At 67.9% G+C, this 112,865-nt stretch carries 116 protein-coding genes, 1 pseudogene and 1 riboswitch (2 of these 118 only partly in view); of the genes and pseudogenes, 65 read left to right on the top strand and 52 right to left on the bottom strand.

The features are described from left to right. Together N536_RS0136695 and N536_RS0136690 are read left to right on the top strand one after the other, a co-directional pair. Positions 1-653 carry the 3' portion of a transketolase family protein gene (locus tag N536_RS0136695; RefSeq protein WP_029118169.1) on the top strand. 331 nt of this gene lie to the left of the window's left edge, so the window shows 653 of its 984 coding nt (coding positions 332-984); its start codon lies beyond the left edge, outside the window; it ends in the stop codon at positions 651-653. A gap of 42 nt (positions 654-695) precedes the next feature. Next, complete coding sequence (locus N536_RS0136690) at positions 696-1,364, top strand: GntR family transcriptional regulator (protein WP_029118168.1); 669 nt, start codon at positions 696-698, stop codon at positions 1,362-1,364. A gap of 5 nt (positions 1,365-1,369) precedes the next feature. Here the strand turns inward: N536_RS0136690 and N536_RS0136685 are convergent, their stop codons facing one another. The 7 genes from N536_RS0136685 to thiC all read right to left on the bottom strand — a co-directional run bounded on the left by N536_RS0136685 (position 1,370) and on the right by thiC (position 8,730). Further along, positions 1,370-2,599, bottom strand: coding sequence for an APC family permease (locus N536_RS0136685; protein ID WP_029118167.1), 1,230 nt, complete (start codon positions 2,597-2,599; stop codon positions 1,370-1,372). A gap of 24 nt (positions 2,600-2,623) precedes the next feature. Further along, positions 2,624-3,493, bottom strand: a complete 870-nt coding sequence (locus N536_RS40545; RefSeq protein WP_231514739.1) for a polysaccharide deacetylase family protein — start codon at positions 3,491-3,493, stop codon at positions 2,624-2,626. A gap of 60 nt (positions 3,494-3,553) precedes the next feature. Beyond that, entirely contained in the window at positions 3,554-5,038 is a 1,485-nt protein-coding gene (locus N536_RS0136675; RefSeq protein ID WP_029118166.1) for an NAD(P)/FAD-dependent oxidoreductase, read from the bottom strand. 24 nt (positions 5,039-5,062) lie between these two features. Further along, entirely contained in the window at positions 5,063-5,665 is a 603-nt protein-coding gene (locus N536_RS0136670; protein WP_029118165.1) for a septum formation family protein, read from the bottom strand. A 29-nt stretch (positions 5,666-5,694) separates the two neighbouring features. Then, the gene (locus N536_RS0136665; protein ID WP_029118164.1) at positions 5,695-6,312 is read right to left on the bottom strand and encodes an alpha/beta family hydrolase; all 618 of its coding nucleotides are present in this window, start codon (positions 6,310-6,312) and stop codon (positions 5,695-5,697) included. Beyond that, a complete protein-coding gene (gene thiD / locus N536_RS0136660; RefSeq protein ID WP_029118163.1) occupies positions 6,302-7,138 on the bottom strand; it encodes a bifunctional hydroxymethylpyrimidine kinase/phosphomethylpyrimidine kinase in 837 nt (278 codons plus the stop codon). Before thiD ends, N536_RS0136665 begins: the two co-directional genes overlap by 11 nt. Next, entirely contained in the window at positions 7,135-8,730 is a 1,596-nt protein-coding gene (gene thiC, locus N536_RS0136655) for a phosphomethylpyrimidine synthase ThiC (RefSeq protein WP_029118162.1), read from the bottom strand. Before thiC ends, thiD begins: the two co-directional genes overlap by 4 nt. Beyond that, positions 8,722-8,833, bottom strand: a riboswitch (TPP riboswitch). It overlaps the preceding gene by 9 nt. Positions 8,834-8,960: 127 nt before the next feature. On the opposite strand from thiC, the gene N536_RS0136650 reads away from it, so the two are divergent. From N536_RS0136650 to N536_RS0136640, 3 genes are read left to right on the top strand one after another with little or no spacing between them, the layout of a single operon-like run. Beyond that, positions 8,961-10,724 (top strand): MFS transporter, encoded by a 1,764-nt coding sequence (locus N536_RS0136650; protein WP_029118161.1) that lies wholly within the window; start codon positions 8,961-8,963, stop codon positions 10,722-10,724. Between the two features lie 44 nt (positions 10,725-10,768). Then, complete coding sequence (locus N536_RS0136645) at positions 10,769-11,704, top strand: lysophospholipid acyltransferase family protein (protein ID WP_029118160.1); 936 nt, start codon at positions 10,769-10,771, stop codon at positions 11,702-11,704. Between the two features lie 17 nt (positions 11,705-11,721). After that, a complete protein-coding gene (locus N536_RS0136640) occupies positions 11,722-12,360 on the top strand; it encodes a class I SAM-dependent methyltransferase (RefSeq protein WP_029118159.1) in 639 nt (212 codons plus the stop codon). Here the strand turns inward: N536_RS0136640 and N536_RS0136635 are convergent, their stop codons facing one another. The 4 genes from N536_RS0136635 to N536_RS0136620 all read right to left on the bottom strand — a co-directional run bounded on the left by N536_RS0136635 (position 12,361) and on the right by N536_RS0136620 (position 15,152). Beyond that, positions 12,361-12,747, bottom strand: a complete 387-nt coding sequence (locus N536_RS0136635; RefSeq protein WP_029118158.1) for a hypothetical protein — start codon at positions 12,745-12,747, stop codon at positions 12,361-12,363. A gap of 114 nt (positions 12,748-12,861) precedes the next feature. Further along, positions 12,862-13,656, bottom strand: coding sequence for an exodeoxyribonuclease III (locus N536_RS0136630; RefSeq protein WP_029118157.1), 795 nt, complete (start codon positions 13,654-13,656; stop codon positions 12,862-12,864). Between the two features lie 3 nt (positions 13,657-13,659). Further along, positions 13,660-14,559, bottom strand: a complete 900-nt coding sequence (locus N536_RS0136625; RefSeq protein ID WP_029118156.1) for a GNAT family N-acetyltransferase — start codon at positions 14,557-14,559, stop codon at positions 13,660-13,662. Continuing rightward, positions 14,559-15,152 carry a peptide deformylase gene (locus tag N536_RS0136620; protein WP_029118155.1) on the bottom strand — a complete coding sequence of 198 codons (594 nt, stop codon included), beginning with the start codon at positions 15,150-15,152 and terminating at the stop codon, positions 14,559-14,561. Before N536_RS0136620 ends, N536_RS0136625 begins: the two co-directional genes overlap by 1 nt. Positions 15,153-15,277: 125 nt before the next feature. On the opposite strand from N536_RS0136620, the gene N536_RS0136615 reads away from it, so the two are divergent. The 5 genes from N536_RS0136615 to N536_RS0136595 are packed head-to-tail and all read left to right on the top strand — an operon-like array spanning position 15,278 to position 18,585. After that, entirely contained in the window at positions 15,278-15,586 is a 309-nt protein-coding gene (locus N536_RS0136615; protein WP_029118154.1) for a DUF3263 domain-containing protein, read from the top strand. 40 nt (positions 15,587-15,626) lie between these two features. After that, positions 15,627-16,094 carry a LytR C-terminal domain-containing protein gene (locus N536_RS0136610; RefSeq protein ID WP_029118153.1) on the top strand — a complete coding sequence of 156 codons (468 nt, stop codon included), beginning with the start codon at positions 15,627-15,629 and terminating at the stop codon, positions 16,092-16,094. Between the two features lie 10 nt (positions 16,095-16,104). Beyond that, positions 16,105-16,809: a superoxide dismutase family protein gene (locus N536_RS0136605; protein WP_081809535.1), complete on the top strand. Its 705-nt coding sequence runs from the start codon at positions 16,105-16,107 to the stop codon at positions 16,807-16,809. Continuing rightward, entirely contained in the window at positions 16,790-17,941 is a 1,152-nt protein-coding gene (locus tag N536_RS0136600; RefSeq protein WP_029118151.1) for a glutamate--cysteine ligase, read from the top strand. Before N536_RS0136605 ends, N536_RS0136600 begins: the two co-directional genes overlap by 20 nt. 11 nt (positions 17,942-17,952) lie before the next feature. Continuing rightward, complete coding sequence (locus tag N536_RS0136595) at positions 17,953-18,585, top strand: LON peptidase substrate-binding domain-containing protein (RefSeq protein WP_197040322.1); 633 nt, start codon at positions 17,953-17,955, stop codon at positions 18,583-18,585. A gap of 106 nt (positions 18,586-18,691) precedes the next feature. Here the strand turns inward: N536_RS0136595 and N536_RS40540 are convergent, their stop codons facing one another. The 6 genes from N536_RS40540 to N536_RS0136565 all read right to left on the bottom strand — a co-directional run bounded on the left by N536_RS40540 (position 18,692) and on the right by N536_RS0136565 (position 27,308). Continuing rightward, on the bottom strand, positions 18,692-19,600 hold the full coding sequence (locus N536_RS40540) for a hypothetical protein (RefSeq protein ID WP_051575029.1): 909 nt from the start codon (positions 19,598-19,600) through the stop codon (positions 18,692-18,694). A gap of 6 nt (positions 19,601-19,606) precedes the next feature. After that, entirely contained in the window at positions 19,607-20,047 is a 441-nt protein-coding gene (locus tag N536_RS40535; protein ID WP_036438951.1) for a cupin domain-containing protein, read from the bottom strand. Positions 20,048-20,101: 54 nt separating this feature from the next. Further along, positions 20,102-20,824 carry an SDR family NAD(P)-dependent oxidoreductase gene (locus N536_RS0136580; protein ID WP_029118149.1) on the bottom strand — a complete coding sequence of 241 codons (723 nt, stop codon included), beginning with the start codon at positions 20,822-20,824 and terminating at the stop codon, positions 20,102-20,104. Positions 20,825-20,833: 9 nt separating this feature from the next. Next, entirely contained in the window at positions 20,834-21,442 is a 609-nt protein-coding gene (locus N536_RS0136575; protein ID WP_029118148.1) for a sigma-70 family RNA polymerase sigma factor, read from the bottom strand. Positions 21,443-21,589: 147 nt separating this feature from the next. Further along, entirely contained in the window at positions 21,590-24,376 is a 2,787-nt protein-coding gene (locus tag N536_RS0136570; RefSeq protein ID WP_029118147.1) for a LuxR family transcriptional regulator, read from the bottom strand. A gap of 130 nt (positions 24,377-24,506) precedes the next feature. Further along, positions 24,507-27,308 carry a helix-turn-helix transcriptional regulator gene (locus tag N536_RS0136565; protein WP_029118146.1) on the bottom strand — a complete coding sequence of 934 codons (2,802 nt, stop codon included), beginning with the start codon at positions 27,306-27,308 and terminating at the stop codon, positions 24,507-24,509. 163 nt (positions 27,309-27,471) lie between these two features. Here N536_RS0136565 and N536_RS0136560 point away from each other — a divergent pair, with 163 nt between their 5' ends. Next, the gene (locus N536_RS0136560) at positions 27,472-28,230 is read left to right on the top strand and encodes an SDR family oxidoreductase (RefSeq protein WP_029118145.1); all 759 of its coding nucleotides are present in this window, start codon (positions 27,472-27,474) and stop codon (positions 28,228-28,230) included. On the opposite strand, the gene N536_RS0136555 is transcribed toward N536_RS0136560, so the two are convergent. The 8 genes from N536_RS0136555 to N536_RS0136520 all read right to left on the bottom strand — a co-directional run bounded on the left by N536_RS0136555 (position 28,231) and on the right by N536_RS0136520 (position 35,747). After that, the gene (locus tag N536_RS0136555) at positions 28,231-29,151 is read right to left on the bottom strand and encodes an SAM-dependent methyltransferase (RefSeq protein ID WP_029118144.1); all 921 of its coding nucleotides are present in this window, start codon (positions 29,149-29,151) and stop codon (positions 28,231-28,233) included. Beyond that, positions 29,138-29,482: a monovalent cation/H(+) antiporter subunit G gene (gene mnhG, locus N536_RS0136550; RefSeq protein WP_029118143.1), complete on the bottom strand. Its 345-nt coding sequence runs from the start codon at positions 29,480-29,482 to the stop codon at positions 29,138-29,140. Before mnhG ends, N536_RS0136555 begins: the two co-directional genes overlap by 14 nt. Further along, positions 29,479-29,760: a monovalent cation/H+ antiporter complex subunit F gene (locus N536_RS0136545; protein WP_029118142.1), complete on the bottom strand. Its 282-nt coding sequence runs from the start codon at positions 29,758-29,760 to the stop codon at positions 29,479-29,481. Before N536_RS0136545 ends, mnhG begins: the two co-directional genes overlap by 4 nt. Further along, positions 29,757-30,296, bottom strand: a complete 540-nt coding sequence (locus N536_RS0136540; RefSeq protein WP_029118141.1) for a Na+/H+ antiporter subunit E — start codon at positions 30,294-30,296, stop codon at positions 29,757-29,759. The genes N536_RS0136545 and N536_RS0136540 overlap by 4 nt, the downstream gene beginning before the upstream one ends. Beyond that, on the bottom strand, positions 30,293-31,900 hold the full coding sequence (locus N536_RS0136535) for a Na+/H+ antiporter subunit D (RefSeq protein WP_029118140.1): 1,608 nt from the start codon (positions 31,898-31,900) through the stop codon (positions 30,293-30,295). The genes N536_RS0136540 and N536_RS0136535 overlap by 4 nt, the downstream gene beginning before the upstream one ends. Further along, positions 31,897-32,367 (bottom strand): Na(+)/H(+) antiporter subunit C, encoded by a 471-nt coding sequence (locus N536_RS0136530; RefSeq protein ID WP_029118139.1) that lies wholly within the window; start codon positions 32,365-32,367, stop codon positions 31,897-31,899. Before N536_RS0136530 ends, N536_RS0136535 begins: the two co-directional genes overlap by 4 nt. Then, positions 32,364-35,234 carry a Na+/H+ antiporter subunit A gene (locus tag N536_RS0136525; RefSeq protein ID WP_029118138.1) on the bottom strand — a complete coding sequence of 957 codons (2,871 nt, stop codon included), beginning with the start codon at positions 35,232-35,234 and terminating at the stop codon, positions 32,364-32,366. Before N536_RS0136525 ends, N536_RS0136530 begins: the two co-directional genes overlap by 4 nt. Positions 35,235-35,318: 84 nt before the next feature. Continuing rightward, positions 35,319-35,747, bottom strand: a complete 429-nt coding sequence (locus N536_RS0136520; RefSeq protein ID WP_029118137.1) for a DUF1707 domain-containing protein — start codon at positions 35,745-35,747, stop codon at positions 35,319-35,321. Between the two features lie 158 nt (positions 35,748-35,905). On the opposite strand from N536_RS0136520, the gene N536_RS0136515 reads away from it, so the two are divergent. Next, positions 35,906-36,958, top strand: coding sequence for a methyltransferase domain-containing protein (locus N536_RS0136515; RefSeq protein ID WP_029118136.1), 1,053 nt, complete (start codon positions 35,906-35,908; stop codon positions 36,956-36,958). A gap of 127 nt (positions 36,959-37,085) precedes the next feature. Here the strand turns inward: N536_RS0136515 and N536_RS0136510 are convergent, their stop codons facing one another. The 5 genes from N536_RS0136510 to N536_RS0136490 are packed head-to-tail and all read right to left on the bottom strand — an operon-like array spanning position 37,086 to position 43,022. Then, positions 37,086-39,293, bottom strand: a complete 2,208-nt coding sequence (locus tag N536_RS0136510; RefSeq protein ID WP_029118135.1) for an AAA family ATPase — start codon at positions 39,291-39,293, stop codon at positions 37,086-37,088. Continuing rightward, positions 39,290-40,108, bottom strand: a complete 819-nt coding sequence (locus tag N536_RS0136505; protein WP_051575036.1) for a phosphatidylcholine/phosphatidylserine synthase — start codon at positions 40,106-40,108, stop codon at positions 39,290-39,292. Before N536_RS0136505 ends, N536_RS0136510 begins: the two co-directional genes overlap by 4 nt. Before the next feature lie 35 nt (positions 40,109-40,143). Beyond that, a complete protein-coding gene (locus N536_RS0136500; RefSeq protein WP_029118133.1) occupies positions 40,144-40,860 on the bottom strand; it encodes a phosphatidylserine decarboxylase in 717 nt (238 codons plus the stop codon). A gap of 41 nt (positions 40,861-40,901) precedes the next feature. After that, positions 40,902-42,095, bottom strand: coding sequence for a gephyrin-like molybdotransferase Glp (glp, locus tag N536_RS0136495; RefSeq protein ID WP_029118132.1), 1,194 nt, complete (start codon positions 42,093-42,095; stop codon positions 40,902-40,904). A gap of 3 nt (positions 42,096-42,098) precedes the next feature. Beyond that, a complete protein-coding gene (locus tag N536_RS0136490; protein ID WP_036438985.1) occupies positions 42,099-43,022 on the bottom strand; it encodes an SDR family NAD(P)-dependent oxidoreductase in 924 nt (307 codons plus the stop codon). On the opposite strand from N536_RS0136490, the gene N536_RS0136485 reads away from it, so the two are divergent. Both N536_RS0136485 and N536_RS0136480 read left to right on the top strand, forming a co-directional pair. Beyond that, positions 43,021-43,530 (top strand): PH domain-containing protein, encoded by a 510-nt coding sequence (locus tag N536_RS0136485; RefSeq protein ID WP_155948884.1) that lies wholly within the window; start codon positions 43,021-43,023, stop codon positions 43,528-43,530. The genes N536_RS0136490 and N536_RS0136485 overlap by 2 nt on opposite strands. A gap of 35 nt (positions 43,531-43,565) precedes the next feature. Continuing rightward, positions 43,566-44,999 carry a PH domain-containing protein gene (locus N536_RS0136480; RefSeq protein WP_155948890.1) on the top strand — a complete coding sequence of 478 codons (1,434 nt, stop codon included), beginning with the start codon at positions 43,566-43,568 and terminating at the stop codon, positions 44,997-44,999. Here N536_RS0136480 and N536_RS0136475 read toward each other — a convergent pair. Further along, positions 44,983-45,891, bottom strand: coding sequence for an SDR family NAD(P)-dependent oxidoreductase (locus N536_RS0136475; protein ID WP_029118128.1), 909 nt, complete (start codon positions 45,889-45,891; stop codon positions 44,983-44,985). The genes N536_RS0136480 and N536_RS0136475 overlap by 17 nt on opposite strands. 72 nt (positions 45,892-45,963) lie before the next feature. Here N536_RS0136475 and N536_RS0136470 point away from each other — a divergent pair, with 72 nt between their 5' ends. Then, positions 45,964-46,776: an HAD-IIA family hydrolase gene (locus tag N536_RS0136470; protein ID WP_029118127.1), complete on the top strand. Its 813-nt coding sequence runs from the start codon at positions 45,964-45,966 to the stop codon at positions 46,774-46,776. A 21-nt stretch (positions 46,777-46,797) separates the two neighbouring features. Here N536_RS0136470 and N536_RS0136465 read toward each other — a convergent pair whose 3' ends face one another. Further along, on the bottom strand, positions 46,798-48,489 hold the full coding sequence (locus N536_RS0136465; RefSeq protein WP_029118126.1) for a DEAD/DEAH box helicase: 1,692 nt from the start codon (positions 48,487-48,489) through the stop codon (positions 46,798-46,800). A 184-nt stretch (positions 48,490-48,673) separates the two neighbouring features. Between N536_RS0136465 and N536_RS0136460 the strand changes: the two genes are divergently transcribed. Together N536_RS0136460 and N536_RS0136455 are read left to right on the top strand one after the other, a co-directional pair. Next, positions 48,674-51,226, top strand: a complete 2,553-nt coding sequence (locus N536_RS0136460) for an excinuclease ABC subunit UvrA (protein ID WP_036438946.1) — start codon at positions 48,674-48,676, stop codon at positions 51,224-51,226. Positions 51,227-51,264: 38 nt separating this feature from the next. Continuing rightward, the gene (locus tag N536_RS0136455; protein WP_029118124.1) at positions 51,265-52,053 is read left to right on the top strand and encodes a polysaccharide deacetylase family protein; all 789 of its coding nucleotides are present in this window, start codon (positions 51,265-51,267) and stop codon (positions 52,051-52,053) included. Here N536_RS0136455 and N536_RS0136450 read toward each other — a convergent pair. Both N536_RS0136450 and N536_RS0136445 read right to left on the bottom strand, forming a co-directional pair. Then, positions 52,050-52,547 (bottom strand): cupin domain-containing protein, encoded by a 498-nt coding sequence (locus N536_RS0136450; RefSeq protein ID WP_029118123.1) that lies wholly within the window; start codon positions 52,545-52,547, stop codon positions 52,050-52,052. The two genes, N536_RS0136455 and N536_RS0136450, sit on opposite strands and share 4 nt — an antisense overlap. Positions 52,548-52,565: 18 nt before the next feature. After that, entirely contained in the window at positions 52,566-53,477 is a 912-nt protein-coding gene (locus tag N536_RS0136445; protein ID WP_029118122.1) for an SDR family NAD(P)-dependent oxidoreductase, read from the bottom strand. Between the two features lie 99 nt (positions 53,478-53,576). Here N536_RS0136445 and N536_RS0136440 point away from each other — a divergent pair, with 99 nt between their 5' ends. After that, entirely contained in the window at positions 53,577-54,146 is a 570-nt protein-coding gene (locus tag N536_RS0136440; RefSeq protein WP_036438944.1) for a TetR/AcrR family transcriptional regulator, read from the top strand. A 217-nt stretch (positions 54,147-54,363) separates the two neighbouring features. Next, on the top strand, positions 54,364-55,989 hold the full coding sequence (gene groL / locus N536_RS0136435) for a chaperonin GroEL (RefSeq protein ID WP_029118120.1): 1,626 nt from the start codon (positions 54,364-54,366) through the stop codon (positions 55,987-55,989). A gap of 128 nt (positions 55,990-56,117) precedes the next feature. Here groL and N536_RS0136430 read toward each other — a convergent pair whose 3' ends face one another. Then, a complete protein-coding gene (locus tag N536_RS0136430; RefSeq protein WP_029118119.1) occupies positions 56,118-56,495 on the bottom strand; it encodes a hypothetical protein in 378 nt (125 codons plus the stop codon). A 230-nt stretch (positions 56,496-56,725) separates the two neighbouring features. Between N536_RS0136430 and N536_RS0136425 the strand changes: the two genes are divergently transcribed. Beyond that, entirely contained in the window at positions 56,726-58,033 is a 1,308-nt protein-coding gene (locus tag N536_RS0136425) for a hypothetical protein (protein WP_155948883.1), read from the top strand. Positions 58,034-58,199: 166 nt separating this feature from the next. On the opposite strand, the gene N536_RS0136420 is transcribed toward N536_RS0136425, so the two are convergent. Next, positions 58,200-59,924, bottom strand: coding sequence for an amidohydrolase family protein (locus N536_RS0136420; protein WP_029118117.1), 1,725 nt, complete (start codon positions 59,922-59,924; stop codon positions 58,200-58,202). A gap of 22 nt (positions 59,925-59,946) precedes the next feature. Here N536_RS0136420 and N536_RS0136415 point away from each other — a divergent pair, with 22 nt between their 5' ends. Next, the gene (locus tag N536_RS0136415) at positions 59,947-60,324 is read left to right on the top strand and encodes a VOC family protein (RefSeq protein WP_029118116.1); all 378 of its coding nucleotides are present in this window, start codon (positions 59,947-59,949) and stop codon (positions 60,322-60,324) included. On the opposite strand, the gene N536_RS0136410 is transcribed toward N536_RS0136415, so the two are convergent. Further along, on the bottom strand, positions 60,321-60,815 hold the full coding sequence (locus N536_RS0136410; protein WP_051575028.1) for an SRPBCC domain-containing protein: 495 nt from the start codon (positions 60,813-60,815) through the stop codon (positions 60,321-60,323). The two genes, N536_RS0136415 and N536_RS0136410, sit on opposite strands and share 4 nt — an antisense overlap. Further along, the gene (locus N536_RS0136405; protein ID WP_029118114.1) at positions 60,812-61,117 is read right to left on the bottom strand and encodes a helix-turn-helix transcriptional regulator; all 306 of its coding nucleotides are present in this window, start codon (positions 61,115-61,117) and stop codon (positions 60,812-60,814) included. The genes N536_RS0136410 and N536_RS0136405 overlap by 4 nt, the downstream gene beginning before the upstream one ends. 71 nt (positions 61,118-61,188) lie before the next feature. Here N536_RS0136405 and N536_RS0136400 point away from each other — a divergent pair, with 71 nt between their 5' ends. From N536_RS0136400 to N536_RS0136380, 5 genes are all read left to right on the top strand, one after another. Beyond that, positions 61,189-61,707 (top strand): mycothiol transferase, encoded by a 519-nt coding sequence (locus tag N536_RS0136400; RefSeq protein WP_029118113.1) that lies wholly within the window; start codon positions 61,189-61,191, stop codon positions 61,705-61,707. Continuing rightward, on the top strand, positions 61,708-62,289 hold the full coding sequence (locus tag N536_RS0136395) for a PA-phosphatase (RefSeq protein WP_036438942.1): 582 nt from the start codon (positions 61,708-61,710) through the stop codon (positions 62,287-62,289). 9 nt (positions 62,290-62,298) lie between these two features. Further along, complete coding sequence (locus tag N536_RS0136390) at positions 62,299-63,828, top strand: aldehyde dehydrogenase family protein (RefSeq protein WP_029118111.1); 1,530 nt, start codon at positions 62,299-62,301, stop codon at positions 63,826-63,828. Positions 63,829-63,891: 63 nt separating this feature from the next. Further along, positions 63,892-64,749, top strand: a complete 858-nt coding sequence (ppk2, locus tag N536_RS0136385) for a polyphosphate kinase 2 (protein WP_029118110.1) — start codon at positions 63,892-63,894, stop codon at positions 64,747-64,749. Between the two features lie 42 nt (positions 64,750-64,791). Further along, positions 64,792-65,646, top strand: a complete 855-nt coding sequence (locus tag N536_RS0136380) for a hypothetical protein (protein ID WP_029118109.1) — start codon at positions 64,792-64,794, stop codon at positions 65,644-65,646. 125 nt (positions 65,647-65,771) lie between these two features. Here N536_RS0136380 and N536_RS0136375 read toward each other — a convergent pair whose 3' ends face one another. Continuing rightward, a complete protein-coding gene (locus N536_RS0136375; protein ID WP_029118108.1) occupies positions 65,772-66,674 on the bottom strand; it encodes a crotonase/enoyl-CoA hydratase family protein in 903 nt (300 codons plus the stop codon). A gap of 98 nt (positions 66,675-66,772) precedes the next feature. Here N536_RS0136375 and N536_RS0136370 point away from each other — a divergent pair, with 98 nt between their 5' ends. Further along, positions 66,773-67,828 carry a dihydrodipicolinate reductase gene (locus N536_RS0136370; protein ID WP_029118107.1) on the top strand — a complete coding sequence of 352 codons (1,056 nt, stop codon included), beginning with the start codon at positions 66,773-66,775 and terminating at the stop codon, positions 67,826-67,828. Positions 67,829-67,963: 135 nt separating this feature from the next. On the opposite strand, the gene N536_RS0136365 is transcribed toward N536_RS0136370, so the two are convergent. After that, positions 67,964-69,973, bottom strand: coding sequence for a prolyl oligopeptidase family protein (locus N536_RS0136365; RefSeq protein ID WP_029118106.1), 2,010 nt, complete (start codon positions 69,971-69,973; stop codon positions 67,964-67,966). A gap of 57 nt (positions 69,974-70,030) precedes the next feature. On the opposite strand from N536_RS0136365, the gene N536_RS0136360 reads away from it, so the two are divergent. The 5 genes from N536_RS0136360 to N536_RS0136340 are packed head-to-tail and all read left to right on the top strand — an operon-like array spanning position 70,031 to position 72,974. After that, positions 70,031-70,531, top strand: a complete 501-nt coding sequence (locus N536_RS0136360) for a DUF779 domain-containing protein (protein WP_029118105.1) — start codon at positions 70,031-70,033, stop codon at positions 70,529-70,531. A gap of 25 nt (positions 70,532-70,556) precedes the next feature. Then, positions 70,557-70,835, top strand: coding sequence for a putative holin (locus N536_RS0136355; RefSeq protein WP_029118104.1), 279 nt, complete (start codon positions 70,557-70,559; stop codon positions 70,833-70,835). Next, the gene (locus tag N536_RS0136350; protein WP_029118103.1) at positions 70,828-71,283 is read left to right on the top strand and encodes a hypothetical protein; all 456 of its coding nucleotides are present in this window, start codon (positions 70,828-70,830) and stop codon (positions 71,281-71,283) included. Before N536_RS0136355 ends, N536_RS0136350 begins: the two co-directional genes overlap by 8 nt. 30 nt (positions 71,284-71,313) lie before the next feature. After that, positions 71,314-72,708, top strand: coding sequence for a dihydrolipoyl dehydrogenase (gene lpdA, locus N536_RS0136345; protein ID WP_029118102.1), 1,395 nt, complete (start codon positions 71,314-71,316; stop codon positions 72,706-72,708). Next, entirely contained in the window at positions 72,705-72,974 is a 270-nt protein-coding gene (locus tag N536_RS0136340; protein ID WP_029118101.1) for a hypothetical protein, read from the top strand. Before lpdA ends, N536_RS0136340 begins: the two co-directional genes overlap by 4 nt. A gap of 9 nt (positions 72,975-72,983) precedes the next feature. Here the strand turns inward: N536_RS0136340 and N536_RS0136335 are convergent, their stop codons facing one another. After that, complete coding sequence (locus N536_RS0136335; RefSeq protein WP_029118100.1) at positions 72,984-73,526, bottom strand: carboxymuconolactone decarboxylase family protein; 543 nt, start codon at positions 73,524-73,526, stop codon at positions 72,984-72,986. Next, positions 73,526-74,950, bottom strand: coding sequence for an acetate metabolism transcriptional regulator RamB (ramB, locus tag N536_RS0136330; RefSeq protein ID WP_029118099.1), 1,425 nt, complete (start codon positions 74,948-74,950; stop codon positions 73,526-73,528). Before ramB ends, N536_RS0136335 begins: the two co-directional genes overlap by 1 nt. A 116-nt stretch (positions 74,951-75,066) precedes the next feature. On the opposite strand from ramB, the gene N536_RS0136325 reads away from it, so the two are divergent. The 4 genes from N536_RS0136325 (at position 75,067) to N536_RS0136310 (ending at position 79,404) form a co-directional block, all read left to right on the top strand. Continuing rightward, entirely contained in the window at positions 75,067-75,843 is a 777-nt protein-coding gene (locus N536_RS0136325; RefSeq protein WP_081809541.1) for an acyl-[acyl-carrier-protein] thioesterase, read from the top strand. Positions 75,844-76,104: 261 nt separating this feature from the next. Continuing rightward, complete coding sequence (gene aceA, locus N536_RS0136320; RefSeq protein WP_029118097.1) at positions 76,105-77,391, top strand: isocitrate lyase; 1,287 nt, start codon at positions 76,105-76,107, stop codon at positions 77,389-77,391. Positions 77,392-77,504: 113 nt separating this feature from the next. Continuing rightward, entirely contained in the window at positions 77,505-78,359 is an 855-nt protein-coding gene (locus N536_RS0136315) for a 3-hydroxybutyryl-CoA dehydrogenase (RefSeq protein WP_029118096.1), read from the top strand. Between the two features lie 178 nt (positions 78,360-78,537). Continuing rightward, the gene (locus N536_RS0136310) at positions 78,538-79,404 is read left to right on the top strand and encodes a cyclopropane mycolic acid synthase family methyltransferase (RefSeq protein WP_029118095.1); all 867 of its coding nucleotides are present in this window, start codon (positions 78,538-78,540) and stop codon (positions 79,402-79,404) included. 15 nt (positions 79,405-79,419) lie between these two features. Here the strand turns inward: N536_RS0136310 and N536_RS0136305 are convergent, their stop codons facing one another. Further along, positions 79,420-80,289, bottom strand: a complete 870-nt coding sequence (locus tag N536_RS0136305; RefSeq protein WP_029118094.1) for a polyphosphate kinase 2 family protein — start codon at positions 80,287-80,289, stop codon at positions 79,420-79,422. A 4-nt stretch (positions 80,290-80,293) separates the two neighbouring features. Beyond that, positions 80,294-81,013 carry a TetR/AcrR family transcriptional regulator gene (locus N536_RS0136300; RefSeq protein ID WP_369798508.1) on the bottom strand — a complete coding sequence of 240 codons (720 nt, stop codon included), beginning with the start codon at positions 81,011-81,013 and terminating at the stop codon, positions 80,294-80,296. 72 nt (positions 81,014-81,085) lie between these two features. On the opposite strand from N536_RS0136300, the gene N536_RS0136295 reads away from it, so the two are divergent. The 6 genes and pseudogenes from N536_RS0136295 to deoC all read left to right on the top strand — a co-directional run bounded on the left by N536_RS0136295 (position 81,086) and on the right by deoC (position 85,001). Then, a complete protein-coding gene (locus tag N536_RS0136295) occupies positions 81,086-82,426 on the top strand; it encodes a DUF445 domain-containing protein (RefSeq protein WP_369798509.1) in 1,341 nt (446 codons plus the stop codon). A gap of 87 nt (positions 82,427-82,513) precedes the next feature. After that, entirely contained in the window at positions 82,514-82,906 is a 393-nt protein-coding gene (locus N536_RS0136290; protein ID WP_029118091.1) for a helix-turn-helix domain-containing protein, read from the top strand. Positions 82,907-83,481: 575 nt separating this feature from the next. Next, positions 83,482-83,562, top strand: a pseudogene (locus N536_RS43255) (heparin-binding hemagglutinin); the annotation flags it as partial. A gap of 59 nt (positions 83,563-83,621) precedes the next feature. Beyond that, a complete protein-coding gene (locus tag N536_RS0136280) occupies positions 83,622-83,906 on the top strand; it encodes a DUF2516 family protein (protein ID WP_029118089.1) in 285 nt (94 codons plus the stop codon). Positions 83,907-83,910: 4 nt separating this feature from the next. Further along, on the top strand, positions 83,911-84,324 hold the full coding sequence (locus tag N536_RS0136275) for a DUF2599 domain-containing protein (protein ID WP_029118088.1): 414 nt from the start codon (positions 83,911-83,913) through the stop codon (positions 84,322-84,324). A gap of 2 nt (positions 84,325-84,326) precedes the next feature. Continuing rightward, positions 84,327-85,001 carry a deoxyribose-phosphate aldolase gene (gene deoC, locus N536_RS0136270; protein ID WP_029118087.1) on the top strand — a complete coding sequence of 225 codons (675 nt, stop codon included), beginning with the start codon at positions 84,327-84,329 and terminating at the stop codon, positions 84,999-85,001. On the opposite strand, the gene N536_RS0136265 is transcribed toward deoC, so the two are convergent. The 4 genes from N536_RS0136265 to N536_RS0136250 are packed head-to-tail and all read right to left on the bottom strand — an operon-like array spanning position 84,998 to position 88,091. After that, positions 84,998-85,945 (bottom strand): DUF2993 domain-containing protein, encoded by a 948-nt coding sequence (locus N536_RS0136265; protein ID WP_029118086.1) that lies wholly within the window; start codon positions 85,943-85,945, stop codon positions 84,998-85,000. The genes deoC and N536_RS0136265 overlap by 4 nt on opposite strands. Then, complete coding sequence (locus N536_RS0136260; RefSeq protein ID WP_029118085.1) at positions 85,942-86,757, bottom strand: carbon-nitrogen hydrolase family protein; 816 nt, start codon at positions 86,755-86,757, stop codon at positions 85,942-85,944. Before N536_RS0136260 ends, N536_RS0136265 begins: the two co-directional genes overlap by 4 nt. A 9-nt stretch (positions 86,758-86,766) precedes the next feature. After that, positions 86,767-87,564, bottom strand: coding sequence for a hypothetical protein (locus tag N536_RS0136255; protein WP_029118084.1), 798 nt, complete (start codon positions 87,562-87,564; stop codon positions 86,767-86,769). Between the two features lie 20 nt (positions 87,565-87,584). Further along, positions 87,585-88,091: a DUF2505 domain-containing protein gene (locus N536_RS0136250; protein WP_029118083.1), complete on the bottom strand. Its 507-nt coding sequence runs from the start codon at positions 88,089-88,091 to the stop codon at positions 87,585-87,587. A 26-nt stretch (positions 88,092-88,117) separates the two neighbouring features. Between N536_RS0136250 and N536_RS0136245 the strand changes: the two genes are divergently transcribed. Both N536_RS0136245 and N536_RS0136240 read left to right on the top strand, forming a co-directional pair. Beyond that, positions 88,118-89,170, top strand: coding sequence for a UDP-N-acetylmuramate dehydrogenase (locus N536_RS0136245; RefSeq protein WP_029118082.1), 1,053 nt, complete (start codon positions 88,118-88,120; stop codon positions 89,168-89,170). A 21-nt stretch (positions 89,171-89,191) separates the two neighbouring features. Next, on the top strand, positions 89,192-90,481 hold the full coding sequence (locus N536_RS0136240) for an Ig-like domain-containing protein (protein WP_081809540.1): 1,290 nt from the start codon (positions 89,192-89,194) through the stop codon (positions 90,479-90,481). Here N536_RS0136240 and N536_RS0136235 read toward each other — a convergent pair. Beyond that, a complete protein-coding gene (locus N536_RS0136235) occupies positions 90,459-91,217 on the bottom strand; it encodes an SDR family NAD(P)-dependent oxidoreductase (protein WP_029118080.1) in 759 nt (252 codons plus the stop codon). The genes N536_RS0136240 and N536_RS0136235 overlap by 23 nt on opposite strands. Positions 91,218-91,411: 194 nt before the next feature. On the opposite strand from N536_RS0136235, the gene N536_RS0136230 reads away from it, so the two are divergent. The 6 genes from N536_RS0136230 (at position 91,412) to regX (ending at position 97,443) form a co-directional block, all read left to right on the top strand. Continuing rightward, positions 91,412-92,773, top strand: a complete 1,362-nt coding sequence (locus N536_RS0136230; protein WP_029118079.1) for an ROK family protein — start codon at positions 91,412-91,414, stop codon at positions 92,771-92,773. A 34-nt stretch (positions 92,774-92,807) separates the two neighbouring features. Beyond that, entirely contained in the window at positions 92,808-94,088 is a 1,281-nt protein-coding gene (gene mshA, locus N536_RS0136225; RefSeq protein WP_029118078.1) for a D-inositol-3-phosphate glycosyltransferase, read from the top strand. 4 nt (positions 94,089-94,092) lie between these two features. After that, entirely contained in the window at positions 94,093-94,617 is a 525-nt protein-coding gene (locus N536_RS0136220) for a YbjN domain-containing protein (RefSeq protein WP_029118077.1), read from the top strand. 49 nt (positions 94,618-94,666) lie between these two features. Continuing rightward, complete coding sequence (locus tag N536_RS0136215) at positions 94,667-95,410, top strand: phosphoglyceromutase (protein WP_029118076.1); 744 nt, start codon at positions 94,667-94,669, stop codon at positions 95,408-95,410. Positions 95,411-95,548: 138 nt separating this feature from the next. Next, positions 95,549-96,745, top strand: a complete 1,197-nt coding sequence (locus tag N536_RS0136210) for a cell wall metabolism sensor histidine kinase WalK (protein ID WP_029118075.1) — start codon at positions 95,549-95,551, stop codon at positions 96,743-96,745. An 11-nt stretch (positions 96,746-96,756) separates the two neighbouring features. Next, the gene (gene regX / locus N536_RS0136205) at positions 96,757-97,443 is read left to right on the top strand and encodes a two-component sensory transduction protein RegX (protein ID WP_029118074.1); all 687 of its coding nucleotides are present in this window, start codon (positions 96,757-96,759) and stop codon (positions 97,441-97,443) included. A 9-nt stretch (positions 97,444-97,452) separates the two neighbouring features. On the opposite strand, the gene N536_RS0136200 is transcribed toward regX, so the two are convergent. Continuing rightward, complete coding sequence (locus tag N536_RS0136200) at positions 97,453-98,229, bottom strand: hypothetical protein (RefSeq protein ID WP_029118073.1); 777 nt, start codon at positions 98,227-98,229, stop codon at positions 97,453-97,455. A 34-nt stretch (positions 98,230-98,263) separates the two neighbouring features. Between N536_RS0136200 and N536_RS0136195 the strand changes: the two genes are divergently transcribed. From N536_RS0136195 to N536_RS0136160, 9 genes are all read left to right on the top strand, one after another. After that, a complete protein-coding gene (locus N536_RS0136195; RefSeq protein WP_029118072.1) occupies positions 98,264-99,250 on the top strand; it encodes a Ppx/GppA phosphatase family protein in 987 nt (328 codons plus the stop codon). Further along, positions 99,247-100,305 (top strand): hypothetical protein, encoded by a 1,059-nt coding sequence (locus tag N536_RS0136190; protein ID WP_029118071.1) that lies wholly within the window; start codon positions 99,247-99,249, stop codon positions 100,303-100,305. Before N536_RS0136195 ends, N536_RS0136190 begins: the two co-directional genes overlap by 4 nt. Positions 100,306-100,324: 19 nt before the next feature. Beyond that, positions 100,325-101,170 (top strand): sugar phosphate isomerase/epimerase, encoded by an 846-nt coding sequence (locus N536_RS0136185; protein WP_029118070.1) that lies wholly within the window; start codon positions 100,325-100,327, stop codon positions 101,168-101,170. Between the two features lie 6 nt (positions 101,171-101,176). Continuing rightward, positions 101,177-102,022 (top strand): thioesterase family protein, encoded by an 846-nt coding sequence (locus tag N536_RS0136180; protein WP_029118069.1) that lies wholly within the window; start codon positions 101,177-101,179, stop codon positions 102,020-102,022. A 50-nt stretch (positions 102,023-102,072) separates the two neighbouring features. Beyond that, on the top strand, positions 102,073-102,945 hold the full coding sequence (gene proC, locus N536_RS0136175; protein WP_029118068.1) for a pyrroline-5-carboxylate reductase: 873 nt from the start codon (positions 102,073-102,075) through the stop codon (positions 102,943-102,945). A 139-nt stretch (positions 102,946-103,084) separates the two neighbouring features. After that, positions 103,085-103,348: a helix-turn-helix domain-containing protein gene (locus N536_RS41135; RefSeq protein ID WP_029118067.1), complete on the top strand. Its 264-nt coding sequence runs from the start codon at positions 103,085-103,087 to the stop codon at positions 103,346-103,348. Positions 103,349-103,450: 102 nt separating this feature from the next. Continuing rightward, a complete protein-coding gene (locus N536_RS41965) occupies positions 103,451-103,552 on the top strand; it encodes a 30S ribosomal protein bS22 (protein ID WP_003402602.1) in 102 nt (33 codons plus the stop codon). Between the two features lie 29 nt (positions 103,553-103,581). Further along, on the top strand, positions 103,582-104,691 hold the full coding sequence (locus tag N536_RS0136165; protein ID WP_029118066.1) for an SDR family oxidoreductase: 1,110 nt from the start codon (positions 103,582-103,584) through the stop codon (positions 104,689-104,691). Positions 104,692-104,726: 35 nt separating this feature from the next. Beyond that, positions 104,727-105,794, top strand: a complete 1,068-nt coding sequence (locus N536_RS0136160) for a lysophospholipid acyltransferase family protein (protein WP_029118065.1) — start codon at positions 104,727-104,729, stop codon at positions 105,792-105,794. Between the two features lie 13 nt (positions 105,795-105,807). Here N536_RS0136160 and N536_RS0136155 read toward each other — a convergent pair whose 3' ends face one another. Both N536_RS0136155 and N536_RS0136150 read right to left on the bottom strand, forming a co-directional pair. Beyond that, on the bottom strand, positions 105,808-106,350 hold the full coding sequence (locus tag N536_RS0136155) for a MaoC family dehydratase N-terminal domain-containing protein (protein WP_029118064.1): 543 nt from the start codon (positions 106,348-106,350) through the stop codon (positions 105,808-105,810). Positions 106,351-106,413: 63 nt separating this feature from the next. Further along, positions 106,414-107,241, bottom strand: a complete 828-nt coding sequence (locus N536_RS0136150; protein ID WP_231514743.1) for an HAD family phosphatase — start codon at positions 107,239-107,241, stop codon at positions 106,414-106,416. Positions 107,242-107,322: 81 nt separating this feature from the next. Between N536_RS0136150 and N536_RS0136145 the strand changes: the two genes are divergently transcribed. From N536_RS0136145 to N536_RS0136120, 6 genes are all read left to right on the top strand, one after another. Then, the gene (locus N536_RS0136145; protein WP_029118062.1) at positions 107,323-107,580 is read left to right on the top strand and encodes a glutaredoxin family protein; all 258 of its coding nucleotides are present in this window, start codon (positions 107,323-107,325) and stop codon (positions 107,578-107,580) included. 59 nt (positions 107,581-107,639) lie between these two features. Beyond that, a complete protein-coding gene (locus N536_RS0136140) occupies positions 107,640-109,022 on the top strand; it encodes a glutamyl-tRNA reductase (protein WP_029118061.1) in 1,383 nt (460 codons plus the stop codon). A gap of 15 nt (positions 109,023-109,037) precedes the next feature. After that, positions 109,038-109,994 (top strand): hydroxymethylbilane synthase, encoded by a 957-nt coding sequence (hemC, locus tag N536_RS0136135; protein WP_036438935.1) that lies wholly within the window; start codon positions 109,038-109,040, stop codon positions 109,992-109,994. Next, positions 109,991-111,643 (top strand): bifunctional uroporphyrinogen-III C-methyltransferase/uroporphyrinogen-III synthase, encoded by a 1,653-nt coding sequence (locus N536_RS0136130; protein ID WP_029118059.1) that lies wholly within the window; start codon positions 109,991-109,993, stop codon positions 111,641-111,643. The genes hemC and N536_RS0136130 overlap by 4 nt, the downstream gene beginning before the upstream one ends. A 10-nt stretch (positions 111,644-111,653) precedes the next feature. Beyond that, complete coding sequence (gene hemB / locus N536_RS0136125; protein ID WP_029118058.1) at positions 111,654-112,634, top strand: porphobilinogen synthase; 981 nt, start codon at positions 111,654-111,656, stop codon at positions 112,632-112,634. A gap of 62 nt (positions 112,635-112,696) precedes the next feature. Next, positions 112,697-112,865 carry the start of a hypothetical protein gene (locus N536_RS0136120; RefSeq protein ID WP_029118057.1) on the top strand. The gene runs 227 nt beyond the window's last position, so the window shows 169 of its 396 coding nt (coding positions 1-169); the start codon lies at positions 112,697-112,699; its stop codon lies off the right edge, out of view.

Raw genomic sequence — 112,865 nt, 5'->3', positions numbered from 1 at the left:
TCGCGGAGCCGGAGCTCAACGTCAACATCGTCGGGGGCCTGCCGGGGCTGACCACCGGTTACGGACCCTCCCACCAGGCGACCGAGGACGTCGCCATCTTCCGCGGCATTCCAGGGCTGACGATCGTCGATCCATGTGACTCCGTCGACATCGAGCAGGCGGTGCCGCAGCTCGTCGAGAGCCCGGGGCCGACCTACCTGAGACTGCTTCGCGGACATGTGCCGACGGTGCTCGACGAGTACGACTACACCTTCGAACTCGGCAAGGCGAAGGTGATCCGGACCGGGGCGGACGTCGTGTTCGTCTCCAGTGGGCTGATGACCATGCGCGCCCTGCTGGCAGCCGAGGAGTTGGCCGCCCACCACGTGGACGTCGCCGTCGTACACACGCCGACCTTGAAGCCGTTCGACGCCGAAACGGTGTTGCGCGAAGTGGATTCGGATCGACTGGCGGTGACGCTGGAGAATCACACCGTCATCGGAGGGTTGTTCGAGACGGTTGCGGCCGAGGCGGCGCGGCGCGGCGTGCACCGAACCGTCGTTCCGATCGCACTGCCCGACGAGTTCCTTGCCGCCGGTGCGCTGCCGACGCTGCACGACAGATACGGCCTGTCGACGCGCCGGATCGTCGCCGCGGTCCTCGAGCGGCTGTAGCCTTGTCGACATCTGAATGTCGACAGTTGAAGGGGACCGTCCATGTCGGTGGAATCGGGGTCGCTGCTCCGGCTGGAGAAGACCAGCTTGCGGGAGCAGGCGTTGTCGGCGCTGCGCCGCGCGATCACCACAGGGCAGCTGCGGCCGGGCACTCACCTCGTCGAGACTGAACTGTCGGACGCGCTGCACATCAGCCGCGGAACTCTGCGCGAGGCGATGCGGCAGCTGCAACAGGAGGGCCTGATCTCGGCAGGAGCGCGTGGCAGGCTCGCCGTGCGCCACCTCGACGCCAAGGAGATCACGGACATCTTCGACGTTCGCGCCGCCCTGGAGTCGTTGGCCGCAAGCGCGTTGGCCAATCGGGACGACCGTTCCGCCGTCGTCTCGGAACTGCGCGCGGCGGTCGCCGACATGGAGCGCTGGGCGGCCTCCAACCTGGAAGACCGCATCGAAGCAGACCTACGGTTCCACCGCACCATGTGCAGGCTGTCGGGCAATGACACCCTGCTGCACTCCTGGTGTTCGCTGGAGGGCAGCATCCGGATGTCCATCATGTTCGCCGGTGTCGATCGGGCGTTGAAGAACATGGACGTCCGGCGGCACCTCGACATCGTCGACGCCATCGAGTCCGGTGACGCCGCACAGGCGGCGGCCACCGTGCGCGAGCACATGTCCAGCGCCGCAGCGGTTCTGGTCGACGGGGCCGCCTAGAACCGTCAGCTGGCGCGGCGGTGAAAGAGATACGCGACGGCGCCGATCGCCACCACCGCAGCCCCGGTCAACACCGACGACAGTGGTAGCGAGAACGCCAGCACGACGCATCCGACCAAGCCGATCACCGGAATCACCTTGCCCCGCAACGTCATCGCCGAGGCATTCGCGATGGCGTAGTACAGCAGCACCGCGAAGGACGAGAAGCCGATCGCGCCCCGCACGTCGACCACCGCGGCGACGACGGCGACCACGACGCCAACCGCGATCTCGGCACGGTGCGGCGTGGAGAACCGGGGATGCACCGCCGCCAGTGGATGCGGCAGGTACCGGTCCCGCGCCATCGCCAGCGTCGTTCGGGACACGCCGAGGATCAGCGCCAGCAGCGAACCGAGCGCGGCAACGGCGGCGCCCACCCGCACGACCGGTTCGAAACCGGGATGCCCTGCGGCGGAAACGGCGTCGGCCAGCGGCGCCGTCGCCGACGCCAGCGTCGTACTCCCCAATTCGGCCAGCACGGTGACGGCGACCGCCGCGTACACCAGCAGCGCCAGCCCCAGCGCGATGGGGATGGCGCGCGGGATGGTGCGGGCGGGGTCGCGGACCTCCTCGCCGAGCGTGGCGATCCTGGCGTAACCGGCGAAGGCGAAGAACAACAGCCCCGCCGCCTGCAGAACGCCGCCAACGCCGACGTCGTCGCCGAAGGCCAAGCGGGAGCCATCCACGTCGCCACCGCGGAGCACGACGACCACCACCGCCGCGAGGACGGCCAGCACCACGGCGACGATGACCCGGGTGAGCAGCGCCGACTTCTGGATGCCCACGACGTTGACGGCCGTCAACGCCACCACGGCGGCGACCGCGACGGCGTGCGCATACTGCGGCCACGCATAGAACCCGACCGTCAGCGCCATCGCCGCACACGACGCGGTCTTGCCGACCACGAAGCTCCAGCCCGCGGTGTAGCCCCAGAACGCGCCGAGGCGTTCCCGCCCGTACACGTAGGTGCCGCCGGACTGGGGATAGAGCGCTGCGAGCCGCGCCGACGAGGTGGCGTTGCAGTAGGCGATGATCGCCGCGACGGCCAGGCCAGCGAGTAGGCCGGTTCCCGCGGCGGCGGCCGCCGGGCCCAGCGCGACGAAGATGCCGGCGCCAACCATCGAACCGAGCCCGATGGTGACGGCGTCCAGGGTGCCGAGTCTGCGTTCCAGCGCGGGCTGATCCGGCGTCGTCACGGCGCCGATCGTACGGGCCCCGGGTTACGTGGGATAAGCCGACGTGAGTCGGGTCGCCTCGGGTTTGATGAAGACGTCGGCCAGGGTGACGGTCCGCAGATTGCGGGCGTGGATGACGTCGATCAGCTGGTGGTACACGCTGGTGACCGGCGGGTGGTTCAGATGACCGATCACGATTGTGCCTGGGATGCAGTACTTTTCGGCATTCTCGATGATGGCCTGCGGGCTCAGGATCGCGTCGTCGCCGAGCGTGCCGTCCCACAGCGTCGCAACGGTGTACCCGAGATCGGCCGCGACGGACGTGACGACGTCGTTGTAGGCGCCGTAGGGCGGCCGGTAGTACGGCGTCGCGTCGGCGCCGAAGGTATCGGTGATGAATTGATCGTTGTGACGCAGTTCGTCGGCGACCTCGCGGCCGCTCATCTTGGTCAGGTCGTGGTGCAGCCAGGTGTGGTTGGCGAGTTGAATCTGCCCTGACTCCACCAGCGGCAACAGCAGGTCGCGATTGTCGGTCCACGAGCCGAAGACGCCGGTGACGAACATGGTGAGCCGGATCCCGCTGTCCTTTGCGAACTGGGCGTAGGCCCGCACCACTTCGGTGTCGACGCCGTCGTCGAGGGTGATGGCCAGCAGGTCGCCACCGTCCGGCAGGGAGCTGAGTACGCCACCGCCAGGAAGCAACACCCGTGCCGCGGGCGGCGGTGGCGGAGCGAGTGCGGGCCACGTCGGCGGGGCGGGTGGGGGAGGCGCAACGGCGGGCTGCGCCGCGTGGCTCGAGCCCCCGACGCCGCACCGAGCCGCTCCGATGACCGTTGCCGAGGCGATGAGACCGAGCAGCACGCGGCGACGGGTCACCGGGCTCGCCCCACTGATCACTCTGGTCACATCTGCCACAGGTGCAGGTTAGCTGGAAAACGTCCCGAAGTCGGGGACGTGCGGGCTATGAGTGACCGATCAGGCGATCAGATAGTCGCTCAGCGGGAACTCGGAGGCTTCCCTGATCGCTGTCTCGGTCGACGTCGGCCGCAGCAGCGTGGGCTCGCCGGCCGGGTTGAAGTAGTAGGACCGGGCGCTCGCGCAGTTGCCCAGCGTGAACAGCGAGTCGCCAAGCAGTTCCGTCATCCGGTCCAGGTAGCGCGAGTTGGCTTCCTCGGTGACCTCGAACCGGGTGGCGCCGCGCCGCTTCACCTCGCTGAACAGACGGTCCATCAGCCGCATCTGGTATTCCATCGTGTTGAAGAAGTTCAGACCGAGGAACGCATACGGGCTGGCGAGGCTCAGGTAATTCGGGAAGTACGGCATCGACACGCCCTGGTAAGCCTGGAACCGGCTCTCGCGCCACCACTTTCCGAGGTTCCGGCCGTCGCGCCCGATCACCTCGATGGCGGGGAAGTTGGCCTCCCACAGGTCGAAGCCGGTGGCCAGGACGAGGGTGTCGATGACGTTCTTGGTGCCGTCGTTGCCCACGATGCCGTCCGCCTCGATGTGGTCGATGCCGACGTCCTGCAGGTGTACGTGGGGCTTGGTGAAGGCGCGGTAGTACCCGTTGGAGAAGGTGGGCCGCTTGCAACCGAAGTCGTAGTCCGGGGTCAGCCTGCGGCGCAGTTCCTTGTCGCGGATGGACGCGAACCGATGGATCTTGGAGAGATCCGACGCGGCGATGTTGAGCCTGCGGAAGTGCCGGTGGTGGATGACCGCGGTGTTGATCATCACCTCGTAGATCGAATCCGTCAGCCAACGCAACGCCCGCTGCGTGAACGGAACCCTGGCGAACAGCCGCTTCGCCCGCTCGCCGAAGCGCAGGTCGATCTTGGGCACCACCCAGATCGGGGTGCGCTGGTACACCGTGAGGTCGGCGACCTTCTTGGTGAGCTGGGGGATGAGCTGCACGGCGGTGGCGCCGGTACCGATGACGGCCACCCTGCGGCCCTCCATCGGGTACTGGTCGTCCCAGTCCGTGGTGTGGATGATCTTGCCCGCGAAGCTGTCGATACCCGGAATGTCGGGCACCTTCGGCTGGGACAGGAAGCCCGTCGCGGTGATCAGATAGCGCGTCTCGAGCGTCTCACCGCCGGCCAGCGCGACCCGCCAGACGTCGGACTCCTCGTCCCAGCGGGCACTTTCGACGACGGTGTTGAACCGCATGTGCGCGCGCACGCCGTACTTGTCGGCGACGTCGTCGGCGTACTGCTTGATCTCCGGTCCCGGCGTGAACAGTCGCGACCAGTTCGGGTTCGGCTCGAAGAAGTAGGAGTAGGTGGTGGTCGGCACGTCGACGGCGAGGCCAGGGTAGTGGTTGACGTACCAGGTGCCGCCGAGGTCGTCCTCGCGGTCGAGGATCACGAAGTCATCGATGCCGAGCCGCTTGAGCTGAATGGCCGCGCCGATGCCTGCGAATCCGGCTCCCACGATGACCGCGTCGAATCGCTCCGAAGTCATGGGCGAACGGTACCAGGGGTACCGCTATCCCTTGAGGGAGCCGGTGCGCTTGGGCTCCAGCGTCGCGATACACGTGACGGCACGGTCGCCCTGCTCCCACGTCTCCTGCGTCGGGTACAGCACGAACACGCCAACCGTCTCGTCCTCCATGGCCTTCGGTGAGAACGACTGCAGCTCGTCGGGGCACTTGTTCTGCCACTCGTCGATGACGGACGCACCGGGGTAGCTGCCGTCGGGCATGGTGAGCACCGCGTACACCTCGCCGCCGTGTTCGGAGTTGCAGTCGGTGGTGGGCAGCGTCATCACCCGGGTACTGGTCGGCACGTCGGTGATGCAGTCGCCGAGCTTCAGATCGGTGGCGATGACGTTGTCCTTGGCGAAGATGGCGATGGCCACGACGCCCGCGATGCCGATGAGAACCACGACGCCGACGACCACCAGGGCAATGATCAAGCCCTTGCGCGACTTCTTCGGCGCCGGATACGGCTGGGCGGGACCGCCGTACTGCGGCGGGTACGGGCCCTGCTGGTAGGGCATCGGTGGCGGCGGTGGGGGACCCGGCTGCTGATACGGCTGCCCATACGGCTGCTGATAGGGCTGGTTGGGATCTCCGGAAGGCCAGGTCACCACCGGAAGATAGCAGGATCAGGTGTCGGTCACGGCAGCAAGCGCAGCGCCGCGTCGACCGCCAGTGCGGGTACGTCCACCTTCTTCGAACCCAGATCGTGGCGCGCGCCGGTGATCTCGACGATCTCGCTGGGGCCGGGGAGCAGCGCAGCGGCCGCGCGCAGTTCGTCGATGGTGCCGAACGGATCGGCGGTGCCGTGGGTGAACACCGTCGGCGCCGAGATGCGTGGCAGGTGCTCGGTGCGGGCACGCTCGGGCTTTCCCGGCGGGTGCAGTGGATAGGAGGACAACGCCAGTACGTCGACGGCGGTCTCCTCGTCGGCCACCGCCATCGACGTCATCCGGCCGCCGTAGGAGTGGCCGCCTGCGAGCACCGGTCCGTCGGTCACCGTGCGGAGAAGTGCCACCGCCTCCGCGATGCCCGCGCGATCGCCGGCAGCCGAACCCGACGGTGGCCCCTTCGGTCTGCGTCGCCGGTACGGCAGGTCGTAACGCACAGCTAGGAATCCGCGCCGCGCCCACTCGTCGCACAGCCGGATCAGCAGCGGGGAGTTCCTGTTGCCGCCCGCGCCGTGGGTCAGCGCCACCGCACCCTTGGGCGTTCCCTTGGGTTGGTGTGCCACCCCGGCGATGGCGTCAAGATCCATCGTGCAACCGGAACAGCGCGGAGACCGGGCCGTGGCCGTGGCCCAACGGGTAGGCGGCGCGCAGGCATTCGGTGACCCACTGTTTGGCGAACGCCACCGCGTCGGGTACCGAATAGCCGTGCGCCAGAGCGCATGCCGTCGCGGCGGCGAGTGTGTCACCAGCGCCGTGGTCGTGGCCCGTGTCGATGCGCTCGGCGTCGAATTCGTAGAAGTCGGTGCCGTCGAACAGCAGATCCGGGCTGTGCGAGGAGGACCGGAGATGCCCGCCCTTGACCAGCGCCCACTGCGGACCGAGGGCATGCAGGGCGCGCGCGGCATCGCGCTGGGTGGCGGTGTCGACCACCTCGATGTCGGTGATCAGGCGCACCTCGTCGAGGTTCGGCGTCACCAGCGTGGCAATCGGAAACAGTTCGGTCCGAAGGGCATTGAACGCCGAAGGGTGCAACAGCGGGTCGCCGTGCATCGAGGCGCACACCGGGTCGACCACGAGCGGCGCGGCCGTTTCCAGCCCGCGCCAGGTTTCGGCGATGGCGGTGATGATCTCCGACGACGCCAGCATCCCGGTCTTGGCGGCCTGGATGCCGATGTCGTCGACCACCGCTTCGATCTGGCCGGTGATGACGTCCAGCGGGATCTCGTGAAAGCCCTTGACCCCGACCGAGTTCTGCACGGTCACCGCGGCCACCGCGACGCAGCCGTGCACGCCCAGCATCGCGAACGTGCGCAGGTCTGCCTGAATGCCTGCGCCACCGCCAGAGTCACTGCCCGCGATCGTCATCACGCGCAGGGGTGTCTGGCCCGGTGGGGTCAGGGGTAGGTAGTTCACGAGGTCAAGGGTAGATACACGCGGTTGCCGTGTTCAGCGAACTCCTGCGATTTCTCCGCCATGCCCTTCTCGATCTCATCGGAGTAGGCGTCGCGGATGTCCTGCGTGATGCGCATCGAGCAGAACTTGGGACCGCACATCGAGCAGAAGTGCGCGGTCTTGGCAGGCTCGGCCGGCAGAGTCTCGTCGTGATACTCGCGGGCGGTGTCGGGATCCAGCGACAGCGCGAACTGATCGTGCCAGCGGAACTCGAAGCGCGCCTTGGACAATGCGTTGTCGCGGCGCTGCGCGTGCGGATGACCCTTGGCCAAATCGGCGGAGTGGGCGGCGATCTTGTAGGCGATCACCCCGACCTTGACGTCATTGCGGTCGGGCAGCCCGAGGTGCTCCTTCGGCGTCACGTAGCACAGCATCGCGGTGCCGGCCTGCGCGATGATGGCCGCGCCGATCGCCGACGTGATGTGGTCGTAGGCGGGCGCGATGTCGGTGGCCAGCGGCCCGAGCGTGTAGAACGGCGCCTCTTCGCAGAGCTCCTCTTCCAGCCGCACGTTCTCGACGATCTTGTGCATGGGCACGTGGCCCGGCCCCTCGATCATCACCTGCACGCCATGGGATTTCGCGATCTTCGTCAGCTCGCCAAGCGTGCGGAGCTCGGCGAACTGCGCCTCGTCGTTGGCGTCGGCGATGGACCCCGGCCGCAGCCCGTCGCCCAGGGAGAACGTCACGTCGTAGCGCGCCAAGATCTCGCACAGTTCCTCGAAGTGGGTGTAGAGGAACGACTCGGTGTGGTGCGCCAGGCACCAGGCCGCCATGATCGACCCGCCGCGGCTGACGATGCCGGTGACCCGGTTGACGGTCAGCGGGATGTAGCGCAGTAGCACCCCCGCGTGCACGGTCATGTAGTCGACGCCCTGCTCGCACTGCTCGATCACGGTGTCGCGGTAGACCTCCCACGTCAGAGCCGTCGGATCGCCGTTGACCTTCTCCATCGCCTGATACATCGGCACGGTCCCCACGGGGACGGGAGAGTTGCGCAGAATCCACTCGCGGGTGAGGTGGATGTCGCGGCCGGTGGACAGATCCATGATGGTGTCGGCGCCCCACCGGGTGGCCCACACCATCTTGTCCACCTCCTCGGCGACCGACGAGCTGACCGCCGAATTGCCGATATTGGCGTTGACCTTGACGGCGAACGCCTTGCCGATCACCATCGGCTCGCATTCGGGGTGGTTGTGGTTGGCGGGGATCACCGCGCGACCGCGGGCCACCTCGTCGCGCACCAGCTCGGCGGGCACGCCTTCGCGCTCGGCGATGAACGCCATCTCGGCGGTGATCTCGCCGGCTCGGGCCCGCTGCAGTTGGGTGCCGCGGTCACGCCTGACGCCTGGTCGGGGCGGGAGGCCGGCCTCCAGATCGATGACGGCGGTCGCGTCGGTGTACGGGCCCGAGGTGTCGTACAGATCGAGGGTCTCGCCGTTGGTCTGGGTGACCCTGCGGAACGGCACGCGCCCGCCGTCGGCGAGTTCGCGATAGGCCTTCGCGCTGCCCGTGATGGGGCCAGTGGTGATGGATGGAACGGAAACAGCAGTCATCTCTGCACTCCCTACGCCGGCATTACCCGGTCAGGTTCATACGGTCGACGGCCGATCAGCCGTCCTCTCAGCGCACTCGATGTGCGCTCCCGCGCGGACGTGTCACAACGTACCCCAAGCCGGTCGGGGAATACCAGGTTGGCATGTGTTGCTTTGCATAGCTAACATATGTGTTTTGACTACGGCCGTTTGCGGCCGAATTTCGATACGTAAAGCGATGACGGAAAACGATGACGACTGAGATTGGCAAGCCCCCGGTAATCGACGATCCCGACGCGGCCCTCGCCGTGACCGCGACACGGCGCACCCGGATGGACCACGACCACCCGCATTACAAGTGGGTCGTGCTGTCCAACACGACGCTGGGCATCCTGCTGGCCTCCATCAACGCCTCGATCGTGCTCATCTCGCTCCCCGCCATCTTTCGCGGCATCGGCCTGAACCCTTTGGCGCCGGGCAACGTCAGCTACCTGCTGTGGATGCTGATGGGCTACCTGGTGGTCACCGCCGTGCTCGTCGTGCCGTTCGGCCGGCTCGGCGACATGCTCGGTCGGGTCCGCATCTACAACGTCGGGTTCATCGTCTTTACGCTCGCCGCGGTCGCGCTGTCGTTCGACCCGTTCCACCTCGGCGGCGGCGCCCTCTGGCTCATCGGCTGGCGCGTCATCCAGGGCATCGGCGGCGCCATGCTGATGGCGTCGTCGTCGGCGATCCTCACCGACGCCTTCCCCGCCAACCAGCGCGGCATGGCGCTCGGCGTGAACATGGTTGCGGCCGTTGCCGGTTCATTCCTCGGCCTGCTGATCGGTGGCTTCCTGTCCGAGTGGCACTGGAAGGCGATCTTCTGGGTCGGCGTGCCCATCGGCATCATCGGCACCATCTGGAGCATCCGGTCGCTCAAGGAACTCGGCGTCCGCACGCCCGGCCGGCTCGACTGGGCGGGCACGTTGACCTTCGGGCTCGGCCTGACGGTGCTGCTCACCGGCATCACCTACGGCATCCAGCCCTACGGCGACTCGACGACGGGCTGGACCAACCCGTTGGTCCTCGGCGCCATCATCGGCGGGCTTCTACTACTGGTCGCGTTCTGCGTCGTCGAGCTGCGGGTGGAACAGCCGATGGTCGACATCCGGCTGTTCCGGTCCGCGTCGTTCGGCATGGGCAACCTCGCCGGGTTGATGTCCTCGGTGGGACGTGGCGGCCTGCAGTTCATGCTGATCATCTGGCTGCAGGGCATCTGGTTGCCGTTGCACGGCTACAGCTTTGAGTCCACGCCGCTGTGGGCGGGCATCTATCTGCTTCCCGTCACTGTCGGCTTCCTGGTGGCCGCTCCGATCGCCGGCTCGCTGTCCGACCGCTTCGGTGCGCGTCCGTTGACGGTCGGCGGGATGTTGCTGATGGCCGCGTCATTCATTGCGCTGCTGATCATTCCGGTGAACTTCGACTACTGGATCTTCGCCGTCCTGGTGTTCCTCAACGGGCTCGGCGGCGGCATCTTCACCGCACCCAACACCGCCGCGATCATGTCCAGCGTGCCCGCCGCCCAGCGTGGCGCGGCATCCGGTGTCCGCGCGACGTTCTTCAACGCCGGCTCGTCGCTGTCCATCGGCATCTTCTTCTCGCTGATGATCATCGGCCTGGCCAACACGCTGCCCTCGGCGATGAGTAGTGGTCTTCAGGCACAAGGGGTTTCGGCGTCCGTTGCGCACGACGTCGCCAACCTGCCGCCGGTCGGCAGTCTGTTCGCCGCGTTCCTCGGCTACAACCCGATCGGCGAGCTTCTCGGCCCGTCGGGCGCCTTGGCTCAACCCGGCGTCAACGCCGAAGTGCTGACCGGCAAGACGTTCTTCCCGCAGCTGATCACCGAACCATTCCACTCCGGGCTGGTCGTGGTGTTCCTCGCCGCGGCGGTGATGATGCTCGTCGGCGCAGTGGCGTCGCTGTTCAACCCCGGCCGGTACGGCAGCGAGGTTGGCGCCGACAACGACGCCTGAGACGCACTGTGTGAGGTGGGGCACAGCCGGGGTACCCCGGGGGCATGACGACCACCGACACACGACCGAACCATGTGCGCAGGCAAGCGCGGGAACACGCCGATCAGGCGCGCGCAGCGATGGACGCGAAACGTGAAGACGCTGGTGATGGCCTCGCCGGTTGGGTCGCCGAGCGCGCGGGGGAGTGGGACCTCGGCGGTCAGGACGAGGCCACGATGCAGCGTCAGAAGTTCTTGTGGAACGCCCTCGTCGACTATTGGTTCCGGATGGAGATGGACGGCTGGGAGAACCTGCCCGACCCGCCCGTGCTTCTGGTCGGCATTCACTCCGGCGCACCGTTCGTCTGGGATGCGTGGACGGTCGGGGTGCAGTGGTGGCGCCGATTCGGCCAGGACCGCCCGTTGCACGGCACCGCGCACGACGCCCTGATGGCCATCCCGGTGATCGGTCGCTACTTCCGCGCGATGGGAGTGCTGCCTGCCGCGCCCGACTCGATCGCCACCGCGCTGGCCGAGGGCAGGGACGTCGCGCTCTGGCCGGGTGGGGAGGTCGATTCGCTGCGGCCGTGGCACGAGCGGGACCGCGCCAACCTCGCAGGCCGGAAGGGCTTCGTGAAGATGGCGATCCGTGCCGGAGTGCCGATCGTGCCGATCGCCACGGTCGGAGGCGCCGACGCGATGCCGGTGCTGATCCGTGGCGATGGGTTGTCCCGCGCGTTGAAGTTGGACAAGTTGTTGCGCATCAAGGTGTTTCCGTTGGCGCTCTCTCTGCCGTGGGGAATCGCGCCGGCCGCCCTTCCGCAATTGCCGCTGCCCGCCAAGATCAGGACGCGGTTCATGCCCGCGGTGGAAATCGACACGGACCCCGAGCGCGCGGACGACGAGCAGTACGTGGACCGTAAGTACACCGAGGTGCAACAGAGCATCCAGCGCGGCATGGACGCCCTGGCCCGAAAGCGTGCCCTTCCGCTGTTCGGGTGACGCCTACTCTGGATCGCATGACCACCGTGCAGCGCAGAGGCCTGAACGACTCGATCACGCGGTTCTGGAGTCTGGCCGCGCCGGCATACGACCAGCGGTGCCTTCAGCGTTTCGTGTATCAGCCGGCGCAGGACGAAGTGATCGCTGCGTTGCGCTCCCGGCAATCCCGTCGCATCGCCGACATCGCCTGTGGCACGGGCATCCTGGCGTCGCGGATAGCCGACGAATTACTGCCGGAGGAGGTGTACGGCGTCGACATGTCCGACGGCATGCTCGCTCAGGCGCGACGGCGGTCGTCGTCGGTGCACTGGAAGAAGGGGCCCGCCGAACGGCTTCCATTCGATGACGGCTTCCTGGACGCCGTCGTGACCACGTCGGCGTTTCACTTCTTCGACCAGCCCGCAGCCCTGCGCGAGTTCCGCCGCGTGCTTGCCCCCGGCGGACTCGTGGCGGTCGCGACGATCAGTCCCCGCGGACTGCTGCCCGTCAAGCTGCTTGCCAGCAGCCTGTGGGCGCCGGCGCACAACCCCTCACCACGCGAGATGCGCGCGTTGTTCGAAGGCGCGGGGTTCGCGGTCGAGGACCAGCACCGCGTCCGCCGCCCGCTGTGGACGCAGGTGGTGACGGACCTGATCACGATCGGAGTCGCGCCGTAGCTAGCCGCCAAGGGACGCCGCCCGCACGCAGAAGGCGTCCAGCCTGCGTTCGATGACGGTCCCGGCCGGAAGGCGGCCCGCCAGTTCCAGGTTCTCGTCCGCGACATCCGCAGCCCACCCAGTCGGCCAACCACCGTCGCCGAGGCTCGTCGTGAACGCCAGGATCATGTCCTCACGCGTCATCTCCGACTCGACGACCATGGCGGTGGTGGTCGCCCGATGTGAGGCGGCGCCGGCGAAACCGCGGCCGCATCCGCACGCGCCGTCGGGGTCGTCCCGGCCGCGTGCACAGGGCTCCTGCACCCACACCAGTTCGCCCTCGATGCAGTAGTGGTAGTCATTCGGCTCGCTGCCCTGGGTAAACCCAGTGGCGACAAGGATTCTCACGGGTCGTGCTCCTGTGCGGGGGATCGGTCAGAACGGTGGTTCGTCGGCATCGAACGTGTGTTCGATTATGCCAGCGGGCACCGACAACCGGGGCCGTCAGCCACGGGCCGAGCGTCAGTCCAGATCGACCAGCACCGGAGCATGGTCGCTCGGTGCCGGAGTGCCCTTCTTGCCTGGCTTGCGCTCGTCGCGCACGATCTCGGCGTGCGTGACCCGGGCGGCCAGAGCCGGTGAGCCCAGGATGAAGTCGATCCGCATGCCTTGGCGCTTGGGGAATCGCAGCTGCGTGTAGTCCCAGTAGGTGAACGTGCCGGGTTCGGGGGTGAACGGCCGGACCACGTCGGTGAACCGTTCCTCGATCGCCCGGAAGGCGGCCCGTTCTGGTGGGGTGACGTGCGTGCTGTGACGGAAGACGTTGACGTCCCACACGTCGTCGTCGGTGGGGGCGATGTTCCAGTCACCGACCAGCGCGATGGGCAGATCGGGCTCGTCGGCTAGCCATCCGACGGCCGTCTCACGCAGTGCGGCAAGCCATTCCAGCTTGTAGACGTAATGGGGTGAGTCGACGGTGCGGCCGTTGGGGATGTACAGGCTCCACACCCGCACGCCGTTGCACGTCGCGCCGAGCGCCCGCGCTTCGGACGCCTCGTCCCACATCGGTTGCCCGGCGAAGCCGACCGCGACGTCGTCGATGCCGACCCGCGAGGCGATCGCCACGCCGTTCCACTGGTTGAACCCGCAGTGCACCACCTCGTAGCCCAGCGCGGCGAACGGCATCGTGGGGAACTGGTCGTCGGAGCACTTCGTCTCCTGCATCGCCAGCACGTCGACGTCGGCGCGCTCGAGCCAGTCGGTGACCCGGCCGACGCGGGCGCGGATCGAGTTGACGTTCCAGGTGGCCAGCCGCACGGGCTAGAGCGTACGGGCGTCGACGTACCGAACGTGGTGCTGGGGGGTGAAGCCCATCCCTTCGTACAACGCGATGCCAGGAGCGTTGTCGTTGAGCACCTGCACGTACGCGCGGGTGGCCCCGTGCCCGACGGCCCACGACAGCAGTGCGTCGCACAACGCGCGAGCGTGCCCCTTGCGGCGGTGCGCATCGACGACGTGCACCGCCGACAGCCCGGCCCACCGCGTGCCGTCCGGCGCCGAGGTGACGGCCGCGCGCCCCACCGCCGCGTCGGAGCGGTTGGCGAAGACCGCCTCGCCGTCGATGACGGCCGTCAACACGTCGAGGGGCACGTCGCGTTCATAGATCCGCAGCCACCGTTCATCGGGGCGCGGCAGGAACGTCGCCGCAGCCGCTGAATTCGGCACCTCGGACGTCAACTCCCTTGTCATGACCACGTTCTCACCGTCGACCGGCACGCCAGGGGGGACCCGGAACAACCGGTCTGGCGCCACCAGCAGCGGCGGCGCTCCGCGGGCCGCGTACCAGTCGACGATCGCGGGCAGCGCACTCCGATCGCCTCGAACCTCCAGTGGGACAGCCGAATTGGCTCGTCGGGTGCTGCCGTGGCCATATCGCAGCAGCCACCCGTCGACCCAGTGCTGCTCGATGCCGGGCCAGGCCAGCGCCGCCGCATACTCCTGATTGCGGATGTCGCCGGTGCGCACAGGCGCGGCGGTCAGCGCCTTGACGGCGACCACGTCGGTGGCCGCGACGTCCACCACGTCACCTCGTTTGGTGCGCACCCGCAGGACGGCGCCCGTCTCGACCAGCTGGCCGACGACGTCGGTCAGCGGCGGCACCGAGCCCGCCGGCAGTCGATAGCGCAGGCTGACCCTGCTGCCGACCGGCGGGACGTCCACTAGTGCCCGAACGGATCGGGATCCTCGCCGGGCATCCACGTCAACCCGGGCACGCCCCAGCCGTGCGACTTGATGCTGCGTTTCGCGGCCCGGGCGTGCCTGCCGATCAGCCCGTCGACGTAGAGGTATCCGTCGAGGTGGCCCGTCTCGTGTTGCAACATGCGCGCGAAGAGATCGGTGCCCTCGAGGGTGATCGGGGTGCCATCGGCGTCGAGGCCCGTGACGCGCGCCCAGTCGGCCCGGCCCCTCGGGAAGGACTCGCCGGGCACCGACAGGCAACCCTCGTCGTCGTTGTCCGGGTCGGGCATGGTCTCCGGAATCTCGGAGGTCTCGAGCACCGGATTGACCACGACGCCGCGCCTGCGGCTGGACCGGCCGCGCTCGTCGGCACAGTCGTAGACGAACACGCGCTTCGACACACCGATCTGGTTGGCCGCCAAGCCGACACCGTACGCGGCGTCCATCGTGTCGTAGAGATCCTTTATGAGCTCGACCACATCTGGGGGCAGCGATCCATCGTCGTTCACGGGCACTGGACTGGTCGCTGTGTGCAGGACGGGATCTCCCACGATGCGAATGGGTAGGACGGCCACGATGGGCAAGCTTAAGTCAGCCGACTCGCGGGCAACGATCACGGCTCAACTCCGGGTGCCGTGATTGAATGTCACCCGAACGACCGGAATGTGTTTGCAGTATCGGAGAGGGCCCAGGGAGCGGAATGGACGGCGCCATGGCGCGGACTGAGCGATCCGGGGACGATTCCGAGCTCGCCGACGGGTTGACCCGCCGCGAACACGACATCCTTGCCTTCGAGCGGCAGTGGTGGAAGTACGCGGGTTCCAAGGAGGACGCCATCAAGGAGCTGTTCTCGATGTCGGCGACGCGGTACTACCAGGTGCTGAATGCGCTGGTCGACCGGCCGGAGGCTTTGGCGGTGGACCCGATGCTGGTCAAGCGGCTGCGCCGGGTGCGAGCCACCAGGCAGAAGGCGCGCGCCGCGCGCAGGCTGGGGTTCGAGGTCACCTGACCTCGTCGCCCCACGATCGCGTCTGGATACAGTGGGTTAGATGAATCAGCGAGAATCCTCCGGGTTGCCATTGCGCGCCATCGTCATGGTGCTGCTCTTTCTCGGGGTGGTCTTCCTCTTGGTGGGATTCCAGGCCTTGGGGTCCGGCGACGACGCCGACGACAGCTCGTCCTCGGCGGCGACGATCACCGCGACCTCGACCACCACCGCTTCTGCGTCCGAGAAACCCGAACCCGCCAAGGCCGACGTGCGTGTCTTCAACATCTCGGAAGTGGCCGGAGCCGCCGAGAGCACCGCGACCCGACTGCGCGACGCCCAATGGAACGTCACCGAAACCGGAAACCTCACCTTGGAGGGCGTGACCGCGACGACGGTGTACTTCGGCGACACCCCGGGTGAACGGGAAGCAGCCGACGAAGTGGGCAAGCTCCTCGACGCTCCCGTGCAGCCGCGGACGCCGGAGCTCGCAGAGCAACCGCCAGGCGTGATCGTGGCAGTCACCGGCTAGGCTCTCCGGCATGCCGATCTCAGCCCCGCTTCGTCTACTCGCCGCTGTGGCGCTCGTCGTCCCGGTCGCCGTTGCGTGCAGCCCCAACGAGCCCGTCGCCACGGAGACCGGTACCCCGCCGCCCGTATGGACGGGCTCCCCGGCGCCGTCGGGCACGCCCGGTGAAGGCCAAGGGCATTCCGAGGCTGCGCCCGCCGGCGAGAAGCTCACCGCCGACCTCAAGTCGCCCGACGGCACCACCGTCGCCACCGCCGACTTCGAATTCACCGGCGGCTACGCCACGATCACCGTCAAGACCACCTCGCCCGGGCAGCTGACCCCAGGCTTCCACGGCCTGCACGTCCATTCGGCAGGCAAGTGCGAGGCCAACTCGGTGGCGCCGACGGGTGGCGCCCCCGGCGACTTCAACTCTGCGGGTGGCCACTTCCAGGTCGCCGGACACACCGCGCACCCGGCGAGCGGTGACCTGACTTCGCTGCAGGTGCGTGCGGACGGCTCCGCGATGCTGGTGACCACCACCGACGCGTTCACCGCCGAGGACCTTCTCGGTGGCGCCAAGACGGCCATCATCATCCACGAGAAGGCCGACAACTTCGCCAACATCCCGCCGGAGCGCTACCAGCAGATCAACGGCACCCCGCCGCCGGACGAGACCACCATGTCGACCGGCGACGCCGGCAAGCGGGTCGCGTGCGGTGTCATATCCGGCCCGTAGGGCACGGGCCGGGCAGCGGCCGGACCACATCGCCTTCAACCGATCACCGCGGCCGACGGTCGGCGTCGAGTGGGAGTTCGCTCTCGTCGACCGTGACACCCGTGATCTGAGCAACGAGGCCGCGGCCGTCATCGCCGAGATAGGCGAAACTCCGCACGTGCACAAGGAATTGCTGCGCAACACTGTCGAAGTGGTCACCGGCATCTGCGACAACGCCGGCGAGGCGATGGCCGATCTGCGCGGCACGCTGGGCATCGTCCGGCCCATCGTGCGCGAACGCGGCATGGAGTTGTTCTGCGCGGGCACCCACCCGTTCGCGAAGTGGTCGGCGGCCGAGTTGACCGATGCGCCGCGCTACGCCGAACTGATCAAGCGAACTCAGTGGTGGGGCAGGCAGATGCTGATCTGGGGCGTGCACGTCCACGTCGGCATCTCCTCGGCGAACAAGGTGATGCCCATCATCACCTCGCTGCTCAACCAGTACCCGCACCTGCTGGCGCTGTCGGCGTCGTCACCGTACTGGGACGGCGCGGACACCGGATACGCCAGCAACCGCGCCATGATGTTCCAGCAGCTGCCCACCGCCGGTCTGCCGTTCCACTTCCAACGCTGGTCGCACTTCGAGCGCTTCGTCCACGATCAGAAGAAGACCGGCATCATCGATCACATGAACGAGATCCGTTGGGACATCAGGCCGTCCCCGCATCTCGGCACGATCGAGGTACGCGTCTTCGACGGCGTGTCCAACATCGAGGAACTCGGGGCGCTCGTCGCGCTCACGCACTGCCTGATCGTCGACCTGGACCGCAGGCTCGACGCCGGTGAGCAGTTGCCGACCATGCCGCCGTGGCACGTGCAGGAGAACAAGTGGCGCGCAGCACGTTACGGCCTGGATGCCGAGATCATCCTCGACTCCGACAGCAATGAGCGGCTGGTCACCGACGACCTCGACGAGCTGCTTAACCGGCTGTACCCCGTCGCCAAGTCCCTTGGCTGTGCCGACGAACTGGCCATGGCGTCGTCGCTGTACCACTCGGGTGCGTCGTATCAGCGACAGCGCCGCGTCGCCGAGGAGCACGATGGCGATCTGCGCGCCGTCGTCGACGCGCTGGTCGGTGAGCTCGTTCTGTGATCACGCGGCCGATGTTCCCACTGGAGTCGGTGCGGCTGCCCGGTGAGGAACTCCCGCTGCGCATCTTCGAACCGCGGTACGGCGCGCTGGTCCGGGACTGCCTGGATGGGGACCGGGAGTTCGGGGTCGTGTTGATTGCCGCGGGCCGCGAGGTCGGCGGAGGTGATGCCCGGCTCGACATCGGTTCGATGGCCCGCATCGTCGAGTACCAGGACTTCGGTGAGGGACGCTATCGGCTGGATTGCCGGATGCGGGAACGCATCCGGGTGACGTCATGGCTCGACGACGATCCGTATCCGAAGGCGACCGTCGAGCCGTGGCCGGATGAGCAGGGAGCGACGGTCACGGGGGAGGACATCGGCGTCGTCGAGGATCGATTGATGGAGGTGTTCGAGCGGATCGCGGCGTCGAAGAGTGCGCAGCTGCCACCCCGTCAGGAACTGATCGGCGAGGCGGAACCGGGCGACGATGCGGGAAAGCGGTTGTACACCTTGGCATCCCGCGTGCCGATGGGTCAGGCGGACCGGTATTCGGTGCTCGCCGCACCCAGCGCCGCCGCACGGCTGGATGCCTTGCGCGACGCCGTCGAGACGGTGGCGGCGATGGTCGAGTTCCAACTCGCCGAAGGCGGTAGCCCGGACTAGGGGTGCGAGGCAGCCGTGATCGCACCAGCGCCATCCACCGGCGCGGCAACCACACTTTTTGCCCACCTCACAGCGACTTTCGCTGTCGCCGACTAGAAAGTCGCTGTTAGGTGGGCACTTTCACTACCGGTCGTGCCGTGCGATCGTCGTCATCCTCGTGCGACACGCTCGATTCGGGCTGCAGCCAGGCCGCAACGTTGCGGACGTAGTCCTTGAAGATCTCCAGCCGCGACGGATCGGCCTTGATCTGCGTGCCGGGCGGCTCCGAGACGAATGATGGCGCGCCACGATCGAGATCCCAGTTGTAGTCGGCGAAGTGGTGGAACGTGGATTCGGCAACCACACGACCCATCGGTCGGCCCTCGACCGTCGACTCGCCGCCGAGCACGACGGCGAGGTTGAAGCGACGGCCGGTAGTGGCGCTACGGCCCTGCGCAACAACCGATGCGAAGGGCACGTCCGCCGACACCAGGCCCTCGTGCGGATGCGCGGGGAACCATTCGATGCGACCGCTGGCGGTCCTCGTCGTGCGCAGCAGCTCGTGCACCGGTCCGTCGACGAGCACCGGTTGGTAGTCGCCGTTGGCGCCGGAGTGGTAGTTCGGCCACGAGATGGTCGGGGTGTCCTGGTCGTCGCACATCGTGCTCGGATCGACCGTAGCGTCGTGGAATTGGTTCACCAGACCCACCGATCCAAGCTTGCACAGGCAGCAGCCCAGGTCCTGGTGATCGCGCGCGGTGAGCACCCCGCCACCGTTCTCGCGGAATCTGACGATCGCCTCGGCCTCGGCATCGGTGAGACCGTCACCGACGTCGACGGCCAGCAGCCACAGCTGGTCGTAGCCGAGTTGATCGACATGGCTCAGGACGGGGTCGTCGCCGGGCCGGTTGACCAGGTTGCGCGCGATCACCTGGTGACCGGCCGCGCGCAACTCGGCGGTCAGCAGCGAGAACCGACTGATGTCCCAGTCATCGGGATGCTCGGCGATCGTCGTTTGCAGCAGAATCCTGGACATCGGAACTCATTCCCCGCCAACGGGCGTCAACGCGTCCGGTCCTGCCGGTACCCGAAGGTGTTGGCGTGCGGCGAGCTCCTCGTCGTCGACCAGGACGAGCATCGGCTTGCCGGGGACGCAGAGCATCGTGACGGTGTAACGGAGCTTGACGTCGTCACGGTTGTTCGCATCCGAGTAGTGGATGACGTCACCGCCCGGCTCCCAGAACCCTTCCCCGGCGCGGATCACGCGCGGCGGTTGGCCTTCCAGCTCGAACAGCATTTCGCCCTCCAGCACCAGACCGAAGGCAGGACCGTGCGGATGCTTGTGTGGCGGGGCACCCGCACTGCCAGGCGCGAATTCGACGATGATCGTCATGGCATGGGGCGCTTCTGGGATGAACGGCGGCTGCACCTCCTGCACCATCGTTATCGCGTTTTCCCATTCGGGGTCGTATTTCGTGGGCATCGATCATTCCCTTCTTCGTGGTTTTAGATGGTCGTGGTTTAGATGGCTGTCGATTTAGATCGCCGTGCCGCCACCGTCGACGTGCAGCGTCGATCCGGTGACGAAACTCGAACGGGGCGAGGCGAGAAACAGCACGGCCTCCGCGATCTCCTCGGGTCTGGCGGTTCGCCCCAACGGCAGAGAGCGGCCGAGCTCCTCGTTGGTCTCGCCCCATTCCGCCTCGACGCCTTCGGTTTTGGTGGGACCGGGGGCGATACTGTTGACCCGGACGCCATGGGCACCGAACTCCGCGGCCCAGGTGCGGGTGAGCGATTCCACCGCGGCCTTGGAGGCGCTGTACGCACCGGCGCCCGGGACGCCCTTCGACGCGACCATGCTCGTGACGTTGATGATGCTGCCGTGACCGCGCTCGAGCATTCCCGGCACCAGTGCCGCGGTCAGGAAGTAGCTGCCGCGGACGTTGGTGTTGAACGTCCTCTCGAACGACGCGACCGCCTGGTCCACCGTCAGCGCCGCCGGGAAGCTGGCGGCGTTGTTGACCAGGATATCGACGCTACCCGCTTGCTGGACAAGCGAATTCACTGCGTCGATGTCCGACAGGTCCGTCTGAACGAAGCGCACGGTGCCGTCGATTGCCGCGGCCGCCGCCTTGCCGCGCTCGGCGTCCCGGCCGGTGATGATGACCGAGGCACCTTCGCGTGCCAGTAGCGTCGCACACGCCAGCCCGATGCCCGCCGTTCCGCCGGTGATCAATGCCGTCTTGTAGGCCAATTCCATTCCAGACTCCTAAGCGATGCGTGGTTCGGCCGTGGCCAGACCGCCACGGGTTGGGGCGGCGTGCGCCAGTGCGATGCGCAGCCGTTTGCGGCCACGGGAGACCCGCGACATGACCGTGCCCAGCGGGATGCCGAGCATCGCTGCGGTTTCCGCGTAGGTGTAGCCCTGGACGTCGGCGAAGTACACCGCCTCCCGAAACCCCTCGGGCAGGTTGTCCATGGCCTCCTTGATGTCGCCGTGCGGCAACGCGTCCAGGACCTCCGACTCCGCGGAGCGCAGCCCCGCAGGCACGCGGGCCGCGCTGTCGGCCAGGTCCCGTTCGGTGACGTCGTCCACCGAAACCTCCGCTGGGCGCCGTTGCTTGGTGCGGTGCGTGCTGACCCACCGGTTGTAGAGGATCCGGAAGAGCCACGCCTTGAGGTTGGTGCCCTCCCGGTAGGTGCGGAACCCGGCGTAGGCGTGCAGCAGGGCGTCCTGCAGCAGGTCCTCGGCGTCGGCGTCGTTACGGGTGAGGCGCCGGGCTCCACGCGCGAGCACGTCGAACAGGGGCTCGGCCTCGCGGGCGAAGCGCGCGGCGAGTTCCGAATCGGACGGATCGCCGCTGGTTACGACGTTCATGGTGAACCCTCCAGTGTGGGGAATGGCTGATGAATTCAGCCTGGAGGTTGGGGACTCGATGCGGACCCTTGGAAACCCGTAGTCACTAGTCCGTAGTGAGTGCACTACGGGGTCAGGGGTGACGGCTTTAGGAAGTACGCACCTCGGCTAGCTCGCCCAGGAAATGGTGCGCAGCTGCCTGCGTGAGGTGATGCCGAGCTTGACGAAGACCTTCCGCAGGTGCCACTCGACGGTGTGGGTGCTGATGAACAGCTGCGCACCGATCTCCTGATTGGTCAGCCCGTCGCCCGCCAAGCGGGCGATCTGCGACTCCTGGGCCGTCAGCTCCCCGCCGGAGCTCACCGGTTGCTTGCGCACCTTCTCCCCGGTCGCGGCCAGCTCGCGGCGGGCCCGTTCCGCGAAGCCTGCAGCGCCCATTTGGGTGTACATCTCGTAGGCGGTGTTGAGCTGCTCGCGGGCATCCCTTCGACGATTCACGCGCCGCAGCCATTCGCCGTAAGACAACCGAGTACGGGCGACCTGTAGCGCGACACGAGCGCGATCGAGACGCTCGATGGCCTCCGTGAACAAGGCTTCAGCGTGCTCGTTGGTGGCGAGGAGTGCTCGCGCGGCCGCCAGTTCGCCCAAGCCCCAGTCCGTCCCGCTCGCGCCCGCCCGTTCCTCGAACCTCGGCAGGGCCGAGTCCGCGGCCTTCCGGTTGCCGATGTGTACCGCGGCTTCGATGAGCTCGAAGAGGCACCAACTGTGGAAGCCGAGATCCTCGTATCGGCAGCACTCGCGGGCAGCTGCGAAAGCCTCCTCGTACCGGCCGAGGCCGTTGAAGAGCACGGCGGACGTATAGCCGGCCAGACCGACCAATCTGCCTTCACCTCGCGCGATTCCGTCCGCGGTGGCCGCCTCGATCAGATTGGTGGCATCGTCAGCCTTGCCCCGCCACGCCGCCAACGTCAAGGAGTGGTATTTGACTGACGTGTGGCCCGTCGACGCGGTGATGGCGTCCGCCTCGTCGATGAGCCCTGCGGCAGTGGCGAATTCGCCCGCGTACACGTGGACTCCGGCCCGATGGACGAGCGCTCTCGGCAGCACGGCCAGTGCACCGGTGTCGCGTGCACGCCGAACCATGTCGGTGGCGACTTGTTGCAAGACCGCGTCGTCCCACAGCTCGTGCGCGGCGCATTCCTGTGCGATCGGGAACGGCCAGTGGAGGGCTTTGCCGTCGCCGTTCTGGACGTGGGCCTTCGACAGCTCCTGTGCGGAGCGGAGGTGGTCGGTGCCGGCGCCAGGACCGTCGAGGATCCGGCTGGTCATGCCGCTCAACAGGAAGTCCACGGGTCGCACCAGTTCGGGAACCCGATCGACCGCGGCGCGACCGGCCCGGGCTATCCGTGTTAGCCCGGTGGGTTCGCCGAGTCGGCCGGCGTACATGGCCGCGGTGAGCGCCTCGAGATAGGTCTCACGCGCCAGTTCGTCATCCAGATTCTCGAGACCGTCGGCGGCAGTGAGCAGTTGCGCCGCGGCGTCGCTGATCAGAGGTGCGCCCGGCTCGCCTGCACGGCTGCGGGCGAACTCCATCTGGGCCCGCATCCGGGCGACCTTGGCCCGTTGGAGATCCGAAAGGCGCCCGAGTTCGGCGATCGCGAGGAGCTCGTGCGCCGCCGCAGGTGCAGCCGCATCCCACTTGGCTTGCGCTGCGGTGATCGCCCTGGCGCCGCGAAGAATCGGATCGGACGTGAGTACCGTCGCGCGCTCGAGAAACGCTGCCGCCGCGGCGATTCCGCCTCTGGTCTGCGCCCGCCCCGCCGAGGTTTCCAGTTCGGCGGCCACCGCATCGTCGGGTCCCGCTGCCGCACTTGCGGCATGCCAGGCCCGACGGTCGGGGTCGGACTCCGGATTGGTGGCCTCGGCCAGCGCGCGGTGGATCGCCCTGCGTTCGGTCAGGTCGGCCGCGCGGTAGGCTGCCGAGCGCATCAGCGGGTGGTGAAAACGCATGCGGGGTCCGAACTCGATCATCCCTGCGGCTTCCGCGGGTGCGAGCGCGTCGACCGCAATGCCCAAGTGTGCCGCCACGCGCAGGAACAATGCGGCGTCGCCAACCGGCTCGGCCGCGGCGACGAGCAGAAGCCGCCGCGTCGGCTCCGGAAGCGCTTGAATGCGGCGCACGAACCCTTCCTCGATCTGTCCCGCCGACGCTCGCGCGGCGGCATTCCAGAACCCGCCGGCAAGCTCGGCCGCGGACACGTTGCGAGGCACTTCGAGCAGCGCCAGCGGAACGCCACGCGTCTCAGCCACGATGCGGTCGCGAACCCGTGGGTCGAGGCGGCCGAGGACCACGGAGTCCAGCAGTTCTCGAGCGTCGTCGTCCGAAAGGCCACTGAGCACCAGTTCGGGAAGGCCGGCCAAGACCTGTTCGCCACTGGTCGTGCGCACGGCAAAGACCAAGGCGACCGGGTCGGCCATCAGGCGGCGCGCGACGAAGCCCAGCGTCTGCACGGACACCTGGTCGAGCCACTGTGCGTCGTCGATGACGCACAGCAGGGGTTGGTCGTTCGCGGCGGCGGCCATCAGGCTCAGCACCGCCAAACCGACCAGGAAGCGGTCCGGGGTGGCCCCGACGCCGCGGCCGAAGGCCACGTTCAGAGCTTCGCGCTGTGGTTCGGGCAGCTCGTCGAGGTGATCCAGCAGCGGCGCGCACAGCTGCTGCAGCCCGGCGAATGCGAGCTCCATGTCGGACTGGACGCCGGCGACCTGCACCTCGCGGAATCCGATCGCCAGTTCCGATGTGTATTCGAGTAATGCGGTCTTGCCGACACCGGCCTCGCCGCGCAGCACCAACACCTGGCTGCCGGAGGATCGAACGCTCGACATCAGGCTGCGAAGCGTCTCGCATTCGCTCTGCCGACCGCGAAGACGTTGCCCCCGCTCCGGCCCCGACATAACCACCACCGCGTCTGATCAGAAGGACCTTGCTGATTCGCCCCATCTGACTGGGCTGGTCCGATCATGAATGGTAACGAGTGGCGCGCAGGTCCGGGAAATCAGTTGACGAACGTCACCGTCTCGTCGGTTAGCTCGCCCACGACACGGTGCGCAGCTGCCTACGCGAGGTGATGCCGAGCTTGACGAAGACCTTCCGCAGGTGCCACTCGACGGTGTGGGTGCTGATGAACAGCTGCGCACCGATCTCCTGATTGGTCAGCCCATCGCCGGCGAGCCTGGCGATCTGCGCCTCTTGTGCGGTCAGCTCGTCACCCGTGCCTGCCGACTGCTTTCGGACCTTCTCGCCGGTGGCCACCAGCTCCCGGCGGGCCCGTTCAGCGAAGGCGTCGGCACCCATCCGGGTGAACATCTCATAGGCCTCGCTGAGCTGTCTGCGGGCATCGGTCCGCCGGTTCACCCGGCGCAGCCATTCGCCGTAACACAACTTGGCCCGCGCGAGGTGAACGACGACGCGGGTGCGCTCAAGGCGTTCGACGGCTTCGGTGAACAGCTGCTCCGCGTGGTCGTCATCGGCGAGGAGCGCTTGCGCATTCGCCAAAGCACCCAGCCCCCAATCGGTTCCGCTGGCGCCCGCACTTTCGTGCAGCTGCGCGACGGCCCGCGTGGCGGCTTCCCGGTCACCCGTGTGTGCCGCCGCTTCGACCAGTTCGAGGAGGCACCGGCCGTAGAAGCCGAGGTCCTCGTATCGGCAAGCGTCGGAAGCCGACGCGAATGCCTCCTCGTATCGGGCGAGGCCGTTGTACAGGATCGCGCCGGCGTATCCGGTCAGGCCGAGCAGCCGGCCCTCGCCTTTGGCGATTCCGTCGGCGGCGGCCGCCTCGATCGCCGCAACCGCGTCGGACGGATTTCCGCGCCACGCGGCGAGCAACACGGAGTGGTATCGCACCGGCGCGACGGGGTCCGTGGCCGCGGTGATCGAGTTCGCCTCTTCGATGAGTGTTGCTGCCATGGCGAATTCGCCTGCCCAGATGTGGACGCCGGCCCGGTAGACGAGCGCTCGGGGAAGGCCGGCCAGCGCGCCGGCTTCACGCGTCTGCCGCACCGCGGCGGTGGAGAGTCGCAGTGTGATCGATTCATCCCACAACTCGTGTGCGGATGGTTCCTGCAAGACCGGGAAGGCCGGCAACTCCGTCCACCGCCGCACCTGGCCGTCGTTCGACTGCGCAAGCTCGCACATCAGGTCCAAGGCGACGCGCAGCGGACCGGCCCCCGCGCTGAAACCGCCCGTGATCCGTTCGGCGATGCCCTTCAAGAGCATGTCGACCGCACGCGGCAGCACGGGTGCACGGCTCATCGCGGCGCGCGCCGCCTCGGCGGCAGCCTCCAGGCTGCCGGGTGGTCCGAGCCGACCGGCGTAGATGATCACCGCGAGCGCCTCGAGATACGTCTCGCGAGAGGCGTAGTCGTCGAGGTCTTCGAGAAGCTTGGCGGCAGCGAGGAGAGCGGGAGCCGTTTCGCTCAGCTGGCGCGCGCCGCGGCCGCCTGCCCGGCTACGGGCGAACTCCATCTGGGCGCGCAACCGAACTACCTGAGTCCGCTGGAGCTCGGACAGCGGTGCGAGTTCGGCCATGGCGAGGAGTTCGTAGGCCGCCGCGGGAGCGGCTGCGTCCCGTTTGGCCTTTGCGGCCGCGATCGCCCGAACGCCGCGGAGTGCTGGATCCGACGTCAATACGGTCGCGCGCTCCAAGAACGCCGCCGCCGCAGCGATTCCGCCCCTGCTCTGGGCTCGGTCGGCTGAAGCTTCCAGCTCGGCGGCCACCGCATCGTCGGGACCCGCCGCGGCACTGGCGGCATGCCAGGCGCGACGGTCGGGGTCGGACTGCGGATCGATGGCGTCGGCCAGCGCCCGGTGTATCGCCCTGCGTTCGGTCAGGTCGGCCGCGCGGTACGCGGCCGAGCGCATGAGCGGATGGTGGAAGCGCATGCGGGGTCCGAACTCGAGCACTCCTGCGGCCTCGGCCGGCCCCAGTGCGTCGATGGGGATGCCCAGTTGCGCCGCGGTTCGCAGGAACAATGCGGCGTCGCCAACCGGCTCGGCCGCCGCGACGAGCAGCAACCGTTGCGTCGGCTCCGGCAACGACCGAATGCGGCGCACGAAGCCCTCTTCGATCTCTCCCGCCGATGATCGCCCACCCGCATTCCAGAACCCGCCGGCCAACTCGGCCGCGGAGACGTTGCGTGGAACTTCGAGGAGCGCAAGTGGATTGCCACGCGTCTCCGCCACGATGCGGTCGCGCACCCGCGGGTCGATCCCGCCGACCATCACCGACTCCAGCAGCCCCCGGGCATCGCCGTCGGACAAGCCGCCGATCCGCAATTCCGGCAGGCCGGCCAGCACCTCGCTGTCGCCGTCGTCGCGCACCCCGAACACGAGGGCAACGGGTTCGGCCATCAGACGCCGTGCCACGAAGGCCAGCGTCTGCACGGACACCTGGTCCAGCCACTGTGCGTCGTCGATGACGCACAGCAAGGGCTCATCGTTGGCGGCGGCGGCCAGCAGGCTCAGCACCGCGAGGCCGACCAGGAAGCGGTCCGGGGTAGGGCCGATTCCGCGGCCGAAGGCAACCGCCAACGCTTCGCGCTGCGGCTCGGGCAATTCGTCTTCGTGATCCATGAGCGGCGCGCACAGCTGCTGCAGGCCGGCGAATGCGAGTTCCATGTCGGACTGAACGCCAGTCACCTGAATGGAGCTGAATCCCGTCGCCACCGCCGATGCGTATCCGAGCAATGCGGTCTTGCCGACACCCGCCTCACCGCGCAGCACCAGCACCTGGCAACGACCGGATCGGACGGTCGAGATCAGGCCCCGAAGCGTCTCGCACTCGTTCGCGCGACCGCGGAGACGTTCCCCCCGAAGCTGGAACGACATGGGTGTTGACCATACCGGTTGGGTCCGAGTGAGTCCGCTCACGCCGACGGCAAGGGCATTGCTGGGCGCGGCCGACGGTCACCAATCTCCGCGACCGGGATGAATCCACGGCAGCGTGTCCGTTCTGGCGGGCGGGAAGCTGCCACACCAAGAAAGGCTCGTCATGAGAATCGTCGTCATCGGGGGAACCGGCCTCGTCGGATCAAAGTTGGTGCGCGGCTTGACCGAACACGGGCACGACGCCGTCGCCGCTTCTCCCTCGACCGGTGTGAACACTGTGACGGGGAAGGGGCTGCCCGACGTCCTGGCCGGGGCACAGGCGGTCGTCGACGTGTCGAACTCGCCGTCGATCGAGGAGGACGCGGCGACGGAGTTCTTCGTCACGTCGACCAAAAATCTCCTGGCGGCCGGAGCCGAAGCCGGTGTGGCGCACCATGTTGCGTTGTCGGTCGTCGGCACCGAGCGGCTGGCTCGGGAGAGCGGCTACTCCCGGGCGAAGCTGGCACAGGAGGAGCTCGTCAGCGCAGGACCGATTCCCTACTCGATCGTGCACGCGACGCAGTTCTTCGAGTTCCTCAAGGTCATTGCCGATTCAGCCACCGAAGGCGACACGGTGCGGCTGCCGTCCAAGCTCATTCAGCCGATGGCGGCGGCGGACGTCGCCGAGGCGGTCGCCATTGCCGCGGTGAATGCCCCGGTGAACGGGATCATGGAAGTGGGTGGGCCGGAGCAGTTCCGCCTCCCCGACCTCATCAGGACGGCGCTGACCGCCCGCGGCGACGCCCGCCGGGTCGTTGCCGACCCAGCCGCACGGTACGCGGGCGTCGCCATCGATGAGCGCACGCTGGTTCCCGGTGACGGAGCGACGCTGTTCGACATCCGGTTCGAGGACTGGATCCTCGAAACCGCTGCCAAGGCATGACTAGGGGCCGGCGAGCCTGCGGCCCTCGACGAACACGCTGCGACGGTCCTGCATGTCGTCCGCCAGCTCACGCTTGTGCCGGACAACTACCTCGGCCGCCGGAAGGTTGGTGACCTCCCAGCCGCGGTCGCGCAACCAGTCGGCGACGTCGGCGCGCGGTTCGGCGAAGAACAGCTCGGTAGCGTCGGGGATGTCGTGGCCGGCTTGGGCGGCCTCCTCGCGCATCTCCCGCACCGCGGCACGGATCTGTTGTTGGTAGTCCTCGTCGAAGTAGCCGGGGCCGAACGCTTCCACCGCGATTCGGCTGTCGACCGCACTGAGCTGCTGCACGCGCTCGAACAGCAGGTCCTGGCCGTCCGCCGGGAGATAGGGCAGCAGTCCCTCGGCCAACCACGCCGTCGGCTGCGACGGATCGAAACCGTTGTCCCGCAATGCCGTTGGCCAGTCCTCGCGCAGGTCGATTGGGACTTCGACGACGCGTGCCGCCGGCTGCGCATCGTGCGCCCGCAACGTCTCGGCCTTGAACTGGAGCACCTTCGGCTGGTCGATCTCGTACACCACGGTGTCGGTCACCCACGGCAGGCGCCAGGCGCGGGCGTCCAGGCCGGCGGCGAGGATGACCACCTGGACGAGCCCCGCGGCACCCGCGGCGATGAAGTAGTCGTCGAAGTGCTTCGTCCGCGCGGCCGCGTAGGCCCAGACCATGCGCATCCGCGCAGGCAGCTTCGAGACGTCCGTGTCGGGGATCGGTGGTTGCCACCCGCGCTCGATCGCCGCGTCGACGAACCACTGCGCGTACGGGTCGTCGAACAAGCGGCAGCAGTCATCTCGGGTTTCAGCCGCCCGCGCCATTGCCACGCCCAGAGCGGTGGCACCGACGCTCTCGGTGATGTCCCAGGTGTCGTCGTCAGTTCTCGTCATACTCGGCCATCTCGTCGCGGGTCAGCAGGTCGTCACGGAAACTCTGTTCCCGGTATGCGAGTTGGCCAACCCGGTTGGCCACGACGGGCGCGGTGATGACGGTGAACAGGCCGGCGAGGATGAGCATGCCCACGTCGGCGTGACCACGCAGCCGGATCGCCGCGCCGACGAGCACCAGCAGCAGGCCGAGCACCTGCGGCTTGGTGGCGGCATGCATCCGCGACAGCGTGTCGGGAAACCGCACCACGCCGATGGCCGCGGTGAGGGCCAGTATCGATCCGGAGAGCACCAGCACGGCGGCCAGGACGTCGAGGACGCCGGCGGCGGTCACTGGGGTGTCCCGTCGTCGCGGTCGGTGTCGCGCACCCGGAAGCGGGCCACGCTGACCGAACCGACGAAGCTGATCAGCGCCAGCGCGGTGAGGCTGTAGGTCACCGTGGTGTCCAGGCTGTAGGCGGCCCAAGTGCCGATCGCGCACATCGTCACGGCTACGAAGGTGTCGAGCGCGACCAACCTGTCGAGCGTGCCGGGGCCCGCGAGGAGCCGGAACATCGTGATCGCGGCGGCAGCGGAGAGCAGTACGGCGGCGATGACCCAAACGGTATTCACGGTGCGGCCTCCTCCCTCTCCGGCGACGGCCGCCAATCCGCGCCTCGCTCGAACGACGCGATCAGCAGGCGCTCGAGCACCGCGACCTGGTGGTAGAACCGCGCCACCGCGCGCTCAGATCCCACGTCGATGACGTGGACGTAGATCATCCTGCGGGTCTGGTCGATCTCGAGCACGATCGAACCCGGGATGAGGGTGATGACGCTGACCGCCAACGCCAGCACCAGATCCGACTTGATCGCGAGGTGAGCACGCAACACTGCGGTGCGCGGTGGTGGTCCAGGTTTGACCGCCAGCCACGCCAATTGTGCTGAAGACAGCACCAGATACCACGCCACCTGAACGACGAGCCGGAGCAGCGACAGCACGTGCAGGCGGCCCTCGACGGGGACCGCGGGCAGCGGCAGAAGCAGCGTGATCACCAGTGCGATGGCGAGTCCGGTCACTGCGTTCGCCGCGGAAACGGTGCCCCACAAGAACATCCAGACCATCGTGAGCCAGCACAGCACCCACACGCGCAGCAGGGTCCGCCTCATCGGTGCTGGTCACCCCCCAACACGGCCGAGATGTACTGGCCCCTGTCGAGGACTTCGTCGGCCGCGCGCTCGGCGTACCCGAAGATCGGGCCTGCCAACACGGTCAGGGTGAGGCCCACGGCGATCAGCGCGCCCGTCGGCAACACCATGCCGATCGGCATCCGGCCCACGTCGTCGCGCTCCGAATAGGTGACGTCGTCCTCCGAATCGTCGAGCAACGCCGACGGCGTCGCGGCCGAAAGCGCACCCTCCGGCGCGTCGGATCGCGGCCGCCAGAACGCCTTCGTCCATACCCTCGCCATCACGTACAGGGTCAGCAGACTCGTCGCGACGCTGCCCCCGACCAGAAGCCAGGCCAGCACCGAGCCGTCCCGAGTGCCCGCCTCCAACAGCGCCACCTTGCCGATGAACCCCGAGAACGGCGGTATGCCACCGAGGTTCAGTGCGGGCACGAAGAAGACCAGCGCCAGCACCGGGCTGGCGGCGGCCAGCCCGCCGAGCCGCTGCAGGGTCGACGCGCCTGCCTGGCGTTCGATCAGCCCGACCACCAGGAACAGCGTGGTCTGCACCACGATGTGGTGTGCCACGTAGTAGATGGCACCCGCCATGCCGAGCGCGCTGGACAGCGAAATGCCGAACACCATGTAGCCGATGTGGCTGACCAGGGTGAAGGACAGCAGCCGCTTGATGTCGTTCTGCGCCATGGCGCCCAGAATGCCGACGATCATCGTCAGCAGCGCCGCGACGAGCAGGATGCGGTCCATGGCGCCGCCGGGGAACAGCAGCGAATGTGCCCGGATGATCGCGTACACACCGACTTTGGTCAGCAGGCCGGCGAACACCGCAGTGACCGGTGCGGGCGCCGTGGGGTAGGAGTCCGGTAGCCACGTCGACAGCGGGAACACCGCAGCCTTGATGCCGAACGCGACCATCAGCACGGCGAACAGCGCACCGCGGGTTCCTGCGGGGATGTCGGCGAGCCGAACCGACAACTCCGCCATGTTGAGGGTGCCGGTCGCCGCGTAGATCAACGCGATGCCGATCAGGAAGATCAGCGACGAGACCATCGACACCATGACGTAGGCGATCCCCGCGCGTACCCGTTCGGTGCTGGCGCCGATGGTCAGCAGCACGAAGCTCGCGGCCAGCAGCACTTCGAAGCCGACGAACAGGTTGAACAAGTCGCCGGCCAGGAACGCCGTGCACACGCCCGCCGACAACACCAGGTAGGTGGGCAGGAAGATCGAAACGGGCTGGCGTTCGTCGCCGTCCCGGATGCCCTGTCCGATGGCGTAGAACACCACCGCCAACAGCACGATCGACGACACGATCAGCATCAGTGCCGACAGCCGATCCACCACCAGGGTGATGCCGAGCGGACCCATGCCGGGCACGGTCTGCCCCCATCCGCCGACGTGCACCGCGATGGTGCCGTCGCGGTCGGCGAAGTGCAGCAGCGCCGCGCATACCCCGACCACGGACGTCAGTGCGACGAGCGTGATGACGCGCTGCAACCGCGGCCTGCGGCCGGCGAACAACGTCGCCGCCGCCGCGAGCGTCGGGATCAGCACGGTCAGCGGGGTGAGCACCGCCGCGGCCGTCATCGGGACCCCTCGTGGCCGGGCAGCGCGTCGAGTTCGTCGGGTTCGTCGGTGTCCTTTGCGCGGTCGGCCTTCGGAACGTCCTCTTCGAGTAGGTCGGCCTCAAGCGCCGACAGTTGTGCGACCCTGGCGTCCTCGGCGTCGTTGGCGATCTCCTCGGCGCGCGACAGTCGGTAGGACCGGTAGGTCAAGGCCAGCACGAACGCCGCGATGCCCATGGTGATGACGATCGCGGTGAGGATCATGCCCTGGGCCAACGGATCGGCGGTGGTGGTCTTGCCGTCGCTGATCCGGCCGCGCACGGGCGGGTTGCCCGACGGCCCGCTGACCGTGAGGATCAGCAGGTTGACGGCGTTGCCGATGAGCAACAGCCCCAACAGCATTCGCGTCAGGTTGCGTTCCAGCAGCAGGTAGACGCCCGTGCTGGTGAGGCCGCCGATGAGGAGCAGCGGAACCAGGTTGGCCGTCATGGGGCCACCCGGTGCAGCCGCGCCATCTCGACGTCGACGCGCGCTCCGAGGCTACGTAGCACGTCGAGCACCAGGCCCACCACGATCAGGTAGACGCCGAGGTCGAAGAACAGTGCGGTGACGAACTTGACCGAGCCGAGCACCGGGACGTCGAACTGGATCAGCGCCGACGACAGCACGGGGGCGCCGACCAGCAGTGACGTGACGGCGGTTCCCGCCGACAGCGCCAGGCCCGCGCCCAGCACCTTGCCCGCGTCCAGGGGCAGCGCCTCGCCGAGTTCGTAGCGGCCGCCTGCCAGGTAGCGCAAGACCAGGGCGAGCCCGGCGGTCAGGCCGCCGGCGAAGCCGCCGCCGGGAGTGTTGTGACCCGCGAAGAAGAAGTACGCCGACAGCACCATGATGAGCGGGAAGATGATCCGGGTGGCGACCTCGAGCACCAGCGACCGGTACCGCGGATCACGTAGTTCGCTGCCGCGCAGCCACGTGATCTCGCCGACGGCAGGACTGGTCGGGAGCACCGGGATCCGGCCGATATCGGGCTGCCCGGCATCGCTGACGCGCGGGGCGGTGCCAAACCGCCTGTGCCGGAAGACCATCGAGGCCACACCCGTCGCAGCCACCAGTAACACCGAGATCTCTCCCATGGTGTCCCACGCGCGGATGTCGACGAGCAGCACGTTGACCGTGTTCGACCCGTGCCCCCTGTAGTAGGCCGCGTCGGGCAGCAGGTCGGCGATGGGCGTCGTGGTGCGCGCGGACATCGCGAACACCGCGAGTGCCGTGACACTGCCGCCGACCGCAAGGGCCAGCAACGCCCGCGGCAGCCGGTGCTGTCGCATCTTGACGGCGTCCGCTTCGGCGGGCAGCGTGCGGAGCACCAACACGAACACCACCAATGTCAGTGTCTCGACCAGGAATTGGGTGAGGGCCAGATCGGGTGCGCCGTGGAACACGAAGATGGCGCCGCAGCCGTAGCCGGTGACGCCGACCAACAGCACTGCGGCCAGCCGGTTGCGCAGGACGGTTGCGCTGAGCGCGGCGGCAAGGATGATCAGTCCGACCACTACCAGCAGCGGTGAGTCCCACAGCTGGAGCTGCGGCCGATCGCGGGCGCCCAGCACCAACATCGCGATGGGCAGCAGGACGAGCATCGACAGGATCGCCGACTGCGTTGCCGGAATCGAGCCGCGCTGCGTCAGAGAGGTCAGCCGCACCGCGAAGACGTCGGCGCCGCGGATCACTGCGTCGTAGATGCGGTCGGCATTGCCGAGCGGCAGGTAGCCCACCCGGACGCGGCGCAGCCGGGTGCGTGCGAAGAACGCCGCGATGCCCACGGCGAGCACCAGAGCCGACAGCGCCAGCGGCGCAGTCACGCCGTGCCACAGCGCCAGGTGATAGCCCGCGCCGCCCGGCACGGTGTCGGCGTAGCCGTCGAGCACCTGGTCGAGGCCGGTCGGCCAGACACCGAACAGCAGGCCAGCGGTCGCCAGGATGCCGGGGGCGACCAGGAAAGAGGCTGGCGGCCTGTGCATTTCGGCCACCCGCTGACTCGGCGTGGACCGTCCCTTGCGCGCGAACGCGCCGTATAGGAAGCGCAGGCTGTAGATGGTGGTGAAGACCGAACCGAACACCACGCCGCCGAGCACGAACGGCGCGGCCGCACCGAGCGACGCACTGTGCGCGAGTGTCTCGAAGTCCGCTTCCTTCGCGACGAACCCGAGGAACGGCGGCAGCGCGGCCATGCTGGCGGTCGCGGCAGCGGCGACGACGAACAGCGGCCGGTGCCGTCGGCCCAACCACGCGAGCCGGCGGATGTCGCGGGTGCCGGTGGCGTGGTCGATGATGCCGACGACCATGAACAGTGCGGCCTTGAACATGGCGTGCGCGCACAACATCGCCAGGCCCGCCAGCATCAGATCGCCGCCACCGGTGCCGACCATGAGCGTGATCAGACCGAGTTGGCTGACGGTGCCGAACGCCAGGATCAGCTTGAGGTCGTATTCGCGTACGGCTCGCCAACCGGCGAGCAGCATCGTCAGCAGGCCGAGGGTCACCACGATCGGGCGCCACGGGGGAGAGTCGGCGAACCCGGGTGTCATCCGGGCCACCAGGTAGACGCCCGCCTTCACCATGGCCGCCGCGTGCAGATAGGCGCTGACCGGCGTCGGTGCGGCCATCGCGCCCGGCAGCCAGAAGTGCATGGGCACGATTGCCGACTTGGACAGCGCGCCGACCAACACCAGCACGACGGCGACCGACACGAGCTGGCCCGACGGCGGGTCGGCGATCAGCTCGGACAACAGGTAGGTGCCGGACGTCGTGCCGAGGATGACGATGCCGACCAACATCGCCAGCCCGCCCGCGGTCGTGACCAGCAGTGCCTGGGTGGCCGCCCGCCGGCTGGTGGCGCGTTCGGCGTAGTGGCCGACCAGCAGGAACGACAACACCGTGGTCAGTTCCCAGAACAGGTAGAGCAGCAGCATGTTGTCGCTCACCACCAGGCCGAACATGGCGCCGGAGAAGGCGACGAGCTCGGCGGCGAAGCTGGGCAGGCGCTTCTCGGTGTGGCCGTCGTGGTGGTGGAAGTACTCGGCGCAGTACAACAGCACCAGAGCGCCGATGCCGAGCACCAGCACGCTCATGATCGCGGCGAGCGCGTCGAACCGAAGTGTGATGTTCATCGACAGCTCGGGCACCCAGTCGACGTCGACGCGATGGTCGCCACGTCCCGGCCAGTTCTGGATCACCCACACCAATGAGCCGAGCGGTACGAGTGCCAGCGGATAGAACGCTTGCCGTCCCCAACGGTGCACGAGCACCGGCGCGACCACGGCGGCGACCGCGTGCGCAACGAGGATGGCGAGCATGGCACTCCGTATCGAGCGGGGTGTCAGCCGTCTGAGTATTTGGCTGGCTTTGTCTCAGGCCAGTTTACGGGTCGGGTGCTCGGGCTACCGCCGCGTGGCCATGCGCACCGGGATGGCGTGACCAAGCACACCGATGCCCGCGCCGAGGATGGGCCAGACCGGCCAGAAGTACCAGGCACCCGCCGACAGAGCGACGGCCAGCCACACCGTGAGCACGATGACGACCATCAGGAGGTAGGCGGCGAGGTGCAGGCGCACCGACATCCGCGCCGCCCGTTGGCGAGCGGCGCGCCTGCGCGGGTCGCTACGGCGCAGATATCCCACGGGCAGGTCAGCCAAGAGTTGGCGCAGTTCCGCGTTGGTCTGCGCGGCGAAGGCAGTCTGCACGCGGCGTTCGTATTCGGCCATGTCGAGGTAGCCCTGAGCAAGGGCCTGCCCTAGGTAGTTGGCGGTGGTCTCCCGGTCGCGGTCACCGGCGCGGACGGCGGTTGGCTGCTGAGCAAGAGTGGTCATGTCGGGCTCCGATCTTGACGCTGCCTAGTTTCGATAGTCCTACTGTGACATGTCGATTTCGGAGTGTCAACGGTTCGGGTTGAATGCTTGGCCGCCCTCGCTGAGGGCTAGATGGCCAAACCGCGATAACTGGCCGCCGTCGCGCTCACGATGGGGCCATGGCTGTCGACGAAAACAAGCTCAACGAATTCCTTGGCAAGGCCGTCGGTGATCTCGGGGCCGCGATGAGTGCGACGCTGATCCTCGTCGGCGACCGCCTCGGGTTGTACCGCGAACTGGCGAAGGGCCCGCTGACGCCCGGCGAACTGGCGCAGCGCACCGGCACCAACGAACGCTATGTCCGCGAATGGCTCGGCAATCAGGGCGCCGGGGGATACGTGGACTTCGACGCGTCATCCGGGGAGTGGTCACTGAGCCCCGAACAGGCGCTGTGTCTCACCGACCCGAACGGCCCGGTCGACATGCCCGGTGCTTACAACATCGTCGAAGCGACCTTTCACGCGCTCGGGCAGACGCTCGACAACTTCAAGTCCGGGGCGGGCATGGAGTGGGGCGAACACCACCCGTGCCTGTTCGAGGGCACCGAGCGCTTCTTCCGCGCCGGCTACAACGTCAGCCTGATCGACTCCTGGCTTCCCGCGCTCGACGGCGTCGTCGAGAAACTGAAGAGCGGCGCCAAGGTTGCCGACGTCGGATGTGGGCACGGCGCCAGCACGATCCTGATGGCGAAGACCTACCCGAACTCGGAGTTCATCGGTTACGACTACCACGACGAGTCGATCGACGTGGCAGGCAAGAAGGCCGCGGCGGCCGGTGCGTCGAACGCACGCTTCGAGGTCGCGGACGCAGTTGGCTACGGCGGCAAGGGATTCGACCTCATCGCGTTCTTCGACTGCCTGCACGACATGGGCGATCCGGTCAGTGTGTCTCGGCACGCGCGCCAGGCGATCAACGACGACGGCACGGCCATGATCGTGGAACCCTTCGCCAACGATCGGATCGAGGACAACCTGAACCCGGTGGGCCGGGTGATGTACGGCGCGTCGACGCAGATCTGCGTCCCAGTCTCGCTGGCACGCAACGGTCCTGCGCTCGGCGCTCAGGCCGGTGAAGCGCGACTGCGCGAAGTGGTGGTCGACGGCGGCGGCTTCCGCCGGTTCCGGCGGGCCACCGAAACACCGTTCAACCTCGTCCTCGAGGCCCGCCCGTAACTAGTGCTTCAACGGAACCCATGGGTCTTTCCGGTCCTATGGGCCATTTCCACGCCACGGTCGTTGGTTCACCCGCATCGGCACCCATCAACGACCCTGGTGTCGAAAACGCCCATAGGGCCGCGAATCACCTGTTCTCGGAGAACGCCCGAAGCGCCTCCACCTGCACGGGGTCCAGCGACGGCCGCACCGTCGCCCTGGCCTTCTCGACGTCGGCCGCGGTGACGTCGGCGGCGTCGATCGACCGCCGCATCGCGGTCAGCGCGGATTCGCGCAACAGCGCCACGCAGTCGGCGGCGCTGTAGCCGTCCAGATCGTCGGCGATCTCGTCGAGGTTCACCTCGGGACCCAACGGGATCGACTTGCCCGACGTGCGCAGGATCTCGCGGCGCGCCTGCGCGTCGGGCGGCTCCACGAACACCAACTTCTCCAGCCGGCCCGGCCGCAGCAGCGCGGGGTCGATCAGATCGGGCCGGTTGGTGGCGCCGAGCACGACGACGTCCCGCAGCGGGTCGATGCCGTCGAGTTCGGTGAGCAGAGCGGCCACAACGCGGTCGGTCACCCCCGAATCGAAGCTCTGGCCCCGTCGAGGCGCGAGCGCGTCGATCTCGTCGAGGAACACCAGCGATGGCGCGGAATCACGGGCGCGCCTGAACAATTCGCGTACGGCCTTCTCCGACGAACCGACCCACTTGTCCATCAGCTCAGCGCCCTTGACGGCGTGCACCGACAGCCGGCCGGTGCTGGCGAGCGCCCGCACCACGAACGTCTTGCCGCAGCCCGGCGGGCCGTACAGCAACACGCCCCGCGGAGGTTCGACGCCGAGGCGGGCGAACGTGTCGGGATGCTGCAGCGGCCACAGCACCGCCTCGGTGAGGGCCTGCTTGGTCTCGACCATGTCGCCAACGTCGTCCAGCGTCACCGATCCGACGGCGACCTCCTCGGTCGCCGAGCGGGACAGCGGGCGGATCACGGACAGTGCGCCGGTGAAGTCGTCCTGCGTCAGTGCGGGTGGCTTGCCGTCGGCGCTCGCACGGGCAGCTGCGCGAAGTGCGGCCTCGCGAACCAGCGCCGCAAGGTCGGCGACCACGAAACCTGGTGTGCGCTGGCCGATCTCGTCGAGCTGAAGACCCTCGGCAGGGACCCCGCGCAGCAGCACCTCGAGCAACGCCGTGCGGGTGGCACCGTCGGGCAGGCTCATGCCGAGCTCGCGATCGCACACGTCGGGTGCCCGCAGCCGGGCGTCGACGGCGTCCGGCACCGCCGACGTCGCGATGAACGCCACTCCCGGCGTCGCTACGGCGGCACGGAGTTCGGCGAGGATCAGCGTTGCGACGGGCTCCGCGGTAGCCGGCAACAGCGCGTCGACGTCGGTGATGAGCAGCACGCCGCCGCCGTCGCGAACCGTGGCGACCGCCGACGACACACTGGCCAGTCGTTCCTCGGCGCGTAGCGCCCCGACCTCGGGGCCGTCCAACTCGACCAGTCGCCGCGCGGCGCATACCGTGCGTACCAGCGCGGCCTTGCCCACTCCTGCAGGCCCCGACACCAGCACGCCGAGATTGGGCTTGGCGCCCAACGTTTCGAGGAGTTTGGGTTCATCCAGGGCGAGCTTCAGCCATTCGGTGAGGCGGCCGGCCTGAACGTGGGCACCCTTGAGATCGTCGATCGGAATCGACGGGCCGGCCGGTGTCACCGTCGGCGTGCTCACGGTGTGCTGGGCGGTCGTGGGCTGCGCCGTCAGTTCCGTCCCGTCACCCCACGAGACCAGCGAATTCGGTTGCACGCTAACCGGGCCGGCCGGGTCGGTGCCGGTCACGGTGAGCAGCTCCGAGGTCCAGGTGATGCCGACCGACGATGCCAGCGCGGCGGTGGCCGCCGAGGTGGACGTCCCCGGGCCGAGGTCGCGGGGCAGCAACGACACGGTGTCACCGACCGTCATCACCTTGCCCAGCAACGCCATTCGCAACGTGGCCGGCGACACCGACTGAGTGGCCAGCCGGGAGCCCGTCAGCGTCACCGACTTCGCGCCGTACACCGTCACGGGCGCCACGATCACCGTGGTGTTCTCCCGCAGACCGGCGTTCGACAACGTGACGTCGTCGAGCAGGGCCGTGCCCGCGGGAACGTCGGGGCCTGCGATGCCCGCCACCGCCGCCGTGGTGCGGGCACCGGTCAGTGAGATCGCGTCCCACTCCCGGATGCCAAGCGCTGCAATCGCTTCCGGGTGAAGACGGACGACGCCGCGGCGTGAATCCGTGGCCGACGTGTTGAGTCGGGCCGTCAACCTGAGGTGGGACAGCGGCGGATCGTCGGTCGCCTCGAGCTGTGTCATGCGCCGGGCTTGCGCAGTCCGAGCCGGGTCATCGAGCGACGGTTCGGCTGCGCCCGGCGGATGGCCCTGCGTGCGGCGCGGCGCTGTTGCGGTTTGACGTCCCACGTCTCGGGGCGGGCAGCCACCCAGCGCTGGCTGCGGATGGTGAACGGAATGATGCAGACGTAGCCGACGATGATCAACAGGACCAGCACGTAGGGAAACAGCAACAGGCCTGCCGCCGCGAGCGCGACGAGGATCAACAGGATGGGCGCGGCGTTCGTCGGGACCGAGATCGCCTTGAGCGCCAGTGTGGGCACCCGGCTGACGAGCAGCGCCGAGTTGGCGGCCAGCCACAGGCAGACGAACCACTGCGACGTCCACCAGCCCTCGCCGAACTGCAGTAGCGCGGCCAGTGGACCGATCGTGCCGACAGCGCCACACGGCGCGGGCATGCCGGTGAAGAATTCGCGGGTGTAGGCGGGCCTGGTGTCGTCGTCGAGCAGCGCATTGAACCTGGCCAGTCGAAGCACGATGCACACCGCGTAGAGCAGCACGAAGATCCAGCCGACCGGCGAGTCCGGCAGCAGCGTCACGTAGATGACGAGCGCGGGCGCCACACCGAAGTTGACGGCGTCGGCGAGCGAATCGATCTCGGCGCCCATCCTGGACTGCGCGTCGAGTGCGCGCGCGATGCCGCCGTCGATGCCGTCCAAAACGGCGGCCGCGCCGATCAGCGCGAGCGCGATGTGCGGCCGGTCGTCCAAGGCGAACTTGATCGACGTCAGGCCCGCGCAGATGGCCAGCACTGTGGTGGCGCTGGGCAGGATGCGCATTGCCCGGGGGCGGTTCCGGTTGCCACCGGGCTTGGTCACGGCAACTCCGCCAGCGGGGTTTCCCCACCGATGGCACGCTGACCGAGCTCGACGAGCACCTTCGCGTCGGCGGGGAAGTAGGTGTCCAACCGCGAGCCGAACCGGATCAGACCGTAGGTCTCACCGAGCGCGAGACGGTCGCCCTCGTGCGTCGAGCAGACGATCCGGCGGGCGATCAGACCCGCGATCTGAACCGCGACCACGTCGACGCCGTCCGGCGTGCGGATCCACACCCCGTTGCGCTCGTTCTCGGCGCTGGCCGTGTCCTTGTCGGCCGACTGGAACTGGCCGGGGCGGTGTTTGACCGCGACGACCTCGCCGGCGATGGGCGCCCGCTGTACGTGCGCGTCGAAGATCGACAGGAAGATGCTGACCCGTGCCATCGGGACGTCGGGCAGCCCCAGCTCGGCAGGGGGCGTGGCCTCGTCGATCAGCGTCACCAGGCCGTCGGCGGGGGCGACGACGAGACCGGGGCGCGTCGGAGGGACGCGCGGCGGGTGACGGAAGAACGTCGCGCACGCGGCAGCGGCGCTCAGCCCGGTGTTTCGCACCCAGCGGTGGCGGCGGCCCACGACGGCAAGACCCAGGCCGCCTGCGATGAACGGGAACCCAGCGCTATGGACCGGCGGCACCGTCGACTTGACGAGGTCGATCAGTCGTGAGATCTCGGATTGGTGGTCGTAAACGGCGGGTGGTCGCGCTGGTCTGGCCATGGCGACTCGATAATACGTATGGAGGCGCCGGTCCGTGACGCCTAGTCCAGCACCCAGACCCGCACCGGCGAACCGGCAGGCAGTTCGACGACGTCTTCATCGATCTCGAGCAGGCAGTTGGCCGACGCCAGCCAGCGCAGGTGATGCGACGCCGGGGGGCCGTAGCTGGTGACCGTGCCCTTTTCGGGATCGAGCACACCGCGGCGGAACTGACGCTTACCGCCTGGCGAGCGCAGCGACTCGGTGAGTTCGGCGGTGATGCGCGGGCGCTCGGGATGCGGGAGCCCCATCGCCGCGCGCAACGGGCCACGGATGAAGACCTCGAACGACACCAGCGCACTGACCGGGTTGCCGGGCAGCGTGATGATCGGCGTCCCGGATGTGCTTCCCGCGCCCTGCGGCATGCCGGGCTGCATCGCGACCTTTACGAACTCCACTTCCCCGCCGAGGGAGTCCTTGACCACCTCGTAGGCGCCCGCACTCACGCCGCCGGTGGTGATGATCAGGTCGGCGTCCGCCGCGTGCCGCGCGAGGGTGGCGCGGAAGGTTGCCACGTCGTCGCCGGTCATCGGGGAGGCGACCACCTCGGCGCCTGCGTCGCGCGTTGCGGCGGTCAGCATGACGGCGTTCGACTCGTAGATCTGGCCGGGTTGCAGCGGAGTGCCGGGTGCCACCAGTTCCGTTCCCGTCGACATCACCAGAACCCGTTGCCGTGGAATGACATTCAGCTCGCCGAGGCCGAGCGCCGCCGCCAGCCCGAGTGCGGCGGGCGTGAGCAACTGACCCGCCTGCAGCACGGTGGTGCCTGCGGTGACGTCCTCGCCGGCACGGCGGACGTGCTGTCCGGGTGTGACACTCGCCCGGATGCTGACGGTGTCGGTGGCGCCGTCGGTGGCTTCGACGGGGATCACCGCCGTCGCGCCCGACGGGAGCGGCGCGCCGGTCATGATCCGGTGCGCGGTGCCCGCCACCAAAGTCAGCGGGTCGGTGCGGCCCGCCGGAATATCTTCGGCGACAGGCAGTTTCACCGGATGTTCCTCCGACGCATCCGCGATGTCCTCGGCGACGACGGCATATCCGTCCATGGCCGAGTTGTCGAAGCCGGGCAGGGACAGCGGTGCCACGATGTCGGCGGCCAGGACGAGGCCGAGAGCGTCGCCGATGGCGACGGTGACGGCGGGCCGCGGGGTGATCAGACCGGCGACGACGCGCTGGTGCTCCTCGACGGACCTCACCAGCTACACCGGATAGCTGACGCCGGTGAGCTCTTCAGACACGGTCCAGAGCCTGCGCTGGATGTCTTCGTCATGCGACTGCGCGCTGGAGGAGACCAACTTCGGATGCCCGCGCAGCTCACGGAAACCGTCGGGACCGTAGTACTGCCCACCGGTCGCCTGCACGTCCGTCGCGGCACGCAGCGTGGCGAGCGCACCCATGGCGGGACTGTTGGTGACAAGCCCAGCGACCTGGCTGAAACCGGGGAGACCGGATCCGGGGATGTGGCGCATCAGCTCGGTGTTGGACAGCCCGGGGTGGGCGGCGACCACGATGGTCGGCGCACCCTTCGCTTCGAGACGACGTTGCAGCTCGTATCCGAACATCAGATTGGCCAGCTTGGATTGGCCGTACGCGGCGACGCGGTTGTAGCTGCGCTCCCACTGGAGGTCATCGAAGTGGATGGCGGCCTGGATCCGGTGCGCGATGCTTCCGACGACGACCACCCGCGAACCCTCCACGGGCAGCAGCTGCTCCAGCAGCAGCCCGGTCAGCGCGAAGTGGCCCAGATGGTTGGTGCCGAACTGCAGCTCGAAGCCGTCCTTGGTGTTCTGCTTCGGCGGGTACATCACGCCGGCGTTGTTGATCAGCAGGTCGATTCGCGGGTAGGCCGTCTTCAGCTCCTCGGCGGCCGTCCGGACCGACTGCAGCGAGCCGAGATCCAGCGGCTGCACCACCACGTCGGCGCGGGGAGTGGCGCCGGTGATGCGGGCGGCGGCGGCCTTGCCTTTCGCGGTGTCGCGCACGGCCAGTACGACGCGCGCCCCCCGAGCGGCGAGTACCAGCGCGGTCTCGTAGCCCAGGCCGGTGTTCGAGCCAGTGACGATGGCGACCCGACCCGACTGATCGGGCACGTCCGAGGCCTTCCACTTGCTGTTCGAGGTCATGAGCAAGACCATACTCAGAGCTGTGCTGACCCTCGACGACCCGGCGAATCCGCCCAGCCGGAAGGCTCCGCTGGTGTGGGCCATCGCGGCGGCCATCCCGTGGGCGCTGCTCGCAACGGCGCAAGTGGTGTGGTTCGTGCTGGACTCGCGGATGGGCTGGTTGCACGCCGTCGCCGCCGCACTGACCGCACTCGGTGTCGTGACGTTCGTCGTGGTGGCCCCGTTGTGGCGGTACCGCGTGCACCGCTGGGAGATCGGCCCGCAGGCCGTCTACACCCGATCCGGGTGGTGGGTGCAGGAGCGCCGCATCGCGCCGATCTCGCGGGTGCAGACCGTCGACACGCACCGCGGCCCGCTCGATCGGCTGTTCGGCCTCGCTGACGTCACCGTGACCACCGCGTCGTCGGCGGGAGCGGTCCGCATCGTCGCGCTGGATTCCGACGTGGCCGACGAGATCGCCGCCCGCCTGACCGACATCGCCTCGATCGGCGATCGGGACGCGACGTGACGGCTCCCGCACAGTGGCGCCGGCTGAGTCCACGGATGCTGCTGGTTCACCCGGTGCACGAAATCGTCCGCCAGATCCCGCTTCTGATCGGCTCCGTGGTCCTGGGTTCTGCGACGGGTAATCCGGTGTTCCTGATCGCGGCACTGGCGCTGATGATCGTGTTCGGCATGGCCCGATGGTTCACCACCACGTACCGCATCGACGCCGAGCAGATCCAGCGGCGCGCAGGCGTGCTGCAGCGCACCGTCTTGTCGGTGCCGCGCAACAGGATTCGATCCGTGTCGACCGACGCGCGGGTGCTGCACCGGCTGCTCGGTCTGACCGTCGTCAAGGTCAGCACCGGCCAGGAGGCCAAGGGTGACGCCGGGTTCGTGCTCGATGCCGTCCGCTCCGACGACGTGGCCGAGCTGCGCGCGATCCTGCTCGCCGACTCGCAGGCGCCCGACGTCGAGCAGGTTCGCCCCGAGCGGGTGCTGGCACGGTGGCAGCCGTCGTGGTTGCGCTACAGCCCGCTCAGCTTCACCGGACTGGCCATGATCGTCGCCGCCGTCGGTGTGGTCTACCAGACGGGAGCGGTTGCCGCGCTGGAAGATTCGCCGCTCGCCCGCCAGGGGCTGGACACCGCCCAGCGGCTCGGCATCGTCATGACCGTGGTGGTGACGGTGCTGGGGGTGCTGATCCTCGCGGTCCTGCTCTCGGTCGCCCGGTCGCTGGTCACGTTCGGCAACCTGGTGCTGTCGCGCCGCGACGAATCGAACGGTGGCGTACTGCATCTCGAACACGGCCTGCTCCGCGTGCGGGAACACACCTTCGACATGCGCCGCCTGCGCGGTGGCACGCTGCGGGAACCGTTGTTGGTACGGGCGTTCGGCGGCGCGCGTCTCGACGCAGTCATGACCGGCGTCGACGGGTCCGGCGAGGCATCGCTGTTGTTACCGCCGTGTCCCGCCGCCACGGCCGAGGCGGTGTTGACGGAATTGATCGGCCGATCGGACGTGGTGCGCGGCGAACTGCGCCGCCACGGTGCGGTCGCCACCCGCAGGCGCTGGACGCGGGCCCTAATGTTTCCCGCGCTTCTCGGCATCGGTTTGGCGGCGACGACAAGCGTGGTCGCGGTGCCGCCGTGGGTCTGGGTGGGGTTGGGCGTACTCGTCGCGGCGGCCGTCTTCGTCGCCGCGGACCGGGCCCGCGCGTTGGGCCACCGGGTCGGCGACGGATGGCTGGTGGCCCGGTCCGGCAGCCTCGACCGGCGCCGCGATTGCCTTGCCGCCGCGGGCATCATCGGCTGGACTGCACGCCAAACCTTGTTTCAGCGCCGCGCCGGAGTGGCGACGCTGATCGCGGCAACGCCCGCGGGGGTGAAGGGCTACCGCGTGCTGGACGTGCCCGCGGAACTCGCGTGGTCGATCGCCGCCGCCGCCTCGCCGTGGGTCGCCGACAATGACTGGGCGATTACACCGGGTAGGTGACGCCGGTGAGTTCCTCGGACACACTCCACAGCCGACGCTGCACGGCGGCATCGTGCGACTTCTTGTTCGACTCAACGAGTTTCGGGTAGCCACGCTGCTCGGCGAAACCGTCGGGGCCGTAGTACTGCGCGTTGCGGACGCCGGGATCGGTGGCGGCGCGCAGCGTCGGTAGCGCCCCCATGGCCGGGGTCTGGGCGAACAGCGACCAAGCCGTTTCGGCGGCGGGCCGCAACCATCCTGGCCAGTTGCGGGTGAGCTCGGTCTTGGAACCGCCAGGGTGGGCGGCGACCGCGATGGTGTTCGTGCCGTCGAGGCGGCGGGCCAGTTCGTACATGAACAGCAGGTTGGCCAGCTTGGACTGCCCGTACGCGGCGATCCGGTTGTAGTGCCGTTCGGACTGCAGGTCGTCGAAGTTGATCTTGGCCAGCCGATGGCCCTGGCTGCTGATCGTCACTACCCGCGATCCCTCGACCGGCAGCAGATGGTCGAGCAGCAGCCCGGTCAGCGCGAAGTGGCCGAGGTGGTTGGTGCCGAACTGCAGCTCGAAGCCGTCCTTCGTCGTCCCCTTGGGCGTCTGCATGACACCGGCGTTGTTGACCAGGAGGTCGATCCGCGGGTGCGCGGCCTTCAGTTCGGCTGCCGCGGCGCGGATGTCGTCGAGTGACGTCAGGTCCAACGGCTGCAGCGAGACGTTCGCGCCAGGCTTGTTCGACGTGATCCGCGACACGGCCTCGCGGCCCTTGTCGAGGCTGCGTACCGCGAGGACGACGTGCGCGCCCTTGCCCGCGAGCACGGCCGCGGCTTCGTAGCCGATACCGGTGTTTGCGCCGGTGATGACGGCGACGCGGCCGGTCTGGTCCGGTACGTCGGCAGCCGTCCAGTCGGTGATCATGTTCGCACCCTATCCAAACGCGTAACCAGGGTCCGAGTTGCGCTGAAACATTTGCCGTTTACTGTCGGCAGCATGGCTATCGGTGGAGTGCTGTTCGACATCGACGGCGTCCTGGTGACCTCGTGGCAGGCCATCCCCGGCGCCGCCGAGACGTTGCGCGTGCTCGCGGACAACCAGATTGCACGGACGTATCTCACCAACACGACGACTCGCACGCGCCGTCAGATCGCGGGGCTGCTCACCGACGCGGGCATGGACGTCAGTGCCGACGAAGTGATTACCGCGGCGGTGCTGACCGCCGGCTACGTCAGGGACCGTTACCCGGACGCGCGTTGCTTCCTGGTCAACAGCGGCCAGATCGGTGAGGACATGCCGGGCGTCGACGTCGTCTACGCCAGCGAGGTCGGCGACGCAGTGCCGGAAACACCGGACGTGGTCCTGCTGGGCGGAGCGGGACCGGAGTACGACCACGTCACGCTCAGCCGCGTCTACGACTGGATGGCGCAGGGCGTGCCCGTCGTCGCGATGCACCGCAGCACGGCATGGAACACCACCGAGGGACTGCGCATCGACACCGGGATGTACCTGATCGGCATGGAGGAGACCTCGGGTCGCAAGGCCACCGCCGTCGGCAAGCCGGCGCCCGAGGGTTTCCTGGCCTCGGCCAGCAGGCTCGGCGTGGATCCCGAGGAGATGTACATGGTCGGCGACGACCTCAACAACGACGTGCTGGCTGCGCAGGTGGTCGGCATGACCGGGGTGCTGGTGCGGACAGGCAAGTTCCGCCAGGACACGCTGGACCGTTGGGCCGCAGACGAATTCGCGATGCAGCCCAATCACGTCATCGACTCGGTCGCCGACCTTCCGGAGTTGCTGGGCCTCTGAGGGTGCCGCGCGATGAGAGCCCTAGGTCTTCAGCGAGCGGACCGCTTCGATGCGCGCGGCTAGTTGTTCGGAATTCGCGGCCGCCACGACGGGCCCTCCGCAGATCCTGCGCAGCTCGTTGTGAATCCAGCCGTGCGGCTTGCCGGTGCGGTGGTGGGCGAGTGTCACCAGGGCGTTGAGCTCGCGACGAAGATCGCGCAGCTGGCCGTGCGTCGTGGACACCACCGGCACCGTGCCGCCGGCCGCGGTGCGCCTGTCGAGTTGCTCTTCTTGCCTGCGCCGCAACAGATCCCGCATCTGGGCGGCGTCCAGTAGTCCGGGAATGCCGAGATAGTCGGCCTCCTCGTCGCTGCCCGCCGGGGTCGCGGTGCCGAACGACGACCCGTCGAAGATCACCTGATCCAACTCGGCGTCCGCGCCGAGCATCTCGAACCCGTTGTCCATCTCACTGGGCTCGGACTTCTTCTTCTCGACATACTCATCGAACTCGTCGCCCTGCGACTCCCGATGCGGCTTGCCGAGCACGTGGTTGCGCTGCGCCTCCATCTCACTGGCCAGCTGAAGCAGCGACGGCACCGACGGCAGGAAGATGCTGGCGGTCTCGCCCGGCCGGCGCGACCGCACGAACCGGCCGATCGCCTGGGCGAAGAACAGGGGAGTCGACGCGCTGGTGGCGTACACGCCGACCGCCAGCCGCGGCACGTCGACACCTTCGGACACCATGCGGACCGCGACCAGCCAGCGGCTGGTGCCCCGCGAGAACGTCGTGATCCGGTCGGATGAGCCGGGGTCGTCGGACAGCACCACCGTCGGCACCTCGCCGGTGATCTCGGTCAGCAACCCGGCGTAGGCCCGGGCCGCCGTCTGATCGGAGGCGATGATCATGCCGCCCGCGTCGGGCACGTGCTGGCGCTTCTGCGTCAGCCGGGTGTCGGCCGCGGCGATCACCGCGGGCATCCAATCGCCGGTGGGGTCCAACGTGGTCCGCCAGGCGCGGGCCGTCTGTTCGGCGTTGAGCGGTTCGCCGAGCCGGGCCGCGTGCTCCTCGCCTGCGCTGTCCCGCCAGCGCGCCTCACCGGAGTAGGCCAGGAACACGACGGGACGCACCACGCCGTCGGCAAGCGCGTCGGCATAGCCATAGGTGTGGTCGGCCTGCGAGCGCTCGAGGCCGTCCGGCCCCCGCTCGTAGGTGACGAACGGGATCGCGCTGTCGTCGCTGCGGAACGGCGTCCCGGTCAGGGACAGCCGGCGGGTGGCGTCGTCGAACGCCTCGCGGATTGCCTCGCCCCAGCTCTTGGCGTCGCCGCCGTGGTGGATCTCGTCGAAGATGACCAGCGTCCGGCGGTTCTCGGTGCGCACCCGGTGCCGGCCCGGATGGCTGGCCACCTGTGCGTAGGTGACCACGACGCCGTGGTACTCGTCGGAGTTCTGCGCCGACGAGTTGCTGAACTTCGGGTCGAGGGACATGCCGACGCCGGCCGCTGCCTGCGCCCACTGGACCTTGAGGTGTTCGGTGGGGACGACGACGGTGACGCGCTCGACGGTGCCGTCGGCCAGCAACTCGCCCGCGATGCGCAGCGCAAACGTGGTCTTGCCCGATCCGGGCGTCGCGACGGCGAGGAAGTCCCGCGGCCGGACAGCAAGATACCGCACCATTGCCCGACGCTGCCAGCCCCGCAAAGCCTGGGTGCTGGGCGCTGTGTAAGCCCGCACCCAAAGACTCCTATCTGGTCGAAGGGCAGTCTAGGGCAAGGGGTTCCGGCTGTGCATCTCTACTCGGCGTGTCCCGTGACTGAGCGCTTGGGACGGCGTGTCGGCACTCGGGCGACGCGCCCGACAGTTCATTTGGGCACCCTTGATCGACCTCTGAGCCAATGCCGGCGAGCAAACGCGCACAATGGCCGCGCACAATGGCGAGGTGCTCCCGCCGCGCGCCGAAGACGTCGACCCCTTCGTTCGCGTCTTCGGCACCCGGGTGCACAACCTACGCGGGGTCGACGTCGCCGCCCCGCGCGACGCACTGGTCGCGTTCACCGGGATCTCGGGCTCCGGCAAGTCGTCGCTGGCCTTCGGGACCATCTACGCCGAGGCGCAGCGCCGGTACTTCGAGTCCGTCGCCCCTTACGCCCGCAGGCTGCTGCTGCCCACCGGCGCTCCCAAGGTGGACGACATCACCGGACTGCCGCCCGCCGTGGCGCTGCAGCAGCGCCGTGGGACGGCGTCGTCGCGGTCGTCGGTCGGCACGGTCACGACCCTGTCGAACTTGTTGCGGATGCTCTTCTCGCGGGCGGGGACGTTTCCGAAGGGCTTCACCGAGCGGCTCGACTCCGACTCGTTCTCGCCGAACACCGCCGTCGGCGCGTGTCCGGAATGCCACGGCCTTGGCCGGATCCACCGGGTCACCGAGGAGACGCTCGTTCCCGACCCGTCGCTGACCATCCGCGAGGGCGCCGTCGCCGCATGGCCGGGCGCCTGGCAGGGGCAGAACCTGCGCGACATCCTCATCACGCTCGGCTACGACATCGACAAGCCGTGGCGCAAACTGCCGAAGCGGCAACGCAATTGGATCCTGTTCACCGAGGAGCAGCCGACGGTCGAGATCCACCCGGACCGTCACAACGTGACAGCCGACTACACCTACAACGGCACCTTCTCCAGCGCCGAGCGGCACGTTCGGCACACGCTCGCGAACTCGCAGAGCGCGATGATGCGTAGGCGGGTGCTGAAGTACGTCGACAGCGTCGATTGCCCGGTCTGCGACGGCTCCGGACTGCGCCCGGAGGCCCTCGCCGTCACGTTCGCCGGCCGCAACATCGCCGAGTACGTGGCGATGCCGCTCACCGACCTCGCCGACGCGCTTCGGCCCGCTGCGATGCGTACCGACTTCGAGGCCGCGTACGAGTCCACCGAGTCGGGCGAGTTGACCGAGGTCGCGACGATGATCGCCGCCGACCTGGTGGCCCGCATCCAGGTGCTCGTCGACCTCGGGCTCGGCTACCTGACCCTGAACCGTCGCACCCCCACGGTGTCGCCGGGCGAACTGCAACGCCTGCGACTGGCCACCCAGCTCCGCGCGGGCCTCTTCGGGGTCCTCTACGTTCTCGACGAGCCGTCGGCGGGCCTGCACCCGGCCGACGCCGAGCCCTTGCTCGACGTGCTCGATCGACTTCGGCGGGCGGGTAACTCGCTGTTCGTCGTCGAACACGACATGGACGTGGTGCGCCGCGCCGACTGGATCGTCGACGTCGGGCCCGGCGCAGGCGAACTCGGTGGTGAGGTGCTCTACAGCGGGCCGGTGCCCGGCCTGGCCGACGTGGCCACGTCCGTCACCCGCGACTATCTGTTCGGTGACCAAGCGCCCGCCGCCCGCTCGCCGCGTCAGCCGTCGGGCATCTTGGCGTTGCGGGGCATCCGCTTCCACAACCTGCGCGACCTCGACGTCGACATCCCGCTCGGCGCGTACACCGCGGTCACGGGGGTGTCCGGCTCCGGCAAGTCGACGCTGGTCTACAAGGTGCTCGGCGACGTCGTCACGCGGCAATTGGGCGGCGGCGCAATCGACGCGGAGGCCGATGGCGACGACGGCGACACCGAGGTCGTCGACCTCGATCACGACGCCAGCATCGGCGTCACGGCAGAGGGAGTCGATCGGATCGACCGGCTGGTCGCCGTCGATCAGCGTCCGATCGGCCGCACACCGCGCTCGACGTTGGCGACCTACACCGGACTGTTCGACGGCGTCCGGCGCGTCTTCGCCGCGACCCCGGCGGCCAAGCGGCGACGGTGGACCGCGGGCCGGTTCTCCTTCAACGTCGCCGACGGCCGCTGTCCCACCTGCCAGGGCGAGGGCTTCGTGTCGGTGGAGCTGCTGTTCCTGCCGGGCACGTACGGCTCCTGCCCGACGTGCCACGGCGCCCGCTACAACGACGACACCCTCAAGGTGCGCTACCGCGACCGCACCATCGCCGACGTGCTCGCGATGACCGTCGACGAGGCGTCGGGTTTCTTCGCCGACGTCGCGGGCGTCGCGCGGAGCCTGTCGACGCTGCAGGAGGTCGGGCTGGGCTATCTGCGCCTCGGGCAACCCGCGACCGAGCTCTCCGGCGGGGAGGCCCAGCGCATCAAGCTGGCGTCCGAGCTGCAGCGCCCCCGACGTGGGCACACCCTCTACGTCCTCGACGAACCCACCACCGGACTGCATCCCGCCGACGTCGATCTGCTCGATCGACAGCTGCACCGTCTCGTCGACGCGGGCAACACCGTCGTGGTGGCCGAGCACGACATGCGGTTGGTGGCGGGGTCGGACTGGGTCATCGACCTCGGGCCCGGGGCTGGCGATGCAGGCGGTCGCGTCGTGGCGGCTGGGACTCCGGCCGAGGTGGCCCGGATCGCCGAGAGCCGCACGGCGCCATACCTGGCTGCGCGGCTCCCCGGTTACTCGAAGGAATGACCCAGGGATTTGCCAACTGGCTTGCCTAGCGTTCGCCCATGCCCACTCGTCGGACGTTCCTGACGGCTCTGGCCGGCAGTGCCGCCGTGCTTGGCGCGTTCCGGACGCCCTCCGCGTATGCCGCATCCGGCGTCGACCCCACCGCGGTCGCGCTTCGAGACGCCGATGGCCAGCCCACCCAGTGGGGCATGGCGTTGCCCGGGGTCATGACGACGTTCGAACCGTCGGGACGCCAGCTGGCGTTGACCTTCGACGCGTGTGATCGTGCATGCGACGAGTCGCTGCTGGACGCATTGGAACGCAACGGCGTCCCGGCTCTGCTGTTCGTGTGTTCGAAGTGGATCGACGCGAACCCCGGCAAAACTGAGCAACTCGCCGCGAATCCGCTGTTCGCGATCGGAAACCACGGCACGCGGCACGTCCCACTGTCAGTGACGGGGCGCTCGGCCTATGGCATCGCAGGAACGAAGTCCGCGAGTGAGGCGGTCGACGAGGTCTGGACCAACCAGACCCGGCTCACGGCGCTGACCGGCAAGCCGCCGGTCTACTTCCGCACCGGAACCGCGCACTACGACGAGGTTGCCGTGCAGATCGTCCGCGACCTCGGCCTGACACCGGTCGGGTTCGCCGTCAACGCCGACAACGGCGCGACGTCCTCGGCCGCTGCGGTGGGTGTGGCGATCACCAGGGCGGCGGCGGGCTCCATCGTGCTGGCCCACGTGAACCACCCCGGGTCGGGCACCGCCGCCGGGGTCGGTGCCGCCATCCCTGCGCTGCAGGGGGCCGGGTGGCAGTTCGTCTCGCTCGGTGACGCTCAGAGGAACTAGTCGACGAAGTAGTTGTCGTTGGCGAAGAACCATTCGCGACGCTCGTCGTCGGTCATGTCACCGATCTTGGCGAGCCCCTCGAAGTAGTGCTCACGGGGTGCGCCGGGAGCGAACAGCATGAGAAGCGACGCGGGCTCGTCGGCCTCGTTGCGGAAGCCGTGCACGCCGCCGGGCGGGACGTAGAGGAAGTCGCCCTGGTTGCCGTCCTTCCAGTCCGTGCCGTCGTAGAGCTTCATCGCGCCAGAGAGCACGAAGAAGGCCTCCGACATCGCGCGGTGGAAGTGCGGACCGGGTCCGCCCGCCTGCGGTGCGAGGTCGACGCGGTACAGGCCGTAGTCGCCGTTGGTGTTCTGCTGGTTCGCGAGGTAGTGGTACTTCACCCGGCCGAAGGAGTCGTAGTCCGGCGGTTGATCACCGCGGCGCAGCCACGCGCTGACTTCCGGTTCGTCCTTGGTGTAGCGGGGCGGGGGATAGGGCGGCACGATTAGTGACATCGCCGCCCATTCTGCCCGTCAGCTGACGGGTGACACCACCCCTGTCAGCTCCTCGGAGACCGTCCACAACCGGCGCTGCGCATCGGTGTCGTGCGACGCCGCGCTGGAGGCGACGACCTTCGGGTAACCCCGTTGCTCGCCGAAGCCGTCGGGGCCGAAGTACTGTCCGCCGGCGACGCCGGGGTCGGTGGCGGCGCGCAGCGTCGGCAACGCGCCCATCTCAGCAGGCTGAAACAGCGGGCGGAACACCGGCAGTGCGAACTGCAGGGCATTGGGAAGGTGGCGGGTTAGCTCGGTGTCCGACCCGCCGGGGTGTGCGGCGACGGCGATGGTGTCGGTTCCCGTCAGCCGGCGCTGCAGTTCATAGGTGAACATCAGATTGGCGAGTTTGGCCTGCCCGTATGCGCCCACCCGGCTGTAGCTGCGTTCCCACTGAAGGTCGTCGAACCGAATGCCACCACGGGCGAAGCGATGGCCGACGCTGCTGACCGTCACGACGCGCGAGCCGGGCACCGCGACCACGCGATCGAGCAGCAGGTTGGTCAGCGCGAAGTGACCGAGATGGTTGGTGCCGAACTGCAATTCGAAGCCGTCCTTGGTGGTGGCCTTCGGCGTCATCATGACGCCCGCGTTGTTGATCAGTAGGTCGATCCGGTCGTACTTGGCGCGCAGCTCGTCGGCCGCCGCTCGGACGGAGTCCAACGACGTGAGGTCGAGCTCTTGGAGCTCCACGTCGGCGCCGGGGGTACGCCTACTGATGAGGTCGGCGGCGGCCTTGCCCTTCTCCAGATTGCGGACGGCGAGCACGACGTGTGCGCCCTTCGCGGCGAGCGCGCCGGCGGTCTCGTAGCCGAGCCCAGTGTTGGCGCCGGTGATGACGGCGACGCGGCCGGTCTGGTCGGGAATGTCGGCGGTCGTCCACTTCGTCATGGGATTCTCCTAGAATCGAATTAAGCGGGGCGAGTGCTCCGCTTGGTTACCACCATACGGAACGCGCGCCCCGCTTATCTATTCCCGAGGAGGTGTGAGGTGACTTCAGCCGAACGGCCGTTGCGGGCCGACGCAGCGCGCAACCGCGCCCGCGTGCTCGAAGTCGCCTACGAGACGCTCGCCGCCGAAGGGGTGGGCGTGCCCATCGACGAGATCGCCCGCCGGGCCGGTGTCGGCGCGGGCACGGTGTACCGCCACTTCCCGACCAAGGAGGCGTTGCTCGCCGCAGTGGTCGAGGATCGGCTGCGCGGCATCATCGACGTCGGGCGTGATCTGCTCACCAACGAGGAGCCGGGTCAGGCGCTGTTCGCCTTCCTTCGGTCGATGATCTTGGAGTGGGGTGCGGCGGATCGAGGACTGTCCGAGGCCCTCGCCGGTCTCGGCGTCGACATCAAGGCCGCTCTGCCCGACGCCGAGGACGCGTTCCTGACACTGCTCGGCGACCTGCTGAAGGCCGCGCAGAACGCAGGCACGGTGCGGCGTGACCTCGAGGTGCCCGATGTGAAGGCTCTGATGGTCGGCGCTCAGGCGATGCAGAGTTACAACGCCACGGCTGCAGCGCGGCTCGTGGACGTCGTCCTGGACGGCTTGCGGGCGTCGGCGTCCTAGCGCCCGTCACGGCCCGAGCCCTGGCTGAGGCCCCTCCCTGTTCTTGCACTCGACATGGGCGAGTGCTAGAAATGACACTGGCACTCACGATCGGTGAGTGCTAGGTCGGGACGGTGAGGCTTGGGGCCGCACGCGCGGAGCACTCCCCAGCCGTCCGTCGCGGGCACTGAGCCCGACCACAGAACGTGCATCCCCTAATCCGGAGGAACACTTCGCAATGGCCAAGACAATTGCGTATGACGAAGAGGCCCGTCGCGGCCTCGAGCGGGGCCTGAACAGCCTCGCCGACGCGGTAAAGGTGACGTTGGGCCCCAAGGGCCGCAACGTCGTCCTCGAGAAGAAGTGGGGCGCCCCCACGATCACCAACGATGGTGTGTCCATCGCCAAGGAGATCGAGCTGGAGGACCCGTACGAGAAGATCGGCGCAGAGCTGGTCAAGGAAGTCGCCAAGAAGACTGACGACGTCGCGGGCGACGGCACCACCACCGCCACCGTTCTGGCCCAGGCGCTCGTGCGCGAGGGTCTGCGCAACGTGGCGGCAGGCGCCAACCCGCTCGGCCTCAAGCGCGGCATCGAGAAGGCCGTCGAGAAGATCACCGAGACGCTGCTGAAGTCGGCCAAGGAGGTCGAGACCAAGGAGCAGATCGCTGCCACCGCGGGCATCTCCGCCGGCGACCAGACCATCGGCGACCTGATCGCCGAGGCCATGGACAAGGTCGGCAACGAGGGCGTCATCACGGTCGAGGAGTCCAACACCTTCGGCCTGCAGCTCGAGCTCACCGAGGGCATGCGCTTCGACAAGGGCTACATCTCGGGCTACTTCGTCACCGACGCCGAGCGTCAGGAAGCGGTCCTCGAGGATCCGTACATCCTGCTGGTGTCGTCGAAGGTGTCGACGGTCAAGGATCTGCTTCCCTTGCTGGAGAAGGTCATTCAGTCCGGCAAGCCGTTGCTGATCATCGCCGAGGACGTCGAGGGCGAAGCCCTTTCCACCCTGGTGGTCAACAAGATCCGTGGCACCTTCAAGTCCGTCGCCGTCAAGGCCCCGGGCTTCGGTGACCGCCGCAAGGCCATGCTGCAGGACATCGCGATCCTGACCGGTGGCCAGGTCGTCAGCGAAGAGGTCGGCCTCTCCTTGGAGACCGCCGACATCACGCTGCTGGGTCAGGCCCGCAAGGTCGTCGTCACCAAGGACGAGACCACGGTCATCGAGGGCTCGGGCGATTCCGACGCCATCGCCGGTCGGGTTTCGCAGATCCGCGCCGAGATCGAGAACAGCGACTCCGACTACGACCGCGAGAAGCTGCAGGAGCGCCTGGCCAAGCTGGCCGGCGGTGTTGCGGTGATCAAGGCCGGAGCTGCCACCGAGGTGGAGCTCAAGGAGCGCAAGCACCGCATCGAGGACGCAGTCCGCAACGCCAAGGCTGCCGTCGAAGAGGGCATCGTCGCCGGTGGCGGCGTGGCCCTGCTGCAGTCGGCTCCCGCGCTCGACGAGCTGAAGCTCGAGGGTGACGAGGCCACTGGCGCCAACATCGTGCGTGTCGCGCTGTCGGCTCCGCTGAAGCAGATCGCGTTCAACGCCGGCCTCGAGCCGGGCGTCGTCGCGGAGAAGGTCACCAACCTTCCGTCGGGCCACGGCCTGAACGCTGCTTCTGGCGAGTACGAGGACCTGCTGAAGGCCGGCGTCGCCGACCCGGTCAAGGTCACCCGCTCGGCGCTGCAGAACGCGGCGTCCATCGCGGCGCTGTTCCTCACCACCGAGGCAGTCGTCGCCGACAAGCCGGAGAAGGCGTCCGCTCCCGCGGGCGACCCGACCGGTGGCATGGGCGGCATGGACTTCTAAGTCCCTTTACGAAGAAGCCCGGTCCCCTTGGGGCCGGGCTTTTTCGTTGCCTTTCCCCGCCGACTGTGCGGTGTCGTACGCGACACGCCGCGCCGGCGTACGAATCCGCACAGTCGCGGGTCGGAAGCTCAGCTCTCGTCGAGCGGGACGCAGTCGTGCAGGCAGCCGGGGTTCCTGGCGGGGGAGCGCGGCGCGGCGGGGCGGTGCAGAACTGCTCGGCTGGGCACGACGTGGAGCGAGGCGGCTGCGGGTTCGCCGCGACCGTCGACGATCAACGTGTAACCGCCCGGATCACGCGGCGGCCAGACCAGCGTGACCCCGTCGTGGAGGGCGACGTTCGTACGCGTGCTGTTGCCGATCGGACCGACATCGATGACGCCGCGGCTGAGGACCGGCTGAACCGCAACGGTGTGCGCACGGTAGTCGCTACCGACCGTGACCAGATAGGCGAACGTGAAGTCGGCCAGCGCGTCGGCGAGCTTGTCGAGATCCACTTTGACGCTCATGAGCCGAGGATAGTGCGCACGCCTAGCGCCGCTTTGGGTCCGACGACTGTGCGGTGTCGTACGCGACACGCCGCGCCGGCGTACGAATCCGCACAGTCGCGGATGGGCAACCGGTGGGCGAGTAGTCGACTACTCGAGTTCCGCGAATTCCGCCATTTATTGACGCGCGAGCAAAAAACGATCGTAAGCTCGCCGTGCGGCAGGGGGCCGCAAGATCAAGGGGGAGAGTTATGACTGCTACTTCTATTCGACCGCACACGAAGTTGGCCGCCGCGATGGTGGCTGCCGGAGTGGTCTCGGCGGCATCGGTCGTCGGGGTACCGCAGCACCTGCCGGCGATAGGCGCCGACGTGGCAAACGCATCGGTGATCACGGATGCGCTCTACAGCCTTGGCGATGCCGTCGCCGCCGTCGCCGCCGGCGCGGCACTCACGGGCGACGCCGTGGGTTCATTTCCGTTCGACGGCCTCTCGGCCGCCGTCATCGCCACGCAGTATCCGTCTCTCGCCCCGAACCTGCTGTCGTGGCTGGTGCAGCGGTACACGAACCCTTCCAGCCTCTATCCGAATTACGCGTATCCGTATGAGATCAACTACTTCTCGATCGAACCGCTGGCCGGGATGCTGCCGGCACCGATTGGATCGAGCATCATCGGCGCCGTAAACCAGATCGCCGACGCGATCAACGGCATCCTCTCCGGCCTCCCGAACCCGAATGCAGGAGAGTTCGCGACCGGACAGTTCTGGTCTACCGACATCGGTCGCGTGGTCGTTGCCGCCAACTCCGCCGTCACCGCACCCGTGTGGATGCTGTACGAGACCGCCTACTACCTCGGTTATCTCCCTGCTGACCTGGAGGCCACCTTCGAGTCGGCGCTTCGGGATCCGAGTGAGATTCCCGGGCTGCTGAGCAATTTGGTCTACGGACTGCTTTCGCCTGGCGCCGACGGCCTGTTGGGGAACGTGCTCTACTACGCCACCCGACCGTTGACCACCCTCCCCGGACCCATCGGTGAGCTCGCGACAAACGTCGTGACCGCAGTCTCCAACGGCATCAACGGCCTGCTCTCGCTGCTTCCGCCGCCGGTCACACCGGTACCGTTCTCGTCGGCCACGGTGGCAACGCAGTTCTCCACCACGTCGGTCGACGCGAACTCGGTGCCGGATGCATCGCTCGCCGTCGCCAGCGCCATCACGGTTCCGAGCACGGAGGCGGTCGAGGGGAAGCCCGCCGCAACGGATCCGCCGGCGGCGGACCTGAAGGACCAGGCGCCCGCCCCAGCGGCCGCCGCCGTCGATTCGAATACCCCCGACGTCGACGCGGGTACCTCGGTTGCGGACAAGCTGAAGTCGGGCAACAAGGTCAAGCCCGGCGACAAGTTCGGCAGCCAGGTCAAGGCCGAGACCGGCACCGAAGACGGTGCCGCCGTGCCGGCCGTCGACGAGGCCACGGTCGACGAACCCGCCGCCGACCCGGTGAAGACGGAGACCGAGGGTGCCGACCCGGCGCCTGCGGCCGACGCGGATGCGGCCGCATAGATTGACCCCGGAGAAGGCCCGGTCTGCTTGCAGGCCGGGCCTTTTCGTGTGCTTAGGAGTGGATTGCCCCAGCCATTTCCGCCGACCGAATCGGCCACTGTGCGGATTTGTACGCCGGACCGGCGTGTCCCGTACGAATCCGCACGGTCGCGCGGGGTGGCCGTCGCTAGCGGGCCGGCGCGGGCTGGCGGCCGCGCACCAGCTTGCCCGGGCGCGCCGACGTGGGCACCCCGTTCTCCGCGATCACCTCACCGGCGACGACGGTTGCGACGTAGCCATCGGCGGTCTGATCGAGGCGGCGCCCACCGGCCGGCAGGTCGTGGGCGATCACCGGCTTGTGCAACCGCAGCGCGGAGTGGTCGATGACGTTGAGGTCGGCCTTGTAGCCGACGGCGATGCGGCCGCGGTCGGCAAGGCCGGCGACCCTGGCGGGCACCGACGTCAGCTCACGGACGGCGTCGGCCACCGCCAGTCGTCCCGACGACCGGTCGCGCACCCAATGCGTCAGCATGTAGGTGGGAAAGCTTGCGTCACAGATCATTCCGTAGTGCGCTCCACCGTCGCCGAGGCCGAGCACCACGTCGTCGCGGCGGACCAGTTCGGCAACGGTGTCCAGCGATCCGTCGCGGAAGTTGGCGAGCGTGACCAGCAGCATGGCGTGGCCGTCATCGTCGAGCAGCCGGTCGTAGGCCTCTTCCAGCGGCGTCACGCCACGGGCTGCGGCGCGTGCGGCGATGCTGTCCGATGGGTCGGGCTCGTAGTTGGGCGGGTCGCCGAGGGGGAAGATGTAGTCCCACGCCTGGACCGCGAACATCAGTGGGTGTCCGTCGCTGGCCGGTGAATCGGTCAGGATGCTTTCCCGCACTTCGGGTTTGCGCATCTCGGCGACGCGTTCGGCCAGTGGCAGCTCGGCGATCGCGCGGTAGGTCGGGTACATGACGAACGGATTGCCGGACAGTTCGAGACCGATGACCAGCCCGATGGGCCGTGGAAAGATCTGCGCGCTGATCTCGCCGCCGTCGGCGTTCGCCTTCTCGACCATCCGCAGCGCGTCCAGATGCAGTGGGGGACCGGCATTTCCGATCGCGAGCGTGAACGTCACGGGTAGCCCGACGTCGGCGGCCACGTCGAACACCGCCTGCAGCGCCCCTTCGTAGTCGGCGGCGAACAGGTCGGGAACGAACTGGATCAGGCCGCCACCGGCATCCTTGACGCCGAGGGCGATGGCCTCGATCTCGTCGTGGCCGGCGTCGTAACTCGGGATCGGCTGGCCGCTCTCCGTCTTGTGGATGGTCAACCGCGAGGACGCGAAGCCCAGCGCGCCGACTTGGATGGCCTCGGCTGCGAGCTTGCGCATCTGCGACAGGTCCTCGGCGGTGGCGGGTTCGCGGTCGACCCCGCGCTTGCCCATCACGTACACGCGCAGCGGCGAGTGCGGCAAGAAGGCGGCGACGTCGATGTCGCGGCGGCCGGCGTCGAGTGCGTCGAGAAATTCTGGGAATGTCTCCCACGTCCAGGGCAGCCCGTCGACCATGACGACGCCGGGGATGTCCTCGACACCGGCCATCACGTCGACGAGCACCTCGTGGTCGGCTTCGCGGCACGGCGCGAAGCCGACACCGCAGTTGCCCATCACCGCGGTGGTGACGCCATGCGCCGACGACGGCGTCATCCGGTCCGACCAGATGGCCTGACCGTCATAGTGCGTGTGCAGATCGACGAAGCCGGGCGTGACGAGCAGCCCCGTCGCGTCGATCTCACGGTCGCCGGGGCCGTCCACCGTGCCGACCGCAGCGATCACACCGCCGGACACCGCGACGTCGCCGACGAACGGGTCACCGCCGAGGCCGTCGACGATGGTGCCGTTGCGGATGATCAGGTCGTGTGTCATACCTCGACTCTAGGATGAGCGCGTGATCGACCACTTCGGAATCATCTGTGCCGACTACGCCGCTTCCAAGCAGTTCTACGACACCGTTCTGGAGGTCCTGGGTTACACCCGGCAGATGGACGTCGGGCCTGCCATCGGCTACGGCCGCAACGGCAAGCCGGACTTCTGGCTGGAGGACGGGACGGACGCGCAGGCGACCCAAGCCATCCACTTCGCGTTCCAGGCCTCCAGCACCGATGAGGTGCAGGCCTTTCACGACGCCGCGTGCAAGCTGGGCGCCGAGTCGCTGCACGCACCGCGGATCTTCCCGGAGTACCACCCCGGTTACTTCGGCGCGTTCGTCCGCGATCCCGACGGCAACAACGTCGAAGCCGTCTTCCACGGCGCGGCAGCCGGCTAGGTACCGAGCGCCTCGGCGTACTCGTCCCGCAGCGCTTCCCAGCCTCGCGCTGCCGCGTCGGCTCCCGTTGCACGCGGCGTGTCGGAACCGCCGAGGACCTCGTCGAGCACGGTGAGGCAGACGTCCCACCCGGCGGCGTTCATGGTGGCCGGATCGCGTTGCGGCATAGTCTGTTCCAGCGTCAGCCGGCAACCGGCCGGGGTCGGTTCGAGGTGCCAGCGCACCAGGTCGTCGCCCCAGCGGTGCACCAGTTCCCGCGGTGGGTCGACCGAGATCAGTTCGCCGTCAACGGGGTCGTCGCCGGGATTCTCGCGTACCTGCCGGGCGCCGGGGGAGTCGAACGCGCGATCCGGCACGACGGGTGACCAGCGGGCCAGTCGCTCGGGATCGGTCAGCCACGGCCACACCACCTCGGGCGGATGGGCGAAGTCGCGCTCGAGCGTCAAAAGCCAAGCGCCCTTGTGGCTTTGCAGTTTTGCGTCCAACGTCATGATTGCTCCTCGTCGATCAGATCCGCCAGTCGATCCAGGCTCATCGACCACTTGCGGTGATACGGGGTAACCCACGCCAGCACGGCGGGCAGCGGGTCCTCGGCCAATTGGTAGATCCGGCGTTTGCCGTCCACCCGCACCTCGACGGCGCCCGCATTGCGCAGCACGGCGAGGTGCTTGGACACCAGTGGTTGCGAAATGTCAAGCTGCTCAACCAGTTCGCCGACGTCAGCGGCACCGTCGCGGAGGGTGTCCAGTATCCGGCGGCGCGTCGGGTCGGCGATGACGGCGAAGGCGTCCACGTCATTCATATAACTAGCAGATCATATGAATGTCAAGGCATGCCAGGAGGCCGGCGGGTAGCGTCGTCGGCATGGCTGACACTGACACCGCCGCGGTCCGCGAGCTGCTGCGCGACTCATTCACCCGGCTCATCGAGCACGTCGACGACCTCACCGACGGCTTGGCCGACGAGCTCTCCTGGTACCGACCGACCCCCGAGGCCAACAGCATCGCGTGGCTGATCTGGCACAGCGCCCGCGTGCAGGACGCGCAGCTCTGCGAGATCGCGGGCGTCGAGCAGGTGTGGTTCCGCGACGGCTGGGTGGACCGCTTCGGGCTTGACCTACCGCGTGATTCGCACGGCTACGGCCACACCGCGGAACAGGTCGGCAAGGTGCGCCCGCCGGCGAGCCTGCTGTCCGGGTACTACCACGCCGTGCACAAGCTGACGCTCGAGTTCGTCGCGTCGGTCACGCCCGACGAACTGGACCGCATCGTGGATAGGCGCTGGACCCCGCCCGTCACTGCCAGCGCGCGACTGGTCAGCATCATCGACGACTGTGCCCAGCACCTCGGCCAGGCCGCCTACGTCCGGGGCATCGCCGGCTGAATGACGGTGCCGACCGCGGCCCGGTGGTGGCCGCTCGTTGGGCTGGCGGCGATGGTGTTGCTCGGCCTCGTCGTCGGCAAGGGCTCGACGCCGCTGGACGACTGGTTCACCCGCACCGGCGACGAGCATCCGCTGCTCGGCAGGCTGCTGGTCTTCACCGACGGGCGGGTTGTCTTCGTCGCGTGCGTGATCGTGCTGGCGGCCGCACTGGTCCGCAGGCGGTGGCGATTCGCGGTCGTGGTCGCGGTGACGCCCCTCGTCGCAGTCGCCGTGGCCAGGCTGTGCAAGCGAATGTTCGGCAGGCTGAGCGGCGGCGAACTCGCGTATCCCAGCGGGCACACGACGCTCGCCGTCGTCGTCCTCGGGCTGGCGGTATTGGCGGCCGGGGTGGCGGCGTGGTCCGTCGCGGCGGCAGGCGTCGTCGCGGTGCTCGGGGCCCTGGGCCAGTCGTTCACCTACCACTACTTCACCGACACCGTCGGTGCATTGTTCCTCGGTACGGCGCTGGTCTGCCTGGCCGCACGGGCCGCGCGACTTGACAGGTGTCAACCCGGCTGCGATCCACGTCACACCAGTGGTTAACATGAGCGTATGACAGCAACGCCCGAAGTGGACGCCCCTGGCCAGAACCTTCCGGCTGGCACCATCCTCAATCCCGCGACGGGCGCCGTCGCAGGGAAGGTGCTCTGGACCGATCCGGCCGACGTACCGCGCATCGCCGCCGGACTGCGGCAGGCCCAGCGCGAGTGGGAGGCGCGCGGCGCCAAGGGCCGCGCCAAGGTGATGGCCCGCTACGCCGTGTGGCTCGGCGACCACCGCGACGAGATCGAATCGCTGCTGATCAAGGAGACCGGCAAGTCGGCGACGGACGCCGCGCAAGAGGTGCCGTTGCTCATCATGATCGCCTCGTACTACATCAAGACGATGGAGAGCGCGCTCGCACCGGAGACCCGCCCGGCGCCACTGCCGTTCCTGTCGATCAAGAAGATCACCGTGCACTACCGGCCGCGCCCGGTCGTCGGGATCATCGCGCCGTGGAACTACCCGGTGGCCAACCTCCTGATGGACGGCATCGCCGCGCTGGCCGCCGGGTGCGCGGTCCTGTTGAAACCGTCGGAGCGCACGCCGCTGACCGCCGAACTGCTGCAACGCGGCTGGATCGACTCGGGTGCCCCCGAGGTGATGGCGATCGTCCAGGGCGCCCGTGAGGCCGTCGAGGCCGTCGTCGACAACTCCGACTACGTGCAGTTCACCGGCTCCAGCGCAACGGGCGCCAAGGTTGCCGAGCGGGCGGCCCGCAGGCTCACCCCGATCAGCCTCGAACTCGGTGGCAAGGACCCGATGATCGTGCTCGAGGACGCCGACGTCGAACTCGCCGCGCACGCGGCGGTGTGGGGTGCCATGTTCAACGCCGGCCAGACGTGCGTGTCGGTCGAGCGGGTGTACGTGCTCGAGCAGGTCTACGACCAGTTCGTCGACGCCGTCGTCCGCGACGTCACCAACCTCAAGATGGGCGCGGGCGAGGGCTACGACTTCGGCGCGCTGATCGACGACAGCCAGGTCGCCGTCACCGAACGGCACGTGGCCGATGCGAAGGCCAAGGGCGCGAAGGTCCTCACCGGCGGTGAGCGTCCGACCGGACCGGGCAGCTTCTACCCGCCGACCGTGCTCGTGGACGTCGACCACACGATGGCGTGCATGACGGAGGAAACCTTTGGCCCGACGTTGCCGATCATGAAGGTGGGCAGCGTCGCCGAGGCGGTGCGGCTGGCCAACGACAGCCCCTACGGCTTGAGCGCGGCGGTGTTCTCCACTGACATCGTCAGGGCCAATGACGTTGCGCTGCAACTGGACTGCGGTGCGGTCAACATCAACGACGTGATCTCCAACCTGATGTGCACCACCGCGCCGATGGGCGGCTGGAAGACGTCGGGGATCGGCGCGCGGTTCGGCGGCGCCGACGGCCTGCGCAAGTTCTGCCGCCAGGAAGCGGTGGTCGCACCGCGGACCAGCGTCGGCGCCGGCGGGAACTACTACAACAATTCGCAGAAGGCGATGAAGCGGATGAACACGATGATGACCAAGCTCGCGTTGATCCGGCCTCGGCGTACGGCGAAGTAGCCCGACACCTTCCGTTCACCCGGACGTCACCGTCGATTCCGCGGGGGTCGATACGTTCTGCCGGTGACTTTGGACGTTTCTCGCTACACCGTGCGCGACGACGATGACGACGACCCCGAGCTGCTGATTCAGCCCACCGGCGAGGTCGTCGACACCTGGCGCGAGGGCTATCCCTACGACGAGCGCATGAAGCGCGAGGAGTACGAGGAGCAGAAGCGGCTGCTGCAGATCGAACTGCTCAAGCTGCAGAAGTGGAGCCAGACTCACGGTCACCGGCACGTCATCGTGTTCGAGGGCCGCGACGCTGCGGGTAAGGGCGGCACGATCAAGCGGTTCATGGAGCACCTGAACCCCCGCGGCGCCCGCGTCGTCGCCCTGGAGAAGCCCACCGAGCGCGAGCGCACGCAGTGGTACTTCCAGCGCTACGTCAACCATTTGCCCGCCGGCGGCGAGATCGTCCTGTTCGACCGGTCCTGGTACAACCGCGCAGGCGTGGAACGGGTGATGGGCTACTGCTCGGCCAAGCAGCACGCCGAGTTCATCCGCCAGGCGCCGCTGTTCGAGCAGATGTTGGTCAACGACGGCGTCAGCCTGACCAAGCTGTGGTTCTCCGTGACGCAGGCCGAGCAGCGCACCCGCTTCACCATCCGGCAGGTGGACCCCGTCCGGCAGTGGAAACTGTCGCCGACCGACCTCGCGTCGCTGGACAAGTGGGAGGACTACACCGCCGCCAAGGAGGACATGTTCGCCTGGACGGACACCGAGATGGCGCCCTGGACGGTGGTCAAGAGCAACGACAAGAAGCGTGCCCGCATCAACGCCATGCGCTATGTCCTCGGTAAGTTCGACTACGACAACAAGGACCACGAGGTGGTCGGCCGGGCCGACCCGCTCATCGTGGGACGCGCGCTGGCCGACTGACCTGGCCGCATCGCACGCCGCGTCCCGGACAAGGAGGACGCCGTGCGGTTTCTGGCCGCGCTTCTGCTGTGGGTGATCACCACGGTTGCGCTGGCCGTTGCCGTGCCCGCCACCTGGGCGCAGCACACCATCGTCGACCGGGATGGCTACGCCGACTTCGCCGCCTCCGCCGCGCGCGACCCGAAGCTGCAGGAGGCGATGGCGTCGCTGCTGACCACTCAGATCGTGTCGTTCGCCGCGGACAACGGCTACGGCAACCTCAACCCCGATCTGGTGCACAGCGTCACCACGTCGTACACGCAGAACGCGGGCTTCCCAGGCCAGTTCTCCCAGGCCAACCGGATCGTGCACACCTGGATGTTCACCGATTCCATCCAGCACGACCAGGGCTCCGACGACCGCTGGCTGATCGACGTGGCCCCCATGCTGCGGGACTCGTCGATACAGGCGACGTTGGGCAATCTGAATTTGCAGGTGCCCGAGACGCTGACCGTGCCGATCACGGTGCCGGACAACTCAAGTCTGCGTCCCGGTCAATTGCGGCAGTTCGCGACGTGGGGCCCGTGGGTCAGTGTGGGCAGCTGCGTGCTGGCGGGGGCGTTCGCGCTGTTCACTCTCGCGGCGGCGCGATCCCGCGGCAAAGCACTTGCGGCCCTGGGCGTCTCGGCGATGCTGGTCGGTGCCACCGGCTGGGCGGGCATCGAGGTGGCGCGCAGCCGCATCGATCAGGCGTTGAACCAGACCACGGGCGACGTCCGCCGGATCGCCGAGGCGGTGGTCGGACACGCCGAGGGCAGCCTGCATCAGTGGCTCAACCTGACGCTGGCCGCGGGTGGCGTGCTGGTGGTGTTGGGTGTGGTGGTCGCAATGCTCGGCGGGCTGCGCAGGAGCGATTAGCCGGCGTCGACTCGGCTCCCGCGCTTCCTCGCCGACTTCTGCGCATCGGTCGTGGCTGGGCGAAATGTGCGACCCCGCTGCAGAATTCGACGCACATCCGGGGCTGCTAGTCGACTGCTCAGCGACTAGGGCTCGATGACGTGCGACGGGTCGGGCCGTCGCTCCGGTGGTCCCTGGCTGTAGTCACCCCATGGCCCGTCGCGACGCTCGACTGCCGCACGTACACCGTCCTTGCCCGCAACGTCGATGAACTCCAACGCTTCTGGCGTATTGCGCATCAATCCGTCGAGGATGCCACCGAGGGTCTGGGTGGAGGCCAGGCCCATGTTCTCGTAGGCCTGGTTGACGATCAGCTTCTGAGCTTGCAACTGCGACAACGGGATTCGGGACAGCTTGGCGGCGATCTCGGCGACTCGGGCCTCGAGGTGTTCGAATGGCACTGACTCGTTGATCAATTCGACGGCCGCGGCTTCGACGCCGGTCAGTGGCTCTCCGGTCAGCGAGTGCCACTTCACCTTGGCCAGGCTCAGGCGGTAGAGCCACATGCCGGTCAGGTATGCACCCCACATCCGGCTGTACGGCGTGCCGATGACGGCGTCGTCGCTGGCGATGACGATGTCCGCGCACAACGCGTAGTCACTCGCGCCACCGACGCACCAGCCGTGCACCTGGGCGATCACGGGCTTGGACGCCCGCCAGATCGCCATGAACTTCTGCGTCGGACCCGTCTCGCGCGAGCTCACCATGGCGAAGTCCTTGCCGGGATCCCACCGGCCGTCGGTGTTCATCGCCTCGCCCCAGTGCTGGAAGCCGCCGCCGAAGTCGTAGCCGCCGGAGAACGCCCGCCCCGCGCCGCGCAGCACGATGACCTTGACCTGCGGGTCGCGCTCGGCCAGGCCAATGGCGGCCTCGATCTCGTCGGGCATCGGCGGCACGATCGTGTTCAGGTGGTCGGGCCGGTTGAGCGTGATGGTGGCGACGGGCGGCTCGGTCTTGTAGAGCAGGGTCTCGAAGTCTGTCGTCGGCATGACTGAAGTCGAGCTAGTTGGGGGGCGGAAGTCAAGGGGGCCGCCTGCTTCGGCAAAGCCATGCTTTTGACTGTCGGCATTACCGTAAGCTCATCGACATGTTGCGTGTCGTGCAGTGGGCCACCGGATCCGTCGGCCGCCACGCGGCCGCGGCCGTTCATCGTCATCCCGAACTCGAGCTCGTCGGGGCGCTGGTGTACAGCGATGCCAAGGCGGGCCGCGACGTCGGCGAAATCTGCGGCATCGGCGAAATCGGCGTCGTGGCAACGAGTAATCGTGACGAAATCCTTGCGCTCGATGCGGATTGCGTGCTCTACATGCCGCAGGGCGAGATGGACCCGATGGGTGCGTTGGACGACATCTGCCGCCTGCTGGCATCGGGCAAGAACGTGGTGTCCACCGCTGTGACGGGCCTGATCTATCCGGCCAGCATAGGCGAGCGCGTTGTCGCGAAGCTGGAGACGGCGTGCGCAGAGGGGCGGTCGTCGTTTCACGCCACGGGCATCGAACCGGGGTGGGCCGCCGAGGTGTTGCCGCTGACCATGTCGAGTCTGTTCGGCCGGATTGATTCGTTGCTCGTCCAGGAACTGCTCGACTACTCCACCTACGACAGCGCGCTGATGATGTTCGACATCATGGGCTTCGGCAAGCGGCCCGACGAGCCGGTGCCGATGGCGGACGCGGCGCTGGCCGGCGTGACCTTTCGCGCCTCGCTGATGCTGCTGGCCGACGGCCTCGGCGCGACCATCGAGGACTTCGTCTACGACCGCGAGGTCGCCGTCGCGGAGCACGCGTTCGACGTCAAGGCCGGTCGCATCGAAGCTGGGACGGTGTCGGCGCAGCGGTTCGGCTACTCGGCGATCATCGGCGGCAGGCGGGCGCTGACCATCGAGCACATCACCCGACTCGGCGACGATCAGGCGCCTGACTGGCCGACTGGGCGAGGCTGGAAGGTGACGGTCGAAGGCTCGCCGTCGATGGTGCTCGAGTCGCGGATCGCCACCCATGGCGAGGACGAGACCGACCAAGGCTGCCTCGGCACGGCGATGCACGCCGTCCACGCGATCGCCCCGGTCTGCGCCGCCGCGCCGGGCATCCGCACCTTCCTCGACCTGCCGACGATCGTCGGGCGTGGGGTGCTGAACGGCGGATAGGCCGGAACCAGGCGCACCCCTTTTGCCCACCTATCAGCGACTTCGCGAAAGTCGCTGACAGCTGGGCAATTCCACCATTGGTCCGGCCAGTGGGGCGTTTGGTGCCCATCTGACGCTGGGGGCAAGCGAGCTGGGCTAGGAGCCGAGCGTCCGGTGCAGGAACTCGTAGATCAGCGCCGACCGGAACGCGGTCTGGGCATTGTCGGCCGCGCCCGCGTGCCCGCCCTCGACGTTCTCGTAGTAGAGCACCGGCTGCCCAGCCTCCTCCAGCGCCGCGGTCATCTTGCGCGCGTGGCCCGGATGCACGCGGTCGTCGCGCGTCGAGGTGGTGATCAACACCGGTGGATAGCGGCGCTCCGCCGAAACATGTTGATACGGGGAGTACTTGGAGATGAACTCCCAATCGTCCGGGTTGTCCGGGTCGCCGTACTCCGCCACCCACGACGCCCCGGCGAGCAACAGGTGGTAGCGCTTCATGTCGAGCAACGGCACACTGCACACCAACGCACCGAACAGCTCCGGGTACTTCGTCAGCATGATGCCCATCAACAGGCCGCCGTTGCTGCCGCCCTGAGCGCCGAGCTGCTCGACGGTGGTGATGCCCCGGTCGACGAGGTCCCGTGCCACCGCGGAGAAGTCCTCGTCGACGAGATGGCGGCCCTCACGCATCGCCTGGGTGTGCCAGCGTGGCCCGTACTCGCCGCCGCCGCGGATGTTGGCCATGACGTACGTGCCGCCCCGAGCCAGCCACAGCCTCCCGAGCACCCCGCCGTAACCGGGAGTGTTCGAGTTCTCGAATCCGCCGTAACCGCCGAGCAGCGTCTTGCCCGGCCCTGACGAATTGCGGTGTCCCACGACGAAGTACGGGATCATGGTGCCGTCGGCCGACGCGACGAAGTGCTGCGTCACCTCGATGTCGGAGGCGTCGAAGAACGCGGGTGCACTCTTGATCTCGGTCACCTCGTCGCCGGCATGGCCCCAGAGCAGCCGCGACGGCGTGTCGAAGCCGCTGGAGTCCAGGAAGATCTCGTCGCCGTACTCGTCGGCGTCGACGATCACGGTGTTGGTGTTGGGCGGGATGCCGGCGACCGGTTCGCGCAGCCAGGTGCCTGGTGTCGCGACTTCCACGCGGCTGACCACGTCGACCAGCGTGACCAGCACCAGCCGGTCACGGGTCCACGTGTAGGACTCCAAGCTGGTGTGCTCGTCGGGCTCGAAGACCGGCGTCAGTTCGACTGTCCCGGAGAGGAAGTCGTCGTACTTGGCGGCCAGGAGGGAGCCGGTGGCATACGTCGTCGAACCCACCGTCCAGTCGCTGCGGGGCCGGATCAGCAGCCACTCGCGGTGGATCGACGTCCCCGCGTCGGTGGGGACGTCGATCTTGATCAGCTCGCCGCCGCGGAGTTCGTAGCGTTCGCGGTTGAAGAAGTCCAACGATCGCGACACCAACAGGCGTTCGAAACCCGGCGTGGGATCGAAGCCGGCGCCCACGCTGACGTCGGACGCCTCACCGGCGAACAGCGTCTCCGCCTCGGCCAGCGGCTGTCCGCGCCGCCAGCGCTTCGCGATGCGCGGATAACCCGACTCCGTCAGCGAGTCGGGTCCGAAGTCGGTTCCCACGATGACGGTGTCGGAGTCCTGCCAGGTGACGTCGGTCTTGGCCTCCGGCAGCTCGAAGCCGCCGGTCACGAATTGGCCTGTCCGCATGTCGAATTCGCGAACCACGGTGGCGTCGGAACCGCCGCGCGACAACCCAATGAGCGCCAGGGTGAGGTCGGGTTCGATGACGTCGGCGCCCGCCCACACCCAGTTCTCGCCGTCCTCGGCCGCCAGCGCGTCGACGTCGATCACGACCTCCCACACGGGTTCGTCCGTGCGGTAGCTGTCGAGCGTGGTTCGCCGCCACACTCCGCGGGGGTTGGCCGCGTCGCGCCAGAAGTTGTACAGGTGCTCGCCTCGGCGCCGCACATAGGGGATGCGGCTGTCGGTGTCGAGCACCTCCAGCGCCTCGGCGCGCATCTGCTCGAAGCGGTCGCCCCCGAGCTCTGCCAGCGTTGGCTCGTTGTGCGCCTCCACCCACTCCAGGGCGTCGTCGCCGGTGATGTCCTCTAGCCACAGGTACGGGTCTGAATCCACAGCAGCCATTGTGGCGGTCGCGCGTACTGTGAGCGGTGTTACACACCTCGAAGGGAGGCAGCTCCGGTGACCACTCCGAGCAGGGCACTGATCACCGCGGCCGCCGCCGACCTCCTGCGTCTGCTGCAGGGCCGCCACGGCGCCCTGATGTTCCACCAGTCCGGCGGCTGCTGCGACGGCTCGTCCCCGATGTGTTACCCCGACGGCGACTTCATCGTCGGTGACCGCGACGTGCTGCTGTCGATCCTCGACATCGGCGACGGCGTGCCGGTATGGATCTCGGGCCCGCAGTTCGACGCGTGGAAGCACACCCAGCTGGTGATCGACGTCGTCCCCGGGCGCGGCGGCGGGTTCAGCCTCGAAGCGCCCGAGGGCAAGCGATTCCTGTCCCGCGGCCGCGCGTTCACCGAGGCGGAGAACGCCGAGCTGGCCGACCACCCGCCCGTGACCGGCGAACGGTACGCGGCGGGCGAACGACCGAGCGACACGGGCACGCACGTCGTCGCCGAGGCCGAAGACGCCTGCCCGATACCCACGCGGCACGCCGCAAGCGTGCAGGCCCAATAGACGATCGCGGCGTTACCGTAAGGGAGTGATACCGCTCCCACGGGCGTGGCTGTTGACCAGCGCGATGCTGGTCGGCGTCGCGGTCGGCATGATCGCAGGCATTGCCTCGACGCTCGTGGTGACGGCGACCATCCGCCCCGACGTGGTCGTCGCGGTCGTCGTCGGTGTGCCGATCGCCATCGGCATGCTGGTCATCCTCTTCTCGGGCCGACGCTGGATCACCATGATGGGCGCATTCGTGCTGGCCCTCGCCCCGGGATGGTTCGGCTCACTGGTCGCGATCCAGGTGGTGTCCGGTGCCTGAGGTCGATACCGGCCCACCCACCGCGAACTGGGCGCCGCTGTTCGATACCGGTCTCATCGAGGCGCAGCCGATCAGCGCGACGGAGCCGGTCGAACCCCAATCGGAACCACTACCGGCGTTCGTCCCGCCCGCGCAGGTGCCCGGCACCTACCAGTACCTGAAGCGCTGGACGTTCGCGTTGATGACGTCGGGCGTCTGGACGGTCGCCGCCGTCGCCGGCCTGGCGCTCTACGAGTGGTGGTTCCAGTCGATGGACAAGACCTGGCCGGTGTTCGTCGTGCTGGTCTATCTGACCGTCACGACGGTTGCCGCACTGCTCGCCGCGATGGTGCAGAACAAGCCGCTGGTCTCCGCCGCCGCCATTGCGCTGATGTCCGCTCCGCTGGCCTCGACCGCCGCCGCGGCGGCGCTCTACGGTGCCTACGTCTTTGAATGGATCGATCGCTAGCACCAGCGCGGCGCCCATTAGGGTGGGGGCGTGACTCACTATGACGTCGTCGTTCTTGGAGCCGGCCCCGGTGGATACGTCGCGGCCATTCGTGCCGCCCAGCTCGGGCTGAACACCGCCATCGTCGAGCCGAAGTATTGGGGCGGCGTGTGCCTCAATGTCGGCTGCATCCCGTCGAAGGCGCTGCTCCGCAATGCCGAGCTGGCGCACATCTTCACGAAGGAAGCCAAGCAGTTCGGCATCAGTGGCGAGGCGACCTTCGACTACGGGGTCGCCTTCGACCGCAGCCGCAAGGTGGCCGACGGCCGCGTCGCGGGCGTGCACTTCTTGATGAAGAAGAACAAGATCACCGAGATCCACGGGTACGGCAAGTTCACCGACGATCACACGCTCGAGGTCGACCTCAACGAGGGCGGCACCGACAAGGTCACCTTCGACAACGCCATCATCGCCACCGGCAGCAGCACCCGGTTGGTGCCCGGCACGTCGTTGTCGGAGAACGTCGTCACCTACGAAGAGCAGATCCTCGCCCGCGACCTGCCGAGTTCGATCGTCATCGCCGGTGCAGGCGCGATCGGCATGGAGTTCGGCTACGTGCTCAAGAACTACGGCGTCGACGTCACGATCGTCGAATTCCTGCCCCGCGCCCTGCCCAACGAGGACGCCGAGGTCTCCAAGGAGATCGAGAAGCAGTTCAAGAAGCTCGGCGTCAAGATCCTCACGGGCACCAAGGTCGAGTCGATCAACGACGACGGCGGCCAGGTCGTCGTGAAGGTCAGCAAGGACGGCAAGTCCGAGGAGCTCAAGGCAGACAAGGTGCTGCAGGCCATCGGCTTCGCGCCCAACGTCGAAGGCTTCGGCCTGGACAAGGCGGGCGTGCAGCTCACCGAGCGCAAGGCCATCGGCGTCGACGACTACCTGCGCACCAACGTGCCGCACATCTACGCCATCGGTGACGTCACCGGGCTGCTGCAACTCGCCCACGTCGCCGAGGCGCAGGGCGTCGTCGCAGCCGAAACCATCGCCGGCGCAGAGACTCTGCCGCTCGGCGACTACCGGATGTTGCCTCGCGCCACGTTCTGCCAGCCGCAGGTGGCCAGCTTCGGGCTCACCGAGCAGCAGGCCCGCGACGAGGGCTACGACGTCAAGGTCGCGAAGTTCCCGTTCACCGCGAATGGCAAGGCGCACGGCGTCGGCGACCCCAGCGGCTTCGTCAAGCTGATCGCCGATGCCAAGTACGGCGAGCTGCTCGGTGGTCACCTGATCGGGCACGACGTGTCCGAGCTGCTGCCCGAGCTCACGCTGGCGCAGAAGTGGGATCTCACCGCCAATGAGCTGGCCCGCAACGTGCACACTCACCCCACGATGTCCGAGGCGTTGCAGGAATGCTTCCACGGCCTCGTCGGACACATGATCAACTTTTGAGAGCCGTCGTCGTCGCCGGTCTCGGCGGGCTGATCACCGGTCACATCCTGTGGCTGATTGCCATCAACTTCGCGGTCGCGACCACGACCGTCAACGTCTGGGTGCTGGTCATCTCGGCCGTCTGCCTGGTGCTCGCCGTGCCCCTCGGTCTGCTCGGGTGGCGGTCTTACAAGCGCAAGGCAACCGCCAAGGCGGCGTTCCTGTGGGGCCTGCCCGTCGCCCCAGTGCTGCTGACCGTGAGCGTGCTCGGCGTGACGTACCTCTAGGGCCGACCGCTAGTCCGGGAAGTCCAGCGGGATCCGCAGCGTCGCCATGGTCGCGGCAAGAGCGTCGTATTGCCCTGCCAGAGTGCAGAATTCGATCAACTGCTTGCGATCGAAGTGCTGTGAAAGCGTCGCCCACGTCTCGGGGGACATCGACCGCGTGACCACGAACTCGTCGGTGGCGGTGATGAGTGCCCGCTCACGCTCGGTGAGCCCCTCGGCGTCGGGACCCTCGAAGATCTTGGCCTGGGTGTCGGCGTCCAGGCCGCGGCTGCGCGCCAACCGCCGGTGCTGCTGGAGCTCGTACTCGGAGCCGCGGAGATGCCCGACGCGCAGGATCACGATCTCGGCGTCGCGGCGGGATAGCTTGCCCGCGTACAGCAGGTAGCCGGAGAACGGTAGCCACGCGAGGAACAGCAGGCGGTGTTGGCCGAGCACGTTGAACAGGTGGAACTTTGGCGCGCGGATGCCGCGGGCGCCGAGCTTGGCAATGGCCCAGTTGACCGGCCCGAGTTCCTTGAAGCCACCGGGCGGGATGCGTGGGGGCGCGCTCATCACGACTGCTTCACCAGATAGGGCGACACCGTGCTGCGGTGCTCGTTGAGGTCCAGCGCACGGCCCAGCGCCGGGAAGGCGCGCTGTGGGCAGTTGTCGCGTTCGCAGACCCGGCAACCCGCCCCGATCGGTGTGGCGATCTCACCAGACAAGTCGAGCCCCTCCGAATAGACCAGGCGGTGTGCGTGCCGAAGCTCGCAGCCCAGCCCGATCGCGAACGTCTTACCCGGCTGACCATAGCGCGAAGCGCGCCGTTCGACGGTGCGGGCCACCCACATGTAGTTCCTGCCGTCGGGCATCTGGGCAACCTGAACCAGGATCTTGCCGGGGTTGGCGAACGTCTCGTAGACGTTCCACAATGGACAGGTACCGCCGCTGGAGGAGAAGTGAAAACCGGTGGCGGACTGGCGCTTCGACATGTTGCCCGCGCGGTCGACGCGCACGAACGAGAGCGGTACGCCGCGCATCGAGGGACGTTGCAACGTGGAAAGGCGGTGCGCGACGGTTTCGTAGCTGACCGAGTAGAACGCCGACAGCCGTTCCACGTCGTAGCGAAACTTCTCGGCGACGTCGTGAAACTGCCGATACGGCAGCACCATCGCGGCCGCGAAGTAGTTGGCCAATCCGAGGCGGGCCAGCGTGCGCGACTCGTCGCTGGTGAACATGCCCTCGGCCACCTTGGCGTCGATGAGATCGCCGAACTCCAGATAGGCCAGTTCGGTGGCGAGCTTGAAGACGTACTGGCCCGAGGAGAGGTGACTGGCGATCTCGAGCTTCCTGGTCTCGGGGTCGTACCGGTGCAACACGGTGTCGCCAAGGTCGGTTCGGATGACGTGCACGCCGTGGACTCTGGTCAGCCTGTCGGCGAGCTCGCCGGCCAAGGTGGCGCGATGCATGCGCATCCGAACGGTCAGATCCTCGGCGGCGGTGTCGAGTTCGTCCAGGTAGTTCTGCCGCTCGTAGAAGTAGTCGCGGACTTCCTCGTGCGGCATCGAGATGGCCCCCGACCCAGAGCTCGAGCCACTTCCGTCGGAGTACCGGTCCTCGGTCGCGGCGGCCAACTGGGTGGTGGTGAGGCGGTAGCGCCGGTGCAGGTTGACGATCGCGCGGGCGACGGCTGGGTGCGCGCTGACGAGCTCGGCGACCTCGGACAGGTCGATGTCGATGCCGAGGTCGCGATCCATCGTCAGTTCGCGGAGTTCGGCGACCAAACGGGTGTCGTCCTGGGAGGCGAAGAACGTGGCGTCGACGCCGAACACCTCCGTGATCCGCAACAGCACCGCGACGGTCAACGGGCGCACGTCGTGCTCGATCTGATTGAGGTAGCTCGGGGAGATGTCCAGCATCTGCGCCAGCGCGGCCTGGCTGAGCCCGCGCTCACCGCGGAGCTGGCGAACCCGCGATCCGACGAAGGTTTTTGCCACGTCAACCAGGATAACAACGGTGTGAAGAACTGCTTTGCATCATTGGCACCGGAAAGCCTGTGGCAGGATCGGAATTCGTGACTACCAGCAGTGAAGCAACTGGCCTGGCGAAGGTCATGATGCCCGTGCCCGACCCGCACCCCGACGTCTTCGACGTGCAGTGGCCGTTGCGGGTGGCCGACGTCGACCGCGAGGGCAGGCTGCGCTTGGACGCCGCCACCCGGCACATTCAGGACATCGGTTCGGACCATCTGCGCGAGCTCGGTTTCGAGGAGACGCATCCGCTGTGGATCGTCCGTCGCACGATGATCGACATGGTCAGGCCAATCGCATTCCAGGACATGCTGCGGCTGCGGCGGTGGTGCTCGGGAACCTCGAACCGGTGGTGCGAGATGCGGGTCCGCATCGACGGTCGCAAGGGCGGGTTGATCGAGTCCGAGGCCTTCTGGATCAACATCAACCGCGAGACGCAGGGGCCGGCACGCATCTCCGACGACTTCATCGCCGGGTTGCAACGGACCACGACCGTCGACCGGTTGCGGTGGAAGGCGTACCTCAAGGCCGGCGGCCGCGACGACGCCAACGAGATCCGCGAATACCCCGTCCGGGTCAGCGACATCGACATCTTCGATCACATGAACAACTCCGTCTATTGGAGCGTCGTCGAGGACTATCTGTACAACCATCCCGAGCTGCTGGCAGCGCCGCTGCGCGTGACCATCGAGCACGATCTGCCGGTGGCGCTGGGGGAGAAGCTCGAGATCATCAGCCACGTGCATCCGGCGGGATCGACCGATGTGTTCGGTCCGGCGCTGGCGGATCGCACTGTTAGAACGCTCACATATGCGGTCGGCGACGAGACCAAAGCCGTCGCGTGCCTGTTCGCCCTGTGAGTTCGGAGTTTTAACAGTACGAGCGTACTGACCTGCGAAAATTCGTTACTTCACGGTAACTTCTGAACCGGTTCAGGTGTTGGCCACCTTCGCAAAGTTAGCGAGTTAACGCGCAGCGTTGGCGAAAATTGGCAACCTAAACGGGTGGACCTGCGGATATGGGTTAGTGCATCCTCGAGTTAGCACACAAGTGAAGCCCGCTGCAGCGTTAACAACGACGACGCGCTTCGTGCAGCGACTTGCAAACCCGAAGGAGCACCAATGTCCACCGTTGGCACACCGAAGAGCCCGGAACAGATCCAGCACGACTGGAACACCAACCCGCGTTGGAAGGGCATCGAGCGCACCTACACGGCCGAAGACGTCGTGGCCCTGCAAGGCCATGTGGTCGAGGAGAGCACGCTGGCCCGCCGCGGCGCGGAGGTGCTGTGGGAGCAGCTGCACGACATGGAGTACGTCAACTCCCTCGGCGCGCTGACCGGCAACCAGGCCGTGCAGCAGGTTCGTGCCGGCCTGAAGGCCATCTACCTGTCCGGGTGGCAGGTCGCCGGCGACGCCAACCTGTCCGGTCACACCTACCCCGACCAGAGCCTCTACCCGGCCAACTCGGTGCCGCAGGTCATCCGCCGGATCAACAACGCGCTGCTGCGCGCCGACCAGATCGCCAAGGTCGAGGGCGACCGGTCCGTCGAGAACTGGCTGGCCCCGATCGTCGCCGACGGTGAAGCCGGCTTCGGTGGCGCACTGAACGTGTACGAGCTGCAGAAGGCCATGATCGCCGCCGGTGTCGCCGGTTCGCACTGGGAGGACCAGCTGGCGTCGGAGAAGAAGTGCGGCCACCTCGGTGGCAAGGTGCTGATCCCGACCCAGCAGCACATCCGCACCCTGACCTCGGCTCGCCTGGCGGCCGACGTCGCCGACGTTCCCACCGTCGTCATCGCCCGCACCGACGCCGAGGCGGCCACGCTGATCACCTCGGACGTCGACGAGCGCGACCAGCCGTTCATCACCGGTGAGCGGACCAAGGAAGGCTTCTACCGGGTCAAGAACGGCCTCGAGCCCTGCATCGCCCGCGCCAAGTCCTACGCGCCGTACTCCGACCTCATCTGGATGGAGACCGGCACCCCGGACCTGGAGCTCGCGAAGAAGTTCGCCGAGGGCGTCAAGAGCGAGTTCCCCGACCAGATGCTGGCCTACAACTGCTCGCCGTCGTTCAACTGGAAGCAGCACCTGGACGACGCGACCATCGCGAAGTTCCAGAACGAGCTCGGCGCGATGGGCTTCAAGTTCCAGTTCATCACGCTGGCCGGCTTCCACGCCCTCAACTACTCGATGTTCGATCTGGCCCACGGCTACGCCCGCAACCAGATGAGCGCCTACGTCGAGCTGCAGGAGCGCGAGTTCGCCGCCGAGGAGCGCGGTTACACCGCCACGAAGCACCAGCGCGAGGTCGGCGCAGGCTACTTCGACCGGATCGCCACGACCGTGGACCCGACGTCGTCGACTACCGCGCTCGCGGGCTCGACCGAAGAGGGTCAGTTCCACTGAGCGAGCGAAGTGGAACCGACAGCCGGAGCCACTAGAAGTCAGTTGATAGCGTCAGGCCTCGTCCGTGCATGCGGGCGGGGCCTGACGGCTGTCCGGAGTCCAAGGGAGTTGCAGTGACTATCGAACGAGTTGGCGTGATCGGCGCCGGGCAGATGGGCGGCGGCATCGCCGAGGTGAGTGCGAAGGCTGGTGCGCAGGTCTTGGTGTACGAGCCCGCAGCTGAGCTGCTGGATGCCGGCAAGGCCCGCATCACCGCGTCGCTGGACCGGGCCGCGGCCAAGGGCAAGCTCAGTGCCGAAGATCGCGATGCCACGCTCGGCCGGCTGGCCTTCACCACGAACCTGGCGGACTTCGCCGACCGGCAGCTGGTGATCGAGGCGATCGTCGAGGACGACAAGGTCAAGGCCAAGGTCTTCGCCGAGCTGGACGAGATCATCACCGACCCGGACGCCGTGCTGGCGTCGAACACGTCCAGCATCCCCATCATGCGGATCGCCGCGGCCACCAAGAATCCACAGCGCGTGCTTGGCCTGCACTTCTTCAATCCGGTGCCGGTGCTTCCCCTCGTCGAGCTCATCTCGACGCTGGTCACCTCGGACGACGCGCTGAAGCGAACCGAGGAGTTCGCGGGCTCGGTGCTGGGCAAGCAAGTCGTGCGCTGCTCCGACCGTTCCGGATTCGTGGTGAACGCCCTGCTGGTGCCCTACCTGCTCTCGGCCATCCGGATGGTCGAGGCCGGGTTCGCCACCATCGAGGACGTCGACAAGGCCGTGGTGGCCGGGCTGTCGCATCCGATGGGTCCGCTGCGGCTCTCTGACCTGGTCGGGTTGGATACCTTGAAGCTCATCGCCGACAAGATGTACGAGGAGTTCAAGGAGCCGCTCTACGGCCCGCCGCCGCTCTTGCTGCGCATGGTCGAGGCCGGCCAGCTCGGGAAGAAGTCGGGGCAGGGCTTCTATTCGTACTGATATTGACGGTCGCTTGGGCAATTTCGGCGACACGCCGCTAGCAACCCGCCTATTCGTTAGCTAGGCTACGTTGTGGTAGTGTCCCTGGCGACTTGGTCGGGGGCCTTGTGCAGCAGGCTTTTTCGCCAAGCTCCGCTACCTGGCCGTCGTTCACCGGACGAGGACGAGGGGTAGCCATATGTCAGAGCTCGAGCTGTCGCCGTATTACGAAGAGTCTCAGTCGATCTACGACATTTCCGATGAGTTCTTCGCCTTGTTCCTAGGCCCGACCATGGGCTACACGTGCGCCTACTTCGAGCGCGACGACATGACGCTGGAACAAGCGCAAATCGCGAAGTTCGATCTCGCACTTGGCAAGCTCGACCTTCGGCCCGGCATGACATTGCTCGACGTGGGGTGCGGCTGGGGCGGTGCCCTGGAGCTCGCCGTGGAGAAGTACGACGTCAACGTGATCGGAATCACGCTGAGCCGCAATCAGTTCGAGTACAGCTCCGCGAGGCTCGCGAAGGTTTCATCGTCACGCTCGGTGGACGTGCGGCTGCAGGGCTGGGAGGAATTCGACGAGCCGGTCGATCGAATCGTGTCGATCGGCGCGTTCGAGGCGTTCAAGAAGGAGCGTTATCCCGCGTTCTTCGAGAAGGCGTACGGGATCCTCCCGAGCGACGGGCGGATGCTGCTGCACACGATCCTCGCGCACACGCAGAAGTTCTTCCGCGAGAACGGCATCACGGTCACCATCAGCGATCTGAAGTTCATGCAGTTCATCGGCAAGGAGATCTTCCCCGGAGGCGAGCTTCCCGCCACCGAGGACATCGATCGGCTGGCAGCGGATTCGGGTTTCACGCTGACGCGCACGCATCTGCTGCGCCCGCACTATGCCCGCACGCTGGAGATGTGGGCCCAGAATCTGCAGGACAACAAGGTCGAGGCCATCGCCATCACGTCCGACGAGATCTATGAGCGCTACATGAAGTATCTGACCGGTTGCGCCGACTTCTTCCGTCGCGGCATCACCAACGTCGGCCAGTTCACCCTGGTCAAATAGGCGCTCGGCGGAGCTTCAGGCCGAAGCCAGTCGCTTCTTCTCCGCCTCGACGTCGAAATCGGCTGGCGGCCAACTGAGGTCGAGACCTTCCAGTGCCTCGATCAGCAATTCGGTGATGGCCAGTCGCGCATACCACTTGCGGTCGCAGGGAATGACGTGCCACGGTGCGTATTCCGTCGAGGTGCGGTCCAGCACTGCCTGGTAGGCCTCCTGGTACTTCGGCCACAACAGGCGCTCGTCGATGTCGGCGGGGTTGTACTTCCAGTACTTGTCGGGGCGGTCCAGCCGCTTGGCGAGCCGCTTGCGCTGCTCGTCGAGCGAGACGAACATGGCGACCTTGACGACCGTCGTGCCGCCGTCGACCAACTCCTTCTCGAAGGCATTGATCTCGTCGTAGCGGGCGCCCCACACGTCGGGCGGCACCAGGTCGTGCACGCGCACGATCAGCACGTCCTCGTAATGCGAGCGGTCGAACACCCCGAGGTGGCCGGCCGTGGGAAGCGCGTTGCGGATCCGCCACAGGTAATCATGTGTCAGCTCCTCGTCCGTGGGCTTGCCGAAGCTGGTGTATTGAATGCCTTGCGGGTTTCCTGCTCCCACAACGTGTTTGACGATGCCGCCCTTGCCCGCGGTGTCCATGCCCTGTAGGACCAGCAGTACCGAGCGGGTGTCGCCGGACCGGCTGCTCGCGTAGAGCATCTCCTGCAGCGTGGCGAAGCGTTCGTTGCGTTCGGTTTGCAGGTCGGGTGCATCGCTCTTGGACCCCTTGAATCCAGGGGTGGCGTGGGTGTCGATGTCGGATACCAGCGAGCCGGGCCTGAACTCGAGGTGAACGTGCGGCTCGTGTGTCCAGAGGGAGGGGAGATCGTCGCCGTTGGGGCTCATCCCATCAGTCAAGCAGTCGCGCAGGCAGAATCGGCGACGGATGCGACATCGCGTTGAATTTCTCGAGCGATCCGCCCACTTCCACGATGCCGCACAGTGCGTTCCAGGACAGCATCGTCAGGTAGTCGATCAGCTCGTCGGCCGTCATCCTGGGGTGTGACATCCAGGAGTGGGTGGCCAACTGCACGCCGCCGACGATCATGAACGCCCACGGCTGAGCGCCATGCGTGTCCATTCCGACCTGCTGCATCCGTCGGCGCAGCATGACCCCGAGCATCCGCGCGATGATCTTCTCCGACTCGGCAACGGCCTTGCTCTTGCTCGCCGAGCTGTTGGCCATCACGAACGGGTAGATCTCGGGTTCGGCGGCGACGGTGTCGACGTAGACCCGGATGATTTCGCGGGTCAGGTCGAAGCCGTCGAGGTTCGACGACAGCGCGGCCGCCATGTTGGGGATCAACGTCGTCTGCGCGAACCGCATCATCACAGCCGTCGTCAGGTCGTTCTTGTCGACGAAGTAGCGGTACAGCACCGTCTTGGAAACACCGATCTCCGCGGCGATCTCGTCCATGCTGACGTTGCTGCCGCGTCGGCGGATCGCTTCGAGCGTCCCGTCGACGAGCTCGCTGCGGCGATCGACTTTGTGCTGGTGCCAGCGTCGTTTGCGACCGTCGGTCTTGATCACCCCCGCTGGGGTTTGTTGTGCCACTGTCGCGCAATCCATTCCCTAGTTCCCCTTGATAATACGGCTGATCCGCCGACCATGGCCGATCGGATCGGGACCGCCGGTGGCGCGATGGCGGATGATGGAAGCGTGGTACACCGTTTCCCACCAGGACACACGGCCGAGCCGCGCCAGGGTTTTGCCGAATCACTGGCCGGAGCCGACTCGGCCGCGGACGCCGAGCGGCGCCGCGGACTGCGCCGGATGAAGGTCGTCGCGGTGAGTTTCCTGCTCGCAGCGACCGTGATCTTCCTGCTGTGCACGTGGGCGCAGTCCGTCGGTGCCGCACCCTGGGTCGGTTACGTGCGGGCCGCCGCCGAGGCGGGCATGGTCGGCGCGCTGGCCGACTGGTTTGCGGTGACGGCCCTGTTCAAGCACCCGCTCGGCATCCCGATCCCGCACACCGCGATCATCAAGCGCAAGAAGGACCAGCTGGGCGAGGGCCTCGGCGCCTTCGTCAGGGAGAACTTCATGTCGCCCGCGGTCGTGGAGACCAAGCTCCGCGACGCCGAGGTGGCCGGGCGGATGGGCAAGTGGCTATCCGACGCCTCGCACGCCGAGCGGGTCGCCGCGGAGGCGTCGACGGTGTTGCGGGTGTTGGTCGAGATGCTGCGTGACGAGGACGTGCAGCAGGTGCTCGACCGGATGATCGTCAAGCGGATCGCCGAGCCGCAGTGGGGCCCACCGATCGGCCGGGTGCTGGCCAGCCTGTTGCAGGAGGGGCGTCAGGAGGCGCTGATCCAGTTGCTGGCCGACCGGGCGTTCGAGTGGTCCCTGAATGCCGGCGAGGTCATCGAGAGGGTCATCGAGCGGGACTCGCCGACCTGGTCGCCGCGCTGGGTGGACCACCTGGTCGGGGACCGGATCCATCGCGAGTTGATGGACTTCACCGACAAGGTGCGGCGCAACCCCGACCACGAACTTCGCCGCTCGGCCACCAAGTTCCTGTTCGAGTTCGCCGCCGATCTGCAGCACGACGAGGCGACGATCGCGCGCGCCGAGAACGTCAAGGAACAGATCATGGCGCGCGACGAGGTCGCGAGGGCCGCCGAGACGGCGTGGACCGCGGCCAAGCGCATCATTCTGGAGTCCGTGGACGACCCGTCGTCGGCACTGCGCTCACGCATCGCCGATTCGGTGGTGCACATCGGTGAGTCGTTGCGCGACGACTCGGAGCTGCGCGACAAGGTCGACAACTGGATCGTGCGGGCTGCCCAGCACCTCGTCGAGCAGTATGGGACGGAGATCACAGCGATCATCACCGAGACCATCGAGCGCTGGGACGCGGACGAGGCCAGTCGGCGCATCGAATTGCACGTTGGCCGTGACCTGCAATTCATCCGGATCAACGGCACGGTGGTGGGTTCGCTCGCCGGCCTCGCGATCTATTCGATAGCCCAGCTACTGTTCTGACCTGCGCTAGCAAGTGCTTGCAAAAGTTAGCACCCCGTCGTACGGTTGATTTCGAAGCCAACCGGTTAATCGCAGAGGGGGTCGAACATGCCGCAGGACGAGAAGCTGGCAGCTGTCGTCACCAACGCTGCGCAGGACATCGGGAGTTTCATCCGAAGTCAGCGCGAAGCCGCGCAGGTGTCGGTCCGGCAGCTGGCCGAGAAGGCCGGTGTCAGCAATCCCTACCTGAGCCAGATCGAGCGGGGATTGCGCAAGCCGTCCGCCGACGTGCTCAACCAGATCGCGAAGGCGTTGCGAGTGTCCGCCGAAGTGCTGTACGTGCGGGCCGGGATCTTGGAACCGAGCGAGCCGAGTGAGGTCCGGGACGCCATCGTCTGTGACACCGCGATCACCGAGCGGCAGAAGCAGGTGCTGCTCGACATCTATACGTCGTTTTGCGAACAGAACGAAGCCGTAGATGAGGAGCCCGTCACTGACTGATTCCCGATCTACCGCTCACTAGAAAAACGACATCAACAAAGAATCCGAGAGAGGAACCATCCAACATGGCCGAGAAGAATCAGCCCACCATCGAAGACCTGAAGGCTCCGCTGCTCGCCGCCGTCGGCGCCGCAGACCTGGCGCTGGCCACCGTGAATGAGATCGTGGTCACGCTGCGTGAGCGTGCCGAAGAGGCCCGCACCGACGCGAGCACCCGTGTCGAGGAGCGCCGCGCGCGCCTCACCAAGCTGCAGGAAGAGCTGCCCAGCCAGGTCACCGAGATCCGCGATCGCCTGAACAGCGACGAGCTGCGCAAGGCCGCCGAGGGTTACGCGGAGGCCGCGACGGCCACGTACAACAAGCTCGTCGAGCGTGGCGAGGCCGCGCTGGAGCGCCTGCGTAGCCAGCCCGGCTTCACCGATGCCGCCGGCCGCGTCGAGAGCGTGACCGACCAGGCCGTCGAGCTAACGCAGGACGCGCTGGGCACCGTCGCCACCCAGACCCGCGCGGTCGGCGAGCGCGCCGCCAAGCTGGTCGGCGTCGAGCTGCCGAAGCGGGCCGAGAAGGCTGCCGCTCCGGCAAAGGCAGCTGCCAAGAAGGCCCCGGCCAAGAAGGCTCCCGCCAAGAAGGCCCCGGCCAAGAAGGCTCCGGCCAAGAAGGTCACCCAGAAGTAGCGCATTAGACCAGGGGGACGTAACCCGCATAGGCTTGAGGCGTGCAGCCGCAGAGCCTTGTGGGTTACGTCCTTCTCGTCATTCAGGTGGGCGCGTTGGTGTTGGGCGCGTACGCCTTCGTGCACGCCGCGATCCAGCGTCCCGACGCCTACACCGCCGCCGAGAAGATGACCAAGCCGATCTGGCTTGCCATCCTCGGCGGCACCGTCGTCTTGGCGTTCGTCCTGGGAGCGCCCGTCGGCTCCGCGATCGTGATCTGCGCGGCAGGCGTCTACATCGTCGACGTCCGGCCCAAGATCCTCGAAGTCCAGGGAAAGTCGCGCTGACCCAATGCGCATACTGATCGCCGCGGCGGCCCTATCCCTCACCGCGGCAGTCGGCTTGAGCGCCGGTACCGCGTCGGCCGACCCCGTTGCCGGCCCCCCGTTCGTCGATCACTCCGAGTGGGTGCACTGGGGCGACCTGTCCAGCCTGCGGGTCTTTCCGACCGTGTCGGGACGTGAAGCCGCCCGCCAACCCGGCACCACCGCGCAGGCCGACGAGGCGTGGACCGAAGTGCTGACTCAATCGCCCGACGCCGACATCCCCGGCATGCGTGAGCAGTTCATGTGTCATTGGCAGTGGGCCGAATTCGCGGAGCCCGGCAAGGCCAGCTGGAACCTCGAGCCCTGGCGTCCCGAGGTCGACGCCACCACGATGCTCACGGCCGGGTGCAACCCCGGCGGCACGGAAGAACCGTTCTAGCCGTGGGCTACTCGAGGGCCGACGTGGCGGCGCTGGTCGACCACACGCTGCTCAAACCCGAGGCCACCCCCGCCGACGTGACCGCTCTGGTCGCCGAGGCCGTCGACCTCGGCGTGTTCGCGGTGTGCGTGTCGCCGTCGCTGGTGTCCGCCGCGACACCGGCCCCGCGATTCGGCGTGGCCATCGCCACCGTCGTCGGATTCCCTTCCGGCAAGCACCTTTCCGCGGTCAAGGCGCACGAGGCGATGGCCGCCGTCGCAGCAGGCGCCGCAGAGGTCGACATGGTGATCGACGTCGGCGCCGCGATCGCCGGTGACTTCGACGCGGTGCGCGACGACGTGGCCGCGGTACGTGCCGCGGTGCCCGACGTGCTGCTGAAGGTGATCGTCGAGTCGGCCGCGCTGTTGGCCGGCGGCGGCGATCAGACCCTCATCGAGGCGTGCCGGGCAGCCGTTGACGCCGACGCGGACTTCGTGAAGACCTCGACGGGATTCCACCCTGCCGGCGGCGCCTCGGTGCACGCCGTACAGCTCATGGCAGCCACCGTCGGCGACGGGCTCGGCGTGAAGGCCAGCGGCGGCATCCGCACGGCGGCCGACGCGACGGCCATGCTCGACGCGGGTGCGACCCGGCTAGGGCTGTCCGGGACGCGCGCGGTGCTCGACGGGTTTGGCTAGACCCCCGCGAAGCAGGGATCGTCCCCACCCGCCGGAATGGTCGCGTTCTGCGTGGAGAACTTCGCCGTCACCCCGGTGTCGTCCACCCCGACGCTGTCGGCGTGGATGCCGAGTGGATAGTCCTTCGTCAGCTGGGTGCTGAACGCGTCCAGCGCGGGCTGGACCGCCTCGCGGGGCAACGTGAAGCCCAGCCCGGTCAGCTCCTGGACCTCGAGCGCGATGCCGTTGTCGACGACCTGCGGCTTGGTGATGATGCTGCCCAACGCGGCCTCGAGTTCGATGGTGCCGTCGGACGGGTTGGTGGTGACGCCGGTGATGAAGCTGCCGACCAGGGGGATCGAGTCCTGGAGGGTCTCCTTGATGCCTGCGGCCGTCCAGGTGATCGTGGCGTTGACCGCGCCGATCGTGCCCTTCGAATTGCCCTTGTCCTCGAGCCGGACGTCGTCGACCTTGATGTCGGCCTTCATCCCCTTGGCCTCGCGGATCTGGTTGCCCTCGGTGCTGATCGAGATGTTTCCGTAGTGACCCGTCATGTGCTGCCACAGGAACGGGCTGGCACCGAACGACACCTTGGCACCGTCCTGCACGACGCACGACACGGCCCTGGCCACCACGTCGTCCGCGCGGCCGCGGGCGTACAGCTCGGCGCCGACCACACCAGCGGCGACCAGCGCCAACACGATCACCACGACCAACGTGATGGACAGCGGATCCCGGATGATGCGCGTGAACAGTGAACCGCTCTTGGGGGGCGGCGCGCCGTCTTCACCGGGCGCGGGCGGGTAGTTCTGCGGCGGCGGATAGTTGGGCGGCACGCCGTAGCTCGGTGGCGGTTGGTTCGGCGGGGGACCCTGCGCAGGGCTCTGCTGGGTGGGCGGCTCGCCAGTCGGCGGCTGCTGGCCGGGCGGAACCTGGTTGGCCGGATTGGCCCAGGGATCGGTCACCCCAGCGATTGTGCCCTACCCGACGAAGTGAACGCCGTGCGGTTGCGGAGGACCGCGATGGTCTCCCGTGCCTTCTCCACGGCGGCGAGGTCGACGTCGGAGACCAGCAGTTGCGGATCGGAGCCCGCCGCGACCACCACTTCGCCGAGCGGGGAGACCACCAGACTGCCGCCGACGCCGGTCGGTCCTGACGCGGCGATCTGCTCGCCCGGGTAGGCCTGATCCACCGCAGCGACGACGCTGTTGGTGTCCAGCGCACGGGCGCGTGCCAGCAGCGTCCACTGCTCGAGCTTCCCGGGCCCTGCGCCCCATGACGCATGCACGGTGATGACCTGCGCGCCCCGCTGCGCGAGTTCGACGTAGAGCTCGGGAAACCGGACGTCGTAGCAGGTGGTCAAACCGACGCCGACGCCATCGACGGTAATCAGAACCGGCTCGAAACCCGGTGCAACCGTTCGTGATTCGCTGAAGCCGAACGCGTCGTACAGGTAGATCTTGTGGTAGTGCGCGTCCACCCCGGGGCCGGCCGCGACGAGTGTGTTGGTCACGCGCCCGTCGTCGCTCGGACAGAACATCCCGGCCACCACGGTCAGGCCGTGGCGCTGGGCAATGGCGCGCACGCCGTCCGCCCACGGTCCGTCCAGTGGCTGGGCGATCGGCGCCAGCGGCACCCCGAACCGGCACATCGTCGCCTCGGGGAACACCACCAGTTGCGCGCCGGCGTCCGCGGCCTGGCGGGTGTAGTCCTCGACGAGGCCGAGGTTGGCCGACGGGTCCGTGCCGGACAGGATCTGCGCGAGGGCAATCCGCATGTCACCAGCCTACTGAGGCGCCACCGTCTCCCATGGGACAGAGAGCACGCCGTCGCGCATCCGCCGCCGCGGTGGTTCGACGGGGAATCCCTCGTCGCGCAGCACGTCGAGCATTGCGCGCCAGCGCGCCCGCGGCCCGAACACGCCATGACCCGCCGCGCTCGCCCACGCCCGATCGGCAGCGGTCAGCAGCGCGTGCACCGGTTGGCCGGCGACGTTGTGGTGGATCAGCACCTTGGGTAGCCGCTCGGCCAGATCGGACGGCCTCTCGATAGCGAACGGATCGCATGCCAGCACGAGGCTCACCGGACCGTCGGCGTTCAGCAGCACCCAGCAGCACCGCCTGCCGAGCTCGTCGCACGTGCCGTCGATGACCAGGCCGCCGGGCGCGAGCCGGGTCGTCATCGTCGACCATGCGTCGGGCACCGCGTCGACGTCGTACTGACGTAGCACGTTGAAGGCGCGCACCAGCACCGGCGCAAGCCCGGCCAATTCGAAACCACCCAAGGCGAATTCGACGTCGGCTCGCAACGCCATCGCCGCGGCGGCACGCGCGGCGTGCACGCGCTCGGGATGAATCTCCAACCCCACCACTCGGACGTCGGGCCGCACCGCCCGCAGCCGCGCCGACAGTTCGAGGGTCGTCACCGGCAGCGCGCCGTAGCCGAGGTCGACCACGAGCGGATCGGCCGCGGCGAGCAGCGCCGCGCGCACGCGCGAATCGTGAACCAACCAGCGGTCGCTGCGCCGCAACCGGTTGTAGCCGGTCGTGCCCCGCGTCGGTTGCCCGACGGGCGGCAAGCGCATGCGGCCATTTTACGGCGCAGTCAGCCGTTATCCCTGATCCACTCGGTCGTGAACCGCTGCTCGGCGATCAGCAGCTCCACCAATTGGCTGCCGATGAAGCTCTCCACCTTGCCGCCGATGAGCGGGATCCGGACTTCCACGGTGGCCCTGAACTCCAGCCGCGAGCCACCGTCGGCGGGCTTCAGCACCCCGGTGCCGGTCAGCGACGCGGGTGCGCGGGGGATCGTGCCCTTGATGCTGGCTGTCGCCTGCCCGTCGGTGACCGGGCTCCACGTCTCCTCGCGCACGAAACTCAGGTCGCCGTGGTGGAACTGGGAGACGACGCCGGGCAGGCGGTCCGACCGCAGCGTCTGCGTCGTGATCACGTCCACGCCACCGTCGTCGTCGACGGTCATCGAGTCCAGTGTGGCCTTGTCCGCGCCCGAGCGGGCCAGGCGTTCCAGCCAGTACCGCTCATCACGGAACGCCTGATGAACCTGGTCGACGGTGCCTTCGTACTCGGCTGCCATGTCGAAGGAACGCGGCATAGCCGATCACGCTACCGTTACCGCCCGTGGTCAGTTCGCAATTCGCGGGGGCGTCGGTCCGGCACGACGTGCCGTTGGCCCCGTTGACCACACTGCGCATCGGGCCCATCGCGCATCGCCTGATCACGTGTGACACCACCGAAAAGGTCGTCGACGTCCTGCGCGCGCTGCCCGCCGAGGACACCCTCGTCCTGGCAGGCGGCTCCAACGTCGTGATCGCCGACCACCTCACCGACCTCACCGTCGTCCATCTGCAGAACACCGAGATCACGGTCGACGGCGCCGTGCTGCGGGTGGAGGCCGGTGCGCTGTGGGATGACGTGGTCGTCACGTCCTTGGCGCACGGCCTGGGCGGGCTCGAATGTCTGTCCGGCATACCGGGATCGGCCGGGGCGACGCCGGTGCAGAACGTCGGGGCGTACGGCGCCGAGGTCGCCGACACGATCAGCCGGGTACGCCTACTCGACCGGCGCACGGGGGAGGTCCGCTGGGTCGCGCCGGACACGCTGGGCTTCGGGTACCGCCGCAGCGTGCTGAAGGACTCCCTCGACGCCGTCGTCCTCGAGGTCGAGTTCACGTTGGACGCCGACGGCCGCAGTGCGCCGTTGCGGTACGGCGAGTTGGCTACGGCGCTGGCCGCCGATCCGGGCGCCCGCGTGGAGGCGACCCGGGTCCGTGACGCCGTCCTGGCGTTGCGCGCGCGCAAGGGCATGGTCCTCGACGACGGCGACCACGACACGTGGAGCGTCGGGTCCTTCTTCACCAACCCCGTCGTCACGCCAGAGGCGTTCCAGCGACTGCAGGCGCAAAACGACGGCCCGGTGCCCAACTACCCCGCGCCCGACGGCGTGAAGTTGGCGGCAGGCTGGCTGGTCGAACGCGCAGGATTCGGCAAGGGCTACCCCGGCGAGGCCGCTTCCGCGCGGCTGTCGACCAAGCACGCGCTCGCGCTGACCAACCGCGGCACCGCCACCACGGCCGACGTAATTGCGCTGGCCAGGACGGTCCGCGACGGGGTGCGCGCCACGTTCGGGATCGATCTCACACCCGAGCCGATTCTGATTGGGTGCGCAATCTAGGTACTCTCGATCCACGTGGGGATCAACCGGCGGCAAGCACTGACCGCAATCGCGGTAGGGGCGTCGGGTGTTTTGGCCGCGTGTGCCGGCAACCCGCTGCAGGGCAAACCCGAACCCGAGGCCCCGCCGGCCGCGCCGAAGATCACGTACAAGCCCGACAACGCGGCCAGTGACGTGGTTCCGACCTCGCCGATCGGCATCGACGTCGAGAACGGCTGGTTCCAGCGCGTCGTGCTCACCAACGCCGACGGCAAGCCCGTCGCGGGCGCCATCAACCGCGATCGCACGTCGTTCACCACCACCGAACCACTGGGTTACGGCGTGGTCTACACGTGGGGCGGTTCCGTCGTCGGTCGCGACGGCAAGGCCATCCCGCTCGCGGGCAGCTTCACCACGGTCACCCCTGACACCCAGGTCAACGGACAGTTCCAACTCGCCGACGGTCAGGTGGTCGGCGTGGCGGTGCCCATCATCCTGCAGTTCGACGCCTCGATCAGCGACAAGGCATCGGTGGAGAAGGCACTCAAGGTCACGACCACCCCGCCGGTCGAGGGCAGCTGGGCCTGGCTGCCCGACGAGGTCGGCGGATCGCGCGTGCACTTTCGGACCCGCGAGTACTACCCGGCGGGCACCAAGGTCAGTGTCGCCGCCAAGTTGTACGGCGTGCCCTTCGGCGACGGTGCGTTCGGCGCGCAGGACGTGACGCTCGACTTCGAGATCGGCAGGCGCCAGGTGGTCAAGGCCGAAGCGTCGTCGCACCAGATCGAGGTGATCACCGACGCGGGCACGATCATGACCCTCCCGTGCAGCTACGGCGAAGCCGACCAGCCACGCAACGTGACGCGCAGCGGCGTTCACGTGGTCACCGAGAAGTACGAGGACTTCTACATGACCAACCCGGCCGCCGGCTACAGCAACGTGCACGAGCGGTTCGCGGTGCGGATCTCCAACAACGGCGAGTTCATCCACGCCAACCCGGCCAGCTCCGGCGCGCAGGGCAACACCAACGTCACCAACGGGTGCATCAACCTGTCGACGTCCGACGCCCAGCAGTACTTCAACACCGCCATGTACGGCGACCCGGTCGAGGTGACGGGTACCTCGATCCAACTGTCCTACGCCGACGGCGACATCTGGGACTGGGCCGTGGACTGGAACGAGTGGAAGTCGATGTCCGCGCTGTCCACCGAACAAAGTCCCGCCAACATTCCCAGCACGGCCCCGGCCACGCCCACCGACGCGCCCACGCTGTCGGGCACGCCGACGACCACCACCCCGCCGGTTCCGACTACGGCGAATCCGGGCGGGTGAACTTCCGCGTCGCGCTGGCCTGATCCCTTGGCCGGATCACGATCTGGTCCAGGTTGACGTGCGACGGCCGCGACGCCACGAAGCCGATCACCTCGGCGACGTCCTCGGCCACCAGCGGCGTCAGTCCCTGATACAGCGCGTCGGCGCGCTCACGGTCGCCACCGAACCGGACGACGGAGAACTCCGTCTCCACCATTCCCGGCGCAATCTCGGTGAGCCGCACCGGTTTTCCCAACAGTTCGCCGCGCAGGGTGCGGTGCAGCGCGCTCTGCGCGTGTTTGGCCGAGGTGTATCCGGCGCCACCGTCGTAGATCTCGAAGGCCGCGATGGAGGTGATGGTGACGACCAGCCCGTCGCCGGAGTCGATCAGTTTGGGCAGCAGGGCACGGGTCACGCGCAGGGTGCCCAGAACGTTGGTCTCCCACATCCACCGCCAGTGCTCGAGGTCGGCATCGGCCACCGGCTCGGTGCCCTTGGCGCCGCCGGCGTTGTTCACCAGCACGTCGACGCGGTCGAGACTGGCTGCCAGCGCGTCCACCGCGTCCTGGTCAGTGACGTCCGCCACACTCGCGGTGCCGCCGATCCGGTCGGCAAGGGCCGTGATGCGGTCCTTGCGACGCCCCACGCAAACCACGTGAAAACCAAGCCCGGCAAGAGTTTTCGCGGTCGCCTCACCAATTCCCGAGCTGGCGCCGGTGACCACTGCGACCCGCTGGGGGGATTCGAATGCCGTCATTCCCCCAACTTTAGTTGGCGTGCTAAGTTCTCCACGTGTTCGCTAGTCAGACCTCCCGCTTCGCCGTTCGGCGTGCGTGTTGTTGTTGTCGCGCTTCTCGCCGCGCCTGACTGAACCGCGGACGTCTTCGTCCTAGATGAGTCGCAGGTGTGGCCCGGACCCCACCAGCCGACTACTTCCAAAGGACACACCCCGTGCGCACCACCACCGCCACCCCCGTCATCACCCCCTCTGCTTCGGTCGCGGGCGTTCGTCAGGCACCCTCCGCGCACACCAAGCGCGCGCTGTCGCCCGCGGCAGGCAGGCTCCCTCGGGCCCGCTCGCTGCACATCGTGGCCCCCTCGCTGCGCGTCGCCGAGGCCGCCGCCGCATCCGTCTTCGGCGCCGCGCGACTGCGCGGACCGATCGCGCGTGACGTCATCGCCCAGGTCACCGGCCTGAGCATCGCGACGGTCAACCGCCAGGTCACCGCCCTGCTGGACGCGGGAGTGCTTCGCGAGCGCGCCGACCTGGCCGTGTCCGGTGCGATCGGACGGCCCCGGGTGCCGGTCGAGGTGAACCACGAACCCTTCCTGACGCTTGGCATCCACATCGGCGCCCGGACCACCAGCATCGTGGCCACCGACCTGTTCGGTCGCACACTCGACGTGGTCGAGACGCCGACCCCGCGGGGCACGCAGGACGCCGCCCTCGCGTCACTGGCGGCAAGCGCGCGCCGCTACCTCGGCCGCTGGCACCGGCGTCGCCCGCTGTGGGTCGGCGTCGCCGCGGGCGGCGTCGTCGACAGCGACACCGGACACCTCGATCACGCCCGGCTCGGCTGGGTGGACGCCCCGGTCGGTCCGGTCCTCGCCGAAACTCTCGGCCTGCCAGTGTCTTTGGCGTCGCACGTGGATGCCATGGCCGGTGCCGAGCTGCTGCTCGGGGTGCGCCGGTTCAGCGCCCAAACTGGATCGGATGTCGCCGGCCGGACGGCTCCGGGGACCAGCCTGTACGTCTACGCCCGCGAAACCGTCGGCTATGCGCTGTCCATCGGCGGTCAGGTGCACTCGCCCGCGAGCGGTCCCGGCACCATCGCGGCGCTTCCCGCGCAATCGGACCTGCTGGGTGGCAGCGGGCTGCTGGAGTCGACGGTCAGCGACGAGGCGGTCGTGACGGCGGCGCGCAGGCTGAAGATCGTGCCGGCCGAGGGCCCCGCCTCGACGATCACGGCGGTGTTGCGCGCAGCCCGTCAAGGCAGCGAGCAGGCAGCAGCGCTGTTGGCGGAGCGCGCACGGGTGCTCGGCGAGGCCGTGGCACTGCTGCGCGACATGCTCAACCCCGATGACCTCGTCGTCGGCGGGCAGGCGTTCACCGAGTATCCCGAAGGCATGGCGCTGGTCGAGGCCGCGTACCAGCAGCGCTCCGTGCTCGCGCCACGCGACATCCGAGTCACGGCCTTCGGCAACCGTATCCAGGAAGCCGGGGCCGGCGTGGTGTCACTCGGCGGCCTGTACGCCGACCCGATCTCGGCGATGCGCCGGGCCCAGAGCCGTCGCATCGAATCGACCGCCTGACGAGGCCTCACGCGCACCGGTGTAAGTATGGGGTGTGCGCGTAGCCGTCTTGTCGGTCCATACCTCGCCGTTGGCCCAGCCGGGTACCGGCGACGCCGGTGGGATGAACGTCTACGTGCTGCAGAGCGCACTGGAGATGGCCCGCCGCGGCGTCGAGGTGGAGATCTTCACCCGCGCGACGTCGTCCGCGGACCAGCCGGTCGTGCGGGTGGCGCCCGGCGTGCTGGTGCGCAACGTGGTCGCGGGCCCGTTCGAGGGGCTCGACAAGTACGACCTGCCCACCCAGCTGTGCGCCTTCACCGCGGGCGTGCTGCGCGCGGAGGCCAACCACGAACCCGGCTACTACGACATCGTGCACTCGCACTACTGGCTATCGGGTCAGGTCGGCTGGCTGGCCAGGGACCGCTGGGCAGTTCCGCTGGTGCACACCGCGCACACGCTCGCCGCGATCAAGAACGCCGCACTGGCGACCGGTGACGCGCCCGAGCCGCCGTTGCGGGCGGTGGGTGAGCAGCAGGTGGTCGACGAGGCCGACCGGTTGATCGTGAACACCGAAGATGAAGCGCGACAACTGGTTTCGCTGCACAACGCGGATCCCGACCGTATCGACGTCGTACATCCCGGCGTCGACCTCGCCACGTTCACCCCCGGCGACAAGCGCGCCGCGCGGGCTGCGCTCGGCCTGGCCGCCGACGAAGACGTGGTGGCGTTCGTCGGCCGCATCCAACCGCTCAAGGCGCCCGACGTGTTGCTGCGGGCGGTCGCGAAGTTGCCCGGTCTGCGCGTCCTCATTGCGGGCGGACCGTCGGGCAGCGGGCTGGCCAGCCCCGACGGGCTCGTCCGGCTCGCCGACGAACTGGGCATCGCCGACCGGGTGACGTTCCTGCCGCCGCAGTCCCGCGAGCAACTGGTCAACGTGTACCGGGCCGCCGACGTGGTGGCGGTGCCCAGCCATTCGGAGTCGTTCGGCCTCGTCGCGATCGAGGCGCAGGCCTGCGGCACCCCGGTGGTGGCCGCCGCGGTGGGCGGACTGCCGGTCGCGGTGCGTGACGGCGTCAGCGGGGTATTGGTGCCCGGCCACGACATCGACGACTGGGCCGCCGCCATCGACGGGGTGTTCCGGCGCGGACCCGAAACGATGCGCGCCGCCGCGATCGCGCACGCCGCCACGTTCTCGTGGGCGCACACCGTGGACTCGCTGCTGGACAGTTACGGCCGCGCCATCACCGCGTACCGGGCCCGCCACCAGCGCCGCGACCTTGGGGCCCGCCGCAACGGCCGGCGCTTCTCGATCCGGCGGGGCATCCGAGCGTGAGCGCATGACCAACACCGTCCAGGACCTGATCGAGGAGACGCTCAAGGAACACGACCTCGTCTACACGCATCACGAGGGCGTGCGCGGCGGGCTGCCGGGTCTGGTCGTCCAGCTGCCGGGGGAGCGGCGGCTGGTGACGAACACGATCCTGTCGATCGGTGAGCATTCGGTGCGCGTCGAGGCGTTCGTCTGCCGCAAACCCGACGAGAACTTCGAGGGCGTCTACAAGTTCCTGCTCAAGCGCAACCGCAGGCTCTACGGTGTGGCCTACACGCTGGACAACGTCGGCGACATCTATCTCGTCGGACGGATGGCTCTGCACTCGGTGACGCCCGACGAGATCGACCGCATTCTCGGCCAGGTGCTCGAGGCCGTCGATCAGGACTTCAATACGTTGCTGGAGTTGGGTTTTCGGACGTCGATCCAGAAGGAATGGGATTGGCGGGTGTCGCGCGGTGAGTCGCTGAAGAACTTGAAGGCCTTCGAGCACCTCATCGACGAGCGCGATGGTGGGTCGGCGGAGTCGTAGCGGCACGAGCGCTCGCGCGGCGCATCGCGCCCCGGGATAGCATTCACGCATGGCGACGCTGGTGCTGCTCCGTCACGGCGAGAGCGATTGGAACGCGCTGAACCTGTTCACGGGTTGGGTGGACGTCGATCTCACGGACAAGGGCAGGGCCGAAGCCGCACGCGGTGGTGAACTGATGGCCGAGCAGGGTGTGCTGCCCGACGTGCTGTACACCTCGCTGCTGCGCAGGGCCATCACCACCGCGCACCTCGCCCTGGACAAGGCCGATCGGCTGTGGATTCCCGTCCATCGCACGTGGCGGCTCAACGAGCGGCACTACGGGGCGCTGCAGGGCCTGGACAAGGCCGCCACCAAGGAAAAGTACGGCGAAGAGCAGTTCATGGCGTGGCGGCGCAGCTACGACACCCCGCCGCCGCCCATCGAACCCGGCAGCGAGTACAGCCAGGACCGCGACCCGCGCTACGCCGACATCGGCGGCGGCCCGCTCACCGAGTGCCTGGCCGACGTCGTCGCACGGTTCGTGCCGTACTACACCGAGACCATCGTGCCGGACCTCAAGGCGGGCAAGACGGTGCTGATCGCCGCGCACGGCAACTCGCTTCGCGCGCTGGTCAAGTACCTGGACGGGATGTCCGACGAGGACGTGGTCGGGCTGAACATCCCCACCGGGATCCCGCTGCTCTACGACCTCGACGAGAGCCTGAAGCCCACGGTCCCCGGCGGGACCTACCTCGACCCGGACGCCGCAGCCGCAGGCGCCGCCGCGGTGGCCGCTCAGGGTGCCGCCAAATAACGTCCGCAGCCCCTCCGAGGCGAACACTCGGTGAACACGGGTGAACGGAGTCCGAACTCCTGTGTTTGAGTTTGTGACGCGCCCCATTTTGGCCGCACGCTGCTGGGATGGCGTTCACTCAATGCGTACGATTTGCTCGTGAGTGTGGTGTCCGCGCTGGTGATGGCGGCAGTCGTGGCGTTACTCACGCTGGCGTTGGGCGTGGCGATCGGCGTCGCGTTGCTACCGCGCATCAACGAGCGCAGGCAGCGCCGGGCCGTCGAACACGACGGCATCACGATCTCGCAGATGCTGGCCCGCATCGTCTCTCTGGCGCCGGTGGGGGTGGTCGTCGTCGACACCTACCGTGACGTCGTCTACATCAACGACCAGGCCCGGGAGCTCGGCCTGGTACGGGACCGGTTGCTCGACGACCGCGCCTGGTCCGCGGCGCAGCACACGCTTGCCACTGGGGAAGACGTCGATCTCGACCTTTCGCCCGCAAAGCGCCAGACCCCTGGGCGCTCCGGCCTTTCGGTGCGGGGCCACGTGCGGCTGCTGACCGAGGACGACCGGCGATTCGCGGTGGTCTACGTCGACGACCAGTCCGAGCACGCCAGGATGGAGGCGACGCGGCGCGACTTCGTCGCCAACGTCAGCCACGAGCTCAAGACCCCGGTCGGCGCGATGGGCGTACTCGCCGAGGCGCTGTTGGCGTCGACCGACGATCCCAAGACCGTGAGCCGGTTCGCGGAGAAGATGGTCACCGAGGCCAACCGGCTGGGCAACATGGTCGGCGAGCTGATCGAGCTGTCCCGGCTGCAAGGCGCCGAACCGCTGCCCGACCTCGACGCCGTCGACGTGGACACCGTGGTGGCCGAGGCGATGTCCCGGTACAAGCTGGCCGCCGACAACGCCGACATCGCGATCACCGCCGATGCGCCGACCGGGTACCGCGTGCTCGGCGATCAACCGCTGCTGGCGACGGCCATCGCGAATCTGATCTCCAACGCCATCGCGTACTCGCCCGACGGTTCGTCGGTGTCGATCAGCAGGCGCAAGCGCGGCGACAACGTCGAGATCGCCGTGACCGACCGCGGCATCGGCATCGCCCAGGCCGACCAGGAACGGGTCTTCGAGAGATTCTTCCGCGTCGACAAGGGGCGGTCCCGAGCCACCGGCGGCACGGGTCTGGGGTTGGCGATCGTCAAGCACGTCGCCGCCAACCACAACGGTTCCATCCGGCTGTGGAGTCAGCCGGGCACCGGGTCGACGTTCACGTTGTCGATTCCCGCATACCCCGATACCGACGATGATCAGAGCGATCAACCCCAGCGGTCGGTAACCCAAAAATAGGAGGCATTCCCGTGACCAGTGTGTTGATCGTGGAGGACGAGGAGTCCCTGGCCGATCCCCTGGCATTCCTGTTGCGCAAGGAGGGCTTCGAAGCGACGGTCGTCGGTGACGGCCCGTCGGCGCTAGCCGAATTCGAGCGTTCGGGTGCCGACATCGTGTTGCTCGACCTGATGCTGCCCGGAATGAGCGGCACCGACGTGTGCAAGCAATTGCGTTCGCGTTCAAGCGTGCCCGTGATCATGGTGACTGCGCGCGACAGTGAGATCGACAAGGTCGTCGGGCTGGAACTCGGCGCCGACGACTACGTCACCAAGCCGTACTCGGCGCGCGAACTGATCGCCCGCATTCGGGCGGTGCTGCGGCGCGGAATCGACACGGATGATTCCGGCATCGGTGACGGGGTGCTGGAGGCCGGCCCCGTGCGGATGGACGTGGAACGGCACATCGTTTCGGTCAACGGCGAACAGATCATGTTGCCGCTCAAGGAGTTCGACCTGCTCGAGTACCTGATGCGCAACAGCGGCCGGGTGCTCACCCGCGGCCAGCTCATCGACCGGGTGTGGGGTGCCGACTACGTCGGCGACACCAAGACGCTCGACGTGCACGTCAAGCGTCTCCGGTCGAAGATCGAAGCCGATCCGGCCAGCCCGGTGCATCTCGTCACCGTGCGCGGTCTGGGCTACAAGCTCGAAGGCTGATACCGGCGCTTACTGCGCGGCGCGCGTTGCGGGGTGGATGGCGATCAGCCCAAGGGCGCTGCGTCGCTTGCACATCGCCGCCAGCTCGGTGTACGCCTTCTCGCCGAGTAGCTCGGTGAGTTCCGGGCCGTAGGACTGCCACACCTGCCGGGAACCGGTGTGCGCGGCAGGATCTCCGGTGCAGTACCAGTGCAGGTCCGCCCCGCCCTCGCCCCAGCCGCGCCGGTCGTACTCGGTGATGGTGGTCTTCAGGATGTCGGTGCCGTCGGGGCGGGTGACCCATTCCTGACTGCGCCGGATCGGCAGCTGCCAGCACACGTCCGGCTTCATGGTCAGCGGTTCGACGCCGAGCTTGAGCGCCTTGCTGTGCAGTGCACAGCCGATGCCGCCCTCGAAGCCGGGCCGGTTCAGAAAGATGCAGGCGCCCTTGTACTTCCGCGTGCGATGGTTGGGCTTGCCGTCGTACTCGTCCATCTCCAGGTAGCCTTTGCGGCCAAGGCCCTTGTCCCGGAACTGCCAGTCCTCGTCGGTCAGTTGGCTGACCGCGTCGTCCAGACGGGCGCGGTCGTCGTCGTCGGACAGGAACGCCCCGTGCGAGCAGCAGCCGTCGTCGGGTCTGCCCTCGACGGTGCCCTGGCAGGCAGGCGTGCCGAATACGCACGTCCACCGTGACAAGAGCCACGTCATGTCGGCAGCGATCAGATGTTCTGGGTTGTTGGGGTCGTAGAACTCCACCCATTCCCGGGCGAAGTCCAGTTCCACCTCTCCACGGTGCGGTCCGCTCACGGAATACAACGGTAGACCCGATAACGTGGGTCTCGTGCGATTGGGCGTGCTCGACGTGGGTAGCAACACAGTTCATCTACTCGTGGTGGACGCACGCCGTGGTGGCCATCCCACGCCGATGAGTTCGACGAAGGCGTCGCTTCGGCTCGCGGAGGCCATCGACTCGTCGGGCAAGTTGACGCGCAAGGGCGCCGACAAGCTGGTCGACACCATCGACGAGTTCGCCAAGATCGCGACGAGTTCGGGCTGCGCCGAGCTGATGGCCTTCGCCACGTCGGCGGTCCGCGACGCCACGAACTCGGAGGACGTCCTCGCCAGGGTGCTCGCCGAGACGGGCGTCGAACTGAAGGTGCTCAGCGGGGTCGACGAATCCCGGCTCACCTTCCTCGCTGTGCGGCGCTGGTACGGCTGGAGCGCGGGTCGGATCATCAACATCGACATCGGCGGCGGTTCGCTGGAGTTGTCGAGCGGCGTCGACGAGGAACCCGAGGTGGCGTTGTCGCTGCCGCTCGGTGCGGGCCGACTCACCAGGGAATGGCTGCCGGAGGATCCGCCGGGACGCCGCCGCGTGGCGATGCTTCGGGATTGGCTGACCACCGAGATGGCCGACGCCGGGGCGAAGGTGCTCGACGCGGGCGCCCCGGATCTGACCGTGGCGACCTCGAAGACCTTCCGGTCGTTGGCGAGACTCACCGGTGCGGCGCCCTCGGGCGCGGGACCGCGCGTGAAGAGGACACTGACAGCAGCGGGACTCAGGCAGCTCATAGCTTTCATCTCTAGGATGACCGCGGCTGACCGAGCGGAACTGGAAGGGGTGAGCGCCGAGCGGGCGCCACAGATCGTGGCGGGCGCGTTGGTGGCTGAGGCGAGCATGCGAGCACTTGCGATCGACACAGTGGACATTTGCCCCTGGGCGTTGCGAGAAGGACTCATTTTGCGGAAACTCGACAGTGAGGCCGACGGAACCGCCTTGATGGAGATATCCGCAGGCTTAGCCAGGGCCAGGGGCAACACACGATGACAGAACCACAGGACAGCCACAGCAGCACCCGGCCGATCTCGGTCGCCGAGTTGTTGGCCAGGAACGGCACCATCGGGGCTCCACCGGTCGGTGGCCGACGGCGTCGTCGGCGCGGCAACAGCGACTCCGTCACCGTCGCCGAGCTGACGGGCGAGATCCCCATCGTGACCGAGGACTCCGACGTCGAGGAATCCGTCGAGCCCGAGCACTTTGAGCCCGAGCACTTCGAGTCCGAGCACGTCGAGGACGTCGAGACCGACGTCGACGAGGCGTCGTTCGACGAACCCGACCAGACCGCCGCGGCGCAGCCCACCAACGGGGTCAGCGCGCGCGCCACGCGGCCGGCACCCGACACCACCGACGCCGAGGCCGATTACGCCGCTCACGTGGAGCAGCGTGACGCCGAGCCCGAACTCTTCGACTTCACTGCGCCGCCGCGGCGTCCGGTGACGGCTCCGCGCACCGGCGGATTCGTGTCGACGGGCGGCGCCGAGCAGATGAGCCCGGACCCCCTCATCGACGACGAGGAGCCCGACGACCACCTCGCCCTGCTCGACATCGACCACGACGACGACGACCATGCCGAGGCGGTCGACTTCGACGCCGGCTCCGAGGCGCCGCCGAGTGTGTCGCCGACCTACCGCAGGTCCGGTACCGACACGCTGTTCGGCGGTCAGTCCGTCGCGGACGAGCAGGCACGCCGCGGACGCCAGCCCGGGCCCGAGGACATCGACCTCGGCGAGGAGCACGACGCGCTCGACGACGTCGCGGAGGAAGCACCCGAGAAGCCGGGATCCTCGTTCGTCCGTGGCGTCTGGGTAGTGGCTCAGTGCATGCTCGCCGTCGCCTTCGGCGCAGGCCTGTTCATCGCGTTCGACCAGTTGTGGAAGTGGAACAGCATCGTCGCGCTGGTGCTCGGCGTCCTGGTCATCCTCGGCCTGGTGGTCGGGGTGCGGGTGGTGCGCAAGACCGAGGACATCGGCAGCACGCTGATCGCGGTGGTCGTTGGGGCGATGGTCACAATCGGGCCACTGGCTCTGCTCCAGGCACACTGACGCATCACAATCGACACCAGTGCGCCCTGCCATCAAGGTCGGCCTGTCCACGGCCTCGGTCTATCCGCTGCGAACCGAGGCGGCCTTCGAGTACGCCGCGCGGCTGGGCTATGACGGCGTCGAACTCATGGTGTGGGCCGAGTCGGTCAGTCAGGACATAGATTCCATTGCTGCCATCTCCGCTCGCTACGGCGTCCCGGTGTTGTCGGTCCACGCACCCTGCCTGCTGATCTCGCAGCGTGTCTGGGGCGCCAACCCGATCGCCAAGCTTGAGCGCAGCGTGCGCGCCGCCGAACAGCTCGGCGCCCAGACGGTGGTGGTGCACCCGCCGTTTCGGTGGCAGCGCCGCTACGCCGAGGGCTTCTCAGAACAGGTCGCCGAACTCGAGGCGGGCAGCGACGTCATGGTCGCGGTGGAGAACATGTTCCCGTTCCGGGCCGACCGGTTCTTCGGGACGGGTGTGCCGTCCATCGAGCGGATGCGCAAGCGCGGCGGTACGCCCGGTGTGGCGATCTCGGCGTTCGCGCCCTCCTACGATCCGCTCGACGGCGAGCATGCGCACTACACGCTCGACCTGTCGCATTCGGCCACCGCGGGCACCGACGCCATCGACATGGCGCAGCGAATGGGCGACGGGTTGGTGCACCTGCATCTCTGCGACGGCAGCGGGGCGGCCACCGACGAGCATCTGGTGCCCGGCCGCGGCACCCAACCGGCGGTGGAGATCTGCCAGATGCTGGCCGCGGGAGGCTTCGCAGGCCACGTGATCCTGGAGGTCACCACGTCGCGTGCCCGCAACGCTGCCGAGCGCGAGGAGCTTCTCACGGAGTCGCTGGAGTTCGCACGAGCCCACCTGTTGAGATAGGTACCCATGAACGACTCCACCCGGTTCGCCGACGCGATGACGCTCACCGAGGTCTCGTCCGACGAAGACTCGAACGTGTGCTCCACCTTTGAGGGAGTCCTCAACGCGCACTGGACGATTGGGCCGAAGGTGCATGGCGGCGCGATGCTGGCGTTGTGCGCGAACGCGGCCCGGATTGCTTTCGGCGAGGACGCGCATAGCGCCGTGCAGCCGGTCGCGGTGTCGGGCAGCTTCCTGTGGGCACCCGACCCGGGACCGCTGCGGGTGGTGACCACGATCCGCAAGCGGGGCCGACGGGTCAGCCTGATCGACGTGGAGCTCAACCAGGGCGACCGCACCGCCGTGCGCGCCGTGATGACCATGGCCGAACCCGAGCACGACGTCGCGCCGCTGTTGTCCATGAATCCGGTGGTGCCGCTGATGACCCCGGATCCGCCGCCGGGACTGGAACCGATCGGCCCGGGGCATCCGATGGCCGACATCGTGCACCTGGCGCACGGGTGCGACATCCGTCCGTCGCTCACGACGCTGGCGCCGCGCGCCGACGGCGGGCCACCCGTGATCGAGTACTGGGTGCGGCCCAAGGAGGGGCCGACCGACGTACTCTTCGCGCTCCTGTGCGGCGACGTGTCGGCGCCGGTGACCTTCGGGGTCAACCGCCTCGGCTGGGCGCCCACCGTTCAGCTGACGGCCTATCTGCGTGCGTTTCCCGCGGACGGCTGGCTGCGGGTGATGTGCACGACGACGCAGATCGGTCAGGACTGGTTCGACGAGGATCACGTCGTCGTGGATTGCGAGGGCCGGATCATCGTGCAGTCGCGGCAACTCGCCATGGTGCCGCCCAAGCAGTAGCCGCAGGCGTCGAATGACGGCGGCTGCCGGGCACGTGGGATGCTTCATCCGTGGCCAGAATCGCGATCATCGGGGGCGGAAACATCGGGGAGGCGCTGCTGTCGGGGCTGCTGCGCGCCGGACGGCAGACCAAGGATTTGGTGGTCGCCGAGAAGGATCCCGCACGCGCCAAGACCTTGGCCGACAAGTATTCGGTGCAGGTGACCTCGGTCGGCGACGCCGCTGAGAACGCCAGCTTCGTCATCGTCGCCGTCAAGCCCTCCGACGTCGAGTCGGTGGTCGGAGAGGTCGCGGAGGCGGTGGCACAGGCCGACGACGAGAGCGCCGAGCAGGTCTTCGTCACGGTGGCCGCGGGCGTCACCACGGCGTACTACGAGTCCAGGTTGCCCGCGGGGGCGCCCGTCGTCCGGGTGATGCCGAACGCGCCGATGGTGGTCGGCGGCGGGGTCAGCGCCGTCGCCGGAGGCAGCTTCGCCACCCCCGAGCAGATCAAGAGCGTGGTGGCGATCTTCGACGCCGTCGGTGGCGTGTTGACGGTGACCGAATCCCAGCTCGACGCCGTCACCGCCGTGTCGGGTTCGGGTCCCGCCTACTTCTTCCTGATGGCCGAGGCACTCGTCGACGCGGCCGTGGCCGAGGGGTTGTCCCGTCCGGTGGCGACCGAGCTGGTGTCCCAAACCATGGCGGGTTCGGCGGCGATGTTGCTGGAGGCCCTCGACCGTCGGCAGCCGGCGGGGGACGCAGCAATGGGTGCCGGGATCGACACCACCGCCGCTGCGCTGCGCGCCACCGTGACCTCACCCGGCGGCACCACCGCCGCTGGGCTGCGCGAACTCGAGCGCGGCGGCCTGCGCGCGGCGGTTGCCAACGCCGTCCATGCCGCGAAAACCCGCTCTGAGCAGCTAGGAATTACATCAGAGTAGTTCGGGAATTTCTGACCGAATAGCCCACACCCGTCGCAATAACCCCATTGGCCACGCTATTCTCCTGGGGGTATGCACGCGTTGGTGCCAGCGGTGGGGAAGCCGTTGGAACTGGCCGGGCCTGATTGATTGGGTTGCGATGACGTCTATGAACGGGCCATCGGCACGGGATTCGTCTGGCGGAAAGTCGGCACGCGATGCCGCAGCCGGCGATGGTCAACCGCCAAGAGCTCAATTCCTCACGGTCGCCGAAGTGGCGAGTTTGATGAGGGTAAGCAAGATGACGGTGTACCGATTGGTTCACAACGGCGAACTGCCGGCTGTCCGGGTCGGTCGGTCGTTCCGCGTGCACGCCAAGGCGGTGCACGACCTGCTGGAGACGTCGTACTTCGACGCGGGTTAGGCCCTGCGCGCACGGAGGCGTTTTCATTCCACGGAGGCTGGCCGGGTAAGGTAACCGGGTCGTGGCCATCGTGGTCTCGGATGTGGCTAGGTAGTGGAGTTCATGGGTTCAGTCATCAAGAAGCGACGCAAGCGCATGTCTAAGAAGAAGCACCGCAAGCTGCTTCGTCGCACGCGGGTGCAACGCAGAAAACTTGGCAAGTAGCCTTCGCCTCCAGCCGATAGGCTGACCGGATGGATGCCACGGGTCGGCCGCCGCAAGGCGCGAATTCCGGCGGAGGATCTGACTCCGCGGACACCGTGCACTACCCCAAGGTCGTCTTGGTCACTGGTGCATGTCGGTTCCTCGGCGGCTACCTGGTCGCCCGGCTCGCCCAGAATCCACTGATCAACCACGTCATCGCCGTGGATGCCATCGCGCCGAGCAAGGACCTGCTGCGTCGAATGGGACGCGCCGAGTTCGTCAGGGCCGACATCCGCAATCCGTTCATCGCCAAGGTGATCCGCAACGGTGACGTCGACACCGTGGTGCACGCGGCGGCGGCTTCCTACGCGCCGCGCTCCGGTGGGCGCGCGGCGCTCAAGGAGCAGAACGTGATGGGCGCGATTCAGCTCTTCGCGGCATGCCAGAAGGCTCCGTCGGTGCGCCGGGTGGTGCTCAAGTCCACCTCCGAGGTGTACGGCTCGAGTGCACGCGACCCGGTGATGTTCACCGAGGACGGCAGCGCGCGTCGACCTCCGGGGGAGGGCTTCGCCCGCGACAGCATCGACATCGAGGGTTACGCGCGCGGGCTGGGCAGGCGACGGTCGGACATAGCGGTCACGATTCTGCGGCTGGCCAACATGATCGGTCCGGCGATGGACACCGCCCTGTCGAGATATCTGGCGGGTCCGGTGGTGCCGACGGTGCTCGGGCACGACGCGCGTCTGCAGCTCCTGCACGAACAGGACGCCCTGGGCGCGCTGGAGCGGGCGACCATGGCGGGCCGGGCCGGCACCTTCAACATCGGCGCGTCCGGGATCATCATGATGTCGCAGGCGATCCGCCGATCGGGCCGGATTCCGCTGCCGGCACCGAGGTTCGCGCTGGCCGCCTTGGATTCGCTGAGCCGAGCAACTCGCTACAGTGAACTCGACCGTGAGCAGTTGAACTACGTGAGTTACGGCCGGGTCATGGACACCGCGCGGATGCGTAACGACCTAGGCTATAACCCGAAGTGGACGACCGCGGAGGCTTTCGACGATTACGTCCGTGGTCGCGGATTGACGCCGATCGTCAACCCGGAATGGGTACGCTCTGTGGAATATCGCGCCGTGGCGGCGGCGCAGCGGTGGGGACATTAAGCAATACCTTGGTTGGGTGGGGAGAAGGTAACGAAGTGCCGGGCGATTCAAAAGCGAAAGTCATTCCGCTGCACTCGAATCCGGGCCGATCGTCGGCTCAGCGACGGGCAGCCGTGCGGGCCGAGAGTGCCCGTCGACATCCGTCGCTACTAGTCGATCCCGGAACCCGTGCGTCGGCCGAGCAAATGGCCGCGGTGGTCCACGAGATCGACGAGCGTCGCAGTTCGGTGTCGGGCTCGCAGGCGGGCAACGACGGTCCCAACGAGTTGGCGCAACGCATCGCCGCGGTCGCCGAATTCGTCCGCAAACGGATGTCGGGTGACTACACCGTCGACGAGTTCGGCTTCGACCCACACCTCAACAGCGCAATCTTTCTTCCTTTGCTGAGAGTGTTCTTCAAGTCCTGGTTCCGGGTCGAGGTGAGCGGCATCGAGAACCTGCCGGAGACCGGTGCGGCGCTCATCGTGGCCAACCACGCGGGCGTGCTGCCGTTCGACGGATTGATGGCGTCGGTGGCCGTGCACGACGAACATCCCGCCCATCGTGATCTGCGGCTGCTGGCCGCCGACATGGTCTTCGACTTCCCGATGATCGGTCAGGCTGCCCGCAAGGCCGGGCACACCATGGCCTGCGCGGCCGACGCTCACCGGCTGCTGGTCGCAGGCGAGCTGACCGCCGTGTTCCCCGAGGGCTACAAGGGTCTTGGCAAGCCGTTCCGCGACCGCTACAAGCTGCAACGGTTCGGCCGCGGCGGATTCGTCGCGGCGGCTCTGCAGGCCAAGGCGCCGATCGTGCCGTGCTCGATCGTCGGGTCGGAGGAGATCTACCCGATGATCGCCGACGTCAAGGTGCTCGCCAGACTGTTCGGTCTGCCGTACTTCCCGGTGACGCCGCTGTTCCCGCTTGCGGGCGCGGCCGGGCTGATCCCGATGCCGTCCAAGTGGCACATCCAGTTCGGCGAGCCCATCCCGACCGACGACTACGACGAGTCGGCGGCCGACGATCCAATGGTCACCTTCGAGCTGACCGATCAGGTCCGCGAGACCATCCAGCAGACGCTGTACCAGTTGCTCGCCAACCGCAGAAACGCCTTCTTGGGCTAGCGGGCGGCCGGGCTTACTCGCCCTTGGTTCGGCTTTGCCCAGCAATCATCTTCTGCAGGGCCGCATCTCGCGCCGACGCGATCTGCGCGGTGATTTCATCCGCCTCGTCGGGATGCGACGCCTCGCCGAGAATTGTCACGACGCTGGTGAGCACCGGGTTGCCCTCGTCGTCCGTCACCTCGCCGCGAACCTCGGTGAGAATGGCGCCGTGCGACTCGATCACCGAGTCCAGGTACGAGTCGAACCACAGCTTGTCGCCGGCGACGATCGGGCGGTGGAACACCAGCTTCTGGTCGCGGTGCAGGACGCGTTCCATGTCGACGGGGACGTCGAACTGGTTGAAGATCTCGGCCTGCACCCGGCGTCCGGCCACCGCGACGAACGTCAATGAGGCGATCAGCGTGTCGTAACCGCACTCGGCGGCCGCATCCTCGGAGTAGTGGGCGGGATGATCGTCCTTCACCGCGCGCGCGAACTCGCGAACCTTCTCGCGGTCGACTTCGAAGTAGTCCGGATACCGAAAGTGGGTCCCGATGATGTCTGCGGCGATGCTCATGGTCGGATGTACTTCCCGCTCGGCGTTTCCGGTGGTTCGGCGGCTGAGACTATCAGCGTTCGCTCAGTGTCCGCTCTGACGGCGGGACACCACGGCGGCCAGCGCGCCGCCCAGCGCACCGAGGGCCAGCGCCGACGGTACCCCGACGCGGGCGGCCTTCCGCGCCGTGCGGAAGTCGCGGATTTCCCAGCCGCGCTCCCGGGCAAGGTCACGCAGTGCGGCATCGGGATTGATGGCCACGGCCGTGCCGACCAGCGACAACATCGGAACGTCGTTGAAGCTGTCCGAGTAGGCGGTGCAGCGCCGGAGGTTGAGGCCTTCCCGAATGGCCAGCGACCGAACGGCGTGCGCCTTGCCTGCGCCGTGCAGGATTTCACCGACCAGGCGGCCGGTGAACACCCCGTCGACCGATTCGGCGACGGTGCCGAGCGCGCCGGTCAGCCCGAGCTTCGTGGCGATGGTGGCAGCCAGCTCGTAGGGCGTCGCGGTGACGAGCCAGACCTGTTGGCCCGCATCGAGGTGCATCTGGGCCAGCGCGCGTGTGCCTGACCAGATCTTGTCGGCGATGATCTCGTCGTAGATCTCCTCGCCGAGCGCAGCGAGTTCGGCGGTGGGCCTGCCCTCGATGAAGGCCAGCGCCTTGCGCCTGCCCGCCGCGACGTCGTCGCTGTTCTCCTTGCCGGTGAGCTGAAACTTGGCCTGCGCGTAGCCGAACCGGGCGAGATCGCCGTAGGTGAAGTACTTCCTGGCGGCGAGGCCACGGGCGAAGTGCACCAGCGAGGAGCCCTGCACGAGCGTGTTGTCGACGTCGAAGAACGCGGCCGCCGTCAGGTCGGGCGGGGGCGGCGGGGGCGGGGTCGACGCCTCGGCGAGTACCCCGTGTTCGTCGATGAGGACCTCGGAACCCCCCTGGGCTGCGATGTCACCGGACTCGGGCACGGTTCAACATTAGGTCACGGGATAATCGTGAGCGTGACGCATCAAGTCGTACTGCTGACCCGCGCCGGGTGCAGTCTGTGCGAGCGGGCCCGCGACCGATTGGCCGGGCTGGCCGAGGAGTTGGGCTTCGACTTCGCGGCCACCGACGTGGATGCCGCGGCGGCGGCCGGAGATCCGGGGCTGCGGGCCGAATACGGCGACCGGCTGCCGGTGGTGCTGCTCGACGGACGCGAGCACAGCTACTGGGAGATCGACGAGCCGCGGCTGCGGGCCGATCTCGCTGCCGGGTGACTCGTGAATTTGGCTGAGGGGCTGCTCAGCAGCTACCTTTGTGACGTGGTGACGAGGCCATGAGCGTTCTATTATTCGGGGTTTCGCACCGCAGTGCCCCGGTGTCCGTGCTGGAGCAGTTGAGCACCGACGAGTCCGATCAAGCGAAGATCGTGGACCAGCTTTTGCAGTCATCGCTGGTGACCGAGGCGATGGTGCTGTCCACCTGCAACCGGGTCGAGATCTACGCCGTGGTCGAGGCGTTCCACGGCGGCCTTTCGGTGATCGGGCAGGTACTTGCCGAACATTCCGGCATGTCGCTGGGCGACCTCACCAAGTACGCCTACGTGCGCTACGCCGAAGCCGCCGTCGAGCACCTGTTCTCGGTGGCGAGCGGCCTGGACTCCGCCGTGATCGGTGAGCAGCAGGTGCTCGGCCAGGTACGCCGCGCCTACGCCACTGCCGAGTCGAACCAGACGGTCGGACGCACGCTGCACGAACTGGCCCAACGCGCGCTGTCCGTGGGCAAGCGCGTGCACTCGGAGACCGGTATCGACGCGGCAGGCGCCTCCGTGGTGTCCGTCGCGCTGGACATGGCCGAGAAGAATCTTGGCGGACTGGCCGGCCGCAACGCCGCCGTCGTCGGTGCGGGCGCCATGGGCGCGCTCGCGGCCGCGCATCTCGTGCGGGCGGGCATCGGCCGGGTCCACGTGGTGAACCGCTCGTTGCCGCGCGCCGAGCGGCTGGTCCAGAACCTGCGTGACCAGGGCGTCGACGCCGACGCCTTCCCGTTCGACCACCTCCCGCCGGTACTCACCGACGCCGACGTGGTCGTCTCGTGCACCGGCGCGGTGCGCCCGGTGGTGTCGCTGGCCGACGTCCACCGCGGCTTGGCCTACGGCCAGCAGCGCAAGCAACTGGTGATCTGCGACCTCGGCATGCCCCGCGACGTCGACCCGGCGGTGGCCGGGTTGCCTGGCGTCTACGTCGTCGACATGGACCGCATTCAGCGGGAGCCGACGGCCCGTGCCGCCGCATCCGATGCCGAGGCCGCCCGTGCGATCGTTGCTGCCGAGGTTGCCAACTACCTTGCCGGACAGCGCATGGCGGAGGTCACCCCGACCGTGACGGCGCTGCGCCAGCGGGCCGCCGACGTCGTCGAGGCCGAGCTGCTGCGCCTGGACAACCGGCTGCCGGGGCTGGACTCCGCGCACCGTGACGAGGTCGCCCGCACCGTTCGTCGGGTGGTCGACAAGCTTCTGCATGCCCCGACGGTGCGGGTGAAGCAACTCGCCAGCGCACCGGGCGGGGACAGTTACGCCGAGGCCCTTCGCGAGCTGTTCGAGCTCGACCCGCAAGCCGTCGATGCCGTTGCCGCTGGCGAATTGCCCTTGCCGGTAAGCGATTTCGTCACAGGCGATGCCATCTTGGGATCCCGGCCCGACTTGGACAAAACCGAGTAACACTTGGCCACGACCATGCGCGAGACGGCCATCCGGATCGGCACCAGGGGAAGCCTCTTGGCGACCACCCAGGCCGGTGTCATCCGCGACGCGTTGATCGCCAAGGGGCATCCCGCCGAACTCGTCATCATCTCCACCGAGGGTGACCGGTCCAGTGCGCCCATCGCCGACATCGGTGTGGGGGTGTTCACCGCCGCGCTGCGCGAGGCCATCGACGACGGCCGCGTCGACATGGCCGTGCACTCCTACAAGGATTTGCCGACCGCGCCCGACGACCGGTTCGTCATCGCGGCGATTCCCCAGCGCGAAGACCCAAGGGACGCCTTGGTGGCGCGCGACGGGATGGTGCTTGGGGAGTTGCCGTCGGGTTCGGTGATCGGCACCTCGAGCCCGCGCAGGGCCGCGCAGCTTAGAGCACTGGGTCTGGGTTTGGAAATTCGCCCCCTACGAGGCAACCTAGACACCAGGTTGAACAGGGTAAGTAGCGGTGATCTCGACGGCGTCGTCGTCGCCCGAGCGGGGTTGGCCCGTATCGGACGGCTCGGCGATGTCACCGAGAGCCTCGAGCCAGTGCAGATGTTGCCGGCACCGGCTCAGGGGGCGCTCGCGGTGGAATGTCGCGCGGGTGACTCTGGGCTCGCCGCGCTGCTGGGGGAGATGGACGACCCCGACACGCGTGCCGCGGTCACTGCCGAGCGGACCCTGCTCGCCGAACTGGAGGCGGGTTGCTCCGCGCCTGTGGGTGCGATCGCGGAAGTGGTCGAATCCATCGACGAGGAGGGTCACGTCTTCTTGGAACTGTCGCTGCGCGGCTGCGTGGCGGCGTTGGACGGATCCGACGTGATCCGGGCGTCCGGTATCGGGACACCCGATCGGGCACGGGAGCTGGGGCTCTCCGTGGCCGCGGAGTTGTTCGAACTGGGGGCGCGGGATGTGTTGGTGCAGCGGACTGAAAGCGGGAGTGAAGGATGACGACCCGAGGGCGTAAGCACAAGCCCGGCCGCATCACGTTCGTGGGTTCCGGGCCTGGCGATCTTGGGCTTTTGACGACCCGCGCACGCACGGTGCTGGCCAACGCGGCATTGGTATTCACCGATCCCGACGTACCGGAGGCGGTGCTGGCCATCGTCGGCACCGAGCTGCCTCCGCCGTCGGGACCGGCAGAAGCGGCCAAGGCTTCCGACGACGCAGCGGGCGCGGACACGCCAGAGGCGACGCCCGCCTTCCCGAATGGAGTCGACGTGCGGCCCGCACTCGGCGATCCGGTCGAAGTCGCCAAGGTTCTGGTCAACGAGGCCCGCAACGGCGCGGACGTGGTCCGCCTGGTGGCCGGTGACCCGCTGTCGGTGGACGCCGTCACCACCGAGGTGAACGCGGTGTCGCGCACCCAGACTCACTTCGAGATCGTGCCGGGGCTGCCCGCGACGACGGCGGTGCCGACGTACGCAGGGCTGCCGCTCGGCTCGTCGCACACCGTGGCCGACGTGCGCGGCGACGTCGACTGGGCCGCGCTGGCCGCGGCCCCTGGACCGCTGATCCTGCACGCGACCGCGACGCATCTGCCCGATGCCGCCCGCACGCTCATCGAGTACGGATTGACCGACAGCACGCCGTGTGTGGTCACTGCCAACGGAACCACTTGCCAGCAGCGGTCGGTGGAGACCACGCTGGCCGGCCTGCTCGACAAGGCGACGCTGGCCGGCGCGGAGCCGGCGGGCCCGCTGGCCGGGCCTCTGGTCGTCACGATCGGCAAGACCGTGACCAACCGGGCGAAGCTGAACTGGTGGGAGAGCCGGGCGCTGTACGGCTGGACCGTGCTGGTGCCGCGCACCAAGGACCAGGCAGGCGAGATGAGCGACAAGCTGGTGTCGCATGGCGCCCTGCCCATCGAGGTGCCGACCATCGCCGTCGAGCCGCCCCGCAGCCCGGCGCAGATGGAGCGTGCCGTCAAGGGATTGGTCGACGGCCGGTTCCAGTGGGTGGTGTTCACCTCCACCAACGCCGTGCGCGCGGTGTGGGAGAAGTTCAACGAGTTCGGCCTCGACGCGCGTGCCTTCTCGGGTGTGCGCATCGCGTGCGTCGGTCAGGCCACTGCCGACCGGGTCCGGGCATTCGGCATCAATCCCGAACTGGTGCCCATCGGCGAGCAGAGCTCGCTGGGCCTGCTGGACGAATTCCCGCCCTACGACGACATCTTCGATCCCGTCAACCGAGTTCTGTTGCCGCGGGCCGACATTGCCACCGAGACGCTGGCAGAGGGGCTGCGCGAGCGCGGCTGGGAGATCGAGGACGTCACGGCCTACCGGACGGTGCGCGCCGCGCCGCCTCCCGCGCAGACCCGCGAGATGATCAAGACCGGTGGATTCGACGCGGTCTGCTTCACCTCGAGCTCGACGGTGCGCAACCTGGTCGGCATCGCGGGCAAGCCGCACGCACGGACCATCGTCGCGTGCATCGGGCCCAAGACCGCCGAGACCGCTGCTGAGTTCGGGCTGCGCGTCGACGTGCAGCCGGAGACCGCTGCGGTGGGTCCGCTGGTCGAGGCGCTCGCCGAGCACGCCGCCCGGCTGCGTGCCGAGGGTGCCCTGCCGCCGCCGCGCAAGAAGAGCCGTCGCCGCTAGAGTCACAGTCGTGGCCTTTCCCAGACAGCGGCCCCGCCGACTGCGCTCCACTCCGGCCCTGCGGCGGCTGGTAGCCCAAACGTCCTTGGAGCCAAGGCATTTGGTGCTGCCGATGTTCGTCGCCGACGGCATCGACGAGCCGCGGCCCATCGCGTCGATGCCCGGCGTGGTGCAGCACACCCGTGAATCGCTGCGCAAGGCGGCCGCCGAGGCCGTCGCCGCGGGCGTCGGCGGGCTCATGCTGTTCGGGGTGCCGCGCGACGAGGACAAGGACGCCAGCGGATCCGTCGGGGTTGCCGAGGACGGCATCCTCAACGTGGCACTGCGCGACCTGGCCGCCGACCTCGGTGACGCCACCGTGCTCATGGCCGACACGTGCCTCGACGAATTCACCGACCACGGACACTGCGGCATCATCGACGCGTCCGGCCGCGTCGACAACGACGCCACCAACGCCCGGTATGTCGAATTGGCCGTGGCGCAAGCGGATTCGGGTGTCCGCGTGGTGGGCCCGAGCGGAATGATGGACGGGCAGGTGGCCGCCATCCGGGACGGCTTGGACGCCGCGGGCCATGCCGACGTGCTGATCCTGGCCTACGCCGCGAAGTTCGCATCGGGCTTCTACGGCCCCTTCCGCGAAGCGGTGTCGTCCAGCCTGCAGGGTGACCGGCGCACGTACCAGCAGGAAGCGGGCAACGCCCGCGAGGCGGTGCACGAGATCGAGTTGGACATCGACGAGGGCGCCGACATCATCATGGTCAAGCCCGCGATGAGCTATCTCGACATCGTGCGCGCTGCGGCCGACGTGTCGCCCGTGCCGGTCGCCGCCTACCAGGTCTCCGGGGAGTACTCGATGATCTGCGCCGCCGCGGCGAACGGCTGGATCGACCTGCGCACCGTCGCACTGGAGACGCTGACCGGGATCCGGCGCGCGGGCGCCGACATCGTGCTGACGTACTGGGCGGCCGACGTCGCCGCCTGGCTGGCGTGAGGCCGGAGCCGCCCGGCCGGCGACATCCAACCGAGCCGCCCGGCGGGCGGCATCCCACCGAGGTGCCGCGACCAGCGGACGTCGACACCGGCTTCTGGCTCTGGCTGATCGCGCTGCCGCTGATGGTGATCGGCGACGTCGTCGATCTGGTCGCCGCTCCGGAGAAGTCGCAGTCGTGGTTCGTGTACGCGATTTCGGGGGTGTTCCTGGTCGTCGTTGCGGCCGTCGTGC

This window comes from Mycobacterium sp. URHB0044, from assembly GCF_000620625.1.
In the GTDB taxonomy this organism is placed as follows: Bacteria; Actinomycetota; Actinomycetes; order Mycobacteriales; family Mycobacteriaceae; genus Mycobacterium.
This window is presented reverse-complemented; position numbering and strand designations above follow the sequence as displayed.

Bases quoted from the DNA above. Each gene is read 5' to 3' on its own strand.
- N536_RS0136690 (WP_029118168.1), top strand. From the start codon at position 696: ATGTCGGTGGAATCGGGGTCGCTGCTCCGGCTGGAGAAGACCAGCTTG.
- N536_RS0136675 (WP_029118166.1), bottom strand. From the start codon at position 5,038: ATGACTTCGGAGCGATTCGACGCGGTCATCGTGGGAGCCGGATTCGCA.
- N536_RS0136665 (WP_029118164.1), bottom strand. From the start codon at position 6,312: ATGGATCTTGACGCCATCGCCGGGGTGGCACACCAACCCAAGGGAACG.
- thiC (WP_029118162.1), bottom strand. From the start codon at position 8,730: ATGACTGCTGTTTCCGTTCCATCCATCACCACTGGCCCCATCACGGGC.
- N536_RS0136650 (WP_029118161.1), top strand. From the start codon at position 8,961: ATGACGACTGAGATTGGCAAGCCCCCGGTAATCGACGATCCCGACGCG.
- N536_RS0136645 (WP_029118160.1), top strand. From the start codon at position 10,769: ATGACGACCACCGACACACGACCGAACCATGTGCGCAGGCAAGCGCGG.
- N536_RS0136640 (WP_029118159.1), top strand. From the start codon at position 11,722: ATGACCACCGTGCAGCGCAGAGGCCTGAACGACTCGATCACGCGGTTC.
- N536_RS0136615 (WP_029118154.1), top strand. From the start codon at position 15,278: ATGGACGGCGCCATGGCGCGGACTGAGCGATCCGGGGACGATTCCGAG.
- N536_RS0136610 (WP_029118153.1), top strand. From the start codon at position 15,627: ATGAATCAGCGAGAATCCTCCGGGTTGCCATTGCGCGCCATCGTCATG.
- N536_RS0136605 (WP_081809535.1), top strand. From the start codon at position 16,105: ATGCCGATCTCAGCCCCGCTTCGTCTACTCGCCGCTGTGGCGCTCGTC.
- N536_RS0136595 (WP_197040322.1), top strand. From the start codon at position 17,953: ATGTTCCCACTGGAGTCGGTGCGGCTGCCCGGTGAGGAACTCCCGCTG.
- N536_RS40540 (WP_051575029.1), bottom strand. From the start codon at position 19,600: ATGTCCAGGATTCTGCTGCAAACGACGATCGCCGAGCATCCCGATGAC.
- N536_RS40535 (WP_036438951.1), bottom strand. From the start codon at position 20,047: ATGCCCACGAAATACGACCCCGAATGGGAAAACGCGATAACGATGGTG.
- N536_RS0136580 (WP_029118149.1), bottom strand. From the start codon at position 20,824: ATGGAATTGGCCTACAAGACGGCATTGATCACCGGCGGAACGGCGGGC.
- N536_RS0136575 (WP_029118148.1), bottom strand. From the start codon at position 21,442: ATGAACGTCGTAACCAGCGGCGATCCGTCCGATTCGGAACTCGCCGCG.
- N536_RS0136570 (WP_029118147.1), bottom strand. From the start codon at position 24,376: ATGTCGGGGCCGGAGCGGGGGCAACGTCTTCGCGGTCGGCAGAGCGAA.
- N536_RS0136565 (WP_029118146.1), bottom strand. From the start codon at position 27,308: ATGTCGTTCCAGCTTCGGGGGGAACGTCTCCGCGGTCGCGCGAACGAG.
- N536_RS0136560 (WP_029118145.1), top strand. From the start codon at position 27,472: ATGAGAATCGTCGTCATCGGGGGAACCGGCCTCGTCGGATCAAAGTTG.
- N536_RS0136555 (WP_029118144.1), bottom strand. From the start codon at position 29,151: ATGACGAGAACTGACGACGACACCTGGGACATCACCGAGAGCGTCGGT.
- N536_RS0136540 (WP_029118141.1), bottom strand. From the start codon at position 30,296: ATGAGGCGGACCCTGCTGCGCGTGTGGGTGCTGTGCTGGCTCACGATG.
- N536_RS0136535 (WP_029118140.1), bottom strand. From the start codon at position 31,900: ATGACGGCCGCGGCGGTGCTCACCCCGCTGACCGTGCTGATCCCGACG.
- N536_RS0136530 (WP_029118139.1), bottom strand. From the start codon at position 32,367: ATGACGGCCAACCTGGTTCCGCTGCTCCTCATCGGCGGCCTCACCAGC.
- N536_RS0136525 (WP_029118138.1), bottom strand. From the start codon at position 35,234: ATGCTCGCCATCCTCGTTGCGCACGCGGTCGCCGCCGTGGTCGCGCCG.
- N536_RS0136520 (WP_029118137.1), bottom strand. From the start codon at position 35,747: ATGACCACTCTTGCTCAGCAGCCAACCGCCGTCCGCGCCGGTGACCGC.
- N536_RS0136515 (WP_029118136.1), top strand. From the start codon at position 35,906: ATGGCTGTCGACGAAAACAAGCTCAACGAATTCCTTGGCAAGGCCGTC.
- N536_RS0136510 (WP_029118135.1), bottom strand. From the start codon at position 39,293: ATGACACAGCTCGAGGCGACCGACGATCCGCCGCTGTCCCACCTCAGG.
- N536_RS0136505 (WP_051575036.1), bottom strand. From the start codon at position 40,108: ATGCGCATCCTGCCCAGCGCCACCACAGTGCTGGCCATCTGCGCGGGC.
- N536_RS0136500 (WP_029118133.1), bottom strand. From the start codon at position 40,860: ATGGCCAGACCAGCGCGACCACCCGCCGTTTACGACCACCAATCCGAG.
- N536_RS0136485 (WP_155948884.1), top strand. From the start codon at position 43,021: ATGAGCAAGACCATACTCAGAGCTGTGCTGACCCTCGACGACCCGGCG.
- N536_RS0136490 (WP_036438985.1), bottom strand. From the start codon at position 43,022: ATGACCTCGAACAGCAAGTGGAAGGCCTCGGACGTGCCCGATCAGTCG.
- N536_RS0136480 (WP_155948890.1), top strand. From the start codon at position 43,566: ATGCTGCTGGTTCACCCGGTGCACGAAATCGTCCGCCAGATCCCGCTT.
- N536_RS0136475 (WP_029118128.1), bottom strand. From the start codon at position 45,891: ATGATCACCGACTGGACGGCTGCCGACGTACCGGACCAGACCGGCCGC.
- N536_RS0136470 (WP_029118127.1), top strand. From the start codon at position 45,964: ATGGCTATCGGTGGAGTGCTGTTCGACATCGACGGCGTCCTGGTGACC.
- N536_RS0136460 (WP_036438946.1), top strand. From the start codon at position 48,674: ATGGCCGCGCACAATGGCGAGGTGCTCCCGCCGCGCGCCGAAGACGTC.
- N536_RS0136455 (WP_029118124.1), top strand. From the start codon at position 51,265: ATGCCCACTCGTCGGACGTTCCTGACGGCTCTGGCCGGCAGTGCCGCC.
- N536_RS0136450 (WP_029118123.1), bottom strand. From the start codon at position 52,547: ATGTCACTAATCGTGCCGCCCTATCCCCCGCCCCGCTACACCAAGGAC.
- N536_RS0136445 (WP_029118122.1), bottom strand. From the start codon at position 53,477: ATGACGAAGTGGACGACCGCCGACATTCCCGACCAGACCGGCCGCGTC.
- groL (WP_029118120.1), top strand. From the start codon at position 54,364: ATGGCCAAGACAATTGCGTATGACGAAGAGGCCCGTCGCGGCCTCGAG.
- N536_RS0136430 (WP_029118119.1), bottom strand. From the start codon at position 56,495: ATGAGCGTCAAAGTGGATCTCGACAAGCTCGCCGACGCGCTGGCCGAC.
- N536_RS0136425 (WP_155948883.1), top strand. From the start codon at position 56,726: ATGACTGCTACTTCTATTCGACCGCACACGAAGTTGGCCGCCGCGATG.
- N536_RS0136420 (WP_029118117.1), bottom strand. From the start codon at position 59,924: ATGACACACGACCTGATCATCCGCAACGGCACCATCGTCGACGGCCTC.
- N536_RS0136410 (WP_051575028.1), bottom strand. From the start codon at position 60,815: ATGACGTTGGACGCAAAACTGCAAAGCCACAAGGGCGCTTGGCTTTTG.
- N536_RS0136400 (WP_029118113.1), top strand. From the start codon at position 61,189: ATGGCTGACACTGACACCGCCGCGGTCCGCGAGCTGCTGCGCGACTCA.
- N536_RS0136395 (WP_036438942.1), top strand. From the start codon at position 61,708: ATGACGGTGCCGACCGCGGCCCGGTGGTGGCCGCTCGTTGGGCTGGCG.
- N536_RS0136390 (WP_029118111.1), top strand. From the start codon at position 62,299: ATGACAGCAACGCCCGAAGTGGACGCCCCTGGCCAGAACCTTCCGGCT.
- N536_RS0136375 (WP_029118108.1), bottom strand. From the start codon at position 66,674: ATGCCGACGACAGACTTCGAGACCCTGCTCTACAAGACCGAGCCGCCC.
- N536_RS0136370 (WP_029118107.1), top strand. From the start codon at position 66,773: ATGTTGCGTGTCGTGCAGTGGGCCACCGGATCCGTCGGCCGCCACGCG.
- N536_RS0136365 (WP_029118106.1), bottom strand. From the start codon at position 69,973: ATGGCTGCTGTGGATTCAGACCCGTACCTGTGGCTAGAGGACATCACC.
- N536_RS0136335 (WP_029118100.1), bottom strand. From the start codon at position 73,526: ATGAGCGCGCCCCCACGCATCCCGCCCGGTGGCTTCAAGGAACTCGGG.
- N536_RS0136325 (WP_081809541.1), top strand. From the start codon at position 75,067: ATGATGCCCGTGCCCGACCCGCACCCCGACGTCTTCGACGTGCAGTGG.
- aceA (WP_029118097.1), top strand. From the start codon at position 76,105: ATGTCCACCGTTGGCACACCGAAGAGCCCGGAACAGATCCAGCACGAC.
- N536_RS0136310 (WP_029118095.1), top strand. From the start codon at position 78,538: ATGTCAGAGCTCGAGCTGTCGCCGTATTACGAAGAGTCTCAGTCGATC.
- N536_RS0136305 (WP_029118094.1), bottom strand. From the start codon at position 80,289: ATGAGCCCCAACGGCGACGATCTCCCCTCCCTCTGGACACACGAGCCG.
- N536_RS0136300 (WP_369798508.1), bottom strand. From the start codon at position 81,013: ATGGATTGCGCGACAGTGGCACAACAAACCCCAGCGGGGGTGATCAAG.
- N536_RS0136295 (WP_369798509.1), top strand. From the start codon at position 81,086: ATGGCGGATGATGGAAGCGTGGTACACCGTTTCCCACCAGGACACACG.
- N536_RS0136290 (WP_029118091.1), top strand. From the start codon at position 82,514: ATGCCGCAGGACGAGAAGCTGGCAGCTGTCGTCACCAACGCTGCGCAG.
- N536_RS0136275 (WP_029118088.1), top strand. From the start codon at position 83,911: ATGCGCATACTGATCGCCGCGGCGGCCCTATCCCTCACCGCGGCAGTC.
- N536_RS0136260 (WP_029118085.1), bottom strand. From the start codon at position 86,757: ATGCGGATTGCCCTCGCGCAGATCCTGTCCGGCACGGACCCGTCGGCC.
- N536_RS0136255 (WP_029118084.1), bottom strand. From the start codon at position 87,564: ATGCGCTTGCCGCCCGTCGGGCAACCGACGCGGGGCACGACCGGCTAC.
- N536_RS0136250 (WP_029118083.1), bottom strand. From the start codon at position 88,091: ATGCCGCGTTCCTTCGACATGGCAGCCGAGTACGAAGGCACCGTCGAC.
- N536_RS0136235 (WP_029118080.1), bottom strand. From the start codon at position 91,217: ATGACGGCATTCGAATCCCCCCAGCGGGTCGCAGTGGTCACCGGCGCC.
- N536_RS0136220 (WP_029118077.1), top strand. From the start codon at position 94,093: ATGACCAACACCGTCCAGGACCTGATCGAGGAGACGCTCAAGGAACAC.
- N536_RS0136215 (WP_029118076.1), top strand. From the start codon at position 94,667: ATGGCGACGCTGGTGCTGCTCCGTCACGGCGAGAGCGATTGGAACGCG.
- N536_RS0136190 (WP_029118071.1), top strand. From the start codon at position 99,247: ATGACAGAACCACAGGACAGCCACAGCAGCACCCGGCCGATCTCGGTC.
- N536_RS0136180 (WP_029118069.1), top strand. From the start codon at position 101,177: ATGAACGACTCCACCCGGTTCGCCGACGCGATGACGCTCACCGAGGTC.
- N536_RS41135 (WP_029118067.1), top strand. From the start codon at position 103,085: ATGACGTCTATGAACGGGCCATCGGCACGGGATTCGTCTGGCGGAAAG.
- N536_RS41965 (WP_003402602.1), top strand. From the start codon at position 103,451: ATGGGTTCAGTCATCAAGAAGCGACGCAAGCGCATGTCTAAGAAGAAG.
- N536_RS0136165 (WP_029118066.1), top strand. From the start codon at position 103,582: ATGGATGCCACGGGTCGGCCGCCGCAAGGCGCGAATTCCGGCGGAGGA.
- N536_RS0136155 (WP_029118064.1), bottom strand. From the start codon at position 106,350: ATGAGCATCGCCGCAGACATCATCGGGACCCACTTTCGGTATCCGGAC.
- N536_RS0136140 (WP_029118061.1), top strand. From the start codon at position 107,640: ATGAGCGTTCTATTATTCGGGGTTTCGCACCGCAGTGCCCCGGTGTCC.
- hemC (WP_036438935.1), top strand. From the start codon at position 109,038: ATGCGCGAGACGGCCATCCGGATCGGCACCAGGGGAAGCCTCTTGGCG.
- N536_RS0136130 (WP_029118059.1), top strand. From the start codon at position 109,991: ATGACGACCCGAGGGCGTAAGCACAAGCCCGGCCGCATCACGTTCGTG.